Source organism: Maribacter flavus, assembly GCF_008386635.1.
GTDB lineage: Bacteria > Bacteroidota > Bacteroidia > Flavobacteriales > Flavobacteriaceae > Maribacter > Maribacter flavus.
Genome location: NZ_VUOE01000002.1, coordinates 461,372 through 576,714, shown reverse-complemented (window position 1 = coordinate 576,714; position 115,343 = coordinate 461,372). Strand labels below are relative to the sequence as shown.

The 115,343-nt window shown below is 42.2% G+C and carries 102 protein-coding genes and 1 riboswitch (1 of these 103 cut by a window edge); of the genes, 63 read left to right on the top strand and 39 right to left on the bottom strand.

All coding sequences use genetic code 11. The features are described from left to right. The 10 genes from F0361_RS12825 to F0361_RS12780 all read left to right on the top strand — a co-directional run. On the top strand, positions 1 to 994 hold the 3' portion of the coding sequence (locus tag F0361_RS12825) for a S1C family serine protease (protein WP_154919011.1). 404 nt of this gene lie to the left of the window's left edge; 994 of the gene's 1,398 nt are visible here — the last part of the coding sequence; its start codon lies off the left edge, out of view; the stop codon is at positions 992 to 994. Positions 995 to 1,109: 115 nt separating this feature from the next. Continuing rightward, on the top strand, positions 1,110 to 2,558 hold the full coding sequence (locus tag F0361_RS12820) for a glyceraldehyde-3-phosphate dehydrogenase (RefSeq protein ID WP_154919009.1): 1,449 nt from the start codon (positions 1,110 to 1,112) through the stop codon (positions 2,556 to 2,558). Positions 2,559 to 2,690: 132 nt separating this feature from the next. Then, entirely contained in the window at positions 2,691 to 3,311 is a 621-nt protein-coding gene (locus F0361_RS12815; protein WP_154919006.1) for a tRNA (guanine-N1)-methyltransferase, read from the top strand. 37 nt (positions 3,312 to 3,348) lie between these two features. Continuing rightward, a complete protein-coding gene (locus tag F0361_RS12810; RefSeq protein WP_154920251.1) occupies positions 3,349 to 3,789 on the top strand; it encodes a GNAT family N-acetyltransferase in 441 nt (146 codons plus the stop codon). Positions 3,790 to 3,802: 13 nt separating this feature from the next. Then, complete coding sequence (trmD, locus tag F0361_RS12805) at positions 3,803 to 4,477, top strand: tRNA (guanosine(37)-N1)-methyltransferase TrmD (protein WP_154919004.1); 675 nt, start codon at positions 3,803 to 3,805, stop codon at positions 4,475 to 4,477. 131 nt (positions 4,478 to 4,608) lie between these two features. Continuing rightward, positions 4,609 to 4,959: a 50S ribosomal protein L19 gene (rplS, locus tag F0361_RS12800; protein WP_154919002.1), complete on the top strand. Its 351-nt coding sequence runs from the start codon at positions 4,609 to 4,611 to the stop codon at positions 4,957 to 4,959. 646 nt (positions 4,960 to 5,605) lie between these two features. Next, positions 5,606 to 7,825, top strand: a complete 2,220-nt coding sequence (locus F0361_RS12795) for an NADP-dependent isocitrate dehydrogenase (protein WP_154919000.1) — start codon at positions 5,606 to 5,608, stop codon at positions 7,823 to 7,825. A gap of 121 nt (positions 7,826 to 7,946) precedes the next feature. Beyond that, on the top strand, positions 7,947 to 10,337 hold the full coding sequence (locus F0361_RS12790; protein WP_154918998.1) for a TonB-dependent receptor: 2,391 nt from the start codon (positions 7,947 to 7,949) through the stop codon (positions 10,335 to 10,337). Positions 10,338 to 10,340: 3 nt separating this feature from the next. Continuing rightward, a complete protein-coding gene (locus F0361_RS12785; protein WP_154918996.1) occupies positions 10,341 to 11,195 on the top strand; it encodes a DUF4249 domain-containing protein in 855 nt (284 codons plus the stop codon). Beyond that, positions 11,192 to 11,431, top strand: a complete 240-nt coding sequence (locus F0361_RS12780) for a DUF6095 family protein (RefSeq protein ID WP_138258916.1) — start codon at positions 11,192 to 11,194, stop codon at positions 11,429 to 11,431. Before F0361_RS12785 ends, F0361_RS12780 begins: the two co-directional genes overlap by 4 nt. On the opposite strand, the gene F0361_RS12775 is transcribed toward F0361_RS12780, so the two are convergent. Then, on the bottom strand, positions 11,428 to 12,126 hold the full coding sequence (locus F0361_RS12775; RefSeq protein ID WP_154918994.1) for a DUF4294 domain-containing protein: 699 nt from the start codon (positions 12,124 to 12,126) through the stop codon (positions 11,428 to 11,430). The two genes, F0361_RS12780 and F0361_RS12775, sit on opposite strands and share 4 nt — an antisense overlap. Before the next feature lie 195 nt (positions 12,127 to 12,321). Between F0361_RS12775 and F0361_RS12770 the strand changes: the two genes are divergently transcribed. After that, positions 12,322 to 13,410, top strand: a complete 1,089-nt coding sequence (locus tag F0361_RS12770) for a M42 family metallopeptidase (RefSeq protein ID WP_154918992.1) — start codon at positions 12,322 to 12,324, stop codon at positions 13,408 to 13,410. Between the two features lie 139 nt (positions 13,411 to 13,549). Next, the gene (locus F0361_RS12765) at positions 13,550 to 14,107 is read left to right on the top strand and encodes an NUDIX hydrolase (protein ID WP_154918990.1); all 558 of its coding nucleotides are present in this window, start codon (positions 13,550 to 13,552) and stop codon (positions 14,105 to 14,107) included. On the opposite strand, the gene hisS is transcribed toward F0361_RS12765, so the two are convergent. The 5 genes from hisS to rpsF form a co-directional block, all read right to left on the bottom strand. Continuing rightward, positions 14,091 to 15,467: a histidine--tRNA ligase gene (hisS, locus tag F0361_RS12760; RefSeq protein WP_154918988.1), complete on the bottom strand. Its 1,377-nt coding sequence runs from the start codon at positions 15,465 to 15,467 to the stop codon at positions 14,091 to 14,093. The genes F0361_RS12765 and hisS overlap by 17 nt on opposite strands. Before the next feature lie 107 nt (positions 15,468 to 15,574). Continuing rightward, positions 15,575 to 16,051, bottom strand: coding sequence for a DUF6495 family protein (locus F0361_RS12755; protein ID WP_154918986.1), 477 nt, complete (start codon positions 16,049 to 16,051; stop codon positions 15,575 to 15,577). Between the two features lie 74 nt (positions 16,052 to 16,125). After that, a complete protein-coding gene (rplI, locus tag F0361_RS12750) occupies positions 16,126 to 16,578 on the bottom strand; it encodes a 50S ribosomal protein L9 (protein WP_138258922.1) in 453 nt (150 codons plus the stop codon). A gap of 12 nt (positions 16,579 to 16,590) precedes the next feature. Continuing rightward, positions 16,591 to 16,887: a 30S ribosomal protein S18 gene (gene rpsR, locus F0361_RS12745; RefSeq protein WP_138258923.1), complete on the bottom strand. Its 297-nt coding sequence runs from the start codon at positions 16,885 to 16,887 to the stop codon at positions 16,591 to 16,593. A 5-nt stretch (positions 16,888 to 16,892) separates the two neighbouring features. Further along, positions 16,893 to 17,234, bottom strand: a complete 342-nt coding sequence (gene rpsF / locus F0361_RS12740) for a 30S ribosomal protein S6 (protein WP_094999303.1) — start codon at positions 17,232 to 17,234, stop codon at positions 16,893 to 16,895. Between the two features lie 235 nt (positions 17,235 to 17,469). Between rpsF and F0361_RS12735 the strand changes: the two genes are divergently transcribed. Beyond that, on the top strand, positions 17,470 to 18,162 hold the full coding sequence (locus F0361_RS12735) for a LytR/AlgR family response regulator transcription factor (RefSeq protein ID WP_099546514.1): 693 nt from the start codon (positions 17,470 to 17,472) through the stop codon (positions 18,160 to 18,162). A gap of 58 nt (positions 18,163 to 18,220) precedes the next feature. Here the strand turns inward: F0361_RS12735 and priA are convergent, their stop codons facing one another. From priA to nadC, 4 genes are read right to left on the bottom strand one after another with little or no spacing between them, the layout of a single operon-like run. Then, on the bottom strand, positions 18,221 to 20,674 hold the full coding sequence (priA, locus tag F0361_RS12730; protein WP_154918984.1) for a replication restart helicase PriA: 2,454 nt from the start codon (positions 20,672 to 20,674) through the stop codon (positions 18,221 to 18,223). A gap of 5 nt (positions 20,675 to 20,679) precedes the next feature. Further along, positions 20,680 to 21,120: a DUF2147 domain-containing protein gene (locus tag F0361_RS12725; protein ID WP_154918982.1), complete on the bottom strand. Its 441-nt coding sequence runs from the start codon at positions 21,118 to 21,120 to the stop codon at positions 20,680 to 20,682. Then, complete coding sequence (locus F0361_RS12720) at positions 21,117 to 22,085, bottom strand: YihY/virulence factor BrkB family protein (RefSeq protein ID WP_138258925.1); 969 nt, start codon at positions 22,083 to 22,085, stop codon at positions 21,117 to 21,119. The genes F0361_RS12725 and F0361_RS12720 overlap by 4 nt, the downstream gene beginning before the upstream one ends. Continuing rightward, entirely contained in the window at positions 22,086 to 22,943 is an 858-nt protein-coding gene (gene nadC, locus F0361_RS12715; RefSeq protein WP_154918980.1) for a carboxylating nicotinate-nucleotide diphosphorylase, read from the bottom strand. A 63-nt stretch (positions 22,944 to 23,006) separates the two neighbouring features. On the opposite strand from nadC, the gene rlmH reads away from it, so the two are divergent. Then, positions 23,007 to 23,480, top strand: coding sequence for a 23S rRNA (pseudouridine(1915)-N(3))-methyltransferase RlmH (gene rlmH / locus F0361_RS12710; RefSeq protein ID WP_154918978.1), 474 nt, complete (start codon positions 23,007 to 23,009; stop codon positions 23,478 to 23,480). Between the two features lie 47 nt (positions 23,481 to 23,527). Here rlmH and serA read toward each other — a convergent pair whose 3' ends face one another. From serA to F0361_RS12685, 5 genes are all read right to left on the bottom strand, one after another. Continuing rightward, a complete protein-coding gene (gene serA, locus F0361_RS12705; protein WP_154918976.1) occupies positions 23,528 to 25,420 on the bottom strand; it encodes a phosphoglycerate dehydrogenase in 1,893 nt (630 codons plus the stop codon). Between the two features lie 154 nt (positions 25,421 to 25,574). Then, the gene (locus F0361_RS12700) at positions 25,575 to 26,360 is read right to left on the bottom strand and encodes an alpha/beta fold hydrolase (RefSeq protein WP_154918974.1); all 786 of its coding nucleotides are present in this window, start codon (positions 26,358 to 26,360) and stop codon (positions 25,575 to 25,577) included. A gap of 6 nt (positions 26,361 to 26,366) precedes the next feature. Continuing rightward, positions 26,367 to 27,068, bottom strand: a complete 702-nt coding sequence (locus F0361_RS12695) for a DUF3307 domain-containing protein (RefSeq protein ID WP_154918972.1) — start codon at positions 27,066 to 27,068, stop codon at positions 26,367 to 26,369. 2 nt (positions 27,069 to 27,070) lie between these two features. Continuing rightward, positions 27,071 to 27,676: a SatD family protein gene (locus F0361_RS12690; protein WP_154918969.1), complete on the bottom strand. Its 606-nt coding sequence runs from the start codon at positions 27,674 to 27,676 to the stop codon at positions 27,071 to 27,073. 91 nt (positions 27,677 to 27,767) lie between these two features. Then, the gene (locus tag F0361_RS12685) at positions 27,768 to 28,220 is read right to left on the bottom strand and encodes a methyltransferase family protein (RefSeq protein WP_154918967.1); all 453 of its coding nucleotides are present in this window, start codon (positions 28,218 to 28,220) and stop codon (positions 27,768 to 27,770) included. 62 nt (positions 28,221 to 28,282) lie between these two features. On the opposite strand from F0361_RS12685, the gene F0361_RS12680 reads away from it, so the two are divergent. The 5 genes from F0361_RS12680 to F0361_RS12660 all read left to right on the top strand — a co-directional run bounded on the left by F0361_RS12680 (position 28,283) and on the right by F0361_RS12660 (position 34,045). Next, a complete protein-coding gene (locus tag F0361_RS12680) occupies positions 28,283 to 28,870 on the top strand; it encodes a non-canonical purine NTP diphosphatase (RefSeq protein WP_154918965.1) in 588 nt (195 codons plus the stop codon). Then, the gene (locus F0361_RS12675) at positions 28,857 to 29,501 is read left to right on the top strand and encodes a DUF4337 domain-containing protein (protein ID WP_154918962.1); all 645 of its coding nucleotides are present in this window, start codon (positions 28,857 to 28,859) and stop codon (positions 29,499 to 29,501) included. The genes F0361_RS12680 and F0361_RS12675 overlap by 14 nt, the downstream gene beginning before the upstream one ends. Positions 29,502 to 29,662: 161 nt before the next feature. Next, a complete protein-coding gene (locus tag F0361_RS12670; protein ID WP_154918960.1) occupies positions 29,663 to 31,456 on the top strand; it encodes a DEAD/DEAH box helicase in 1,794 nt (597 codons plus the stop codon). A 78-nt stretch (positions 31,457 to 31,534) separates the two neighbouring features. Continuing rightward, a complete protein-coding gene (locus tag F0361_RS12665; protein ID WP_138258936.1) occupies positions 31,535 to 32,305 on the top strand; it encodes a carboxypeptidase-like regulatory domain-containing protein in 771 nt (256 codons plus the stop codon). 51 nt (positions 32,306 to 32,356) lie between these two features. Next, positions 32,357 to 34,045, top strand: a complete 1,689-nt coding sequence (locus tag F0361_RS12660) for an alpha-amylase family glycosyl hydrolase (protein WP_154918958.1) — start codon at positions 32,357 to 32,359, stop codon at positions 34,043 to 34,045. Positions 34,046 to 34,191: 146 nt separating this feature from the next. Here the strand turns inward: F0361_RS12660 and F0361_RS12655 are convergent, their stop codons facing one another. Continuing rightward, positions 34,192 to 34,719 carry an SRPBCC family protein gene (locus F0361_RS12655; protein WP_154918955.1) on the bottom strand — a complete coding sequence of 176 codons (528 nt, stop codon included), beginning with the start codon at positions 34,717 to 34,719 and terminating at the stop codon, positions 34,192 to 34,194. A 44-nt stretch (positions 34,720 to 34,763) separates the two neighbouring features. Further along, on the bottom strand, positions 34,764 to 35,420 hold the full coding sequence (locus F0361_RS12650; RefSeq protein ID WP_138258939.1) for a TrmH family RNA methyltransferase: 657 nt from the start codon (positions 35,418 to 35,420) through the stop codon (positions 34,764 to 34,766). A gap of 45 nt (positions 35,421 to 35,465) precedes the next feature. Here F0361_RS12650 and F0361_RS12645 point away from each other — a divergent pair, with 45 nt between their 5' ends. Continuing rightward, positions 35,466 to 36,158, top strand: a complete 693-nt coding sequence (locus tag F0361_RS12645) for an SIR2 family NAD-dependent protein deacylase (protein WP_154918953.1) — start codon at positions 35,466 to 35,468, stop codon at positions 36,156 to 36,158. Here the strand turns inward: F0361_RS12645 and F0361_RS12640 are convergent. Further along, positions 36,121 to 36,594, bottom strand: a complete 474-nt coding sequence (locus F0361_RS12640) for a heme-binding domain-containing protein (RefSeq protein ID WP_154918950.1) — start codon at positions 36,592 to 36,594, stop codon at positions 36,121 to 36,123. The two genes, F0361_RS12645 and F0361_RS12640, sit on opposite strands and share 38 nt — an antisense overlap. A 127-nt stretch (positions 36,595 to 36,721) precedes the next feature. On the opposite strand from F0361_RS12640, the gene F0361_RS12635 reads away from it, so the two are divergent. After that, positions 36,722 to 37,282, top strand: coding sequence for an adenylosuccinate lyase (locus F0361_RS12635; protein WP_154918948.1), 561 nt, complete (start codon positions 36,722 to 36,724; stop codon positions 37,280 to 37,282). A gap of 118 nt (positions 37,283 to 37,400) precedes the next feature. Beyond that, positions 37,401 to 38,744 carry an adenylosuccinate lyase gene (gene purB, locus F0361_RS12630; protein WP_154918946.1) on the top strand — a complete coding sequence of 448 codons (1,344 nt, stop codon included), beginning with the start codon at positions 37,401 to 37,403 and terminating at the stop codon, positions 38,742 to 38,744. 31 nt (positions 38,745 to 38,775) lie between these two features. Here the strand turns inward: purB and F0361_RS12625 are convergent, their stop codons facing one another. The 6 genes from F0361_RS12625 to F0361_RS12600 form a co-directional block, all read right to left on the bottom strand. Further along, entirely contained in the window at positions 38,776 to 39,579 is an 804-nt protein-coding gene (locus F0361_RS12625) for a mechanosensitive ion channel family protein (protein ID WP_154918944.1), read from the bottom strand. A 156-nt stretch (positions 39,580 to 39,735) separates the two neighbouring features. Next, positions 39,736 to 40,275 carry a DUF4252 domain-containing protein gene (locus F0361_RS12620; protein WP_240042753.1) on the bottom strand — a complete coding sequence of 180 codons (540 nt, stop codon included), beginning with the start codon at positions 40,273 to 40,275 and terminating at the stop codon, positions 39,736 to 39,738. A 93-nt stretch (positions 40,276 to 40,368) separates the two neighbouring features. Then, positions 40,369 to 40,914: a DUF4252 domain-containing protein gene (locus F0361_RS12615; RefSeq protein WP_138258945.1), complete on the bottom strand. Its 546-nt coding sequence runs from the start codon at positions 40,912 to 40,914 to the stop codon at positions 40,369 to 40,371. A 69-nt stretch (positions 40,915 to 40,983) separates the two neighbouring features. Continuing rightward, positions 40,984 to 41,538: a DUF4252 domain-containing protein gene (locus tag F0361_RS12610; RefSeq protein ID WP_138258946.1), complete on the bottom strand. Its 555-nt coding sequence runs from the start codon at positions 41,536 to 41,538 to the stop codon at positions 40,984 to 40,986. 159 nt (positions 41,539 to 41,697) lie between these two features. Next, positions 41,698 to 42,147, bottom strand: coding sequence for a hypothetical protein (locus tag F0361_RS12605; RefSeq protein WP_138258947.1), 450 nt, complete (start codon positions 42,145 to 42,147; stop codon positions 41,698 to 41,700). Continuing rightward, positions 42,134 to 42,646 carry an RNA polymerase sigma factor gene (locus F0361_RS12600; protein ID WP_138258948.1) on the bottom strand — a complete coding sequence of 171 codons (513 nt, stop codon included), beginning with the start codon at positions 42,644 to 42,646 and terminating at the stop codon, positions 42,134 to 42,136. The genes F0361_RS12605 and F0361_RS12600 overlap by 14 nt, the downstream gene beginning before the upstream one ends. 209 nt (positions 42,647 to 42,855) lie before the next feature. Here F0361_RS12600 and F0361_RS12595 point away from each other — a divergent pair, with 209 nt between their 5' ends. Together F0361_RS12595 and F0361_RS12590 are read left to right on the top strand one after the other, a co-directional pair. After that, positions 42,856 to 44,382, top strand: a complete 1,527-nt coding sequence (locus F0361_RS12595) for a S41 family peptidase (RefSeq protein WP_154918942.1) — start codon at positions 42,856 to 42,858, stop codon at positions 44,380 to 44,382. A gap of 22 nt (positions 44,383 to 44,404) precedes the next feature. Then, positions 44,405 to 45,877 (top strand): S41 family peptidase, encoded by a 1,473-nt coding sequence (locus F0361_RS12590; protein WP_154918941.1) that lies wholly within the window; start codon positions 44,405 to 44,407, stop codon positions 45,875 to 45,877. A gap of 50 nt (positions 45,878 to 45,927) precedes the next feature. On the opposite strand, the gene F0361_RS12585 is transcribed toward F0361_RS12590, so the two are convergent. Further along, positions 45,928 to 47,826: a TonB-dependent receptor plug domain-containing protein gene (locus F0361_RS12585; RefSeq protein ID WP_154918939.1), complete on the bottom strand. Its 1,899-nt coding sequence runs from the start codon at positions 47,824 to 47,826 to the stop codon at positions 45,928 to 45,930. A gap of 70 nt (positions 47,827 to 47,896) precedes the next feature. Further along, a riboswitch (cobalamin riboswitch) is annotated at positions 47,897 to 48,114 on the bottom strand. Between the two features lie 223 nt (positions 48,115 to 48,337). Between F0361_RS12585 and F0361_RS12580 the strand changes: the two genes are divergently transcribed. The 6 genes from F0361_RS12580 (at position 48,338) to F0361_RS12555 (ending at position 53,618) form a co-directional block, all read left to right on the top strand. Then, on the top strand, positions 48,338 to 49,486 hold the full coding sequence (locus F0361_RS12580) for an ABC transporter substrate-binding protein (RefSeq protein ID WP_154918937.1): 1,149 nt from the start codon (positions 48,338 to 48,340) through the stop codon (positions 49,484 to 49,486). 1 nt (position 49,487) lies between these two features. Then, entirely contained in the window at positions 49,488 to 50,519 is a 1,032-nt protein-coding gene (locus tag F0361_RS12575) for a FecCD family ABC transporter permease (protein ID WP_154918936.1), read from the top strand. Positions 50,520 to 50,600: 81 nt separating this feature from the next. Then, the gene (locus F0361_RS12570; RefSeq protein WP_246160885.1) at positions 50,601 to 51,317 is read left to right on the top strand and encodes an ABC transporter ATP-binding protein; all 717 of its coding nucleotides are present in this window, start codon (positions 50,601 to 50,603) and stop codon (positions 51,315 to 51,317) included. Positions 51,318 to 51,347: 30 nt separating this feature from the next. Then, positions 51,348 to 52,700 (top strand): DNA recombination protein RmuC, encoded by a 1,353-nt coding sequence (gene rmuC, locus F0361_RS12565; protein ID WP_154918934.1) that lies wholly within the window; start codon positions 51,348 to 51,350, stop codon positions 52,698 to 52,700. 4 nt (positions 52,701 to 52,704) lie between these two features. Continuing rightward, a complete protein-coding gene (locus F0361_RS12560; protein WP_138258956.1) occupies positions 52,705 to 53,070 on the top strand; it encodes a 6-phosphogluconate dehydrogenase in 366 nt (121 codons plus the stop codon). Next, positions 53,070 to 53,618, top strand: coding sequence for an acyl-CoA thioesterase (locus tag F0361_RS12555; protein ID WP_154918933.1), 549 nt, complete (start codon positions 53,070 to 53,072; stop codon positions 53,616 to 53,618). The genes F0361_RS12560 and F0361_RS12555 overlap by 1 nt, the downstream gene beginning before the upstream one ends. On the opposite strand, the gene pgl is transcribed toward F0361_RS12555, so the two are convergent. Beyond that, entirely contained in the window at positions 53,615 to 54,328 is a 714-nt protein-coding gene (pgl, locus tag F0361_RS12550) for a 6-phosphogluconolactonase (protein WP_154918931.1), read from the bottom strand. The genes F0361_RS12555 and pgl overlap by 4 nt on opposite strands. Before the next feature lie 11 nt (positions 54,329 to 54,339). Further along, a complete protein-coding gene (gene zwf, locus F0361_RS12545; RefSeq protein ID WP_246160884.1) occupies positions 54,340 to 55,875 on the bottom strand; it encodes a glucose-6-phosphate dehydrogenase in 1,536 nt (511 codons plus the stop codon). Between the two features lie 132 nt (positions 55,876 to 56,007). On the opposite strand from zwf, the gene gndA reads away from it, so the two are divergent. The 4 genes from gndA to F0361_RS12525 all read left to right on the top strand — a co-directional run bounded on the left by gndA (position 56,008) and on the right by F0361_RS12525 (position 61,186). After that, positions 56,008 to 57,420: an NADP-dependent phosphogluconate dehydrogenase gene (gene gndA, locus F0361_RS12540; protein WP_154918930.1), complete on the top strand. Its 1,413-nt coding sequence runs from the start codon at positions 56,008 to 56,010 to the stop codon at positions 57,418 to 57,420. A 15-nt stretch (positions 57,421 to 57,435) separates the two neighbouring features. Next, on the top strand, positions 57,436 to 57,777 hold the full coding sequence (locus F0361_RS12535) for a ribose-5-phosphate isomerase (protein WP_154918929.1): 342 nt from the start codon (positions 57,436 to 57,438) through the stop codon (positions 57,775 to 57,777). Between the two features lie 174 nt (positions 57,778 to 57,951). Continuing rightward, positions 57,952 to 59,481, top strand: coding sequence for a M20/M25/M40 family metallo-hydrolase (locus F0361_RS12530; RefSeq protein WP_154918928.1), 1,530 nt, complete (start codon positions 57,952 to 57,954; stop codon positions 59,479 to 59,481). A 190-nt stretch (positions 59,482 to 59,671) separates the two neighbouring features. Further along, positions 59,672 to 61,186, top strand: a complete 1,515-nt coding sequence (locus tag F0361_RS12525; RefSeq protein ID WP_154918927.1) for an NADP-dependent isocitrate dehydrogenase — start codon at positions 59,672 to 59,674, stop codon at positions 61,184 to 61,186. A gap of 69 nt (positions 61,187 to 61,255) precedes the next feature. On the opposite strand, the gene carB is transcribed toward F0361_RS12525, so the two are convergent. Next, complete coding sequence (carB, locus tag F0361_RS12520) at positions 61,256 to 64,108, bottom strand: carbamoyl-phosphate synthase large subunit (protein ID WP_154918926.1); 2,853 nt, start codon at positions 64,106 to 64,108, stop codon at positions 61,256 to 61,258. A gap of 103 nt (positions 64,109 to 64,211) precedes the next feature. Further along, positions 64,212 to 64,373 (bottom strand): 50S ribosomal protein L34, encoded by a 162-nt coding sequence (rpmH, locus tag F0361_RS12515; RefSeq protein ID WP_084696363.1) that lies wholly within the window; start codon positions 64,371 to 64,373, stop codon positions 64,212 to 64,214. Between the two features lie 245 nt (positions 64,374 to 64,618). On the opposite strand from rpmH, the gene F0361_RS12510 reads away from it, so the two are divergent. Further along, entirely contained in the window at positions 64,619 to 65,134 is a 516-nt protein-coding gene (locus tag F0361_RS12510) for a DUF2892 domain-containing protein (protein ID WP_154918925.1), read from the top strand. Between the two features lie 13 nt (positions 65,135 to 65,147). Here F0361_RS12510 and F0361_RS12505 read toward each other — a convergent pair whose 3' ends face one another. Both F0361_RS12505 and F0361_RS12500 read right to left on the bottom strand, forming a co-directional pair. Continuing rightward, the gene (locus F0361_RS12505; protein ID WP_154918924.1) at positions 65,148 to 66,107 is read right to left on the bottom strand and encodes a lytic transglycosylase domain-containing protein; all 960 of its coding nucleotides are present in this window, start codon (positions 66,105 to 66,107) and stop codon (positions 65,148 to 65,150) included. Positions 66,108 to 66,153: 46 nt separating this feature from the next. Next, complete coding sequence (locus F0361_RS12500) at positions 66,154 to 66,831, bottom strand: alpha/beta hydrolase (protein ID WP_246160883.1); 678 nt, start codon at positions 66,829 to 66,831, stop codon at positions 66,154 to 66,156. Positions 66,832 to 66,980: 149 nt separating this feature from the next. Here F0361_RS12500 and F0361_RS12495 point away from each other — a divergent pair, with 149 nt between their 5' ends. Next, complete coding sequence (locus tag F0361_RS12495; protein ID WP_138258968.1) at positions 66,981 to 67,274, top strand: GNAT family N-acetyltransferase; 294 nt, start codon at positions 66,981 to 66,983, stop codon at positions 67,272 to 67,274. Between the two features lie 28 nt (positions 67,275 to 67,302). Here F0361_RS12495 and mtaB read toward each other — a convergent pair whose 3' ends face one another. From mtaB to F0361_RS12480, 3 genes are all read right to left on the bottom strand, one after another. Continuing rightward, the gene (gene mtaB / locus F0361_RS12490; RefSeq protein WP_154918923.1) at positions 67,303 to 68,631 is read right to left on the bottom strand and encodes a tRNA (N(6)-L-threonylcarbamoyladenosine(37)-C(2))-methylthiotransferase MtaB; all 1,329 of its coding nucleotides are present in this window, start codon (positions 68,629 to 68,631) and stop codon (positions 67,303 to 67,305) included. Positions 68,632 to 68,647: 16 nt separating this feature from the next. Further along, positions 68,648 to 69,823 (bottom strand): GlmU family protein, encoded by a 1,176-nt coding sequence (locus F0361_RS12485; protein ID WP_154918922.1) that lies wholly within the window; start codon positions 69,821 to 69,823, stop codon positions 68,648 to 68,650. Between the two features lie 139 nt (positions 69,824 to 69,962). Beyond that, a complete protein-coding gene (locus F0361_RS12480) occupies positions 69,963 to 70,235 on the bottom strand; it encodes a type B 50S ribosomal protein L31 (protein ID WP_154918921.1) in 273 nt (90 codons plus the stop codon). Positions 70,236 to 70,415: 180 nt separating this feature from the next. On the opposite strand from F0361_RS12480, the gene F0361_RS12475 reads away from it, so the two are divergent. From F0361_RS12475 to F0361_RS12445, 7 genes are all read left to right on the top strand, one after another. After that, on the top strand, positions 70,416 to 70,934 hold the full coding sequence (locus tag F0361_RS12475) for a DUF4199 domain-containing protein (RefSeq protein ID WP_138258972.1): 519 nt from the start codon (positions 70,416 to 70,418) through the stop codon (positions 70,932 to 70,934). A gap of 40 nt (positions 70,935 to 70,974) precedes the next feature. After that, positions 70,975 to 71,949 carry a glycosyltransferase family 2 protein gene (locus tag F0361_RS12470; RefSeq protein ID WP_154918920.1) on the top strand — a complete coding sequence of 325 codons (975 nt, stop codon included), beginning with the start codon at positions 70,975 to 70,977 and terminating at the stop codon, positions 71,947 to 71,949. Positions 71,950 to 71,979: 30 nt separating this feature from the next. Continuing rightward, complete coding sequence (locus tag F0361_RS12465; RefSeq protein WP_154918919.1) at positions 71,980 to 73,689, top strand: phospho-sugar mutase; 1,710 nt, start codon at positions 71,980 to 71,982, stop codon at positions 73,687 to 73,689. Then, a complete protein-coding gene (locus tag F0361_RS12460; RefSeq protein WP_154918918.1) occupies positions 73,689 to 75,512 on the top strand; it encodes an ABC transporter ATP-binding protein in 1,824 nt (607 codons plus the stop codon). The genes F0361_RS12465 and F0361_RS12460 overlap by 1 nt, the downstream gene beginning before the upstream one ends. A 301-nt stretch (positions 75,513 to 75,813) precedes the next feature. Continuing rightward, positions 75,814 to 76,356 (top strand): RNA polymerase sigma factor, encoded by a 543-nt coding sequence (locus F0361_RS12455; protein ID WP_154918917.1) that lies wholly within the window; start codon positions 75,814 to 75,816, stop codon positions 76,354 to 76,356. Between the two features lie 33 nt (positions 76,357 to 76,389). After that, positions 76,390 to 76,911: a hypothetical protein gene (locus F0361_RS12450; RefSeq protein ID WP_154918916.1), complete on the top strand. Its 522-nt coding sequence runs from the start codon at positions 76,390 to 76,392 to the stop codon at positions 76,909 to 76,911. Beyond that, positions 76,904 to 77,338: a hypothetical protein gene (locus F0361_RS12445; protein WP_154918915.1), complete on the top strand. Its 435-nt coding sequence runs from the start codon at positions 76,904 to 76,906 to the stop codon at positions 77,336 to 77,338. Before F0361_RS12450 ends, F0361_RS12445 begins: the two co-directional genes overlap by 8 nt. 102 nt (positions 77,339 to 77,440) lie before the next feature. On the opposite strand, the gene F0361_RS12440 is transcribed toward F0361_RS12445, so the two are convergent. Beyond that, complete coding sequence (locus F0361_RS12440; RefSeq protein WP_154918914.1) at positions 77,441 to 78,475, bottom strand: WD40/YVTN/BNR-like repeat-containing protein; 1,035 nt, start codon at positions 78,473 to 78,475, stop codon at positions 77,441 to 77,443. Between the two features lie 71 nt (positions 78,476 to 78,546). Here F0361_RS12440 and F0361_RS12435 point away from each other — a divergent pair, with 71 nt between their 5' ends. Continuing rightward, positions 78,547 to 79,767 (top strand): RsmB/NOP family class I SAM-dependent RNA methyltransferase, encoded by a 1,221-nt coding sequence (locus F0361_RS12435; RefSeq protein WP_154918913.1) that lies wholly within the window; start codon positions 78,547 to 78,549, stop codon positions 79,765 to 79,767. Here F0361_RS12435 and F0361_RS12430 read toward each other — a convergent pair. Together F0361_RS12430 and F0361_RS12425 are read right to left on the bottom strand one after the other, a co-directional pair. Then, positions 79,764 to 80,132 carry a winged helix-turn-helix transcriptional regulator gene (locus F0361_RS12430; protein WP_211361170.1) on the bottom strand — a complete coding sequence of 123 codons (369 nt, stop codon included), beginning with the start codon at positions 80,130 to 80,132 and terminating at the stop codon, positions 79,764 to 79,766. The genes F0361_RS12435 and F0361_RS12430 overlap by 4 nt on opposite strands. A gap of 103 nt (positions 80,133 to 80,235) precedes the next feature. After that, positions 80,236 to 81,822 carry an amidohydrolase gene (locus tag F0361_RS12425; RefSeq protein WP_154918912.1) on the bottom strand — a complete coding sequence of 529 codons (1,587 nt, stop codon included), beginning with the start codon at positions 81,820 to 81,822 and terminating at the stop codon, positions 80,236 to 80,238. 167 nt (positions 81,823 to 81,989) lie between these two features. On the opposite strand from F0361_RS12425, the gene F0361_RS12420 reads away from it, so the two are divergent. The 8 genes from F0361_RS12420 (at position 81,990) to F0361_RS12385 (ending at position 96,010) form a co-directional block, all read left to right on the top strand. After that, on the top strand, positions 81,990 to 82,358 hold the full coding sequence (locus F0361_RS12420; protein ID WP_154918911.1) for a hypothetical protein: 369 nt from the start codon (positions 81,990 to 81,992) through the stop codon (positions 82,356 to 82,358). A gap of 113 nt (positions 82,359 to 82,471) precedes the next feature. Continuing rightward, positions 82,472 to 86,185, top strand: coding sequence for a phosphoribosylformylglycinamidine synthase (gene purL, locus F0361_RS12415; protein ID WP_154918910.1), 3,714 nt, complete (start codon positions 82,472 to 82,474; stop codon positions 86,183 to 86,185). Positions 86,186 to 86,425: 240 nt separating this feature from the next. Further along, on the top strand, positions 86,426 to 88,198 hold the full coding sequence (locus F0361_RS12410) for an AMP-dependent synthetase/ligase (protein WP_154918909.1): 1,773 nt from the start codon (positions 86,426 to 86,428) through the stop codon (positions 88,196 to 88,198). A 144-nt stretch (positions 88,199 to 88,342) separates the two neighbouring features. After that, a complete protein-coding gene (locus F0361_RS12405; protein WP_154918908.1) occupies positions 88,343 to 88,795 on the top strand; it encodes a MarR family winged helix-turn-helix transcriptional regulator in 453 nt (150 codons plus the stop codon). A gap of 15 nt (positions 88,796 to 88,810) precedes the next feature. Then, the gene (locus F0361_RS12400) at positions 88,811 to 91,216 is read left to right on the top strand and encodes a 3-hydroxyacyl-CoA dehydrogenase/enoyl-CoA hydratase family protein (RefSeq protein WP_154918907.1); all 2,406 of its coding nucleotides are present in this window, start codon (positions 88,811 to 88,813) and stop codon (positions 91,214 to 91,216) included. Positions 91,217 to 91,338: 122 nt separating this feature from the next. Then, the gene (locus F0361_RS12395) at positions 91,339 to 92,529 is read left to right on the top strand and encodes an acetyl-CoA C-acyltransferase (RefSeq protein ID WP_154920243.1); all 1,191 of its coding nucleotides are present in this window, start codon (positions 91,339 to 91,341) and stop codon (positions 92,527 to 92,529) included. Positions 92,530 to 92,650: 121 nt separating this feature from the next. Further along, positions 92,651 to 94,456, top strand: coding sequence for an acyl-CoA dehydrogenase family protein (locus F0361_RS12390; RefSeq protein ID WP_154918906.1), 1,806 nt, complete (start codon positions 92,651 to 92,653; stop codon positions 94,454 to 94,456). A 102-nt stretch (positions 94,457 to 94,558) separates the two neighbouring features. Then, positions 94,559 to 96,010: a pyridoxal phosphate-dependent decarboxylase family protein gene (locus F0361_RS12385; protein WP_154918905.1), complete on the top strand. Its 1,452-nt coding sequence runs from the start codon at positions 94,559 to 94,561 to the stop codon at positions 96,008 to 96,010. Here F0361_RS12385 and F0361_RS12380 read toward each other — a convergent pair. Next, a complete protein-coding gene (locus F0361_RS12380) occupies positions 95,997 to 97,802 on the bottom strand; it encodes a glycoside hydrolase family 15 protein (RefSeq protein ID WP_154918904.1) in 1,806 nt (601 codons plus the stop codon). The two genes, F0361_RS12385 and F0361_RS12380, sit on opposite strands and share 14 nt — an antisense overlap. A gap of 102 nt (positions 97,803 to 97,904) precedes the next feature. Here F0361_RS12380 and F0361_RS12375 point away from each other — a divergent pair, with 102 nt between their 5' ends. The 6 genes from F0361_RS12375 to F0361_RS12350 all read left to right on the top strand — a co-directional run bounded on the left by F0361_RS12375 (position 97,905) and on the right by F0361_RS12350 (position 106,554). Beyond that, on the top strand, positions 97,905 to 100,118 hold the full coding sequence (locus F0361_RS12375; protein ID WP_154918903.1) for a bifunctional alpha,alpha-trehalose-phosphate synthase (UDP-forming)/trehalose-phosphatase: 2,214 nt from the start codon (positions 97,905 to 97,907) through the stop codon (positions 100,116 to 100,118). A gap of 22 nt (positions 100,119 to 100,140) precedes the next feature. After that, a complete protein-coding gene (locus F0361_RS12370) occupies positions 100,141 to 101,664 on the top strand; it encodes a nuclear transport factor 2 family protein (protein ID WP_154918902.1) in 1,524 nt (507 codons plus the stop codon). 8 nt (positions 101,665 to 101,672) lie between these two features. After that, positions 101,673 to 102,839: an MFS transporter gene (locus F0361_RS12365; RefSeq protein ID WP_154918901.1), complete on the top strand. Its 1,167-nt coding sequence runs from the start codon at positions 101,673 to 101,675 to the stop codon at positions 102,837 to 102,839. Positions 102,840 to 102,878: 39 nt separating this feature from the next. Further along, a complete protein-coding gene (locus tag F0361_RS12360; protein WP_154918900.1) occupies positions 102,879 to 104,210 on the top strand; it encodes a M28 family peptidase in 1,332 nt (443 codons plus the stop codon). Between the two features lie 151 nt (positions 104,211 to 104,361). Then, a complete protein-coding gene (locus F0361_RS12355) occupies positions 104,362 to 105,966 on the top strand; it encodes a M1 family metallopeptidase (protein ID WP_154918899.1) in 1,605 nt (534 codons plus the stop codon). Between the two features lie 126 nt (positions 105,967 to 106,092). Continuing rightward, positions 106,093 to 106,554 (top strand): GAF domain-containing protein, encoded by a 462-nt coding sequence (locus F0361_RS12350; protein ID WP_154918898.1) that lies wholly within the window; start codon positions 106,093 to 106,095, stop codon positions 106,552 to 106,554. 80 nt (positions 106,555 to 106,634) lie between these two features. Here F0361_RS12350 and F0361_RS12345 read toward each other — a convergent pair whose 3' ends face one another. Then, entirely contained in the window at positions 106,635 to 110,027 is a 3,393-nt protein-coding gene (locus F0361_RS12345; RefSeq protein ID WP_154918897.1) for a ThuA domain-containing protein, read from the bottom strand. Positions 110,028 to 110,150: 123 nt separating this feature from the next. On the opposite strand from F0361_RS12345, the gene F0361_RS12340 reads away from it, so the two are divergent. The 5 genes from F0361_RS12340 to F0361_RS12320 all read left to right on the top strand — a co-directional run bounded on the left by F0361_RS12340 (position 110,151) and on the right by F0361_RS12320 (position 115,339). Next, positions 110,151 to 110,732, top strand: a complete 582-nt coding sequence (locus F0361_RS12340; RefSeq protein WP_154918896.1) for a YdeI/OmpD-associated family protein — start codon at positions 110,151 to 110,153, stop codon at positions 110,730 to 110,732. A 134-nt stretch (positions 110,733 to 110,866) separates the two neighbouring features. After that, the gene (locus tag F0361_RS12335) at positions 110,867 to 111,634 is read left to right on the top strand and encodes a CDP-alcohol phosphatidyltransferase family protein (RefSeq protein ID WP_154918895.1); all 768 of its coding nucleotides are present in this window, start codon (positions 110,867 to 110,869) and stop codon (positions 111,632 to 111,634) included. Between the two features lie 38 nt (positions 111,635 to 111,672). After that, the gene (locus F0361_RS12330) at positions 111,673 to 113,079 is read left to right on the top strand and encodes an amidohydrolase family protein (RefSeq protein WP_154918894.1); all 1,407 of its coding nucleotides are present in this window, start codon (positions 111,673 to 111,675) and stop codon (positions 113,077 to 113,079) included. Positions 113,080 to 113,164: 85 nt separating this feature from the next. Then, complete coding sequence (locus F0361_RS12325; protein ID WP_154918893.1) at positions 113,165 to 114,451, top strand: metal-dependent hydrolase family protein; 1,287 nt, start codon at positions 113,165 to 113,167, stop codon at positions 114,449 to 114,451. Between the two features lie 225 nt (positions 114,452 to 114,676). Further along, on the top strand, positions 114,677 to 115,339 hold the full coding sequence (locus F0361_RS12320; RefSeq protein ID WP_154918892.1) for a class I SAM-dependent methyltransferase: 663 nt from the start codon (positions 114,677 to 114,679) through the stop codon (positions 115,337 to 115,339). Positions 115,340 to 115,343 lie beyond the last annotated feature (4 nt).

Genomic DNA, 115,343 nt, shown 5'->3' with positions numbered 1-115,343 from the left:
CAATAATCAGACCTATGAAGCTGAATTGGTGGGTACAGATCCAAATTCAGACATTGCCCTGATTAAAATAGAGACGGATGACAAGTTGCCCTATTTGGCATTTGGGGATTCTGACAATACTAAAATCGGGGAATGGGTATTGGCTGTTGGAAACCCATTTAATTTGACATCTACCGTAACTGCGGGAATCGTGAGTGCCAAGGCCAGAAGCCTGGATACCCGTTCCAATCAATCCTTCATCCAGACGGATGCCGCGGTAAATCCTGGAAATTCCGGCGGGGCCTTGGTAAATACTAATGGTGACCTTATCGGCATTAATACGGCCATTTCCTCCCAAACTGGATCCTATGTGGGGTATTCCTTTGCCGTACCCAGCAATATCGCAAAAAAAGTAGTAAACGATATTATGGAATATGGGAACGTTCAAAAGGCGTTTATGGGTATAAGTCCCGCTCCCGTTAATACAAGGGATGCCATAGAAAAAGGCATAAACAATATCGACGGGGTATATATAGAAAGAATCGAGGAAGAATCCGGAGCCGATGAGGCAGGTTTGGAATTGGGCGATATCATTAAAAAAGTGGACCAAATAGATATTCATAAGTACCCGGACCTTACGGGGTATTTGGGCACCAAAAGGCCGAACGACACCATCAATGTAACCGTTGAAAGAAATCAGGAACTGCTCACTTTGCCAGTTGTGTTAAAGGAACGACAATTATTGGTGGTACCTGCAATGGGCATGGAAGTAAAAAATTTGACCAAAGACGACCAAAAAAGATTCAGGACAAAATCAGGGGTAAAAATTACCGGGGTACCGGAGCGTTACCGAGGATATGGCCTGGAAGGCAAGGTTATAGTGCAGGTAGATGATAAGGAAATAAAGAACATTTCAGATGCGGATACCGCATTTGGAGCCATTTCCAGGTATGGCAAAACAATAATTACCATGGTCAACGAGAAGGGCGAACGAGAACGCTTAATTTTTCAATAATTCAAATTTTAAGTTTGGAAAGCATCCGCCATAAACGGATGCTTTTTTTGTATTTAGTTGTTACAAAACTTTACAAAAGGCTTAATTTTGACATTATTTATAACAAAAAAACCATATGTCTCGTAAAATATCCTTCGAAAAAGAGCTGGCCTTCCAGGCAGATAGAAGAAAAGCTACCACAGAATTCATAAAGATTATCAGCGACCTGTGGTACGACAGGTCCATAGAAATCGTACTTTTTAAAAATCCTTTGATAGATCACAATGTAAGCGACATCATCCGGTTACACGAGTATGCCGGGGAGTTCGTGCAAAAACCCATTTCCATCTTTGATTCCGTTGAAATCCTTAGGGCCATCAATGATCTAAAACTCCCACCTGCAAAATTGGATATTGGCAAATTGACCTATGAGTATCATTCCGATGATAATAATTTCAACAACGTAAAGGCATTTGTTATTGACAAACTAAAGTCGGCCACGGAATACAAAGACATCAAACCAAAGGATGTCATTTTGTACGGTTTTGGTAGAATTGGTCGATTATTGGCCAGGGAGCTCATGTCCAAAACCGGAAAAGGCAATCAAATGCGGCTTAGGGCCATAGTCGTGCGTGGGGAACTAAATGAGGAACTATTGGAAAAGAGGGCCAGTCTATTGCGTACCGATTCCGTCCATGGTAATTTTACCGGTACCGTCACGGTAAATGCCAAGGATAACGTATTATTGATAAATGGTACCACAGTTCAAATCATAAGTGCCAATAAACCCGAGGAAGTAGATTACACCCAATATGAAATATCCGATGCCTTAGTAATCGATAATACCGGGGCATTTAGAGACCAGGCCCAACTATCGCGGCATTTAAATGCCACGGGGGTATCCAAAGTACTTTTAACCGCACCAGGCAAAGGTGTACCCAATATCGTCCATGGAGTAAACCATTTGGAGTATGACCCGGAGACTACGCATATATTCTCTGCCGCATCCTGTACCACCAATGCCATTACGCCCATATTAAAGGTCATAGACGATTCGGTCGGTATAAAAAAGGGCCATTTGGAAACCATACATGCGTACACCAACGACCAGAACCTTGTAGACAACATGCATACAAAATATCGTCGTGGAAGGGCCGCAGGTCTCAATATGGTGATTACGGAAACAGGTGCCGGAGAGGCCGTGGCCAAGGCCCTACCCAATCTTAAAGGCAAATTGAGCTCCAATGCCATAAGGGTTCCGGTTCCCAATGGGTCATTGGCGATTCTCAACTTGGATATCAAAAACAAAACTTCCTTGGAAGGTATCAATACAATTGTTAAAAAGTACGCCTTGGAAGGTGATTTGGTGGAGCAAATAAAATATAGTTTGAGCAAAGAATTGGTTTCAACGGATATTGTTGGATCGGTGGCACCGGCAGTATACGATAGCGAAGCGACAATTGTTTCGGACAACGGTAAAAATTTGGTTCTTTACATTTGGTACGATAATGAATTTGGATATTCGCAACAGGTAATTAGACTTGCAAAATATATTACCAAAGTAAGACGTTATACCTATTATTAGACTTGGTACAGAACATCCTTTTTGAAAGTTTTTACGTACCTATTAATTAAAGGCTGAGGTTTTTCACCATTTAATTTTAAAAATTTACTTTAGTCTTCTCTAAATCAGTGTTAAACGGAAATTTAAATACGAATGAAAATTTCAAGGATACTAATATTATTTGCAGTCCTATTAACCACCAGTTTAAGTTTTGCGCAGGAATCTGAAGAAGATGAGTCTCTTTCTTTGGACAGCGGCCCTATAAGTAGTCAGTTCGACTATATTTCAAAAAAATCCGGAAACTATCGAGCTGACGGCGTGCGCTATGAAGTGGTAAAGGAAGTGAACCTTTATAAACTACGTGAAAATGTATTGGACTCGGTTAGGGCCTTTAACCAAAGAGCGGCCGGTTTGAATGCGACCATTTCAGAACATGAAACTACCATTAGCTCCTTGAATAAAAAACTGGAAGAAACGACTTCAAACCTCGCAGCAGTTACCGAAGAAAAGGATAGTATGTCCTTCTTGGGGATTTCGGTTTCAAAGGCCACCTATAATATTATTTTATGGACAATTATTATAGGGCTTTTCATTCTTCTTGGTATTTTCGTTTACAGGTTTAGAAATAGCAATATCCTGACCCAGGAAGCAAAACAAAATTTGGCCGAATTGGAAGTAGAATATGAAGATCATAGAAGAAGGGCCTTGGAGCGTGAACAGAAAATTAGCCGGAAACTACAGGACGAACTCAACAAACAAAAGAAAACGAAATAAGTTCCAAAGCTCCTTTAAGGGAGCTTTTTTTTATAGCATGATTGTCATAAAAGCCGATATTGAAAACCTAGAACAAATAGTTCCATTATTTGACCAATATAGGTTTTTCTACAAGCAAGCGTCCGATTTAAAAAGAGCCGAGAATTTTTTAAGGGAACGATTTCAAAATAAGGACTCCCTTATATTCATTGCATTGTCAGAAGAGGTTCCTGTGGGTTTCACCCAACTTTATTTTACATTCTCCTCCGTATCCTTAAAACCCACCCTGATTCTAAACGACCTTTTTGTACATCCGGATTACAGAGGTCAGGGCTTTGGTGCACTTTTATTGAAAAGCGCACAACAATTTTGTGCCGAACACGAATTTAAGGGTTTGGCCTTGGAAACGGCCGTTGACAACCCTGCCCGAAGACTTTACGAGAAAATGGGTTGGGAAAAGGATTCGCACTGTTTTCACTACTTTTGGTCCGCGCAATAAAATAGCTCGTACCATGCGAATCGATATTATAACCGTTTTACCGGAATTATTAAAAAGCCCGTTCGATGCCTCAATTCTAAAAAGAGCCATTGACAAAGGTTTGGTTGAAGTCCATCTTCACAATTTACGGGACTATACGGAAAACAATTACAATCAAGTGGACGACTATCAATTTGGAGGCGGCGCCGGCATGGTGATGATGATAGAACCGATAGATAAATGTATATCCCAACTGAAATCCCAGCGAAGCTATGATGAGATAATCTATATGACCCCAGATGGAAAGACGCTAAATCAGAAAATTGCGAACAGTCTTTCCTTACTGGAAAACATAATTATTCTTTGTGGCCATTACAAAGGGGTTGACCAACGTGTTAGGGACATGTTCATAACCAAGGAAATTTCCATTGGGGATTATGTGCTTTCAGGCGGTGAATTGGGGGCTGCCGTCCTTTGTGATACCATAATAAGATTACTGCCGGGCGTGCTGAACGATGAAACTTCTGCCCTCACGGATAGTTTTCAAGACGGATTGTTGGCTCCACCAGTATATACGAGACCGGCGGAGTACAAAGGAGTGAAGGTGCCGGAGGTTTTACTGAGTGGGAATTTTGGAAAAATAGAACAATGGCGAGAAGAAATGGCGCACGAACGAACGCAGAGACTACGACCAGACCTGCTGGAATAAAGCCCCAGGAAAATAAATAGAATAAAAAATTTGTGGATTTTAAATTTCGAAGTATTTTTGCACCCTGTTAAATCAACCTCTGACGATAATCGTGAACGTTGTTTTAATTTAATTCCGATATAAAAAATAAAATGGAATCATTAGTAAAATTTGTTCAGGACGAATTTGTAACCAAGAAAGACTTTCCAAACTTCTCCGCCGGTGATACTATTACCGTGTACTATGAAATCAAGGAAGGTGAAAAAACACGTACCCAGTTCTTTAAGGGAGTGGTAATCCAAAGAAGAGGAACCGGAGCAACTGAAACTTTTACAATCCGTAAAATGTCTGGAACTGTTGGTGTGGAACGAATCTTCCCGATCAATCTTCCTGCCCTGCAAAAAATCGAGGTTAACAAGAAAGGTAAGGTACGTAGGTCACGTATATTCTACTTTAGAGGTTTGACCGGTAAGAAAGCAAGAATCAAAGAGGTTCGTTCTTAATTTCTTTACCCGAATAATACTAGAAAGACACCGAAAATCCTTCGGTGTTTTTTTATGAACAATTGTTAACATCTAAAGTTCATAAATTGTTAATTATTAATTAGTTGGAAAAACACCCTTTATTTAAGATTTTTTTATTATATTTAAGTGTGATTTTAGGAAGAAAACTGAGGTAGATAGTAGTAACTTCCAATCACTATAAAGTTTGCGTTCTTTATATTGTGGCTTAATCGGAATAGCTTTTTTCTAGGGAATTAGTTATGAAGATGAGCATAGGCTTTAAAGGCTGTCGCTTTTTAAACCCATGTGGGCAATAAGATTTTATAAATCTCACGGTTTTTAATTTTAATGCTAAGGCAACAAAAACGAAATGTAGAGTAAATACTTGGTTACAGAATTAAGATTGAAACACATTTCAAACGTTGATTTAGTGACGCAGAAGCAACCAAGGGTTGCAGTTCTAATTAATTTTAGAACAACATGTCTGTAAGCTATTTCTAAAAAGCCATATCAAGGTATTAGTACATTGATATGGCTTTTGTTATTTAACAAAACTTCCCAAAAGCCTGAAATATTAAGGCGCTAGCTCCAACTTTAGGCTGGATAAAATTGTATATTTGCACCTCTTGAATTAAAAAATATACGAATGTCCAAAATTTTCTATACCAAAACGGATGAGGCACCAGCCCTAGCAACGGCTTCGTTCCTACCTATTGTTAAAGCATTTACAAAGACTTCGGGAATTGAAATCGAGACCAAGGATATTTCCTTGGCAGGTAGAATTGCAGCCGTTTTTCCTGAATATTTGACCAAAGAGCAGCAAGTTCCCAATGATTTGGACGTGTTGGGAGAACTGGCAAAACAACCAGAAGCCAATATTATAAAACTACCGAACATTAGTGCTTCCATTCCGCAATTAAAGGAGGCCATCGCCGAACTACAATCGAAAGGATATAGATTACCGGATTACCCTGACGAACCAAAGACGGACGAAGAAAAGGAAATAAAGGCCAAATACGACAAAATAAAAGGAAGTGCGGTAAACCCTGTTTTAAGGGAAGGAAATTCAGATAGACGAGCTCCAAGGGCGGTAAAGAACTACGCCAAGAAAAACCCGCATTCCATGGGTGCATGGTCAGCGGATTCCAAGACGCACGTGGCTACGATGTCCCATGGTGATTTTAAATCGAACGAAAAATCATTGACCATTCCTGCCGCTACTTCGGCACAAATCGTTCTGAATACCACCGACGGTGACAAAATTGTACTAAAGGATAAAATAGCGCTTCAAACCGGCGAAATTATAGATGCTACGGTGATGAGCAAAAATGCACTTTTGGCATTTTTAAGGGAACAGGTCCAAGACGCAAAGGATAAGGGGGTTTTGTTCTCCGTACACTTAAAGGCCACTATGATGAAGGTTTCGGACCCGATCATCTTTGGGCATGTAGTAGAAACTGTCTTTAAACCGGTCTTTGATAAAAATGCGGCGACTTTCGATAAAATAGGGGTTAATCCTAATGACGGATTAGAAGTACTTTTCAATAAGCTTGAAAAACTATCGGCTGATCAAAAATCGGCCATCGAAAGTGAAATCAATGACGTCCTAGAGGAAGGACCGTCACTTGCCATGGTAAATTCGGATAAAGGAATTACCAATTTGCATGTTCCCAGTGATATTATAATCGACGCATCTATGCCAGCGATGATCCGTAATTCCGGACAAATGTGGAACTCACAAGGTAAAGTCCAAGATACAAAAGCGGTGATACCTGATAGTAGCTATGCAGGAGTATACTCCGCCACGATAGATTTCTGCAAGGAACATGGAGCTTTTGATCCTACCACTATGGGTACCGTTCCTAATGTGGGCCTCATGGCGCAAAAGGCCGAAGAATATGGTTCTCATGACAAAACATTTGAAATTCCAAAAGCAGGAACGGTCCAGGTTATCGACCTAAATACCGAAGAAGCCTTATTAGAGCATTCCGTGGAAAAAGGCGATATATGGCGCATGTGCCAAGTGAAGGATGCACCTATCGAAGATTGGATCAAATTGGCGGTTTCCCGTGCCAGGGCCACCAATGTCCCCGCTATTTTTTGGTTGGATGCGAATAGGGCCCATGATAGCGAACTTATCAAAAAAGTAAAAAAATATCTCCCAGAGCAAGACACAGATGGTCTGGACATCCAAATCATGTCCCCTGAAGAGGCAACGAAATATACGCTAAAAAGAATCAAGGAAGGAATGGACACTATTTCTGTTTCTGGGAACGTGCTTAGGGACTATTTAACGGACTTGTTCCCCATATTGGAAGTAGGCACAAGTGCCAAAATGTTGTCCATTGTACCGTTGATGAACGGTGGTGGACTTTTTGAGACAGGAGCCGGGGGATCAGCACCAAAACATGTGGAGCAGTTCCTGGAAGAAGGACATCTTAGATGGGATTCTTTGGGCGAATTCCTAGCCCTTGGTGTATCCTTGGAATTTTATGGTGAAAAAAATAACAATCCAAAAGCCAAGGTGTTGGCCGATGCACTGGACGCCGCCACGGAAAAGTTCCTATTGAACGATAAATCCCCCTCACGAAAAGTGAAGGAATTGGATACTAGGGGCAGTCATTTTTATTTGGCTATGTACTGGGCAGAGGCTTTGGCGAATCAAAATGAGGATACCGAATTAAAGTCTATTTTTTCTACCATAAATTCGGAAATTAAGGGTAGTGAAGAACAGATTTTGAATGAGTTGATGAATGCACAGGGAAGTCCACAGGATGTTGGCGGTTATTACAAACCAAATCCCAATCTGGAATCCATAGCAATGCGACCCAGTGATACGTTAAATAGAATATTGGGTACCCTATAAATTGCTCAAATATTTACCACTTAAAAGCCTCTTTACTAGAGGCTTTTTAGTTTTTAATTTTAAAATATCGTTAACCTTTTAATTGGTTAGGTATTTCTAGTTATTTTTGAAAGAAACTACTATGACCAAGCCGCTTTGGCTATTTCTATTTCTTTGTTCCTGCTTTTACACACATGTTTTTGCCCAGGAAAAATATACACTAAGCGGTGTAATTACGGAGGAATCCAGCAACGAGACCCTAATTGGTGTTACAATAGCCTTTCCTAGCTTGGGAAGTGGCGTTACAACAAACGAATATGGCTTTTATTCCATTACGCTTCCCAAAGGCGACTATCAGGCGGTAGTAAGCTATTTGGGATTTAGGGATATTATCCAAACTATTTCTTTGGATAGGGATAAGAAAATTGACTTTCAACTAGCGGAAGAAGCGGAACAGCTACAGGAAGTAGTCGTCACGGAAAACGTGGAAAAATTGGATATTAGAAAACCCCAGATGAGTGTCAACACCCTTTCTGTGGGAACTATCAAAAAAATACCTGTAATCCTTGGTGAGGCCGATGTTATAAAGTCAATTTTATTACTTCCTGGGGTCACAAATGCTGGTGAGGGGGCATCGGGGTTTAACGTACGTGGTGGCTCGGTAGACCAAAATCTCATTCTATTGGACGAGGCCATCATCTTCAATTCCTCCCATTTATTCGGATTCTTTTCGGTATTCAATCCAGATGCCATTAAGGATATCAAACTATATAAAGGCGGTATTCCTGCCAGATATGGGGGAAGGGTTTCATCGGTTTTGGACATTTTTCAAAAGGAAGGGAACAGCAAGGAATTTAAGATGAACGGGGGCATTGGAGCCGTTGCGAGTAGGTTACTTTTAGAGGGGCCGATTGCCAAGGACAAGGCTGCTTTTCTAATTGGCGGAAGGGCTTCCTATGCCCATTTGTTCCTTCCGTTGTTCGATATTGACAATACAGCCTATTTTTATGATCTGAATACCAAGATCAATTATAAAATCAATGATAACAACAACATATTTCTATCCGGTTATTTTGGTAGGGATGTATTTGGCATAAGCGATAGCTTTGTAAATACCTATGGAAATGCGGTTGGTAACTTTAGATGGAACCATCTTTTTTCGGATAAACTCTTCTCCAACCTTTCCTTGATTTATTCGGACTATTACTATGGATTAAAATTAGACTTTGTGGGCTTTAATTGGAACTCTGGCATCCGGAATTTCAATGTGAAATACGACCTAAAACATTACTTGAATGACAAATTACAGGTCAATTATGGCCTGAATAATATTTACTACCAATTCAATCCCGGTAAAATAGAACCCAGTAATGAGAATTCTGGGATCTTGGAAGAACAACTTATCCAAAAATATGCCAACGAACTTGCGGCCTATGTGGATGTGGAACATAGGTTGACGGACAATCTTAGTTTGGGCTATGGTCTCCGGTTCAGTTATTTTAATAGGCTTGGGCAGGATGAAATCAATGTCTATGCCAATGACAATCCTGTAAATTTTGACCCCCTCTTATTTATTTATCAGGAAGCGGATCCAATATCCGTTGCTACACCTGGCAGAAATGAAAGTTTGGCCCAATTTACCAATTGGGAACCCAGATTATCCTTATCCTATACTTTAAGCGAGGATAGTTCCATAAAAACGAGCTATACACGTTTGGCCCAATACCTGCACCTATTGTCCAACACGGCCTCCCCTACTCCCTTGGATGTCTGGACACCCAGCGGTCCATTTGTAAAACCGCAATTGTTGGACCAATATGCCTTGGGGTATTTCAAGAGCTTCAGTAATGACGATTATAGTTTGGAGACCGAAGTATTTTACAAGGACGTACAAAATAGAATCGATTATATTGATGGGGCGAACCTAATAGCGAATAATTCCATAGAGCAGGTAATATTAAACGGGGAAGCCAGGGCGTATGGTCTAGAGCTTTTGTTCCGCAAAAATGAAGGCAAATTCCAAGGGTGGTTGGCCTACACTTTATCCAAGTCAGAACAGCGGACACCGGGAAGGACCATAAACGGAACCAATACCTTGGAAACAGGAATAAATAATGGAAATTGGTACAACACTCCATTTGATAAGACCCACGATGTTTCTTTATTTGCGAGCTACGATTTGAATGAAAAATGGAGCTTTAACACCAATTTTGTCTACCAAACGGGACAACCTACAAATTACCCCGTAGGTCAGTTCGAGTTTCAAGGCCTAACAGTGCCTTACTACGGTCTTAGAAACGAGGAGCGTCTACCGGCTTACAACCGATTGGATGTTTCCGCAAGTCTTACCCCCAGAAAAAACAAAAACCGAAAAATGAAGGGAGAATGGGTATTCAGCATTTACAATGTATACAATCGGAGAAATGCTGCAGCCATTAATTTTAGAAGGAACGATGATACAGGAGCGAACGAAGCGGTACGGACTTCTATCTTTGGAATCGTACCGGCGGTAACCTACAATTTTAAATTATAAGTGATGTATAGATTTATTTATTGCTTATTGGGCATAATACTTCTACAATCCTGTGAGGATGTGATAGAAGTCGATTTGCCAACAGAAACGTCACGTTTATCGGTAGATGCGGTTCTTAGAATGGACACATCGGAACCCATTACTACAGCTCAAATAAAATTGAACTTGACCAGCTCATTTTTTGAGGAGAACAATCCGCTGTCCAATGCGGAGGTCCGTATACGCAACCTGGATTTTGTTTCCGATAATTCATTGGAAAGTAACGAAATCAACTTGGCGGAAGTTTCACCAGGAACTTATGAAGCAACAAGAAATACGACCTTTTTTACTTCAGGACAATTGGCATTATTTATCAATTTTAAAAACGAACAATATTATGCCACTACGAGTTTTGTCCCTACATCACCCATAGAATCGGTTGTCCAGGGCGAAGAAACACTGTTTACCGGTGACGAAACTGAAATTATAATAAGTTTTACGGATGATGGTACACGGGACGATTTTTATATTTTCGATTTCGGCTTCAACGAATTTTTAGTCACCGAGGATGAATTTTACCAGGGCCAGCGTTTTGAGTTTTCGTACTTCTACGAGGATATTGAACCCGGTCAGGAAATGACCATCAGCATCCTTGGCGCAGATGAATCCTTCTATAATTATATGAACCAAATTATTGTTCAGGCTGGCGGTGACCAGGGTCCATTTCAAACCCCGGCCGCAACCGTTCGAGGAAATATCTTTAATGTGACGGGTATAGCAAATCCCGAGGAATTGGAATCCATCGGGCAGAACAACGATTTCCCCTTAGGATACTTTGCTGTGGTCCAAGAGTTTAAGAGAACCATTGAAATAGAATGAAAACCGATAAGGAAATGCTTTTTAAAGGTATCAAGAAGTTGGCCTTTACGGTTTTGCTTATGTTTTTAGCGCCAATAGTCATTTGGCAGGCTTTTAAAAACGAAGGTCACCCTCTATACTGGCCCGTACTAGTCATTGGACTGATTTTGGCCATGTATGCCATTTATTCCGGTTTCAAAGGTATCCAAACAATAGTTGATGCGCTTTTTGGAGGTAAGGGAAGGTCGAAAGACTAATTGCTTGGGTTATTCTTCACGACGGGCTTTTTCCACTTATTATAAAGGGAACTGTAATCGTAATCCAAAACCGTTTCCTGCCGTTCCAATTGCCCAGCGGCAAAAGCCCTTTGTAGAATGTCCTCTATGAGATAATCCTCCTCCACTTCATCTGGGTGGAACTCTTCCTTGATACTGATTTTAAAAAGTTTGGCAGTCGTATTGTACCAAAAGGCTCTCCATCCGTTCCTAAGATCTTTGACTAGATCAAAGGCCGTGGTTCCCGTTTGCCTGTATATTAGCTTTACTAAAATTTGCCCCTCCGTTCTGGTGAGTTTTTTCAATTCCTCTGAAAATTCCTCTTCTATATACTTTTGAACTTTGCGGGTGTATTTCTTCCGTTTTCGGGTCTTTGTAATTTTGGTAAGACTGTCGTTCAACTCCAACAGGCGCTCCGCTGCCAATTTCGCATACGGATACACTTTGTGGGTCTTCCGTCGTAATATGTAATACCTGAGTTTATCATCGTAGGAAGAAAACTGAAGCTTGCCAAAGACGTAGGCCTCCTGCAGGGCGATGGAACTTTGAACTATCGAGTCCCCTGCCAGGATAATCATTTTTTCAGAAAGGGAATCCAACTCCTGTTCAGGAACCTGACCCGCCAAATGAAGTACGGAAGTCAGAAAAACAAATAATAGTAGCCTATTTTTCAACATAGCATAGTGCGTGCAAAAGCCCTGCCAAAATTAACGATAATTGCTACAGCATATTATTAAAAACAAGTGAATATTGCTAAGTTTGTAAGCAACATTAACAAGGTAAGGCTTGCCATAATTTGAACCGATTCCGCTATTGGTCGTGTCAAGAACTTACTTTAGTAAATCTCGATTATCCAGTTAAACTAAATATTCATGGCGAACAAAAACATCATCAATAAAAAATCTCTTGATTTTTTTGAAAAATACCTGAACAACGCGTCCCCAACCGGTTATGAATGGGAAGGACAAAAGCTTTGGATGGACTATTTGAAACCTTATGTGGACACCTTTATTACGGATACCTACGGAACCGCTGTGGGAGTTATTAATCCCGATGCGAAATATAAAGTGGTTATAGAAGGGCATTCCGATGAAATTTCATGGTATGTCAACTATATTACCGATAATGGCCTTCTTTATGTAATCAGAAATGGGGGTAGCGACCATCAAATTGCGCCCAGTAAGTGGGTGAACATCCACACCAAAAATGGTATCGTAAAAGGAGTTTTTGGATGGCCGGCCATTCACACCCGGAAAAACGACAAGGAAGAACCGCCAAAATTGGACAATATTTTTATCGATATAGGTGCCAAGGACAAGGCCGAAGTGGAAAAAATGGGAGTACATGTAGGTTGCGTCATCACCTATCCAGATACATTCCAGGTATTGAACGGCGATAAATATGTCTGTAGGGCGATAGACAACAGGGCTGGTGGATTCATGGTTGCCGAGGTTGCACGGCTTTTACATGAAAACAAAAAGAAACTTCCTTTCGGACTCTATATCACCAATTCCGTTCAAGAGGAAATCGGCCTTCGAGGTGCAGAGATGATAACACAGACTATAAAACCGAACGTTGCCATCGTCACAGATGTTTGCCATGATACTACCACCCCTATGATCGAGAAAAAGACACAGGGACATACAGAAATTGGTGCAGGCCCCGTAATTTCCTACGCTCCTGCGGTTCAAAATAAACTTAGGGAACGTATTATTGAAACGGCCGAAGCCAAAAAAATACCTTTCCAACGCTTGGCTGCTTCCAGAATGACAGGAACGGATACAGATGCCTTTGCCTACAGTAATGGCGGAGTAGCATCGGCTCTTATTTCCTTGCCCTTACGCTATATGCATACCACAGTGGAAATGGTGCATAAGGATGACGTGGAAAATGTCATAAGATTGATTTACGAAACACTCTTGAATATTAAGGAAGGGGAAACCTTTAGCTATTTTGATTAAGCACCTACTATTTCCTCCCCGATGGAGAGGATTAAAAACATTCAGCAGTAAATATACCTAGGCGTAAATAGGAATCAAGACCTGTCAGGTTTTAAAAACCTGACAGGTCTATTTTCCATTTTTCGATGACTTCCTTACTATGGATGAGTTAATAGATATTTTGGATGCGGACGGAAATCTTACCGGACAATCGTGCATGAAATCGGAAGCACACCGGGATGGACTTTTTCATCCTACCGTTCATATTTGGATTTATACGTCCGACGGTGAGGTACTACTTCAACAAAGAGGTAAGGATAAAGATACCCACCCCCTACTTTGGGATGTTTCCGTAGCCGGACACGTTGGGGCCAGTGAAGATTTGGAGAAATCGGCGGTTCGGGAGGTAGCCGAGGAAATTGGTCTAATGATAAGGCCTTCTGATTTACAAAAGATTGGAGTGTTCAAATCGGTTCAGAAACATTCAGTACGTCTTATCGACTGTGAATTCCATCATACCTTTATGTGCGAATTGAAGGAACCGATTGAAAACCTAAAAAAGCAGGAAAGCGAAGTGGAAGCTTTGGACAGTATACCCATTTCCCAATTCAAAAGAGAGGTTTTAGAGACGCGGCCCAACAAATACGTTCCGCACAAAAAAGAATATTACGAAACGATTTTAAAGGCACTGGAAAGCAAACTTATAGGGAATCGATAAATTGCTGTGTGTCCGACAAAGAATATGTTTTTTGCTCTCCGTTTTGCATGTTCTTCACCACGAAAGAACTATTGTTCAATTCCTCCTCACCCAAAAGAATTACATAAGGTACATTCCGATTGTTGGCATATTTGAACTGCTTGTTCAGTTTTGCCTCGGAGGGGTATATATCGGCCTTAATTCCATGCTTTCGTAAGACCGTGGTAAGCTTCAAGGCAGCCAAACCTTCCTTGGTCCCAAAATTCAAACATAGCACTTCTAAGGAACGATCTATGGCTTCGGGAAACAGATTCAATTCCTCCAAAACAAGGTAAATTCGGTCCAAGCCAAAAGAAATTCCCACACCGCTAACATCCTTTAATCCAAAGATTCCCGTTAAATCATCATAACGACCGCCGCCGCCAATAGATCCCATGGAAACACCCTTAGGAGCAGCTACTTCAAAAATGGCCCCTGTATAATAATTGAGTCCACGGGCCAAAGTAACGTCAATGACCAATTTGGCTGACTGCATACCCAAACTGACAATGGTTTCCATAATAAACCGAAGTTCATCCACGCCTTTTTTCCCTTCTTTGGAGTTTTCCAATAAGGCATCCAAGGCATCCAATTGATCGGTATTACTGCCTTTTAAGTTGAACAAGGGTGCGGCCTTTTCAATCGCGAATTCCGAAATTCCTTTGGACAACATTTCTTTCTTAACACCGTCCTCCCCTATCTTATCCAATTTATCCAAGGCTACGGTAAAATCTATCAATAAATCCTTGGCACCTATGACTTCGGCAATACCGGCAAGAATTTTACGATTGTTCAATTTAATGGTAACGCCGTCCAACTTCAATTCCGTAAAAACGGTATCGTACAACTGAATAAGTTCCACTTCCTGCAACAAAGAATCCGAGCCAACTACATCCGCATCACATTGATAGAATTCCCTGAACCTCCCTTTTTGTGGCCTATCCGCACGCCATACAGGCTGTATCTGATAGCGTTTAAAAGGAAAATCCAGTTCATTTTGGTGCATGACTACGTATCGGGCAAAAGGTACGGTTAAATCATAGCGTAATGCCTTTTCAGAAATACTTGAAGTTATTTTATTAGAATCCTTTAAACTGTATAATTCGTCATTGACCTTGTTCAAAAAGTCTCCCGAATTCAAAATCTTAAAAATGAGTCGATCGCCCTCATCCCCATATTTACCCATCAAGGTTTCCGAATTTTCAAAGGACGGAGTTTCAATAGGCTGAAAACCAAAGGTTTGAAAATGCCTTTTGACTACATCAAAAATATAGTTTCGCTTTACAACTTCGGAGGGTGTAAAATCGCGGGTACCTTTGGGTATGGAAGGTTTTTGTGCCATGGATATTTTATGAGTTGCAAATATAAGTCTCCCCATAATCCCTTCCAAAGAAGAGGAAGTACTAACCGAGAAACTTATTCTCCCCCATTGGAGGAGTTAGAGGGGGCTTATGGGGCTTCTATAACGTTATCGAACCACTGGTACAATTCCCCTTTGGTGATGACCGCACCTTGTTTGATCAATTCAAACTTATCTTGATTTGGGTCGTCCGTATACGCTTTGGAGGCCGTCATATAATCTACGAAATCCGATTGCCAGTTTTTTCGGAACCAATCAAAACCTACCTTGGTCGTCAAATCGATTTCCGGATTCATAATTTTTACGGCGATTAGTTTCATTTCCTTATCGGTCAGGTGAAAAAGGTGCATTTGCTGGGCTGAAATATTCTCCAAATAAGTTACTTTGGACAAAACCCCTTCCCAAACCAAATCGCTGAAAACATCCAACTCCTCTTCCGCCACTTGTGGCTTGTGTTTCTTGATTTCATCCCACTCGGTCTTATCGATGGACTGTGTAGCCAAAAAATTGATGAACTCTGGATGAAGTTCTTCCAATTGTTCCTTCGTAAGTCTCGCGTATTTCATATGGTTCTTTGAATAGATAAAATAAATAAGCCTTCCAGTTTCCTGAAAGGCTTATCATATTATTTACAAACAAATTAATTCTGCTCTGCTACTACCTCAAAAGGGAAATCTACAACTACCTCCCTGTGAAGTCTAATCTGGGCATTGTAAGGACCGGTTCTTTTCACGGAACCACCTTGAATACTAATAAACTTCTTGTCGATAGTGTGACCTTCCTTTTCGATTGCCTCGGCCAAATCGCCATTGGTAACGGAACCGAACAATTTGTCCCCTGCGCCAGCTTTGGCAGTAATTTTCAATTCCAAGGCCTTTAGGGCTTCAGCTGTCTTTTTAGCGGCATCCACAACTTTCTTTTCTTTGTGGGCCCTTTGTTTTAAAGTTTCGGCCAATACTTTTTTAGCCGAAGGTGTTGCCATGGTCGCCAAGCCTTGTGGAATAAGGTAGTTTCTACCGTATCCATTCTTTACGCTCACCAAGTCATCTTTAAAACCTAAATTCTCTACGTCTTCCTTTAATATAAGCTCCATGATTCTTTTCTTTTATTTTAATAAATCACCAACATATGGCATTAACGCCAAATGACGAGCTCTTTTTACCGCTTGGGCCACTTTTCTTTGATACTTCAAGGAAGTACCTGTAAGCCTTCTAGGTAACAACTTACCTTGCTCGTTTACCAATTTCATCAAAAAGTCCGCATCCTTATAATCCACATATTTAATGCCGGATTTTTTAAACCTACAGTACTTCTTTTTGGTATTGGTCTCAATATTTAATGGGGTAAGGTATCTGATTTCCCCATCTTTTTTACCTTTTGCCTGTTGTTGTAATGTTGCCATAGTCCTTACGCTTTAGCGGTTTTGTTTCTTGCTCTTCTTTTTTCTGCCCACGCGATGGCATGTTTGTCCAATTTAACGGTCAAAAAGCGCATAACGCGTTCATCTCTCCTAAACTCCTGCTCGTAAGGCATTACTACCTCGCCTGTGCTGGTAAATTCGAACAAGTGGTAAAAACCACTTTTTTTGTTTTGAATCGGGTACGCCAATTTCTTTAGGCCCCAATTCTCCTTGGCCACCATTTTGGCGCCATTGTTAATTAAGAAATCCTCGAATTTCTTAACTGTTTCCTCTATCTGAACATCAGATAGAACGGGATTCAAAATGAAAACAGTTTCGTAATGGTTCATATTATATTTATTTAAAAGGAGTGCAAAAATAGACACTTTTTTTCAATAATTATAAGAAATGAAGAAATTCTTCGTTATAGCTAGGAGGAAAAATTTAAAATGTATAAACCAAATCTTAATAATCAATGATCATTGCCATCTATACAATAAGAAAAGCATTGTTTACATCTTTTGTTGCAGTTGACCGTGTTTTTTCGGTAATTTGTCGATGATTTAACCCCACAAATCAGCCCTTATGAAGTTAAGAAGTATTATCGTTGACGATTCGTCCATGCAGCGTATGGCGGTCGCCAAGTTGGTAAACAACCACCCAAACCTAGCTATGGTGGCAGAGTACAGCAACGCCATCGAAGCAAAGAACGGCATCAAGAACAATGAAATCGATTTAATCTTTTTGGATGTTGAAATGCCCATCATTACAGGATTCGACCTACTTGAATCCTTGGACAATAGTCCCCAAGTAATCTTGATCACCGGCAAACCGGATTATGCCCTAAAGGCTTTCGATTATGACGTAACGGATTACCTTCACAAACCCATTACCATGGCACGTTTTGATGCTTCCGTAAAAAGAGCGGTAGCCAAATATGAGCAAATGCACAGGGTGAACGAAGACGAAGAACATATTTTCGTAAAAAGTAACTTAAAGAAAAGAAAGGTTATCCTGAACGATATCAAATGGATAGAGGCTTTGGGAGACTACATCAAATTGGTCACCGATGAAGCCAACATCGTAATTTTATCAACAATGAAATCTTTCGAAAAGCAATTGCCGGAAGATAAATTCCTTAGAATTCACAAATCCTATATTGTGAACTTGGAAAAAGTTGAGAAGTTCAACAGCAAAAATGTAGAGGTGAGCGGCCGCTCCATTCCTTTGAGTAGGAACAAGAAAACGGAATTGGCCGAAGCCCTGAGCAATGTATAATAATTGCTTATGAAAAAAGAATACACTGAAAACCGCCTTTTGGGCGGTTTTTTATTTTTTAAATGTGGTCCACATTATAGATGACCCTTACACTTCTAAACTTACTCACAGAATTAAAGGACTTTTCAATTCTCTTGATATTCTTCTTGGTTCTTCCCAGGGATTCGTTTTTCCCGATTTTCACCAAAACATGCTTTAAATATAGATTCCGAATTCTAGAAATGGGCGGAAACTCGGGTCCTAGAACCGTACCTCCAAAATTTGTTCGCAAAGCCCCACTGAACCATTCAGATGCTTCGTTGAGCGTATTGTAGTTCTTATGTTTAAAGGTAATTTTTATAATCCGGTTTACTGGCGGATATTTATACTGTTCCCTTTCGTATACTTGTTCTTCAAACATGGTTTCATAGTCCCCCGTGGTTACCTGTTTTAAAATCTGATGGTACGGGTTGTAGCTCTGGATGATGACCTTTCCCCTTTTCTGGGTACGCCCTGCCCTACCCGCCACCTGGGTCAGCATTTGAAAGGTACGCTCATGGGCACGGTAATCCGGAAAATTTAGGAGAGAATCGGCATTCATGACACCTACCAAACTTACATTTCTAAAATCCAGTCCTTTTGTAAGCATCTGCGTACCTACCAAAATATCCAATTCCTGTTGTTCAAAGGAAGTGATGATCTTTTCATAGGCATGTTTGCCTCGGGTGGTGTCCAAATCCATGCGACCTACCTTGGCGCCGGGAAATAGTTTTTTGACCTCCTCCTCTACCTGTTCCGTACCGAATCCCTTGGTATCCAATTCCGGACTACCACAGGCGGCGCAGCTCTCTGGTAATGCAGTGTGAAAACCACAATAGTGACATCGCAACTGATTTTTATATTGATGGTAGGTCAAGGTAACATCACAATTGGAACATTGTGGCGTATGACCACAGGTAAGGCACTCCAAAACCGGGGCAAACCCACGCCGATTCTGAAAAAGTATGATTTGCTCACCATTGCCAAGACTTTCCTCGATCTCCTGTAACAACCTTTCGGAAAAGTGTCCTTTTACCCGTTTTTTACGTAGGGCTTCCTTATAATCCACCAATTCCATATCTGGCATGAGTACATTGCCAAAACGCCTATTTATTTCTGCATAGCCATATTTTCCATGCTTGGCATTGAAATAGCTTTCTATACTGGGCGTGGCGGAACCCAAAAGAATATTGGCCCCATGGAGGTTTGCAAGGACTATGGCCGCGTCCCTGGCATGATACCGCGGTGCTGGGTCGAACTGCTTAAAGGAGCCTTCGTGTTCCTCATCTACGATAATCAGTCCCAAATTAGCGAATGGTAAAAACAAGGAAGACCTGGCTCCAATGACAATCTGGGCCTTTTCAGCACCTTTCAAAACATTGTTCCAAACTTCTACCCGCTCCTGAATGTTGTATTTGGAATGAAACACGGAAATGCGTTCGCCAAAATAATCCTGCAACCGGGATATCAACTGGGTGGTCAGGGCAATTTCAGGAAGTAAATAGAGAATCTGCTTTCCCCTTTCCAAGAAATCACTGATCAACTGAACGTACACTTCTGTCTTTCCCGATGACGTAACTCCTTTTAATAGGGTCACCTTATCCTCCGAGAATGCATTTTTTATGTCGGCAAGGGCATTTAATTGATGTTCGTTCAAGGTTTTTATTTCGGAGTTTTCAGCGCCATCATAGGTTATACGGTCTTTCCGAATAAAATACTCCTCCAAGATTCCTTTCTCGACCAACGAACTTATGACCGCTTTTGAGGCCTCGCTGTATTTTTCCAAATCCGATACCGATATCGGTTTCTTGCTACCACTCTGCAATTGAAATAAAGCCAGAACCACCTGACTTTGCTTGGGTGCCCGGGAGAGCGTTTCCAACAGTGATTCCAAGGCTTCATCTGAAAGATATTCCTTTCCCAACTTGACATACTTTACCAATTTGGGTTTGTATTGCTCGTAGACCTCTTCCTTCAGGTAAATAATATTCTTTTCAAGGAGTCGGTTTAAAACGGGCAGTACATTTTTTCGGTCCACAATTATGGAAACCTCATGGACCTTCAAAGTGGATTGATGCTGTAGGGCCTCAAAGACCAAAAACTCGTCGTCCTGTAATTGGGATTCATCCACATTGGCTTCATCATTTCGTAAAATCAGGGTTTCACTTTCCAATAAAAAAGCCGATGGCAGGGCACTGCGCATCACCTCCCCCATGGTACACATATAGTAATTGGCTATCCATTCCCAGTGCTTTAGCTGAACGGGGTTCACCAAAGGGACGTCATCCAAAATCTGGTCTATTTCCTTGGCCTCATACACCACAGGTGGCGTATTATGTACCTCAAGAACCAGGGCCGTATATATTTTTGATTTCCCAAAGGGGACGGATACGCGCATACCTGGTAGCAAAAATGACGCTTCCGCCGGAGTGATGCTGTACGTGAAATGACGCTTCAGGGGTATGGGCAAAACTACGTTGACAAAGTACTCCATAAGATCTATGCTCCCACCCTAATCCATGTTTGGGTTCTGAAAAGAAAGGCCAAATAACCACGGACTTTCAATTCATCCTTATTATCGGGGTTTAACCAGATCTTAAATCGGAAGGTCATGGCCTGTTCAGGGTCAAAAAGGTGTTTACCCTTCCATTCGCCGTCGTCTGTTTTTTCTCCGCCCTTTATAATCTCCATACCCACTATGGGTTCACCTTTCAATTCCCCTTCACATTTGATACAGACTGCATCTTCCTTACCTTCTTCCAGGATTTTTTCAACGTAGCCATATAGTTGACCGTCCTTCTGGACAATATTGATAATACCTTTGGGTTTTCCCGTTCTATCGTCAATGGTCTTCCATCTGCCAAAAACCGACTGGGCCGCCAGACAGTTTATTCCGATTAAAAAAAATAAGGATACAAAGACTACTTTATTGTTTATCATTCTTGTCTACTGATTTTACGTAAGGAATTTAAGGAAGCGTTCAATTCGAAACCAAGGAGCAATATATTGGAATTCAACCAAATGTAGACCATCAATATCAATAATCCCCCCAAAGCACCATACAGTTCGTTGTATCGGGCAAATTTCTCCACATAAATACCGAACAAATAAGATGTCAATAAAAACAAAATCGTGGTAACCAATGCCCCGATTGAAAAAAAACGGGCCTGTTTCCCTTCCTTGGTCCCAAAATAATAAAGAATCGCCGTAGTAAAATAGGACAGTACTATAAAAAAGAGGATTTTAGCTATCTGGACACCAATAATCTCATCTTCGTCCAAAACGTATCCTCCCTGCCTAGCGGCGAATTCGGTCAAATAGCCCAGTACATAAAACTCAAAATATATATAGGCCACAAAACCGACTATAATCAGTATTGCCAAAATAAGTCCTACCATTAGGGCATAAAGGTACTGCCTGAAAAAGTTGCGTTTCAGCTCTATATGGTAACTTGTTTCAAACCCTCCAAAGATGGAATTCACGCCGTTCGCAACCAAGAAAATGGAAAGCAAAAAAGCCGATGAAAGCAAGCCTCCCCGCTTCTGATCTTTTATTTGCCCGAAAATATCCCCAAAGTAATCCCCCGTGGCATTCGGTAAAAAGGATTCCAAAAAAAGTTGGAACTGTAATTCAAAATTTTCGTTCTGAATGCTGATATAATCCAGAAAGAAAGGTACCAGGGTAACCATAAAAATCAAAAGTGGAAACAATGCCATAAAAAGACTAAAGGAGATGGCGCTCGCACGTGAGGACAAGGCCCCCTGCACGATTCCATTGATATACATTTCCATTAAATCATAAAGGGATAGACCCTCAAGTCCGGGTAATTTGATCGTCTTGAGCAACCGTACTACCTTATTGAGTATTGGAATTTTATCCAGTTTTTCTTCGACCTCTGCGGACATCTACACGGCTTTTAAACTTAAGTCCATGTTATGGACGGAGTGCGTCAAAGCCCCAGAGGATATGTAATCCACACCGCATTCCGCATAATGCCGAATGGTTTCCTCGTTGATTCCACCCGATGATTCGGTAAGGCAGGTGTCCCCAATAAGCCGAACGGCTTCACGTGTATCCTCGTAATTAAAATTGTCGATCAGGATGCGGTACACGCCATCGGACTTTAAAATTTCCTTAATCTCATCCAAATCCCTTGCTTCGACGATTATTTTCAGATCCCTGCCCGTTTCCTTCAAATAGGACTTGGTCTTTTCTATTGCCTTGGTTATTCCGCCCGCAAAATCGATATGGTTGTCTTTGAGCATGACCATGTCATACAAAGCAAAGCGATGATTTTCTCCCCCGCCTATCTTAACCGCCCACTTCTCCAAGGCCCTGATTCCTGGCGTTGTTTTTCTGGTATCCAGGATTTTTGTGCCGGTCCCATCCAATAAATCCACGAAAGTTTTGGTTTTGGTTGCGATGGCACTCATGCGTTGCATGGCGTTAAGCACCAGTCTTTCGGCCAAAAGAATACTTCTGGAACTTCCAGAGACATAAAAAGCGATATCTCCATACTTCACCTTGGAACCATCTTCCAACACGGTTTCAAAAACCATGTCCTTGTCCACGTATTCAAAGACCATTTTTGCGAACTCGATCCCAGCGATGATTCCCTCGTCCTTTACCAATAATTTTGCCTTTCCCTTTGCATCCGGCGGGATACATGCCAAGGAGCTATGGTCGCCGTCACCTACATCTTCCCTGATCGCATTGGCAATTATTCCTTCCAATTCCTTTTCGAACTGCTCTTGTGAAATCATAAACTATTATTGCTTCCCGCTAAAATACGAATCCATTTTGGGAATTTGATTTACTTTTGAAATATGACGATAAAACTGTTGGCCATTGGTAAAACGGATAGCAAGGAACTGCAAAAGCTCATCTCCATGTATGAGCAACGGTTGGGCCATTACGTCAATTTTGAATTGGAGATTATCCCCGACTTAAAAAAAACCAAAAACCTATCCGCCGAACAACAAAAAATCAAGGAGGGCGAGCTCATTTTTAAATCGCTCGCAAATACCGATATCCTGGTGCTTTTGGATGAAAATGGCAAACAATACTCCTCCTTGGAATTTTCCAGTTACCTACAGAAAAAAATGAATTCCGGGTTGAAGCAGCTCGTCTTTTTGATCGGGGGGCCTTATGGGTTCAGCGAGGAAATATATAGAAAAGCATCGGGAAAAATCAGTCTTTCCAAAATGACCTTTTCCCATCAAATGGTGCGCCTGTTTTTTGTGGAGCAACTATACAGGGCCTTCACGATTTTACGGAACGAGCCCTATCATCATCAGTAGACTTTAGCCTTTGACGAAAAAATCTTTGAATAGGATGGTCAAAAAAATTAATAAAGCACCCTGAACTTTATCGTGTTTTCGACCTTTTTCAAGGCCTTGATAACATCTTTGTTGTATTCCTTGTCCAAATCGGTAATTACATAGCCCACCTCACTATCGGTCGATAAATATTGGCTGGAAATATTAAGCTCATACTTGGCCAATACCTTATTGATTTTCGCCATAATTCCTGGAACGTTCTTATGGATATGTAGGAACCTGTGCGCGTTATTTTGCTTCGGCAAGCGGATATTGGGGAAATTCACGGCATCTACCGTGTTTCCAGAATTGATATAGTCCATAATTTTATTTGGAACAAACTCGGCGATATCCCTTTGGGCCTCTTCCGTACTTCCCCCTACATGCGGAGTCAAAATCACGTTTGGAAAACCTTGAAGTCTTGTTTTGAAATCCCCATTACTACTGGGTTCCTCAGGATATACATCCACAGCGGCACCGCCAATCTTCCCGCTTTCCAATCCATCTGCGAGGGCATCGATATCCACCACGAAACCTCTGGATAGGTTTATCAACATGGCTCCTCGCTTCATTTGGTTGATTTCGCGTTCCCCAATGAAATTTTTATTTGCCTTGTTGTCATCAACGTGCAGGGTAACCACGTCGGAGACATTCAACAAATCCTCCAAAGTGCTACATTTTACGGCGTTTCCAAGGGCCAATTGGTCGTTTACGTCATAGTAGTAGACCTTCATTCCCATCGCTTCGGCCAAAACGGAAAGCTGTTTTCCGATATTTCCATAACCCACAATACCCAAATTTTTGCCACGTACCTCCCTAGATCCTGCAGCCGTTTTTTGCCACTGCCCGTTGTGAATTTCAGAACTTCTTGCAAAGACGCTACGCATCAGCATAATAATTTCGCCGATGGCCAACTCCACAACAGACCGTGTATTGCTGTAAGGGGCATTGAAAACCACCACTCCTTTACGCTTGGCATACTCCAAATCTATTTGGGTAGTACCGATGCAAAATGCGCCAACTACCAATAATTTTTCAGCGGCATCCAATACCTTTTCCGTCACCTGTGTCTTTGAACGGATACCCAATACATGGACATCCTTGATTTTTTCTACCAGTTCCTCTTCCGACAGGCTGTGCTTTAAAAGCTCCACAGAAAAGCCTTCGCTCGAAAGGCTTTCAAAAGCATCGGAATGGACATTCTCCAGTAATAGGATCTTAATTCTGTTCTTTGGGTAAGAGATATTTCTTGGCAAATCGTTCACAAATAAAAATTCATCTAAGTTAGGTGCAACATGGTCGGCATTCTTAGCGGCTTTCTCCCGGTGGACATTTTCTGTGTAGGCGAAAAATTTATGCGCTATCCCGGCCTCCCTCATTACGTAATCACTATATCCATCACCAATGACCTGGACCTCACCGTCCAAGTTCATTTGCTTCAGGCATTCTATTTTTCCGTTGTGCTGTGAGAGTACATTTTTTTCATCGAACCCAACGATATTTCCCTGCTCATCAAACTTAAAGGTATTGGCATATACCCGGTTCGATGGTATGTTGTATTCCTTGACAATGGGATCTATAAATTCCTTGAATCCGCAGGAAATCACATAGATATCATCTGAATATTTTTCAAAAAACTCCTTGTTGGCCGCTATGGACTTGGAAATCTTTTGCCGTAGCTCTGCCACCAATTTTTCAAGATCCTCCTTATTTGCGTCCAAAAGCTTTAAACGGCGCTCCAGTGATTCCGTAAAGGAAATATCGCCGTCAATGCCCAAATTGGTAATGCGTTGAATTTCGCTAACAATTTCCTCCCGATTGGATTTTCCCTCCAAGGTCATTTCCGCCAGCACGTCCAGTGCCTCGACCCGAGTCAAGGTACTGTCAAAATCAAAAACATATTTTCTACCCGTTGCAACCATATTTTAAGCCCTTTCTAAGCTAAAAAGGAGTTCTTTGAATGTAGTGGCAAAATTAAAAATTAAATTGGTTGTTTGGTAGGGGCATCCAAAATTAAACAAAAAGGAAGCGGATTGAATTAATTGTAAAACTACAGCCGTCTTTGGCGATGGGTCTTTATCTCAAAAACCCAAGTATTTCATTGGAGAATTTTTGGGTTTTCAAGGTCCCGTTATGATCTCCGGGCACAATAGACAACTTGGAACTCTTGAACACCTTGCTCAGCGCTTCCGGATTTCCATTTTCAAAATCGGTATCCCCTGCTATCACCAAAATTTCGGTCGTTATTTTTCCAAGTTCTTCCTTGCTTGTGGAAGGTTGGTACTTTTGTTGCAAATGGAGCGACCTAAAATCGGCATTTATGGATTTTGCATAGTCTACCGCTCCTTGGGTCATTTCAGAAACTTCTCCATTAAAGGCGTTCGCGAAGGCCACTCTCCGATCCCAATTAGGGTTTGTAAAATCGATTCCCATTCCCCCTAAAACGGCCTTACTGATTCGTTCGTCTTCCGTTAGGAGCTCCGCCAAAACAACACTGCCCCTGGAATAGCCAATTGCAGCATAGTGCTGTATTTTTAAATGGTCCATCAGGAGGTTTAAATCCTGTACCTCAGCATTGTGCTGATAAAACTGCTCCTCCTGGGGTTTATCGGATTGCCCGCAGCCCCTTAAATCGGGAATAATGACTCTATAACCCTTTTCCAATAAATCCATTTTCAGTTTTGTGTTTTTCCAAGATTTGCCTGAGTTCAAAAATCCATGAATTAAAAGAACTGTCTCGCCAAATCCTTCATCGGTATAACTAATATTGGTTCCATCAAAGGATTGGAAAAAATTAGTTTGCGCGGAAAATTTTGAGATGCAAAGGACAAAAGCAAAAGATAGAAATAGGAAGTTTTTCATTTCAAATTAAGTATAACTTATATATAAGAGTCCCGTCAAAATCGCCAGTCCAAAACTGACCAAAGTACCTATCAGAATATATTCCGTAAGCTTTCTGCTGTTGCTTTCCTTTAAATCGTTGAACCTAAACACAGATTTTGCGGTAATCAAAAGTCCGATGGCTTCCCACCTACCTATGATGATAAAGGTAAGCACGAACAATCTTTCGATGATGCCTATATAGGTACCGGCATTGGGCAATGATTTATGGTCCGTATTTATTTGGTTGGACATACCCTCCAACAGCTTGCCCATAATAATAGCCGAAGGTGTTGTAACGAACACAATGGCCAATACCAAAGGCCAATCCAATCCCTGGATTAGTGCCATGGTCTGTTCGTGCAAATTTGTAAAATACACAAAAACATAAATGGTCAAAATATGGAGAATTTGATCCAGGAAAAACGGGTTGCTTTTATTTTTAAAAAGTGGGTTTACGTATAACTTCGCCAAATCTATGACAAGATGGCCCATGGATAAAACAAGTGCCATCCACCACTTTTGAAAATCCCAAAGAAATAGCATGTAGAGCATAAAGTGGACAAGGACATGCAGATAAAGGAACTTGGAGGCCGCTTTATTGGCCTCTTTATGTATGACCCATTTGGTAGGTTGCAGCATAAAATCCCCAATGAGATGGGCCAATAACAATTTCACGAATAGCTGCATGGTCATACTTCTTTTATTGCCTGTTCATAATAGTTCAATAAATCCATGACCAGATCAAGTCGGGCGCGTTTTAACCGTTGACTTACTGCGGATTGTTTTATGCCTAATTTTTTAGCGATTTCCTTTTGGGAAGCCTTTGGATTCTCCAAGACCAAGGCGATTATCTCTGCTGATACCACACTCCAGCTGTCCATAAAATCTAGCGCCAATTGCAGCATTAAATTGAGGGTCTTGTCATAAAATTCGTTTCCCGTGGCGATACTTAAATTCACCTTTCCATCCTTAATGGATTCCAATTTGCGGCCCGAACGTTGATAGGCCGGACCGTTGGATTCGCTGACCCCAGAACCTATATACGTTTCCAGCCCGATACCAATTCCCATTCGGACATCCAGGTCCTTCACGGATTTTATTAGGGCTTTAATGTGTATGGCGGTCAACAAGGCATTATCCTTGGTGACCTTTAATTGAAACTCGTCTCCTCTATAAATTTCCCAGTTCATGGGCGATGGCCCAAAACGTGTAAAATATGTTTTGAGAATGTCTATCCATTCAGAGGATTGATGCCCTTCGGAGTTAATGATATCACCCGTGATAATCGCTATCATACTATATTATTTAAAAAGCTAATATATTAAATTATAAGCTAAATAGATAATATTTATGCATATTAATTATTACGATAATCAAAAGGGGATATTAAAACCACCTTCGCGTGGCGATTTGGTAGGATTTGAATTTGTTTCCAAACTTGGCTAAGAGTATCCTTTCCTCCGGTATAATCTGAAACCGATTCATATACGCCACAAAACCGGCAGCGACCAGGGTATTAAAGGCATTTCCCAGATAGAGCCCAAAACCGAGTAGAACCATCAAAAGCGCCAGATACATAGGATTTCTGGAATATTTATATAGACCGGAAGTAACCAATTGGTTCACTTTTTCTGGATGCATCGGGTCTACCGAAGTTTTTCTTTTAAAAAATTGGTAGACCGAAACCAAACCCATGAATCCGGCCAAAACAACAAGGATTTTTGCGAGCAGGAAACGTCCAAAAAAATCGAAATAACCTACGGGTAAGAAAAGGCCAACCAAATACATGATCAATCCGAAACTTAAAAAAACCAATACGGGGGGCACTTTTAATTCCATTGGATAAAATTACTATTTTTGACGCTCTTTGCCCCATAAATCAGGGGATTAAATACGGAGAAATGAAACTTGTTTTTGCCACGCACAACCAGAACAAAGTAAAGGAAGTACAGCAATTACTTCCTAAGGGGATAACCCTGGTTTCATTGAAAGATTTGGGTATTACGGAGGATATTCCTGAAACCGAAAACACCTTGGAAGGCAACGCAAAACTGAAGTCGGATTACGTTTACCAAAACTACAATTTATCCTGTTTCGCGGATGATACAGGCCTATTAGTGGACGCTCTTAACGGCGAGCCTGGTGTCTATTCCGCCAGATACGCAGGAATACGAAACGATGCGCATGCCAATATGGACAAACTATTGAAAAACCTAGCGGACAAAGACAATCGTTCCGCACATTTCAAGACCGTTATATCCTTAAACCTAGAAGGAAGGACACAGTTTTTCGAGGGTGTTGTTGAAGGGGAAATCACCACTTCCAAAAAAGGCGATAAGGGATTTGGCTACGACCCCATATTTAGACCCAATGGATATGACCAAACCTTTGCGGAACTTCCGTTGGATATAAAAAACGAGATAAGCCACCGGGGAAAGGCCTTTTCAAAACTCATAACCTATTTAAACGACCACCATGTTACAGACTAAAAAAAATACGGATACGGTTGAGGTTTCGGTAGCATCAGAAAGAGCGGAAGCGGTTGGCGGTGTGCTGATCGCCTTTTTTGCCGCCTTGATGGCCATATCCCAAATGATCAACGGGGAACTGGAAGAGGAAATGATGATCGCCCACAATAAAGTGGTGAACTACTCCAGCTGGTACCAATCCAAGAGCATCAAGGAAAGCTTAAAGGAAAGTGAGCTGGACAATCTACAGGCCCTGTTGGAAACAGGCATCGTACAAGAGGAAAATATTGGAAGCATACAGGTAAAAATCGCTAACGTAGAAAAGCAAATAAAAAAGTACGCATCGGAAAAAACGGAAATTTTAGTGGGCTCGGCAAACATTCCACAAGAAGAATGGGCCCAAGACCTGGATGGAGAAATGGGCAAGATTGTGGGAATCAACGAATGGGAAGCCCTGGCGGAGGAATACGACTTTGCGACGAAAAAATTCGATCTGGGTATGCTCTTTTTCCAAATAAGCATTGTACTTGGAGCGGTCTGTATTATAATTTACGACAATCCATTGCTGCAAAAAACCTTTATCATCTGTATGATAATTTCCGGTTTTATTGGTATTCTGCTGTCTGTTTATGGCTATACTTTGGCCCCCTGAGCGTACCTAAAGATTTATTATTGCATCTCATTAATTCGCAGTACCTTTGCCGCTTTAAATAACGCCGCTAGTATAGCATGTGTTGCGCCGAGTCTAAATAGGTTATATAGGATAATCCCTCTAAGCAGCATTCTTATTTGCGATTAAGTATATAACGTATTATGACAAAGTTTGAAGCATTGGGACTTGAAAAGTCCCTATTGGATGCTGTCTCGGATTTGGGTTTTGAGTCCCCTTCCGAAGTACAGGAAAAAGCAATCCCTATTTTATTGGAAAGCGAAACGGACCTCGTGGCTTTAGCCCAAACAGGTACCGGCAAAACGGCCGCTTTCGGGTTTCCACTAATTCAGAAAATAGACAGTAATAGCAGGACAACCCAAGGCTTGATCTTATCGCCTACCCGGGAATTGTGCCTACAGATTACCAATGAATTACAACTCTATTCCAAATATGAAAGGAATATAAGCGTAGTCGCCATTTATGGTGGTGCAAGCATTACGGAACAAGCGAAACAGATTAAAAGAGGCGCCCAAATTGTGGTAGCAACGCCTGGCCGAATGAAGGATATGATCAGCAGAGGTCTGGTGGACATCACAAAAATCGATTATTGTGTTTTGGACGAGGCCGATGAAATGCTCAATATGGGCTTCTTTGAGGATATCCAGGACATTCTTTCCAACACGCCAGATGACAAATCCACTTGGTTGTTTTCTGCCACCATGCCAAAAGAAGTTGCGATTATCGCCAAAAAGTTCATGCACGCGCCCCAGGAGATTACAGTGGGTACCAAAAATTCGGGCGCGGCAACCGTTCAGCACGAATATTATCTGGTAAGTGGCAGGGACCGCTATCCGGCCTTGAAAAGATTGGCGGATACCAATCCCGATATATTTTCGGTAGTTTTCTGCCGCACCAAAAGAGATACCCAAAAAGTGGCGGAAAAATTGATCGAGGACGGCTATAATGCCGGTGCATTGCACGGCGACCTGAGCCAAAACCAACGTGATTTGGTGATGAACGCCTTCCGGAAAAAACAGATCCAGATGTTGGTCGCTACCGATGTGGCCGCCAGGGGTATCGATGTGGACGACATCACCCACGTAATAAACTACCAACTACCCGATGAGATAGAGACTTACACACATAGAAGTGGTAGGACAGGAAGGGCCGGAAAATCGGGTATTTCCATGGTCATCGTTACCCGTAGCGAACTCAGGAAGATAAAATCCATCGAAAATATCATCAAACAGGAATTTATCCAGAAGGATATTCCCACCGGCATGGAAATCTGTGAGATCCAATTGTACCACTTGGCAAACAAAATCAAGGAAACAAAGATCAATAATGAAGTGGACCCCTTCTTGCCGGCCATCAATGACGTGCTCAAAGGAATAGATCGCGATGAACTTATCAAAAAAATCGTTTCCGTAGAGTTTACCAGGTTCTATAATTACTACAACAAGACCAAGGATTTGAACGCTTCACAAACCGGTTCCCAAGAATCGGGAAGGGCGCAGTCTTCTTTCAGCGGTAATGGTTCGGTCCGATATTTTATCAACGTAGGGGAAAGGGACGGTTACGATTGGATGTCGTTAAAGGATTTTCTTCGGGATACCGTCGGACTTGGCAAAGATGATATCTATAAGGTCGATGTAAAGGACAGTTTCTCTTTTTTTAATACCGATGCCGAAGTCACCGAACAAATATTGGCTACCTTCAATGAATTTAAGGTGGACGGACGCTTCGTGAATGTTGAAATCTCCAACAACCCCGGTGGTGCCGGTGGCAGTGGCGGAGGAAAGCGTCGCGGAAAAGGGAGCAAAGACAAGAAAAAACATAGAAAAGGCTCCAAAAATGAGGACAAGGGCCGTTCCAAAGGCAGGGACCGAAGCCAGGGTAAAAGTCCCAACTCCGGTAACCGACGCACCAGAAAGAAAAAGGGCGATTTCTTTTAGTTAATTGTATATTAAAAAATACGCTTAGGCGTATTTTTTTATTTTGTTTGTACCTTTAAAGTTTGAGGAAACAGGTTTATGCGCATTTTTTTTCTAGGAGTATGTTGTTTTTTTAGCCTATTTGGACTTGCCCAAGAGGACGCTGAAACAAATACCGTAAAGGCCATTGTAAAAAATGCCCAGACCGATGAACCCATGGAAAGCGTGCATGTTGTCAACCTGAACCAAGTCGTGGGTACCATTACCAACGAACAGGGGGAGTTTTCCATTACCGCAGCCGTCAATGATACCTTGTATTTCACCTATTTGGGATTTAAGTCCCAAAAAATCAGGGTCACCAATGACATGTTCAGGTTTGGGAATACGGAAATTGCCCTAACGGAACTGGCCTATGCCTTGGAAGAGGTCATTGTACGGCCGTACCAACTTACCGGGTATTTGGAAATAGATGTAAAGAACCTGCCGATAAACAACGCATATCAGTATAGTATATCTGGACTTTCCGTGGGCTACGAAGGTGGAAACAAAAACCCGAGTGCGGTCACCAAGGTTTTGGGGGCCATTTTAAATCCCGCCGATCTATTGCGAAATCTTTTTGGTAAAAGACCCAACCAGATGCGGAAGCTCAGGCAAATGAAAGAGGATGACAAAATACGGGATTTATTGGCCTCTAAGTTCGACCGGGAAACATTGACGGAGCTTTTACAACTGGACAAAATGGATATTCAGGACATCCTTAATAACTGTAACTACTCCCAATCCTTTATCACTACGGCCAATGATCTTCAAATCCTAGACGCCATTAGTAGCTGCTATGAAGAATACAAGGTCCTAAATAGGAAAAAATAAATTTTAGCCTTCCATCTGCATTTTATAGCTTTAACCAAACTCAAAATGCACATGAAATATTCCAGTATTATACTGTTTTTTTCGCTGGTATTAAGTCTCTCCTGTAAGCCTAAAAAAACAGAAACTGCCCAAGAAACAACTATATCAAAAGATAGTATATCCAAAAAAAATATTCCATTTGCCTGGGAGGGAGCAAACGTCTACTTCCTATTGACAGATAGATTCAACAATGCAAATCCGGATAATGACGTGAATTTTGAGCGGGATAATGCCACCGGAAAGCTAAGAGGTTTTATGGGAGGTGATATTCAAGGGATTTCTGAAAAAATAGAGGAAGGATACTTTGACGAACTAGGTGTAAACGCCATTTGGTTTACACCGGTCGTTGAGCAGATTCATGGCGATACGGATGAGGGTACTGGAAACACCTATGGATACCATGGATATTGGGCCAAGGATTGGACGGCCTTGGACCCGAATTTTGGAACGAAACAGGAATTGGCCCATTTGGTAAAAACGGCACACGACCACGGAATTCGTATTTTGATGGATGTTGTGCTAAACCACACGGGTCCCGTTACGGAAGAAGATCCGGCTTGGCCAGAGGAGTGGGTCATCACTGAACCTACCTGTGAGTTCACCAATTATGAAAACACTACGAATTGCACCTTGGTGAAAAATTTACCCGATGTAAAAACCCTTTCCGATGCTTCCGTTGAATTGCCGGATTACCTCTTGGCCAAGTGGAAGAACGAAGGGAGATTAAGTACGGAGCTGGACGAACTTCAATTGTTTTTTGAGAGAACGGGATATCCAAGGGCCCCTCGCTTCTATATCATAAAGTGGTTAACGGATTATATCCATGAACTGGGTATTGATGGTTTTAGGGTAGATACGGTCAAACATGTGAACGAAAATGCTTGGGCAGAGTTATATAAAGAGGCATCCTATGCCTTTGAAACGTGGAAGCGAAAACACCCGGAAGACGTTTTGGACGATACGCCTTTCTATATGGTAGGGGAAGTCTATGGATACGGTATTTCCGGTGGCAGGGAATATGACTTCGGCGATAAAAAAGTGGATTATTTTGATAATGGTTTTACAAGCCTTATCAATTTTGAACTGAAAAACGATGCCTCTATGGAGTATGACTCCATATTTTCCAAATATAGCCGACTAATGCGGACCAAGTTAAAAGGAAAAAGTGTGATGAACTATCTAACCTCGCACGACGATGGAAGTCCTTTCGACAAAGAACGAAAAGAACCAAAAAGAGCGGCCAATGTCTTACTACTCACTCCGGGCGCGTCCCAAATTTATTATGGGGACGAAACCGCGAGAAATTTGGTCATTGATAGTACGCAAGGAGATGCCACACTACGTTCTTTTATGAATTGGGAAGAATTGGATTCCCTTCCAAACACAAAGGATATTCTTGAACATTGGAGAAAATTGGGGTCGTTCAGAAGAAACCATTTAGCGATTGGTGCCGGGAGACACCGTAGATTGTCCAAATCGCCCTATACCTTTGGAAGGACCTACATGAACGGTGAAATTAAGGACAAGGTAGTGATTGCTTTAGATTTACCGGATGGTAAAAAGTCGATCTGGGTAAAAGGCTTCTTTGGCGACGGTACTCAACTGTTCGATACCTATTCCCAAACCGAGGTTACCGTAGAAAATGGCAAAGTTGTTTTGGATAACGACTATGATATAGCACTACTTGAATTGGTCAAATAAGCTACCTCGGTGCAAGCCCACTAGGCATTCTATATAAACGAACTTTTAATTTTGAGGCCTGCCCGACAAGCATTCAGGCTGGCAAGCCTCGGGGTATTATAGCCTTTGTTGGTTCCAATAAATAGGGCAATATACCCCATTTTATTTTATTGTTCCAATTTTGACTTTAAGGTCCTAAGTCCCTCTTCAAAGTCCTTTCCTACCATTTTGTCCATACTCATGAACAGCATTAGAATACTAAATGGAAAGGCACTTTTTCCCTTAAATCCCCAGGTAACTTTACTTTTACCGGGTGATTGTTCTTCAAGAATAAGATAACAGTCGGACTGTGATTTCATGGGTTTGAGAAAACGAAGCTCCCCTTCTGCCCTTTCCCCTTCTATAATTTGGGTGATTTCCTGTTCCCCTTCCCCAACATCCTTGTTACCGTTCCAATAACTTATGGCGCCTACTTCCCCATCAGTACCGGTAAGTTTGGTATCCATATTAGGATCCTTCCGTGCCCAAGGGGACCATTCACGCTGTTTTTCCAAAAATTTTAAATAAGGCCAAATTTTTTCTTTGGTGCCATTTATTTCAACACTCCTAGAAACATCATAGGTTTTTGGTGCAATTGCGGCGAGAAAAATAATTAAAACGATTATGGCCGCCAGGATATATACTACTATAGTCATTTGTTTATCAATTAGTTGGTTATCCTTCCAAGTTAAACAAAAAACTACTTGGTTCGGTAAAATCTGTTCAGAATGTCCTCGATACTTCTAATGGATTTTTTGGTCCAGTCCAGTCTTTTTTCCAGTATTTCGGCATCGGTCAATTGCCAAGGCAAATCGCTCTGTCTAAGTTTTGCGGTTAAATCCTGCAAAATAATTGCGGCAGAAACCGAAATATTGAGGCTTTCGGTAAAACCAACCATGGGGACTTTCAAGAACATATCGGCCTTTTCCATCACCTCTTGGCTTAGTCCTTCCTTTTCAGTACCAAAGAATAATGCGATGGGTGCCTCCAGTTTGAAGTCGGTCAACAAGGAACTATCCGCATGCGGACTCGTTGCAACGATTTTATATCCCTGTTCCCTTAAAACGGAAATAGCCTCTGTAACGGAAGTATATCGATGGATATCCACCCATTGTTGCGCCCCCATGGCAATTTTCTTGTCAAGCCTTTTACCAAACCTACCTTCTATCAAATGTGCTTTTTGCACCCCGAAGGACTCACAGCTCCTAATTACGGCACTCGTATTGTGCATCTGATAAACATCCTCAATGGCCACCGAAATAAAACTGGTTCGGTTTTTAAGAATCGATAAAAAACGCTGCTTTCTTTCTTCGGAAATAAAACCCTCTAAATAGTGTAAAAGTTCTTTGTCTCCCATAAAACCAAGATAATAAAATCTATATTTTTGAATTAAACTGAAGGTATGAAGAACATTGTTGTCTTAACGGGTGCCGGAATAAGTGCCGAAAGCGGATTAAAGACTTTTAGGGATGCGGACGGATTATGGGAAGGACATGATGTGATGGAAGTGGCGACTCCGCAAGCATTTGAGAGAAACCCGGAACTGGTCTTGGAATTTTATAATCAGCGGAGAAGACAGTTATTGACCGTTGAACCCAATGAAGCCCATAAATCCTTGGTCAAATTGGAAGCACATTTTAATGTGAAAATAGTCACACAAAATGTGGACGACCTTCATGAAAGGGCAGGAAGTTCCAAGGTACTGCATTTACATGGAGAGTTGTTAAAGGCAAGAAGTGTTGGAAATGATTGGAATATAATTGAACGGGCGGAGGATATCCTGTTGGGAGATCTATGTGAAGCGGGACATCAATTAAGACCCCATATTGTTTGGTTTGGGGAGGCGGTTCCCATGTTGGATACCGCTATTGACATTACTCAAAAAGCGGATATCCTTATAATTATAGGCACATCCATGCAAGTATATCCGGCCGCCAGCCTTATAAATTTCATCAACGAGGGCACGCCCATTTATTTTATAGACCCAAAGCCTTCCATTCAAGAAAATGGGCAGAAACATCTTGAGGTAATTCCCAAAACAGCCGTGGAAGGCGTCCCTACTTTGGTCGATTCCCTAATTGATAGAGCGACCTAGTATCTTTTGCCCACTTAACAACGGCCTCTATTTGGGCTTCCGTAAGTTTGGCCTCTTTATGGGTCCAAGTATATTCCTTTAAGGGCATGGACCTACGCTCCGTTTCCTCGTAAAGTTCTTCTAATTTATGATCCTTTTTTTTGTCCGAATATGTTTCCCATTCGGAGAAATTCAATTCGGATTTTCCTTCCTCAATATGATCTGCCAACCAAAAAGAAACAGGAGCGATATTATTGTACCACGGATACACTGTATTATTGCTATGACAATCAAAACAGGAATTTTGAAGGATGTCCCTAACCTCTTCGGGAGGGTTTGTTTCTCGTAGGAACATGGCGGTATCGTTTTCCTTAGAAAGGTTTTTTTCCGGTCTATAGAATTGAATGGCTATAAAAACCACCAATAATCCGATCAATATTTTTCTTATTAATTTCATGTGTTTAAATTTAGTTCATCCGTTTTTAAATTTTAAACTTTTTTTTGTTGGGAAGTATTTAGTTAGCCACCATAACTTCATTAGAGGAATTTGATTGTATGTATACTTTTATTCTGTTTTTAAAACCATGAACCAACAGGAGCTTTACCAGTCCCTACACTATGTGGACCATTCCAGGGATAAACGAACCGAAATGGCACAACGTGTTTTGGCGGACACGGCACTAATAGCACCCTTATTGGATATCATAAAACTAACAAAAGACCCTTTATCTTCCAAGGCTGCTTGGATCATGGAAGTAGTAGCACATAAAAAACTGAACGCTATCGTTCCTTATCTCGATACATTTACGGAAGTTATCGGAACAGTGGAACGGGATTCCGCCGTACGTCCAATTGCCAAGGTCTGTGAGCTATTGATGGAACGTTATTTTTCAGGGAAGGATATTTACATCCTTCAAAAAATATCCGAAGTACACCTTGAAAAAATCAGCACCGCCTGTTTCGATTGGCTCATTGGGGAACATAAAGTGGCGGCCAAGGCCTATTCCATGACAAGCCTTTATTTATTGGGCTCCAAATACGAGTGGATACATCCTGAATTGAAATCGATTTTAGAGCAAAATTATGCCAATGGAAGCGCCGCCTATCAGGCAAGGGCACGGATGGTACTGAAGAAACTTACATAAATTACCAGATAGACATACTTATGAGGGAACTAAAAAGGCCCAATTTTAGATTAAAGAACAGTTTTAAACTCCTGTACTATTCGGTATCTTTGCCATTTTCATTTAAGAATCACATACTATGGCTCTGAACGTGCTGAATGCCATCTCCCCTATTGATGGCAGATACCGAAAAAAAGTTGAAAATCTGGCCCCTTATTTTTCCGAAGAGGCACTGATCAAATATAGGGTGAGGGTGGAAATAGAGTATTTTATCGCGCTTTGCGAGCTGCCGTTGCCCCAGTTATCGGATTTTGACACCGCAAAGTATTCGGCATTACGGGATATTTATAAAAATTTTGATGCTAAGGATGCGATGGAGATCAAGGAGATTGAAAAAACTACCAATCATGACGTTAAGGCCGTTGAATACTTTATAAAGAATGTCTTCGATAAACTGGGACTGTCAGCCCATAAGGAGTTCATTCACTTCGGACTCACCTCGCAGGATATCAACAATACCGCCATTCCCCTTTCCATAAAAGAGGCCATTAACGATGTGTATGTACCGGAATATCTCAATGTCCTGAATAAGTTGGAAGAATTATCACAGGAATGGGCAGATGTCCCCATGTTGGCTAGAACGCACGGTCAACCAGCCTCCCCTACACGCTTGGGAAAGGAAATAAAAGTCTTCTCCGTACGATTGAAGGAACAGTTCAACCTCTTGAATGATATACCCAGTGCCGCCAAATTTGGGGGTGCAACCGGAAATTACAACGCACATAAGGTCGCCTATCCAAAAATAGATTGGAAGGCTTTTGGGCAACAGTTCGTCCAGGAAAAATTAGGGCTACATCATTCGTTCCCAACTACGCAAATCGAACATTACGACCATATGGCAGCCTTGTTCGATACCCTAAAACGTATCAATACCATTATTTTGGATTTGGACCGCGATTTTTGGACCTATGTCTCCATGGATTATTTCAAACAAAAAATAAAGGCCGGGGAAGTAGGTTCTTCCGCAATGCCCCATAAAGTAAACCCGATCGATTTTGAGAATTCTGAAGGAAATCTGGGCATTGCCAATGCACTTTTTGAACATTTATCGGCAAAGTTACCTGTATCCCGTTTGCAACGCGATTTAACCGATAGTACAGTTTTAAGGAATGTAGGTGTGCCCTTTGCCCATACCATCATTGCATTTCTTTCCACCTTAAAAGGCCTGAACAAATTATTGCTGAACAAGGAAAAATTCGAGCAGGACCTTGAAAATAATTGGCCGGTGGTAGCGGAAGCAATACAGACCATCTTAAGAAGGGAAGGCTACCCCAATCCGTACGAGGCACTTAAGGGACTTACCAGAACCAATGAAAAAATCAATCAGGCTTCAATTGCATCATTCATTGATACTTTGGATGTTTCGGAAGAAATAAGGAACGAACTAAAACGGATTACCCCAAGTAATTATACGGGGATTTAAAAATGGGCCGATCGTATCGGCCCATTTTTTGTTATTTATTGATCTGCACTTCGTGCGGATACGGTATTTCGATACCAGCCTTATCTAGGGCTTCCTTGGTCCCTTCAATGGTCGCAAAATAAACATCCCAGTAATCTTCTGGTTTACAATAGGGCCTAACGGCCAGATTTACGGAACTATCCGCCAATTCCTCAACGTTTACACTAGGCGCGGGATCCTCTAAAACCTTTGGGTTTGCTTTGAGCATCTCTAACAAGACTTCTTTTGTCTTTTTAATGTTTGATCCATAATCGACCCCAACAACGGTATCTACACGCATCTTACCCTCGGCGGTATAGTTGATGATATTTCCATTGGCCAAGGCCCCATTAGGCACGATTGCCAGTTTATTTTGTGGGGTTATGAGTTTGGTGGTAAAAATTTCAATTTCCTTTACGGAACCCAAAACTCCCTGCGCTTCTATTAAATCCCCGATTTTATAGGGTTTAAAAATCATGATAAGTACACCGCCAGCAAAATTGGACAACGACCCCTGTAAGGCAAGACCCACCGCCAAACCTGCAGCAGCAATTACCGCGGCCAAGCTGGTAGTTTCCACCCCCAAAGTAGATATCACGGTAATTATCAAGAAAATCTTGAGTGCCCACGAAATTAGGTTCACGAGGAATTTTTGCAGGGACTCATCATACGTACCCTTTGCGAACATTTTTCGCACGGCCTTTATTATTTTTTTGATTACCCAAGCACCGACAATGTAGATTAAAATGGCTTTAAGAAGGGGAACTCCATAGGTCTCTACATAACCCATGATAGCTTCCATAGATAAATTTTCCATACTAGTTTTTGGTTTAGTGGTTAATATTCCTTTTTCATTATGACCCCAATATAAGCAGAAGGTCACAATTAATGTTTTGAAGAGCAACTAGTTAAAAACAGAAAGACCCGTTAAAGCCTTGGCTAGACGGGTCTTTATCCTTTAAAAATGTTTGATTTATCCTTTAAGGAAATCGCCCAGAGCACCAAGGCCTTCACCTTTGTAATCCGACTTCTGTACTGCTTGTAAAAGCTGTACAAAATGCGCCGGATTCATATCATTTCCCAAAACCCTGATTAGGGCAAAACCTTTTTCATCATTGTCTCCATAAATGATTACCTCATCAATGGCATCGTCCTCGCCCAGATACCTTACGGTAGCCCTTCCAAAGTCCGTATTCATCTTCATCAACTCCGTGTAAATGTTGTTTGAGAGTATGGCTTTTACCTGCTTTTTTTCAGCTTCATATTCTGGCGTATTCGTATCTGTTTTCTTGAAGGCCAGAATATTTAATTTTTTAAGTGAGTTCAATGCCGTCTTTTGGGATTCCGTTAGATTGGCCTCATCCAGCTTAAGTATGCTGGTGGGCACATCCAAATGAAGAAAATTTGGATTTTCTGTATTGTCGATGTAATATTCCTGCAAGCTTTGGGTCGAAGAGCACGCGCCCATGATGATTGCCAGAACTATCACCATAATGTTTCTTGTTCGTTTCAAACCTATCGATTTTAATTATTAAATTCAATTTTATGAAACTGGGAAAAGGTGAACTAAAAAGTCCACCTTCTACTAGTTTTTAAAATACCGGATTTATCTTCTGCCACCCGCCTTGTTCAAATCCTTGGGAAGGTCCATTTTATTGGTAAGTGAACCAATTTTATTCAGGTCGATATCTCCCGTAAGACTTACCAAAACCGTTTCCAGCTTTCGTCCATTATGTCCAATCTCCACATTTTCCATTCCAGAAACGAACATAAGCAATTCCGTTACGTGGTTTTCGTTCTTACCATTTTTTACATAGAACTTAACGTTAACGTCCTTATCCTTTACGCGCATCAATTCCTCTAGTTTGGAGCTTTTTAGATATTGCTTCACGGTTTTGGACATATCCAATGAAACGCCTTCGTCCTCGGTCATAAAGACCTTTACTCCCTGAAGCCCTTTAGCGACCTCAACAAACTCCTTTGCTTCTTCGTCGTCATCCAATGCCCCAATTTTGGAAACCAAATCGATCATGCCTTTGTTTACGATGACCGAACCTACATGGTCCATATCCTCGTATTTGTCAAAAATGGACTGTGAAAAACCCAATGACGGTAAAATGGCTACTAATACTACTACTGCTAATTTTCTCATGACTGTTGTTTTTTGTCCCGATGGCAATCGGGAGATTAATGATTAATGATTGATGATATTTACTAGATATTAATTACTTTTTTTGCTGGCCTTGCCCAATTGGTCTCCACCTGGCAGATCCATTTTATCGGTAAGTTTTGAAACCGACCTGAGATTGATATCCCCTGTCAAGGAAAGCAAAACCGTTTCCAATTTTTTCCCGTTGATGTCTATATCCATATCCTTTATACCGGTCACGAACATCAACAATTCCTTTACATGGTCATCGTCCTTTCCTTCCTTTACATAGAACTTTACATTGCTGTCACCGTCCCGTACACGCATAAGCTCTTCAAAAGTTGAACTCTTCAATCTATTTGCTACCCAGCTATCCACATCCTTGGAAATAGCAGCATCGTCCGTGGTGATTACCTTAAAACTGGTAATGGAGTTAACAAGTTCAAAAAATTCCTTGGCTTCTGGATCATCTGAGTTTACACTCATTTTCCCAAGCATCTGGAACATTTTTGGCTGCATGGCCACAAAGGTGACCTTGTCATTGTCCTCGTACTTGTCAAAAATATCCTGGGCAGTGGTAAAAAAAGGCGCCAAGACCAAGATTCCTATAAATAATAGCTTTTTCATCTGTTTATTTTTATTGTTTTTAATAGGTCATATGCAATTCGCCAATAACTATCTCAGTGGGTATAAAGAATTGTTATGGCTCATTTCATATTTTTTTGTTTAATCATTTTTTTTGTTAAAACTTAAGCTAATTGGTTTAAAAATTTATCCGTATCGTTACTACTCTTTCGTTAAGAATTTATTCGTATTCTTTTGAAATTCCTCCAAGTGGTACAGTTGCTCCGTTCCCTTGTTAAAATTTATCGCCAATAAGGCCAGGGCTTCCTGTGCAGAGGCTATTTCCTCTGGTGTAAACTCTTCTGCCAAGGTTACAGGCTTGGGCGTTGAATTATAAAAATATACCCCTATGGTAAAAACAGCCACCGCAGCCACGGATACCCATTTATACAAAGTTCGGAAACTTCCTTTGGGCGTTTTGGTCAATGCCAATTTTTTTGTGTAACGCTCTTCCTTGGCAACCGCAAAATATTGGAACATTGGTGCATATTGCTCTAAATGTGCAGGTATGTCTTCCCTTGAAAAATAGTCCCTTAGGCTTTCCTCCTCGGCAACGGTAGTGGTAGCATCAAAATACTTTTCCACCAATTTTTCCACTTTATCCAATTCCATAACTATGTTTTTGTATTAATCTTTCCCTAACTGTTTTTCTGGCCCTTGAAAGTGCGACACGAACTGCGGTCGGTTTCATTCCCAAAAGCTCCTCTATTTCCTCATATTCGTATTGTTCCACATCCCTCAATTGAAGTACCATCTTTTGTTGTTCCGGCAATTCATCCATTATCTTTTCAACCCAACTTAGACTATCCCTCGCCTCTACCTGTTTTTGAAGGGAAGTGCTTCCCTCATCCCCGTAATTGCTATGTACCAGTTTCAAATTGCTAGCCTGTTTTGATTTCAATCGGTCCAAACAAAAATTCTTGGTCATGGTCATGGCGAATGCCTCTACGTTATTATAGGATTCAATCGACTTCTTCTTGGTCCATAATTTCAGCAAAATCTCCTGTGTGGCATCTTCGGCTTCCTCACTGGATACCAATAGTCGCTTTGCCAAACGGTATAACTTATCCTTAAAGGGCATAACCACATTTAAAAACTCAGCTTGTTTCATTTTAGGTTTTGTTGCTCAAAATACCTTGTTAAGGCATTCTATAGGGAAGACGACAATCAACGATTTTTGTTACAATTAATTTTTTATTCGGGCTTGTGTAAGTAAATTTAACATCTATATCTATTGATTTTACGTAACTATAAAAAAATGCTAAAGGAACATTAACCCTGCAATTGGTATGGAAATTGCTGCGTTAGAATAAAATTGCTATGAAAAAATACATTTTGTTTTTATTGTTTGTTGGGATACTTACAGAATCCTGTAAAAAAAATGACGATGCTCCTGTCATTGAAGAAGAACAGGAAGAAATAGTTGAAGAGGAAGTAGTTGAAGAGGAAATCGATATACAGGTACAGAATTTCATGTGGCAGACATTGAATGCCTATTATTTTTGGCAAGCCGATGTTCCCGTATTAGCGGATAACCGATTTTCCACCCAAGTTGAATACGAATCTTATTTAAGGTCACATCCCAATCCCGAAAACTTCTTATTGAATGAGCTTCTTTTTTCCGAGGATCGCTTCACCTTTTACAGTGATGATTATAAGGAACTAACGGATTTTCTTTCTGGAATTTCCAAAAGTAACGGTCTTGAATTCGGACTTTCCAGAATTGGTAGTTCCGATGATGTCTTTGGATTTGTGGAATATGTCATCAAAGATTCCGATGCTTCTACAAAGGACATCAAAAGGGGCGATTTCTTTATTGGCGTTAATGGAACCGAACTTACTGTAAACAACTATATCGATTTATTGTTTGGAGAAAACGATACCTATACGCTTAATATGGCAACTATCGAAAACAATACCATCAGTCCAAACGGTAAGGAGGTAACATTAACCAAACAAGAGGGTTTGGTGGAAGACCCAATTTTAGTAAACTCAGTTCTCAATATTGGGGATAAGAGAATTGGCTATTTAATGTATAATTCCTTCACGCCAGGCTCCGGAGAAGCTTTGAACAATGTTTTTGCCGATTTTAAAGGTCAAAATGTAACGGATCTTGTTTTGGATTTGAGGTATAATTCCGGCGGTAGGGGAACAACGGCACAAATCCTGGCAAGTCTTATCTATGGCACCAATACAAGCGACTTGATTTTTAGGACAAGGTACAATGATAAAGTCCAAGCCTTATTTGAGCCTGGAGAACTGGATAATAATTTTGTCGCTACTACGGGAACTGCCAATGGAAATTCGAATGCTGCCTTGAATACGTTGAACTTGAACACCGTATACATATTGGCGACGGATGCATCCGCTTCGGCAAGTGAATTGGTCATGGTAGGTTTGGAACCTTACATGAACGTAATACACATAGGTACTACCACTGTTGGTAAAAACCAAGGCTCCATAACTTTTGTGGATGATCCAGAAAATGGAAACTTTTATGATTCTGAACGTGAGGACCAAATCAACCCGGAAAATCAATGGGGATTACAGCCTATAGTTAGCAGAGTAGAAAATAGTGCCGGTTTTTCGGATTATGCGGATGGATTGGTCCCGGATATTGAATTGGAAGAGGATGTCACCAACTTAGGTACTTTAGGGGACGTCAACGAACCTTTGTTGGCAAGGGCCATTCAAGAAATTACGGGCATTAGTGCCAAAAGAAGTTTTGAAGTAAACATGCCTGTAAATCTAGTTTCCAGTTCCAAACTGTATGATGAACGCAATATGGCCTTAATCCTCAATGGTTTGAACGTTGGTTCTAAAAACATCTTGAAGGAAATAAAATAAGCTATACCGAGTTCTACCTAGTATGAGTATCAAAAGTCTTTTGCCCCTAGTTTTTGTCCTAGCCGTTTTTTCCTGTTCCAAGGACGATGAATTATCCGTTCCAAAAACAGTAGATCCGCTGCCATCTTCCAATGTTCCCGTCCAGAACTTTATGTGGAAAGCCATGAATTTCTGGTACTTCTGGCAAGCCGATGTCCCAGATTTGGCGGATAACCGTTTTCAAGATTCTGAAAGTTATACGGAGTTTTTACAATCCGTGGAGGAGCCCGGGGCCTTTTTCGATAGTAAATTGCTTTATATAGAGGACAGGTTCAGCTTTTATAATTCTGATTATAGGGAACTGACCAATTCCTTGGCCGGGATTTCCAGAAGCAATGGGCTTGAATTTGGACTGGTAAGAAAAGCCAATAGTGAAGAGGTTTTTGGTTATGTTCGATATATAATACCAAATTCCGATGCGGCTACCAAGGATATTGAACGTGGCGATCTGTTTACCGGTGTCAATGGTACCACCTTGACCATCAATAATTTCCAAAATTTACTTTTTGGTGCCAATAACACGTATGTACTGAACATGGCCGATTTTTCGAACGGGGATGTCATACAGAATGAAAGGGAAGTTTCCCTTACCAAGGAGGAAGCTTTGGCGGAAAATCCGGTTTTCATTTCAAAATCCTTTGAAGTAAACGGCATTACCATAGGGTATCTCATGTACAACCAATTTACAAACGAGTACGATGATGACCTCTATGATGCAGTTTTGGGACTCAAGAATCTAGGTATTACGGAATTGATTGTTGACCTACGCTACAATCCAGGCGGGTCCGTTAATACCACTAGAATACTGGCCAGTATGATCTATGATACCAATACGGACAATCTATTCCTGCGAAAGCGCTACAATAATAAAATCCAGGACCAATTATCTGAAAGTCAGCTAGAGGTCTATTTTACGGATAGGTTGGGTAGCAAAACCATAGAACCATTGGGACTTAACAAATTGTACGTGCTAACTTCGGCGAGTTCTGCTTCTGCCAGTGAATTGCTCATCAATAGTCTGGAACCTTACATTGATGTCGTAATCATTGGAGATGTCACCCGTGGGAAAAATGAATTCTCCACAACGCTTGTGGACGACCGTGAAAATTCCTACCTCTATACACCCTCCAGGGTAAATAAAATAAATCCTGATAATCAATGGGCCATACAACCACTTTTAGGGAGAAATGAAAATGCGGATGGATTCTTTGATTATACGGATGGATTAGTACCAGATATCCAACTAAAAGAGGATTACGGCAATTTAGGCATTTTGGGGGACCTCAACGAACCACTGCTGGCTCGGGCTATCCAAGAAATTACAGGAGCTACGGGTAAAAGGGACTTTACGGTAGAAAACCCCATTGAGATATTTTCCAGTTCCAAAATGTACAGTCCGTTCAAGGACAAAATGATCGATGATACCCTATATGAATTGGATTTGTCCTTAAATTAATACCATTCCGAAAAATAGTGGGCGACCTTAACGGTCGCCTTTTTTGTAAACTATAGTGTCAATCGCATCCCTATCCTAAAATTTCTCCCTCTAGTCGTATAGTTTAATACTTCCACATAATCCTCATTAAGTACATTATCCAAGGAGGCAGACAATTGCACATGTTCACTGATTCGATGTTGGGCGGTTACATTCAAAAGCCCATAAGATGGCAAATCTACATCCATAAACGTGTTGAAATCGGTGTCCAGTCGTTCGGATAGGTGTTGATAGTTAACCGAAACATAGGTTCCCTGGTTAAAAGTATATCCAAGTTGGGCGTTCCATTTATGCTTGGGTATACGTAAGGTAATATCGGTACTCAAATTGGTAAACGTATAATTGGCGTTTAATTGCAAATCGTTTAACAACACCGCGGAAACTTCCACTTCTACCCCATCAACCCTATTCGTTCCTTTACTGTTCTGATACCGACTTTCAAAGGTATCCGGGTCAATCACTACATACTCGATTCTTTCCTTTTCCAACCGATTAAAATAAACGGTATTGAACCTAAAATTCTTTGAAAGTCTTATTTCCATACCACCCTCCAACGTCGAGTTTTCTTCCGGGCGCAAATCGGTATTGGCACCAAATGGACCGTATAATTGGGACAAATTGGGGGCGATGTATGAAGTGGCAAAAGAACCCAAAAACTTCAAATACCCCTGATCCCATTTAATACGATACGACGGATTTAGATTGTAGATCCAATGTGCGCCATACTCGTTGTGGTTGTTCCATCGGGCACCGGCGTTTACATTCAAACCAAAATCGCTCACATACACCAAATTGAGATACGGATCTAGGTTCCTGGAAGAAACCTTCTCGGTAAATACCGTCTTACCCTCCACCAAGTTCAGACCAAAAATCGTATAAAAGCGCTCGTTGAACGTATACTTGTTGAATACATCCAATACAAAAGTTTCCGAATCGAAGGAATTGGGAAAATCCGATACAAATTCCCTTGTGATTTGATTGAAGGCGGTATTCAAATGCAAACTCCCTTTGGCATAGGTGTATGTATTTGCCAAACCGAATCGGGATTGTTCGCTATTAAAATGAAAGTCGGCATCTTCAATAGGGAATCCATTATCATAGTCAGATTTCAACTTATTATAGAAGGTCGATGCCTCCGAGGTAAGTTTTTCGGAAAAACGGTAACCGACTTTAAAATTTCCATCAATCCTCGAAAAAACATCGGCCTCCTCTCCAAGGGCGGAGGAAAGTCCGTCCGTGAATTGATGTCCGCCTGAAGCCAAGAACGTTAGTTCCTTATTTTTCCCGGAAATGGTCACATTGTTGGAAATATCTGAAAGCGAATTGTTTCGATCAGTTTGGGACTGGTTCGTTCCCCAATTGGACACGACCTCCAGGTTCATTCCATCTTCATCAGATTGCTTTGTGGTAATATTGATGACAGCCGTGGCCGCTGAATTCCCATACAGGTTACTGGCAGCACCCTTAACGATTTCAATATTTTCTATCTGTGAAAGATTCAGTAAGCGCAGGTCATACTCCGCATTTACATTGGAAGGGTCCGATACCTGGATGCCATCTATGATCACCAACACCTGTCGATTGTTGCCGCCCCTGGCGAATACGGAAATATTTTGACCGGCAAAACTTCGGGTTCCATTAATCTCCAGTCCACTTTTGGTGTTGATGACTTCGGCAACGGTACGGCCTTGGTTCCTTTCTAGTTCGGCCGCCGAAATTTTAATGACCGTTTTACCCGAGTTTTCCCGTTTTAGTGCAAAGCGGGAATCGCTTACGACTACTTCGTCCAAAACATGTAATTGAACGGAGTCCTTGTTCCCTTGATCAATGCCAAGGGCCTGCCCATCTTGGGCAATCGCCTTGGTGCACAGCAACGCCATGGCACCAAAACCTACCAAATTTTTGTACATTCTTTAATCTCTTGTTCGAGCGAATAGTATGTCTGTCCTCATACGTAAACCTTTATCCCGAAAGTTTAACATTAGTTGTTTGAATTTGGCAGGTCTCCTGACTTGCATCGTATCGAGTACCTTCCCGTTCCAGAATTCTTGGGAACAGTGGTTTTGTAGATTTCGATACGTACCGAATGCATCGGCGTAGCTTACAGTTGCGGGAACAGTTCCGGATTTACACCGGATTCCCTTTTAATCAATAGTCGGCATAAAGCAAACCATTGAACCAAAATTCGGGACGAAAGTAAAACTAATTTATTTATTCGCGCCTTTTCTTTCCCATTTTAATCGTCAACCAAATAAAACCGATAATGAAGTGCAGCAGGATAATACCCGCAATGATGTAGATAAGGGTGTTTGAAGATTCTCGCATGACCGGAATTTTCACCAAAGCTAGTAGAAGCGGTAGTAATAGAAAGTGACTTTTGTTACCTTGCAGCGATATTGCAACTGAAAAATCAATGCCACATTGAAGTACACTAGAGTAATTTACATTTTGGTTCTGCTAGGGGTTTGGAGTTGTAAGGAAACGCCCAAAACAGCAGATAAAACAACGGATTACACAGTAGTTCCCATTGAATATGCCAGGGGGTTTTCCATTGAAAAATCAGATACTGGCATTACCATACTTAAAATTACCTCACCTTGGCCTAATGCCGAAACGGCTTTTACCTATGCCCTTGTCCCCAAGGAAAAATTGCCCACTATAACCTTGGATTCTGATGCGTTTGATGCTATCATCGGCACTCCGGTTGAAAGCATCGTCGTCACCTCTACAACGCATATTCCCGCACTGGAATCTTTGGGCGTTTTGGAGAAACTCATCGGCTTTCCCGGTACGGATTACATATCCTCAATACATGCCAGAAAGCGAATCGATACTGGTAAGATACAGGAATTGGGTAGCAACGAATCCTTAAACACAGAAATGGTGTTGGTACTTCAACCGGATTTGGTCATTGGCTTCAGTATAAATGCTGAAAATAAAACCTACAATACCCTTCAAAAAGCCAATATTCCTGTAGTTTACAACGGCGATTGGACCGAGGAAAGTCCGTTGGGAAAAGCGGAATGGATCAAGTTCTTCGCGCCTTTTTTTGAGAAGGAAATGGAGGCCGACCGGATTTTTAAAAAAATTGCGAAAGACTATAACGATGCCGTTGCAATTGCCAAAAAAACGGGTACCGTACCCACCGTTTTAAGCGGTGCCATGTACAAGGATGTCTGGTATTTACCGGGTGGGGAAAGTTGGGCCGCCCAGTTTTTAAGGGATGCCAATGCAAACTATCTTTGGGCCGATACTCCAGAAACTGGCAGTCTTTCCCTGAGTTGGGAACATGCCCTGGAAAAAGGACAACATGCCGATCTCTGGATTGCACCAGCCCAATTCACCAGTTATATGCAAATGAAGGATGCCAGTACACATTATACTCAGTTCGACGCTTTTCAAAAAAGAAAAATATTTACTTTTTCCAAAACCAAAGGTGCCACTGGCGGAATCCTTTATTATGAGCTCGCACCTCAAAGACCAGATCTTGTACTAAAAGACCTTATCCATATTTTACATCCTGAGGTTTTACCGGAATACGAACCGTTTTTCTTTACCCCACTGGAATAAGTTGAGTCCGTCAAAAACATATAGGTTTCACTTCTTATTACTGGTTTGCATACTTTTCGTGTGCATTGTGGTCAATATCAGTTTAGGCTCCGTAGCTATTTCCTTTTCAGACACTTTAAAAACCCTTTTTGGTTTAAAAATTGACAATCCGTCTTGGGAATATATCATTTGGAACTATAGGGTACCTAAGGCTTTTACGGCTGTTTTAGCCGGAGCCGGACTCGGCTTGAGCGGATTGCTCATGCAAACCTTGTTTAGAAATCCGTTAGCGGGCCCTTTTGTCTTGGGCATAAGCTCGGGGGCCAGTTTGGGGGCAGCCATCCTTATCATGGGAATAACGTTGTTCGCGGGGGTGCTGTCAGCCACCTTCATAAATGATGTTTCCTTGGCCATTGCCTCCAGTTTGGGCAGTTTTTTGGTGCTTTTCTTGGTCATTGGAGTAGCGACCCGTGTAAAGGATACCATGGCTTTATTGATTATTGGATTGATGTTTGGCAGTATTACTACGGCGGTTGTAAGCGTGCTTTCTTACTTTGCGGATTCGGAAAAATTACAACAGTATGTTTTTTGGACTTTTGGGAGTATGGGTGGCCTTTCATGGCCGCAATTGGGTATTTTCAGTGCGATGATCCTTGTGGGAATCCTATTGAGCATAAGTACCATTAAATCCTTGAACGGATATTTATTGGGGGAAAATTATGCCCAAAGTCTAGGCGTAAACCTTAAAACATCCCGCTATTTGATTATCATAGCAACCGGAATATTGGCAGGAAGTATTACGGCATTCGCAGGTCCCATTGCCTTCATCGGTCTGGCCGTGCCCCATTTGACCCGGCAAATTTTTGACACTACGGACCATAAAATATTGGTTCCAGCGGTACTGATCTACGGTAGTTGCATTTTATTAATTTGTGACATGATCGCGCAGTTACCCGGTCAGGCAGCCGTATTGCCCATAAATGCCATAACCAGCATCATGGGTGCGCCGGTAGTCATTTGGCTATTAGTACGAAAAAGAAAGATGATTTTTTAATTAAGAAAGCATATCAAAAAGACAAAGGAAATAAACAGCGTTTTAGAAGTCAGGGATGTATCGGTGGGGTATCCCAATAAATTGGTATGCAAAAATATTAGCTTTTCGGTCGGTATTGGTAAATGCACGGCCATTGTTGGGGTGAATGGTATTGGGAAGTCGACCTTATTGAGAACCCTAGGAAAATTGCAACCACTCTTGGGAGGGAGCATTTGTATCGATGGCACTTCCATTGGGGAGATGAAGCCCCATCAATTCGCAAAAAGAACCAGTGTCGTCCTAACGGAACCGGTGGCCTCCAAAAACCTGACCGTACAGGAATTGGTCGCCTTGGGTAGGCAACCCTACACAAATTGGCTCGGTAATTTGACCCCTTACGATAGAAAAAAAGTGGGTGAGGCCTTGGATGTTTTGGAACTGAACGATCTGGGAGATAAAAAATGCTTTGAATTGAGCGACGGACAATTACAGCGTGTCCTTATAGCCAGGGCCTTGGCCCAGGACACCGATATTATCTTGCTGGACGAACCCACCACGCATTTGGACCTATTTCATAAGGTCAAAATTCTAAAACTGCTGAAATCTATTGCACATCATACCAATAAAACGCTTGTGTTTACGACACATGAAATTGAGATGGCCATTCAGCTTTGTGATACGATGTTGATTTTGGACGGAAACGAAAATCGGTTTGACCAACCTTGCAAACTAATTGAAAATAAGGCGTTTGAACGATTGTTTCCTACAGAAACCGTTCAATTTGATGCAGCTACGGGCACTTTTCGAATTCAGAAGTAACCTGTATCTTTACTCGAGTATTCAATAACGATGAACGAGACATTACTTTATATCATCATAGCAATCCTTTCCTTGGGAATTGGCTTTTTTTTGGGGCACTATATCCAAAATTTAAAGACCAAGTCCAGCCATAGTAAACTGGAAGAAGAAAACAGGCAATTGGAGCTTGCAAGGACCCAAATCGAAAATAAGAACCTGACCCTAGAGAACGAGCGTGAGGAACTCCGGTCAGAAAAAGAGCGGTTGGGCAATCAGATTGTGCGCTACCAGGCAGATTTGGAAAACCTCCAATTGAAGAATCAGGAGCAGAAAGAGGAAGTCGAAAAACTTCAGGAGAAATTCACCAAGGAGTTCGAGAATTTGGCCAATAAAATATTAGAGGAGAAAAGCCTAAAGTTCACGGAGCGCAACGAAAAGAATATCCGGAACATCCTACTTCCTCTCAACGAAAAAATACAACTGTTCGAAAAAAAGGTAGAGGAAAGTCAGAAGGAAAATATCAGTATCCATTCGGCTTTAAAAGAGCAATTACTGAACCTGCAGACCCAAAACCTGAAAATCACCCAAGAAGCGGAAAACCTTACCAAAGCTCTTAAAGGTGACAGCAAAATGCAGGGTAATTGGGGCGAGTTGGTACTGGAGCGTGTACTGGAAAAATCCGGTTTGGAAAAGGACCGGGAATACAGTGTACAGCAGAGTTTTACACGCGAAGACGGATCCAGGGTAATGCCAGATGTCATCATCAACCTCCCGGATGGCAAAAAAATGATCGTGGATTCCAAGGTGTCCCTCACCGACTATGAACGTTATATCAATGCGGAGGAGGAATTTCAGGAAAAATTTCTGAAGGATCATATCAATTCGCTCCGTAGGCATGTGGACCAATTGTCCGCCAAGAAATATGAAGATCTCTATGAAATGGAGAGTCCGGATTTTGTCCTTATGTTCGTGCCCATTGAACCGGCCTTTGCCATTGCCATTAACAACGACAACACCTTGTACAATAAGGCTTTTGAACAGAATATCGTTATTGTTACCCCATCTACCCTATTGGCTACCTTACGCACTATAGATAGCATGTGGAACAACGAAAAGCAACAAAGAAATGCGATAGAGATTGCCAAACAGGCAGGCGCCTTATATGATAAATTCGAGGGATTTGTGTCCGACCTTACGAAAGTGGGCAAAAAAATGGACGAGGCAAAATCCGAATACAAAGGCGCCATGAACAAATTGTTTGAGGGTCGCGGTAATATCATTACGAGTATTGAGAAATTGAAAAAAATGGGCGCCAAGGCCAAAAAATCACTTCCTGAACCCATTCTCAAAAGGGCCAAAGAAGATGATTTTGAGGAAGAACAGGAACCTAGGTTAAATCTATAATTATATGAAGCGAATATTATTCCTCTTTCTTGGCGGTTGTGCGGTGCTGCTTGCCTTGATCTATGCCTTTATCTACTTTGTTCCCTACAGTGAGGGCGTGCGCTCTGGAGAACTTATAAAAATCAGTAATAAGGGTGTTTTGGTAAAAACTTGGGAGGGTGAAATAAGCCAAGGGATTTCCGGGGCGCAGATTTTTGCTTTTTCCGTATTGGATAAGGATAAGGAGGTCATTGAAAAACTAAAGGAATACCAAGGTCAGTACGTGAAAGTCAATTACACGGAGCGCTATGCTACCTTCTTTTGGTTGGGCGATACCAAATACTTTATAACCCAGGTCGAACAGGAGCAATCCCCACATTTTAGAAACTAATGCAAGAATTTAAAACTGTAAAGGACTCCCAAGTTTCGATTACTGAGCTCATGCTGCCCTCCCACTCCAATTTTGGTGGAAAAGTACATGGCGGACATATCCTTAACTTAATGGATCAAATTGCCTTTGCCTGCGCGTCCAAACATTCACAACGTTATTGTGTAACTGCTTCGGTGAATCGGGTGGATTTTTTGAATCCTATAGACGTTGGGGAATTGGTTACTCTTAGGGCATCCATCAATTATACGGGAAAAACCTCCATGGTGGTTGGTGTTCGGGTGGATTCCGAAAATATCACCACGGGAAAGAAACGACATTGCAATTCCTCCTATTTTACCATGGTCGCCAAGGATGAAAATGGGAATAGCGTTCCCGTACCTGGTTTGATCGTGACGGACAAGCAAGGTGTTCGACGATTCGCCCGAAGCAAATACCGCAAACTGGAGGCAAAGGAACGGGATACCAAGTTTGAATCCTATAATTTTAAAGCCGACCAGTATTTGGCGGAGCTACAAAACGAAAACTGCAGATTGGAACTAGGTTCCTAAGAAATTTCCGAAGCTGCATCTTCGTCTAAAAACCATACCAATTTATTAGAACTTGGGTTTACCAAAGATGCTGGATATGCTTCGTATCCCGATTCTCGTTGGGTAATTATCCTCACTTTTTCAGATTTTCCAGCCCCGGTTACCAATAAAGCCACTGTTTTTGCGTGGTTGATGATTTTTCCGGTAATGGTTACCCTACGCTGCCCGGAATCAGGATGAATCGCGACTTCACAATTCATATCGGAATCCCATAATTGAATTTCGTGGGGAAATATGGAGGCCGTATGTCCGTCATCGCCCATACCCAATATGACCAGATCAAATTGGGGTATGCCGTCAACATGAGGAAGTTTCTCATCGAGCAATTTCGAATAACGTAGCGCTTCTTCGTTGGGGTCATTCTCGCCCTTGATGCGGTGGATATTTGTTTCCGGTAGTTCGATTTTGGACAATAAATGGGCAACCGTCATCCTATAATTACTTTCGGCACCCGTTGGAGGCACACAACGCTCGTCGCCCCAGTAAAAATGAACCTTCGCCCAATCAATTTTATCCTTAAAGGAAGAAGCCAAGACATCGAACACTATTTTGGGTGTACTTCCCCCGGAGAGCGCAATATGTACTTTATCTCGTTCCTTAATAATTTTGGCCAAGAATTTCGAGAATTCAAGCGCGACCGTCTTTTTATCGGTATATACATTTAATTCCATACTGTAGTTGTTTAACAAAGAACACAATAGTTCTCATCGTCCGTAAGGTTCTCTCCTGGATTTCTCCAATACCCCTCCCCTTCAATCAATTCATCAGAATTTCTTGGGCCCCAAGTACCGGAGGGGTAGCCGTACATCCGCACGTCCTTACCATTTTGCCAATAGTCCAAAATAGGATCCACGAATTCCCATGCGGCCTCCACCTCGTCTGCCCGGGCATACAGGGTAGCATCGCCTTGCATAGCGTCTAAAAGTAAACGTTCATAGGCCTCCATTACATGCGCCTCCATCAAACTGGAATAATAGAAGTCAAGGTTGGCACGTTCTACTTTAAATCCTTGTCCCGGTACCTTGACACCAAATTTTATTAAGATACCTTCATCAGGTTGTATCCTGATAATCAATTTATTGTCCTTGTTCTGAATACCTGATTCTTTAAATATCTGATGGTGTGGACTCTTAAAATGTATGACCACTTCGGTAACTTTGGTAGGCATTCTCTTAGCGGTACGTACATAAAAAGGAACGTCCTTCCAGCGCCAATTGTCCACAAAAAATTTAATGGCGGCAAAGGTCTCCGTGGTGGATTCTGCGTCAACGTCCTCCTCTTCCCTGTAGCCCTTTACTATTTTTCCTTGAATATCTGATGCCATATATTGGGCACGGATGGTATTATCATGCAAAGTCTTTTCATCTCGCATAATCCTTAGGGATTTCAATGCCTTTACCTTCTCATCCCTAATTTCCTCCGGCTCGTCCCCTATTGGCGGTTCCATGACGATAAGGGATACTATTTGAAGTAAATGGTTTTGGAACATATCCCTAAGTGCCCCTGATTTATCGTAATAACCGCCGCGCTTTTCAACGCCCACACTTTCTGCATTTGTAATTTCTACATGTTTTATATAGTTCCTGTTCCATAAAGGTTCAAAAATACTATTGGCAAAACGGGTCACTAATAGGTTTTGCACCGTTTCCTTTCCCAAATAATGGTCTATACGATAAATCTGGGATTCCTTAAAATGCTCCTGAAGCCCTTGGTTCAAAGCTTTGGCGGTCTCCAGACTATAACCAAAGGGTTTCTCGACTATCAAACGCTTCCATCCATTGTTTTGAGTGCTAAGGCCAGCCTCCGCCAAGTTTTTGGCAATGGTTTCGTAAAGCCTTGGAGGAGTGGATAAATAATACATAATATTACCCTGTGTTCTCTTTTCATCGTTCAATTGGCCTACCCGTTCTCTCAAAGAGGCATAATCCACATCATAGGATTCACCAAGGTCTTGATAGAAAAACATTTCCGCAAACTTCTTGGTTTTGGCTTCGTCAAAATATTTCAGCTTTTCCTTTAAATAGTCGCTTTCTAGTACAACTTGGTTTCGAAAATCCGCATCTGTCATATCACTTCTGCTCGTTCCCAACACAACAAAATGCTCGGGCAATTGGTCTTCAGCGTAAAGGCTGTACAATGCCGGCACCAATTTCCTTGCGGTCAGATCCCCAGAAGCACCAAAAATGACCAACATTTGATTTTCCGTTTTCCTCTTCATCAATTTTTTATTTGAAGCCTAAAAGTATCGAAAACCATTGCCAATACCAATGAGTTGGTTTGAATATGCAGGGAATTATAGATATTTTTCACTTACTTTTGAAATAAAGGAGTTATCAGGAAATAACATTTTATGGATATGAAATATGATTTTGGCATGGTGGGGCTTGGTGTAATGGGCCGTAATTTTATTTTGAACGTATCGGACAACGGATTTACGGCTTATGGCAATGATTTGGACCCGGAGAAGGTAAATGCCCTTATTAAGGAAGGTGGGGATACAAGCAAAGTAAATGCGTCAACCGATAGCAAAACCTTCTTGGAAGCACTTTCTACCCCTAGAAAAATTATGCTGCTGGTGCCTGCAGGTAAAATCGTAGATATGGTAATTGAATCCCTTCTACCCAATTTGGATGAGGGCGATTTGATCATTGATGGAGGAAACTCCTTTTACACCGATACAGATCGACGGGAAGCTTACCTAGCCAAAAAAGGCATCAATTTCTTTGGTGCCGGCGTTTCTGGTGGCGCCAAGGGAGCCCGTAAAGGTCCAAGCATCATGCCAGGTGGAAACAGGGAAGCCTATCAGCATGTAAAACCGATTTTTGAGGCAGTTGCAGCAAAATATCAAGGGGAACCTTGCGTAGCGTATTTGGGACCCAAATCGGCCGGGAACTATGTGAAAATGGTGCATAATGGTATAGAATATGGCCTGATGCAGTTAACTTCGGAAATCTATGATATACTAAAAAAGGGAGCTGATTACAACAATGATGAACTTCACAAAACCTTTGATGCTTGGAACAAAGGTCGATTGCAGTCCTTTTTAGTGGAGATTACCTCAGAAATCTTTGAGCAGGAGGACGATTTGGCCGAAGGACGTTTGGTCGATCAAATCCTGGACAAGGCGAAGCAAAAAGGAACGGGCAAATGGACCAGCCAGAACGCAATGGATTTGGGTATACCCGTTCCATCCATAGATATTGCTGTAAGTATGCGCGAAATTTCGGCTCTAAAGGACGAGCGAATCGAGGCCGATAGGCTGTACGACCGACCCAAGGTGGAAAAAATGGATAAGGCCACCATGGAAAAATTGGCGGAAGAATCCCTGTACTTTTCCTTTATTATCACCTATTCCCAGGGATTACATCAATTGGCAGATGCGTCCAAAGAGTACGGTTACGATTTGAATATTGCAGAAATTGCCAAAATATGGCGTGCCGGATGTATCATAAGGGCCGGACTTTTGGCGGATGTTTCGGAAGCTTTTGAAGCCAATACCTTGTTGCCAAATCTTTTAATGTCTCCAACTTTCGTCGAAAAGGTACAGGTCACGGTAGATTCTGCTAGGGAACTGGTCGCTTACGGAGCCAAAAATGGGATTCCGTTACCCGGACTTTCCAATTCCCTCACCTATTTTGACGCCTATACATCCAGTAGACTGCCCCTGAACCTGATACAGGCCCAAAGGGATTATTTTGGGTCGCACACTTACGAGCGATTGGACAGGGAGGGAATTTATCATACAGAATGGGAAAAGGAATAATGCGCTCTGTTGAATATGCCCTATAGTATCTACGTAGTAGAACTGCATAAAAAGGTTTTTACGGAACATAGAAAGTTTCGGGAAGCAAACCCTCAGTTCAATGGGGTTTTGGAATGCCTGTATGTAGGAATGACCAGTAAAACTCCCAAGGAGCGCTTTGAACAGCATAAAAACGGTGTTTTAAGTAAAAAGGGCGTAGATATTTCTTCCACTATCGTAAAAAAATATGGACTATATCTACGTGGAAGCCTTTATAACCACATAAAACCTATTGCTACAAAGGAAGAAGCCCTAAAGATGGAACGTATGCTAGCCTTGGAATTACGTCGGAAAAGGTATGCGGTTTGGTTCAATTGAATTTGAAAAGGTTCGTTAACATGTTTCACCGAATTTCCCTTTCATTTGTAAGCCGTTTTCCAGTCATATTCGGAAGAACGTGTTTGATTTGGCAGCTGTATATTGATTTATAAGCTCCAAGTGAATACGCACATAAGAACTACATTTTACGTATTTTTCGTAAAAAATAACCAAATGTTCAAGTTAGTTCGCACCACCACACTTTTTATTCTAGTTTTTTTCCTAATCCCAAAGAAGCAATTCGGTCAAAAACTGCAAAGGGACCAAATTAAGGAACTGGCCCATCAATATACTATAGCTTCCTTTCCAATGTTAAGGGAGCTTTTGAGTATTCCCAACGATGCATTTTTCAAGGAAGACATAGAAAAAAACGTACAATGGTGTGAGAAAGCTTTCGGTAATAGAGGGTTTTCAACACAAAGATTGGAGACCACAACTGTTCCCTTATTACTTGCCGAAAGGAAATATAAAAATGCCAAAAAAACCGTTCTTATCTACTTACAGGTTGACGGACAACCTGTGGATTCCACAAAATGGTTTCAGCAGAGTCCATATATTCCAACACTAAAAAAATTGAACAATTCAGGAGATTGGGTTCCCATTTCTTGGGAATCTGTCAAGGATTATCATGATGATTGGCGCGTGTTCGCGCGTTCTGCGAGTGATGCAAAAGGTCCGGTTTCCATGTTCTTAACGGCACTGGATGCTACCAGTGAAAATGAAATTACCCCCAACTACAATATTAAGGTCATTATGGATTTTGAGGAAGAGCTGGGTTCCCCGCAGCTTCCAGATGCTGTAATCCGGAACAAAGACCTACTTTCTGCGGATATGCTAATTATTTTCGATGGCCCAAGACATATCACCAATAGACCTACCTTGACATTTGGGGCCAGGGGAATTGCCACCCTGCAACTAACCACATACGGTCCGGTTGTCCCCCAGCATAGTGGGCATTTTGGAAATTATGCGCCGAATCCGGCACTACGACTTTCCAGATTACTGGCATCCATGAAAGATGAGGAAGGGCGAGTAACAATCGATGGGTTTTATGAGGGTATCCAAATCGATGAAACAACGGAAAAAATACTAAGAGCCGTACCCGATAACGAAGAACAAATTATGGAAAGGCTACAAATAGCGGAGACGGATAAAGTGGGAACTTATTATCAGGAGGCCATTCAGTACCCATCATTGAATATTAGGGGGATGCAATCTGGATGGGTCTATGAGAAAGTTAGAACAATTGTTCCGGATCGCGCGGTAGCGGAATTGGATGTGAGACTGGTATTGGAGTCGGACCCAGAACGATTGATTAGATTGATCAAAGATCATATTAAATCCCAAGGATATGTGGTCATTGATCGGGAACCGACCAAGGAAGAACGGTTGGAACATCCAAAAATCGCTACCCTAACCCATGAAATTTCATACCAATCCTTTCGAACCGATTTTGATTCCGAAGTAGGCCTATGGCTTACGCGTGCACTTGAAAATGCCTTTGGAGAAACACCCATACGCATCCGTATGAGCGGGGGATCCATTCCTATCTCGCCCTTCGTCAACACTTTGGGCATTCCTGCAGTTACAGTCCCTACCGTAAACAGGGACAACAATCAGCACAGCCCTAATGAAAACCTAAGATTAGGAAATTACCGGGAGGGAATACAAACGATGATAGCCATCCTAAATGAAAGGTTATAAATGGACTTCAGATAGTATCAGGCATACTTCCTTTTAAAAACAAACCTTTGGGTAGTCAGAATTCTCAATACCAAGGAGGCTATAAAGTATCATTATTATTTATAAAATATTTTAATGTTTATTATATTAAATATAAATAAAAATTTATGATTTAGTTTTAAGATCTTTGTTGGAAACAAAATCGACAAAGATGAGAAACAGTCCAGCAGTAGCGCCCGAGAAAAAAATACAACAAAGCCAAACGACCAAAATAGTCATCGCAGAAGGTGATGGAATTGGCCCGGAAATCATGAAGGCCGTTTTGAGAATTTTAAAGGCTGCGAAAGCAAACATAGAAACGGAATCCATCGAAATTGGCGAACAAGTCTATCTGTCCGGCAACAGTGCTGGAATAGACGAAAAGGCATGGGAAGCCATTTCCAAAAATAGTGTCATACTCAAGGCTCCCATTACCACGCCTCAGGGCAAAGGTTATAAAAGTTTGAACGTTACGTTGCGAAAGTCATTAGGGCTTTTTGCCAATGTTAGGCCCGTGAGTGCCCTACATCCCTATGTAAAGACCCATTTTCCAAATATGGACATTGTGGTTATTCGAGAAAACGAAGAGGACCTTTATGCAGGCATAGAACACAAACAAACGGATGATGTTGTGCAGTGCCTAAAACTGATTACTAGGCCAGGCTGTGAGAAAATCGTACGGTATGCCTTTGAATATGCGAAAGCATACAACAGAAAAAAGGTGACCTGTATGGTCAAGGACAATATCATGAAACTCACTGACGGACTGTTTCATACCGTTTTTAAGGAAATTGCCGCGAAATATCCTGAAATTGAAAGCAATTCCCAAATTATCGATATAGGATCTGCAAAATTAGCTACCGTACCAGAGGAATACGATGTCATTGTTACCTCCAACCTTTACGGGGATATCATTTCGGATATTGTGGCCGAAACTGCCGGCTCCGTTGGGATGGCGGGTTCTGCAAATATTGGAGGAAAAGTAGCGATGTTCGAAGCGATTCATGGATCTGCCCCCGATATTGCCGGTCTAAAGATTGCCAATCCATCCGGATTATTGAATGCCGCGATTCTGATGTTGGCCCATATCGGGCAGACCGAAGTGGCCGATACAATCAAAAATGCTTGGTTGACCACCTTAGAGGACGGGATTCATACGGCCGACATATTCCAGGGCAACATCAGCAAAAAGAAGGTGGGTACCGAAGCCTTCGCGGATGCCGTCATCGAACGCCTTGGAAAAACTCCCAAAAACCTGCCTGTTAGCACGTTGGCCAAAGGTACGGGCAAAATAGAGATCCCCAATTACAAAAGAAAAGAAGCAACGAAACAACTTGTGGGTGTTGATGTTTTTATCGATTGGAAAGGAGAAGACCCAGAAATGATTGGAGGGGGACTTATGAGGGTCAAATCACACAATCTAAAGCTAAAAATGATTACCAATAGAGGCGTCAAAGTGTTCCCCGAGGGATTGAAAGAAACGTATTGCACGGATCACTGGAGGTGTCGCTTCGTCTCAAATTCCTCTACTATTGAAACCAAGGAACCTCAATATATGGCCGTGGAATATGAACAGGTTATTGCCCTCTTGTCCAAATTGTATCAAAATGGATATGACGTAATAAAAACGGAAAACCTGTATGAATTTGATGGACAACGCGGTTTCTCCTTGGGACAAGGTGAGTAAATGGTTGTACTAAAGAAAAACCCATACCTTTTCGGGTATGGGTTATTGTATTTTGGCTTTTAACGTATTTTATTTGCTCAAATACATCTTCCTTCTCGCATACAAGTTATAGAACTCGTCATCTTTTAAGCTATCAATGAACAGGATGCTTTCGCCGGTACTCTTCATTTCGGGCCCTAAGTTTTTATTCACATTCGGGAACTTGTTGAATGAGAACACAGGTTGCTTGATGGCATACCCTTCCAGATGCGGTTTAAAATCAAAATCCTTTATTTTCTTTTCGCCCAACATCACCTTGGTCGCATAGTTCACATACGGTTCCTTGTAAGCTTTTGCGATAAACGGCACCGTTCTGGAAGCCCGTGGATTCGCCTCAATGATATACACGATATCGTCCTTGATCGCAAATTGTATGTTAATAAGACCGACCGTATTTAAGGCCAAAGCAATCTTTTTGGTATGGTCCTTAATCTGTTGCATTACAAACTCCCCAAGGTTAAACGGTGGCAAGGTCGCATTGGAATCGCCCGAGTGAATCCCACAAGGTTCGATATGTTCCATAATACCGATGATGTAAACATCCTTGCCATCACAAATGGCATCTGCCTCCGCTTCAATGGCTCCATCCAGATAATGGTCCAGTAACAGTTTGTTGTTCGGGATTTTCCGAAGTAGGTCCACCACATGGGCTTCCAATTCTTCCTTATTAATGACGATTTTCATGCCTTGTCCACCCAACACGTAGGAAGGGCGTACCAACAAGGGAAAATCCAGTTCATCTGCAAGTGTCAACGCTTCCTCGGCCGTTTCCGCTACCCCAAACCTAGGATATGGAATATCGTTCTTTTTTAAAAGATCTGAAAAGCTTCCCCTGTCCTCGGCCAAATCCAAGGATTCAAAACTAGTACCAATAATCTTAATGCCGTATTTGGAAAGTTTCTCGGCCAGTTTCAATGCTGTCTGGCCACCCAACTGAACGATCACCCCTTCCGGATTTTCATGGCGGATGATATCGTAGATATGTTCCCAGAAAACAGGTTCAAAATAGAGTTTATCGGCCGTATCGAAATCAGTGGAAACGGTTTCCGGATTACAGTTGATCATAATGGTCTCGTAACCACATTCCGCCGCCGCCAAAACCCCGTGCACGCAGCAATAATCGAACTCTATCCCCTGCCCTATCCGGTTGGGTCCCGAGCCGAGAACCACGATTTTCTTTCTATCGGTCACTACGCTGTCATTCTCCACGTACCGTGTACCATCCGGCTTTTCGATCTCCTCCTCAAAGGTCGAATAGTAATACGGCGTCATCGCCTTGAACTCTGCCGCACAGGTATCCACCAGTTTGTATACCCTATTAACATTCAGCTCGGTACGCTTGTTGTAGACCTCACTTTCGTAGCAATCCAGCATATGGGCAATCTGCCTATCCGCAAAACCTTTTTGCTTGGCTTCCAATAAAAGTTCTTTGGATAGGGTCGCAATGGTATATTTTGATATCTCTTTTTCCAGTTGATATAACTCCTCGTACTGCTTCAGGAACCACATATCTATTTTGGTTATATCATGGATCCTGCTCAGTGGAATGCCCATCTGAATGGCATCATAGATGACGAATACCCTGTCCCAACTAGGTATGGTAAGCTTGCTGATGATTTGGTCATAATCCTTATATCCTTTCCCATCCGCACCTAAGCCATTTCGCTTAATTTCAAGGGATTGCGTTGCTTTATGTAAAGCTTCTTGGAAAGAACGCCCAATTCCCATAACCTCCCCAACGGATTTCATTTGAAGTCCCAAGGTACGGTCAGACCCCTCAAATTTATCAAAATTCCAACGGGGTATCTTTACGATCACATAATCCAAGGTAGGTTCGAACAAGGCCGATGTGGATTTGGTAATCTGATTCTCCAATTCGTCCAAGCTATAGCCAATGGCCAATTTCGTGGCGACCTTTGCAATGGGATACCCGGTTGCTTTTGAAGCCAAGGCCGATGATCTGGAAACCCTAGGGTTGATTTCAATGGCTATGATATCTTCCTTTTCATCCGGACTCACGGCAAACTGAACATTACAACCGCCCTCGAAATCGCCGATACTGCGCATCATTTTAATCGCCATATCCCGCATTCTTTGGAAGGTCCTATCGGATAAGGTCATAGCGGGTGCTACGGTGATGGAATCACCTGTATGGATTCCCATGGGATCCATATTTTCAATGGTACAGATGATGACCACATTGTCATTCTTGTCCCGCAACAGCTCCAATTCATATTCCTTCCAGCCCATTAAGGCCTTGTCTATCATTACTTCATGTATAGGGGAAATTTCCAACCCGTGACTCAACAAAGCGTCAAAATCCTCGGGCCTGTAAACGATGGAAGCTCCTGCCCCGCCCAAGGTGTAGGAGGCCCTGATAACCAAGGGAAAACCGAATTCCTGAGCGATTTCCTTTCCCTTTAAGAAAGAAGTTGCGGTAGCCTGTGGCGCCATCCCAACACCGATTTTCAACATCAGTTCGCGGAACTTTTCACGATCCTCCGTAATATTTATTGCATCGATATCTACCCCAATAAGCTCTACGCCAAAATCTTCCCAGATACCTTTTTTATCGGCCTCTATACAAAGGTTTAGTGCAGTCTGACCTCCCATGGTGGGCAGTACGGCATCGATTTGTGGATGTGCCTTTAAGATTTCAACAATCGATTTTGTGGTCAAGGGTTTCAAGTAGACATGATCCGCCATGGAAGGATCGGTCATAATAGTGGCCGGGTTACTATTGATCAAAATTGTCTCTATACCGTCCTCCCTTAAGGAACGGAGGGACTGACTTCCCGCATAATCGAACTCACAAGCCTGACCAATAATAATTGGCCCTGAACCAATAATCAAAATTGAATTTAAATCTTTTCTTTTAGGCATTCCAATACTAGTTTCTCGTTATCTAAATTTTCAAAATTAGGTCAAAAAAAAGGTGCTGAACTTAAAGAAGCAGCACCTTTTTTTAAAAGTTATCTACAAGTCATTACTTTTTGTGTCGTGGCTCAGAGGATACGGTTAGTTTTTTTCTACCTTTTGCCCTTCTTCTGGCAAGAACCTTTCTTCCATTGACCGACGCCATACGCTCACGGAATCCGTGCTTATTTTTTCTCTTTCTCTTAGATGGTTGAAATGTTCTCTTACTCATCGCCTATATTTTTAATCGCTGAATGTTATCGTTTGAATTCCTACTAATGGATAGGTAAAACCGGGTGCAAATATACAAAGAGTTTTGTCTTTGGCAAGAGGTATCGAAAAAAATATTTTAATAAATCCATTCTTTCAAAAAGCTAGGTTTTCCCTAATTTTGCCCGAATCAAATTCCATGGGTTTATTGTTCTTGATCAATTCTAAATTATAGGCAAACCCAATTTATTTAAATCATATTTAAAGATGTTCAATAAAAACATAAAACTTGTCATTGCCGGGCTTATCATTGCGTATGCCATATACCAATTTATAGAGGGAAATATAGGTAACGGAATTTTCTTGATTCTTCTCTCGCTCATTTTCATCTTCCTGTATTTTAGGAACGAAATTATCCTATTGGCCTTTTTAAGGATGCGGAAACAAGATCTTGCCGGAACCGAAAAATGGCTTTCCAAAATCAAAAATCCAGAAAGTGCCTTAATAAAAAAACAGCAAGGCTACTATAACTATCTTCATGGGATTATCCACTCCCAAACCAACCTGACCCAGGCCGAGAAATATTTTAGAAGAGCTCTGAAACTAGGTCTCACAATGGATTATGACGTTGCCATGGCAAAACTGAGCCTTGCCGGTATCTCCATGCAAAAACGCAGAAAAAGGGAGGCTACCACCTTGTTGAACGAGGCCAAAAAATTGGACAAGAACAATATGCTCACCGAACAGATCCGAATGATGCAGCAACAAATGAAGAAAATCTAAAAGCGTTCCTTAATTACTTTGTTTCCTTATAATATCCCTTATTTGGGATTTCAATAGCGTACTTTTTACGTGAACTATTATTAAGATGCGGTTCCCGTAGCCAAGGATTATGTCTTTTTAAAATTTTGTAATTGATTTCATATTGCTGGGCAAAATCGGCAAAGCTGGCAACGGGTTCGTCGATTTCCACGGTAAAAGTGGGTACTGCGGTATAATAGTCGTCTTTTTCCAAATGAAATCCATATTTTTCGGGATTGGAAAGTATTTCCTTAATGGCAAGGATTCTAAATACGTACCTTCCTGTTTCATCGCCCAATAATAAATCCCAGTAGTTATCAACTTGCTGGATTCCCATATACTTATTGATAGAACCTGGACCTGCATTGTAGGCCGCCGCTGTCAAGGACCAACTGCCATATTTATCCTTCCATCTGTTTAAATATTTGCAGGCTACTTCGGTGGATTTTTCTAAATGGTACCTTTCGTCCACGTTGGAATTGATTTCCAGCCCATATTCCCTTCCTGTCTCCCGCATGATCTGCCAAAAACCGGTAGCTCCGGCAGGCGAAACGACATTGGTGAGTCCGCTTTCGGCAACGGCCAAATACTTAAAATCGTCAGGGATGCCATTTTTGGCCAGAATGGGTTCGATAACAGGAAAATATTTATGGGCACGCTTCATCAATAATAGCGCGTTCGATTGCCAATAAGTATTCACCAAAAATTCACGATCTATACGCTCCATAATCTCCGGATCTTCCTGGGGAACAATTTCGCCCGCGAAATTTAAATCTTGGGGGATATCAATAGATGAAATGCGGTACTCAGACGCAACGTTCTTTTCAATAGAATCATTGGCAACCACTTTTTTCGGGTCGTTATTTGAAAACTCGGTGGATTTCGTTGCAAAGACCAAGGTGCCAACAATAAAAAGCACACCGCAAAACATGAGAATATTTTTTAAAACTTTCATAGCCATAGAGGGTTTAGAGATACTCAAAGGTATTAATAGAACTATCTTAATCCAAAATAATTGTGGGCAGGTGCTCATTAAACCATTTTGCTCTGTGAATGATCATGGTATGGGTGGCGTTTTTGACTACCGTACAATTGTCAATGTTCGAGATTGGAAAAACGGCATCCTTATCACCGTGTATATGGACAAGGTTCTTTGGGTACTCCATCTGGTTCCAGTTTACGGTCTGATGAATGCACCAGTCTATATAGCGCTTATCCCGTATGGAAAGATATTTTTCATACAGTTCCAATCGCTTTACCACGGTTTCACCAAAGGCGTATTTTGCCAAAAGTTCCACATTGTTCACCAATCCCGTGGGCAGTAATTTATGGACCTGTGTGTAACGCGCAAATACCATCCGTTTGGGCAATTCGCTTTTCAGCTTTACACTTGAAACGATGATGATTTTTTTAACCGATATATGTTTTGCCATTTCCTGAACCAAGATACCCCCCAAAGAAACGCCTAATAGTATAGGGTTTGGGTGTACAATACGCTTGGTCATCTCTTTGGCGTATGCTCCTAGGGACTGACCTTTTTCAGGGACAAACCAGTCCAAAAAATGCATTTGAAAATTTTCTTCAGGAAGCTTTATATATTCGAAAATGGTATGGCTTGCTGCCATTCCTGGCATAAAATAGACATGTTCTTTTTTATCCACCATAGAGGCAAATGTCATAAAAACTAGGAATGTAGGGAAATTTTTGCTAGTTTTGAACATAATTGTGTTGATAACTTTTATAAATCAGCAGGTTTCTTTTAAAAGAATTGAATTGCGATTTGGGAACATTGTATTTTTTGTCTAAACCAAACACTTAAATCAACTATATGAATAATGTAATTATTAAGGACAACGCTTTCTTGCGCCAATTTGAAACGACAATTAACGGCCATCTCGCTAAAATTGAGTACTCCTCCCAAGAAAGAAAAGTCTTTTTAACAAAGCTGGTAGTTCCTGAGGAGGTAGATCAAGAAGGCTTCAAAGAAGATTTTATTAAATCCGTTCTCAATCACATCCAAGAACAAAATTTAAGAGTGGTTCCCACGAGTCCTCAAATAGCGGGATTCCTTAGAAAGAATAGACAATATAAGGAGATGTTGCCGGTGGGCATCAGAATCTAATTTAAAAGCTCCAAAATGGAGCTTTTTTTTATGCGATAACTTCTGCATTTACAAAATCAATAGTTACGATTCCGTCCTCCGCGATTTCCTTCAATCGTATGTTGTGGAGTGTATTTACCAGTTCAGGATTCCAAGGGGTTTTTACCTTTACATAGTTTTCCGTGAATCCATGAATATAGCCTTCCTTGTTCTCCCCTTCGAAAAGCACCTCCAACTCCGCACCCAACTGACTTTCGTAAAAGGCCCTTCTTTTTTTAACCGATAAGGCCCTCAGCATTTTGCTGCGTTTATTCCTGATTTTTTTTGGCACCACGCCCTCCATGGTCGCTGCCTCCGTATTGTCCCTTTCCGAATACGTAAAAACGTGCAGATAGGAAATATCCAGATCCTTTAAAAAATTATAGGTCTCCAGAAAATGTGCATCGGTCTCGCCCGGAAAACCAACGATAACATCCACGCCAATGCAACAATTTGGTATCACCTCCTTGATTTTCTTCACACGATCAACGTATAAATCTGTTAAATACCGACGCTTCATAAGCTTCAAGAGCGCATCACTGCCACTTTGTAAGGGTATATGGAAATGGGGCACAAACCGATCGCTTTGGGCTACAAAATCGATTATTTCATTTTTTAAAAGGTTGGGTTCTATGGACGATATCCGTAACCTATGGATACCATCTACATATTCCAAGGCCCTAACCAAATCCAGAAAAGTATGTTCGTGTCTTTTATTTCCGAATTCACCCTTGCCGTAATCCCCGATATTCACGCCCGTCAACACAATTTCCTTAATACCTTGTTCGGCAATTTCCTGAGCGTTCTTGAGTACATTTTCCAAGGAATCGCTCCTGGAAATTCCCCGCGCCAGCGGAATGGTACAGTACGTACATTTATAGTCGCACCCATCTTGGACCTTTAAGAAAGCCCGGGTTCGATCGCCAATGGCGTAGCTTCCCACATAAAAATCGGCTTCCTGGATTTCGCAGGAATGCACTTCGCCCATATCGTTTTTGGACAGATCGTTGACATAATCCGCAATGTTGAATTTCTCGGTGGCTCCGAGAACCAAATCCACACCGTCGACTGCGATAAGTTCCTCAGGCTTTAACTGGGCATAGCAACCAATGGCCGCAATAAAGGCCTGTGGGTTTGATTTTTGGGCCTGTTTTACAATGGTCTTGAACTTTTTGTCCGCATTTTCAGTCACGGAACAGGTATTTATGACATACATGTCCGCCTTTTCGTCAAAACTCACCCTGTCAAAGCCCTCTTTTACCAAACTTCGGGCAATGGTAGAAGTTTCGGAAAAATTTAGCTTGCAGCCTAAGGTGTAAAATGCGACTTTTTTGTTCATAACATTCGTGTTCGATTTAGTAATTACGCCATTTTTTGGTGATTTCAAAAACATGGTTCAAAATATCGGCATCGGCATCGGTAAATTCCACACCTCTTCTGGCCATCATAACCTTTGCGGCCTCAAAGGCCTTGTTGGGCATGTAGGTGCTAAACCCAGAGGCCCCGCCCCAGCTAAAACTCGGCACAAAATTCCTAGGAAACCCGGGGACGTAAATATTTGAATTTACGCCGATTACCGTTCCCGTATTGAACATGGTGTTGATGGCCGTTTTGCTATGGTCGCCCATCATCAATCCACAAAATTGCAGTCCGGTCTGTTCAAATTTTTCGGTTGCATAATTCCACAATCGCACCTTGGCATAGTTGTTCTTAAGGTTGGAATTATTGGAATCCGCACCAATATTACACCATTCACCAAGTACGGCATTCCCCAAGTAGCCCTCATGACCTTTACTCGAATAGCCAAAAATAACAGCATTGCTCACCTCGCCACAAACCTTGGAATACGGCCCAATGGTTGTAGCCCCGTATAATTTACCGCCCATTTTTACAATGGCGTGGTCGCAGAGCGCCAGTCCGCCACGGATAAGGCTTCCTTCCCAAATTTCGGCATGCTTGCCAATGTAAATAGGTCCATCGGTAGCATTCAAAATACTGTATTCAACCTTGGCCCCTTCTTCCAAAAAAATCCGTTCCGGACAGATGAGACTATTGGTTTTTGATATGGGCCGACTTTCCCTGCCCTTGGTTAAAAAATCAAAATCCTCCTGTAGGGCTCTTTCATTGAGCGAAAAAATGTCCCAGGTATTTTTGACCTGGAACAAATCAAAATCATAAACAATTTCTTTGTACCCGCTCCAATCACCCTCGCTATGGACATTAGCAGACCTATATGCGATTATGATGTCGTCTTTTTTCAACACTTCCCGTTCCTTCAAACCTTTGACATTCTGAAGTAAGTCGGCACTGGGCAGTATACTTCCGTTAAGAAAAATATTATCCGATTGTAAAACCATCGGGAATTTAGCCTGTAGATACGCTTCCGTTTGGTAGCTACATGAGGTACTTAAATACGCCTCCCATTTTTCCTTGATGGTCATGATTCCAATACGAACTTCGGCCACCGGCCTTGTAAAAGTAAAGGGTAAAAGATGTTCCCGCACCGGACCATCAAAAAGAATATAGTTCATGGATATTTTTTTCAAAATTAATCATTAGACCAGGACTACCTATCCCATTCCAGTCTAAATGCCTAAAAATTAGATGCCATCCAATAAAAAACGCCTCCAAAATGTGGAGGCGTTAATTATCTTAAGAATAAAATAAGTCCTATTCCTCTTCTTTCGTTTCGGGTTTAGAGAATTTCTTGTATTTATTTTTGAACTTGTCTATCCTACCTGCGGTATCCAAAAACTTGGCTTTACCAGTATAGAACGGATGTGAAGTTCTTGAAATTTCTAATTTAACCAACGGATATTCAACACCGTCAACTTCTAAAGTCTCTTTTGTATCCGCTGTAGATTTGGTGATAAAAACGTCTTCATTAGACATGTCCTTGAAAGCTACCAATCTATAATTTTCTGGGTGTATTCCTTTTTTCATGTTAAAATCATTAACGCACCCATTCCAACGGGCACTTATTTTAAGGCTGCAAATTTAGTCAAATTATTAGAATTGCCAATTTATTAAAAGGAAAAAACATAAAATAAAATGATGCTATTTTGTAACTTTTTCACTTAGCCCTATACAAATTAGATAATCAACTTTTAAAACTTAAAAACAATGGAAGAAAATAAACCAAAAACAGGTAAGTATGCTTTGAACTATGGCCTTTTACTGGGAGGCGTAGGAATAATTTTCGCGTTCATGTTGTATACGGCCGATATGCATTACCAAGGAGGAATCGCGGTGATGTTGATAAGTCTTGCGCTTACTATAGCGGGTATCGTTTTGGCGATGATACAATTTAGAAAGGCCAACGGTGGCTTCATGTCATTTTCCCAAGCCCTTAAAGTGGGCGTTGGGGTGAGCTTGATTGCTGGAATCATTGGAATTATTTTTAATCAAATTATGGCCAATGTCATTGATCCCGATATGATGGCCAAAGCCATGGAAATGCAGAGAAATCAACTTATGGAGACTACCTCAATGACTCCAGAACAAATCGATGCGCAAATGGAAATGGGTAAAAAATTCTCCACTCCAACGATGCAGGTAGTTTTTGGACTTGTATTTAGCCTATTCATTGGATTCGTTATTTCACTAATCTCTGGACTGATTCTAAAAAAACAGGAAGAATAGAACTAATTTGTATTTTTGAAGGGAATTCCTAAAGTAAACAATGCAGTTATCCATAGTCATTCCCTTACTGAACGAGGAAGAATCGCTCAAAGAACTTCATGATTGGATTGTATCCGTGATGCAATCCAATCATTTTTCTTATGAAATACTGTTCGTGGACGATGGTAGTACTGACGGTTCCTGGAGTATCATTTCTAAGTTATCCGAGCTAAATCCCTATGTAAAAGGAATTCGGTTTCTAAAGAATTTTGGGAAATCCCAGGCATTGCACGCGGGATTCAATTTGGCTAAAGGCGACGTTATTATCACGATGGATGCGGACCTACAGGACAATCCCGAAGAAATTCCAGAATTATATAATCTTATCCAATCCAAGGAATATGATTTAATTTCCGGTTGGAAAAAGAAGCGATACGACTCCCTTATATTCAAAAACCTACCCTCCAAACTTTTTAATTGGGCGGCCAAAAAAACATCAGGTGTAAAATTGCACGATTTCAATTGTGGTCTAAAGGCCTATAACAAGTCGGTCGTAAAAAGCATAGAAGTATCCGGGGAAATGCACCGATACATTCCGGTACTGGCAAAGAATGCCGGTTTCAACAAAATAGGTGAAAAGGTCGTAAAACATCAGGCCAGGAAATATGGGCATACCAAATTTGGAATGGAACGCTTTATCAACGGTTTTTTGGATTTGATAACCATTTGGTTCGTTTCCAGATTTGGAAAAAGACCTATGCATTTATTTGGCGCTTTGGGCGTTTTGATGTTCATTATAGGTTTCAGTTTCGCACTATATTTAGGAATAGATAAACTTTTTTTAAACCCATTTGGTCGTTTGATTACGGATAGACCTGAATTTTATATCTCCTTGATTTCCATGGTAATCGGTACGCAGTTATTTCTAGCCGGATTCATCGGTGAAATAATAACCAGATCGAAGCGAAACGAACCCCGTTATCATATTTCCGAAGAATTAAATTTGCACTCGGAACAAACACAATATTCTTTGTAAATTTAAATAACACTTAAAACCAAAAATTACATGGATACCATTCTGGAAACCGCAAAAAGTTGGCTTACCGATTTTTTTGACCCAAAAGTAAAGGAAGAAATACAGCACCTTATTGATAACGACACAGAAGAACTTAAGGACCGCTTCTATAAAAATATGGAATTTGGTACAGGTGGTATGCGTGGTGTTATGGGGGTTGGAACTAACAGAATCAACAAATACACATTGGGTAAAAGTACCCAAGGACTCAGCAACTACCTCAAAAAAGTTTATGCCGGCGAAGATATAAAAGTGGTCATAGCATTTGACTGCCGCCATAACAGCGACACCTTGGCAAGAACGGTGGCGGAGGTATTTTCGGCCAATGGCATCCATGTGTATTTATTTTCAGAATTACGCACTACGCCAGAATTGTCCTTTGCAGTAAGACACTTGAACTGCCATGCAGGAATCGTGCTTACGGCATCGCATAACCCACCGGAATATAATGGTTACAAGGTCTATTGGACGGATGGAGGACAAATTGTACCTCCCCAGGACGGTGAAATTATATCCGAAATAAACAGTCTCGGTTTTGAGGATATCAATTTTAATGCCAATGAAAGCTTGATTACCGTAATCGATACCGATGTGGACGAGGCGTTTATTGAGGCATCGGTCAAGAACGGTAACTTCAATGCAGCCGGAAAGGACGATTTTAAGATCGTGTTCACTTCCTTGCACGGAACTTCGATTACCGCCATCCCCGAAGTATTAAAAAGAGCAGGGTATGAAAATGTAACCATAATTGAGGAACAAGCAAAGCCGGATGGTTCATTCCCCACGGTAAAATCTCCTAACCCAGAGGAATCCGAAGCCTTGTCCATGGCCGTTAAAAAGGCAGAGGAAATTGGAGCCGATATGGTTGTGGGTACCGACCCCGATAGTGATAGACTGGGAATCGCGGTCCGTAATTTGGAAGGCAAGATGCAAATTGTCAACGGAAACCAGGCCATGGTACTGATGACCAAATTTTTATTGGAAAAAAGAAAAGAAAAAGGATTCAAAGGCAATGAATTTATAGCCACGACCATCGTTTCCACACCCATGATGGAGGTGATGGCCAAGGCGTATGGCGTGGAATTCAAAACCGCATTGACCGGCTTTAAATGGATCGGAAAGATGATAAAAGATTTCCCCCAATCGGATTTTATTGGTGGTGGCGAGGAAAGTTTTGGTTATATGGTGGGCGATTTCGTGCGGGACAAGGATGCGGTTACGGCTACCCTATTGGCCTGTGAAATTGCCGCCCAGGCAAAGGCGAATGGCAGTTCCTTTTATAGGGACCTTATTGATTGTTACGTGGATTACGGTTTTTATAAGGAACACCTGATTTCCCTTACAAAGAAAGGGATGAGCGGTGCAGAGGAAATCAAACAAATGCTAAAAGATTTTAAGGAAAACCCTGTTGAATTCGTAGCGGGTTCCAAAGTAAAATGGATTGAGGACTACAATACGTCTAGGGCCAAAAACGTGCTGACAGGGGAAGAAAAACCCATCGATATCCCAAAATCCAACGTATTGATATATGAAACCGAAGATGGCACCCGAATCGCAGCAAGACCCAGTGGCACGGAGCCCAAGGTGAAATTTTACATCAGCACCAATACAAAATTGGACAAGGCAGAGAACTTTACTAAAGTATCCGCACAGTTGGATGCAAAAATCAAAAGCATCGTTAGCGAGCTCAATCTAGGTTAATGGATTATTTTAAAAAGATTCTGCTTTTTGCGAAACCCTATCGCAAATATGGATATCTGAACATATTTTTCAACATTTTATATGCGCTTTTCAGCGCGTTATCCTTCGCGGCCCTTATACCAATGTTGGATGTCTTGTTCGATAAAACAAAACAGGTATATCGGGCACCCCAATATCAGGATTTGGGACATTTGAAGGATTACCTTCAAGAATACATAAATTACAGAGTCACAGCGTATTCCGGAAACGATGAGATGAAGGGCTTGATTCTAGTAATTGGGCTGGTTCTAGTATTATTCCTTCTTAAGAACTTGTTCAACTACTTGGCCATGTTCTTTATTACCTTTTTACGAAATGGCGTCTTGAAGGACATCCGAAATAGGATGTACGAAAAGGTGGTGGAGCTACCAATTTCCTATTATTCCGAAAAAAGAAAAGGGGATGTAATCGCAAGGATAACCTCGGATGTATTAGAGATTCAACATTCCTTTCTTTCAATTCTGGAACTTATTGTACGTGAACCTCTTACAATTTTGTTTACAATATTGATAATGTTCGGGATAAGCTTTAAACTGACCCTCTTTGTATTCATTTTTATTCCCATTGCAGGTATGATTATATCCAAGATTGGAAAATCCCTTAAAAAGCAATCGGATAACGTACAACGGGAACAAGGCGAATTTTTATCGATTATAGAAGAAACTCTGGGTGGACTGAGAGTCATCAAGGCGTTCAATTCGGAATCCAAATTCTACAAAACTTTTTCAAGTTCTACGGAACGGTTCTTCAATTTTAGCAATATGTTATTGAATCGTCAAAATTTGGCCTCTCCAACAGGTGAGTTTTTGGGCATCCTGGTCATTGGTGTATTACTTTGGTTCGGTGGAAAAATGGTATTGATCGACAAAACTTTAGATGCATCCTCTTTCATTGCCTATATGGGTTTGGCCTACAACATCCTAACCCCTGCCAAAGCCATCAGTAAAGCTTCCTATGGCGTTAAAAAAGGGAATGCCGCGGCCGAACGTGTTCTGGAAATTTTGGAAACCGAAAACCCAATCTCGGAAATTGAGAACCCGGTTGTTAAATCCGACTTCCTCCAACAAATTTTGCTTAAAAATATCTCCTTTAAGTATGAGGATGAATACGTGCTGAAAAACTTCAATTTAACGGTTCCAAAAGGGGCCACAGTTGCTTTGGTAGGTCAATCCGGTAGCGGAAAAAGTACCATTGCCAATTTGGTGACCCGATTCTATGATGTTAATGAAGGTGAGATAAACATTGATGGTGTAAATATTAAAAACCTTTCCAAAAAATCCTTACGAGGTCTATTGGGATTGGTCACCCAAGATTCCATTTTGTTCAATGATTCCGTAAAAAACAACATCCGATTAGGCAAGGAAAATGCTACCGAAGCGGATATTATAGAAGCGGCCAAAATAGCGAATGCCCACGATTTTATAATGGAACTTCCAAACGGGTATGATACCAATATTGGGGACAGCGGCAATAAATTGAGCGGCGGACAAAAGCAACGCCTTTCCATTGCTAGGGCCGTATTGAAGAATCCGCCCATTATGATTTTGGACGAGGCCACCTCCGCCTTGGATACGGAAAGTGAACGCTTGGTACAGGACGCCCTCGAAAATATGATGCGAAATAGGACCTCTATTGTCATCGCACATCGCTTGTCAACCATCCAAAATGCAGATACCATTGTAGTTCTGAACAAAGGTGAAATAGTGGAACAAGGAAGCCATAACGAGCTTTTAAGCCAAAACGGTACCTACAGGAAATTGGTGGAAATGCAGTCTTTGGGATAATGGTTGTTGGTTGTTGGTTGTTGGTTGTTGGTTGTTGGTTGTTGGTTGTTGGTTGTTGGTTAAAATATCAATTTTTCACTTTCCGCTAAACGCTATTCGCATAACGCTGAACGCAATTCGCATTGGAATTTGAAATTTGAGCTAAAAGCTTAAATCCAGAAACTAACAGCTAATCATTTTTCATTTTCAACTTTTCACTTAACTCCTAACTCCTAACTCCTAACTCCTAACTCCTAACTCCTAACTCCTAATAAACTAAACCTTTTCGTACTTTAGTAGTCATAGTACAAAAAGCTTTCGGTTGATTGCAGAGGAAACCTTAGTCCAGGAATTAAAATCAAAGGAGACACAGTCCAAGGCCTTTGAGCAACTAGTTGCGAATTATAAGGAACGTTTATACTGGCATATCCGCAGAATTGTACTAAATCATGATGATGCTGATGATGTGCTTCAGAATACCTTTATTAAAGTGTATCGGAATATTGACGGCTTTAAAGGAGAAAGTAAACTGTTCTCATGGATGTACAGAATCGCGACCAACGAAGCGTTGAGCTTTTTAAAACAACAACGAACTAAACTGGGAGTGACCGATGGTGAATACCAAGACAAAATGGTTCAAAACTTAGAGGCCGATGTTTATTTTGAAGGCGATGAAATTCAATTGAAATTGCAAAAGGCAATCGCTACCCTGCCTGAAAAACAGAAATTGATTTTCAACATGAAGTATTATGAGGATTTAAAATATGAGGAGATTTCCGAGATTTTGGATACCACCGTTGGGGGACTAAAAGCCTCTTATCATTTAGCCGTAAAAAAAATAGAGGGTTTCCTCAAAGACGATTAAACCTTTTAATGAATTGAGAGTCATAGTAATAAGATGAACGAGAAGAAGACAAATAAAAATCCCTTCAGCACACCAAAAGGCTATTTTGATAGCTTTGAGGAAAGTCTTAGGGATAGGTTGACAAAGGAAAACTCACCTATCCCCAAGCAAGAGGGTTTTAGGATCCCTTCATCTTATTTTGACGATTTACAGTCCAGGCTTACCGCCAGACTGGAAGAGGAGAAAACCGTTCCAAAAGTCATACAGTTAACACCATTCAGGAAATTTATGGCCATTGCTGCGTCCATTGCGGCGGTAACCTTCTTGGCCCTTGGTATAAATTGGGGTAATGGCGAAGAGCTTAGTTTTACAGATTTGGCGAATTCCGAAATCGAAGCCTATTTTGACGATAATGAGCTGGATCTTTCCTCCGATGAAATCGCGGAGGTACTTCCTGTCCATACCTATGAAATAAACGACTTCGTACAACCACAATTAAGCGAGGACAATCTGTTGGATTATCTCAATGAAAATGTGGAATATTTTGAAGAATTAAATTTAGAAAACAATGAATAGACTATTTATAGCCATATTGATGTTGTTTACGACCCTGTCCTTTGCCCAAGATAAGTCCAGGGAAAAGATCAAGGCTCTCAAGGTGGCCTACTTGACCGAGCATCTGGAACTTTCTAGCAAAGAGGCTCAGGAATTTTGGCCAGTTTACAACGAATATGAAGAAAAAAGACATGAGTTGAGACACAAGCAATGGGTGGAGATAAAAAGCAAACTTAAAGACGTAGGGAGCTTGAACGAGGAGGAGGCTCAATCCCTCTTGTCCGCTTATCTTAAAATTGAGGAAGAGGAGGAAGAATTGGAAAAAGATTTCCTTAACAAGGTAAGTAAGGTAATTTCGGCGAAGAAAACCTTGGTCCTAATGCGTTCCGAAGAAGATTTTAAACGGCAGTTGATAAAGCAGTACCGCCATAATAAAGGCGGACGCTAGCATGTTCAAAAAAGAAATTTTAGACCTGACAGGTTTTGAAAACCTGTCAGGTTTTTTTTTAGTATCATTTTTCAGGGAAAGTTGCCTGAAGGTAAAGTTTGGTCATCTAAAAATCAGCTTGGAAATCCGATGCTTTCCAGCGGCATAGGCCACGGAATCCGATAAAAATCGGATGGTATAAAAACCTTCCTTGCTAAGCTGTGTCCATGCATCTCCCCCATCCGAAGAATAGGAAATTCCATTAAAACCGACTGCCACGATCGCTTTTCCATCGCGATTCGGCACAAATTGAATACAGCTCCTATAACCGGGATACTGACCATCGGCAATAAGTTGCCATGTTTTACCACCGTCCTCCGTTTTGATTTTATTTTGGGTATTTACTTCCGGTTTGGTGTAATCCCCTCCAATGGCAATACCTACATTTTGGTCGTAAAAATCAATGGAATAAATACCTTGTGTGGCAACTTCATTTTCCATGGGGGTCCCAATACTATTCCAAGTAGTTCCCCTATCCATCGTATGATAGATGCTACCGGTGGTCGTGGCTATCCAAGCCTGATTTCCCATAACTTCAATATTGGTGTTGCTCGCTGCAAAGGCTCCTTCGCCTTCCGTTCCCTCAGGAAGTTCATTACAAGGAATCTTTCTCCAAGTCGCTCCGCCATCCCTAGTTATTATGATACTCAAACATCCGTCCACGGTATCCCCTACGGCCAAACCTTCCAAGTTGTTCCAAAACATCATTGAATCATAAAATACGGTTTCGCCAACTTCGGTATACACCAATTCCATTTGCCCGTTGTCACCTGTTTTATAAAGCAATGCCGGACTCCCAACGGACAGCATGAAAAAATCGGAATTTGTATGTGCAACGGCCCTAAAGAAGGGTACAATACTATCGTATTTTATAGTATTGGACCGAATCTTTCCGGAAGCAACGTCTACAGTACCGTACACGCCGTCACTACCTGCAAAGGCCAAGGTATTTTGATCTAAAAATTCAATGGCCCGTATGCTCACGGAATCCAAAAAAACATCCTCCACTTCCACGGTTGTAAAAATCTTGACAACTTCTTTTTTGGAACAGGAGATAAAAACGAGAAGGAAAAATCCGAAGAAGGCTAAGGGGCGCATGTGTACAAAGTTTCTCAAAAATAAATGGAATCCACTCTAAAACAATACCTTTGCACCCTTAATTTTTTCTCATGAAGTTGCATAGAAACTTGGTATTCGCGGTAATAGATGCTTTGAACCTGATTTTTAACGAGGGCGAGTATGCGGATAAGGTTGTCCAAAAAGTGTTGAAGTTCGATAAGCGCTGGGGAGCACGGGACCGAGGGTTCATTGCGGAAACCACCTATGAAATGGTTCGATACAAAAGGTTGTATGCCGAAATTGCCGAGGTGAAAGCACCTTTCACCAGGCCCGACCTTTTTAGAATGTGGGCGGTATGGGCAGTATTAAGCGGGATTAAGTTGCCCGATTGGAAACAAATTGAACCTACCCCAGAAAGAAGGATTAAAGGTCGGTTTGACGAACTTTCCAAAATTCGAAAATACAGAGAGGCCATCCCTGATTGGATCGATGAATTGTGTGCCAAAGCCTTGGGTGAGGAACTTTGGACAGCCGAAATCGCAAAATTGAACGAGCCTGCCGAAGTCATCCTTAGAACGAATACCCTTAAAACCACGAAGGAAAAACTTCGAAAAAAACTTTTGGACGAAGGCATCGTTACCGAACCCATTAAAGGATATCCCCTCGCACTTATGCTTCCGGAACGGGCCAACGTATTCGTAACCCAAAGTTTTAAGGATGGACTTTTTGAGGTACAGGATGCCTCTAGTCAATTGGTAGCGGAACTTTTGGACGTAAAACCAGGGCAACGCGTTGTGGATACCTGTGCCGGTGCAGGAGGAAAATCCCTGCATTTGGCCGCATTGATGGAAAACAAAGGACAGCTGATCTCCATGGATATTTATGGCAGCAAGCTAAAGGAACTGAAAAGACGTGCCAGAAGAAATGGAGCGCATAATATAGAACCTAGGGAGATAACGTCTACCAAGGTCTTCAAAAAGTTATACGATAGTGCGGACAGGGTTTTGATCGATGCTCCCTGCACAGGTCTAGGGGTACTTCGTAGAAACCCGGATACCAAGTGGAAATTACAGCCGGTATTTCTGGAAGAGATTACCAAGACCCAACAGGAAATCTTAAGAAGTTACAGCAAGATCGTAAAAGCGGGTGGTAAGATGGTATATGCTACGTGTTCCATATTGCCCCAAGAAAACTCGGAGCAGGTAAAGACCTTTCTGACCTCTGAGGAAGGGAGCAAATTTACATTGGTGACTGAAAAGAAAATATTCGCCTCCAAAAGCGGCTTTGACGGCTTTTATATGGCCTTATTACAAAAAGAAACAACCAATTAACCGAACAAGGGCAATTGTTGGTCCCCTTGGGTATCGGTTTTTTTGACCGAAGTTTTCTCCGTAGGTTTTTGTCCCCACTTTTTCATGGCTTGAACAACTGGCATGAAGGTTTTGCCTTTGGCCGTAATAGTGTACTCCACACGTGGTGGGATTTCCGCGTACATTTTGCGTTCCAGGATTTGTGATTTTTCCAATTCCTTTAATTGCTTGCTCAACATTTGCTTGTTGATACCTTCTATGTTCTTTAGAAGCGTTGAGAATCGGTTGATACCCATGGAAACCCTGAAAAGGATAATCGGCTTCCATTTGCTACCTATTTCCTCCATACAGGCGGTTACCGGACAATATTCGGATGGTTTGTTCAAAACTGTGGTATTTAAAATGTAGATAATACTTTGATACACCCCAAATATAAAACATAGGTCTAAATTATAGACCGATGTTCGTTACTATTTTTTACTTAAAAAGTTATTCTTTGACAGTGGGATATTCCACGCCTAATTGTTCCAAATAACTGTCGTATTTGGTTTCGTCATAGTAATATTTTTGAAGCTCCTCCCTAAACTGGCCCTGTTTGTCCGTATTCAAGTAAATCGGTGGCATATCGGTTTCGGCGATCATTGGTTTATAGGTAGTTTCCTTTTGTTGTACGTTTTTAAAATAGTCCCAAGCCCCTTCGAGAAGTTCCGGCTTCGTTAAAAAATCCAGAATGGTCATGGCCTCGGCCTTGGCCCCGGCAACTACACCCTTGTGTGCAATGGGCGTGGCCATGGCGATTGCATTACTCCAATGGTGTCCCTGCAAGCCGGGAATATTGGATGGAAACCGCATGGTCACGGTAGGTACTTTCCATGAAATATCGCCAATATCGTCCGAACCGCCACTTACCGGCTCTTCCACCGGAAGTCCAAGGGGATCCAATTCCGTTGGCAAACCTTCAATTTTTTCGGAACCGACCTCTGTCTGTACGGCCTTGGCCAAGGTTTGGTCGGCCTCTGACCATTGCGGAAGTCCCACCTGCTTGATATTGTCATACATGGTTTCTGCAATGACCTTGTTATAATGTCTTGGCCACGCAGTTCCCAATACTTTGGAGCTCATGGTGGTACCCGTCATCAAGGCGGCTCCCTTGGCCATATCATTGGCAAGGGCATACATTTCCATAATTCCTTCATACTTTATGTCCCTAAAATAAAACCAGATAGCGGCCTTGGATGGCACTACATTGGGCTGGTCCCCTGCATCGGTAAAAATGGAGTGTGATCTTTTTAGGGGATGTAAATGCTCCCTTTTATAATTCCAGGCTATGTTCATCAGTTCGGCGGCGTCCAAAGCACTTCTTCCGCGCCAGGGCGAACCTGCGGAATGTGCCGCTTCTCCTTCAAAGGAATACTCCACGGATATCAATCCGGTACCCCTGGTGGGTCCGTAGGAGACACCTAAATTGTTCCCTACATGGGTAAAAATACACATGTCGATATCATCGAAAAGACCATCGCGCACATACCAAGCTTTGGCAGCCACCAGTTCCTCGGCGATACCCGGCCAAAGTATCAAGGTTCCCCCAATGTTCTCCTTTTCCATAATTTCCTTTACGGCGAGGGCCGACATGATATTCAGGGGAATACCGGCATTGTGGCCTTCACCGTGCCCTGGCGCTCCCTCAACAAGGGGCTTATGATAAGCAACCCCAGGGTACTGCGAAGCTTTGGGAATACAATCCACATCGCTTCCCAAAGCGATTACAGGGCCTTCCCCGTTGCTCCATTTCGCGAACCAGGAGGTTGGAATGCCCGAAAGCGAATTTTCGATTTCAAAACCATACTCCTGTAAAATCCCCGTAAGGTATTTGGAGGACTCCACTTCCTGAAAGCCAAGCTCGGCAAAACTAAAGATCTTGTCCACCATCACCTGGGCCATCTTTTTATCGGATTCGATCAAGGCATTGGCTTCCGTTTTAAATTTCTCGATCTGTTTCTTGGAATACTTTTTTTGGGCGAAGGTCAGCATGGCACAGGAAAGGCACATGATGAACGTGCATAGTCTTTTAGTCATTTTGGTCGATTATTGAATTAGTTTGTAAAAGGTACTAAAATATTGGATTGCAGGTATTCCCAAATTAAATAATTACCATATTTCAATTTAGGGGCTTCCTAATTTTAATTTTAAAGGTTTTGAACTAAAAAAAATCAAATAACTTTAATGCTAATGGAAACGATACAATGAAAAATGTTCCAATAGCCTTACTATTCATTTTGTTGAGTTCTTGCTATTTATTTCGTGGGAACGGCATCGACATAAATATTACCAATACTACCGAACAAAACATTTCCAATATCGTTGTAAAAACTTCGGAGAATACCGATAGTCTGGTTATCGAACTATTGGGCCCAAAGGAATCCAAATCCGGATTTCTAAAAATGGTGAATGCCAAGACCAATGGAAGCTATGTAGTGTTATATAACAAAGCGGATGGAGAAACAATTGAAACTGTGGGAGGATATTATAGTAACGGAATTTCTTTTTTGGATTTGATGCGTATTGAAATACAAAAGGATACAGCCTTGATTTACTTTACAGAAAATCCTTAGAGATGAATTTTATATCAACAATATTGGTTGAAAACTGTCCACCTTACACTATGAAAAATAAGGGTTAAAATCGTAATTTTGCATTTTCCAATTTGCAAAAGAAACGTACCGATATGATTCACTTTTTTGGAAACCCGGCAGCCAAAATTTTTGCCGTCCAAACCACCCAGGAAATCACGCTGGAAAATGAACAGAAATTAACATGGTTGTTCGGCAACCAACCCAAAATACATGTGGCGTCGCTGGACGCCTTTTTTGTTGGTCCAAGGGCCGCCATGATTACCCCATGGAGTACAAATGCCGTTGAAATCACCCAGAATATGGGGATTACGGGCATTCTTAGGATCGAGGAATTCAATGCCGTTTCTAAGGATTTTTACGATTTTGACCCCATGCTTTCCCAAAAGTACAAGGGCATCGGTCAGACTATCTATGATATCAACATACTTCCGGAACCCATTTTGGAAATAGCCGATATTGCCGGTTATAACCAAAATGAAGGTTTGGCCTTGAGCGATGAGGAAGTCGCCTATTTGGAAGGTCTTTCCAAGAAAATGGGAAGGAAATTGACGGATTCAGAGGTATTCGGTTTTAGTCAGGTAAACTCGGAACATTGTCGGCATAAAATTTTCAATGGCACTTTCATAATCGACGGCAAGGAAATGCCATCAAGCCTTTTCAAACTAATAAAAAAGACGAGCCAGGAAAACCCCAACGATATCGTATCGGCCTACAAGGACAACGTGGCTTTTTTAAAAGGACCCAAAGCCATACAATTCGCCCCAAAATCGGCCGACAAACCCGATTTTTACGAAGAGAGGGAGTTTGATTCCGTATTATCCCTAAAAGCCGAAACCCACAATTTCCCTACCACGGTTGAGCCCTTCAACGGGGCCGCAACAGGTTCCGGCGGGGAAATTAGGGACCGCTTGGCAGGTGGCAAGGGATCATTGCCCTTGGCAGGTACGGCGGTGTACATGACTTCATTTTCAAGGCTTGAAAAAGATAGGGAATGGGAACAGGCCATGCCAGAACGAAAATGGCTCTACCAGACCCCCATGGATATTTTAATCAAAGCCTCCAATGGGGCATCGGACTTTGGGAATAAGTTCGGGCAGCCCTTAATTGCAGGTTCCGTCCTTACATTCGAGCACGATGAAAAAGACTCGGCTCTTGGAGCGGAAGCCAGAAGATTGGGCTATGACAAGGTAATCATGCAAGCGGGTGGAATCGGTTATGGAAAAGCGGAACAGGCTTTGAAGGACACTCCGAAAAAAGGGGATAAAATTGTCATTCTTGGTGGCGACAATTACAGGATAGGCATGGGCGGTGCCGCTGTTTCCAGCGCGGATACGGGTGAATTTAGTTCCGCCATCGAATTGAATGCCGTACAACGTTCCAATCCAGAAATGCAAAAACGTGCCGCCAACGCAATCAGAGGTATGGTCGAAAGTGAAAACAATAGTATTGTTTCCATTCACGATCACGGTGCCGGAGGCCATTTGAATTGCCTATCGGAATTGGTGGAAGAAACCGGCGGCAAGATAGATTTGGACAAATTGCCCGTGGGCGACCCTACACTCTCGGCCAAGGAACTTATTGGGAATGAATCCCAGGAACGCATGGGACTCGTCATCGGACAAGAAAATGCGGCACTTTTAAAAAGGATTGCCGATCGTGAACGTTCGCCTATGTACGAGGTGGGCGATGTAACCGGGGACGACCGATTTACCTTTGAATCCAAAACAACCGGTGCAAAACCTATGGACGTGCAATTGGGGGATATTTTTGGAAGTTCCCCAAAAACGACTATGAGGGATGTTTCCGTCAAAAGGTCCTACAAGGAACCTGAATATGGATTGGAACACTTTTACGAATATTTGGACCAAGTCCTGCAATTGGAGGCCGTAGCCTGCAAGGACTGGTTAACAAATAAGGTGGACCGTTGCGTTGGGGGGCGTGTGGCAAAACAACAATGCGCTGGGCCCTTGCAACTGCCTTTGAACAATGTTGCGGTCATGGCCTTGGACTTTAAGGGAACCGAAGGCATAGCTACGAGTATTGGCCACTCCCCTATTTCAGGGTTGATCGACCCAGCCGCGGGTAGTAAAAATAGTATTGCCGAAGCTTTGACCAACATCATCTGGGCCCCGTTGAAAGACGGATTAAAGTCTGTTTCTTTATCCGCCAACTGGATGTGGCCCTGTAAAAACGAAGGCGAGGATGCACGGTTGTATCAGGCTGTCCAAGCGGTCTCGGATTTTTCCATCGCCCTTGGCATCAACGTTCCAACGGGAAAAGATTCCCTTTCCATGAAGCAGAAGTACCCGGATGGGGATGTAATCGCACCGGGCACCGTAGTTATATCGGCAGCCGCAAGTTGTAACGATATCAAAAAGGTAGTGGAGCCTGTATTGCAAAAAAATGGGGGTTCCATTTACTACATCAACCTTTCCAGGGACGCTTTTAAAATAGGTGGTTCTTCGTTTGCCCAAGTACGCAATTCCATTGGTTCTGAAGCTCCTACCATTCAGAACGACGATTATTTTAAATCGGTTTTCGACCTGATACAAACCTTGATTCAAAACGAGCAAATCCTCGCAGGCCATGATGTTGCGTCTGGCGGACTTATAACTACCTTGTTGGAAATGTGTTTTGCCGATACCCATTTGGGAGCTGATTTGGACCTGACCGATTTGGGAGAAACGGACACTATAAAATTACTTTTCTCGGAGAATTCTGGTATCGTCTTTCAACTTCGGGATAACCTGGTCGAAAAATTACTGGTCGATGCCAATATCGACGTAAAGAAAATAGGAACGGTGACCCATACGCCCGAACTTACCATCAAAAACGGTGGTATGGAAATGGGACTGAACATTGCGTCGTTACGTGATACTTGGTTCAAGACCTCCTATTTATTGGATAATAAACAAACGGCCAACGGACTTGCCAAGGACCGGTATGAAAATTATAAGCACCAACCCTTACATTATACATTTCCGAATTCAGGGCCCATCAAACTTCCTAGCCGAAACCTTGCCGAAGGACAGACCAGGCCCAAAGCGGCGATTCTTCGTGAAAAAGGAAGCAACTCCGAGCGGGAAATGGCCAATGCCATGTATCTGGCCGGATTCGATGTGAAGGACGTTCATATGACCGATTTAATTTCAGGCAGGGAAACCTTGGAGGACATCCAATTTTTAGGTGCTGTAGGAGGCTTTTCAAATTCCGACGTTCTGGGGAGTGCCAAAGGCTGGGCAGGAGCGATCAAATACAACGAAAAGGCCAATAAGGTCATCAAGGACTTTTTTGCCAGGCCCGATACCTTATCCATTGGAATCTGCAACGGATGCCAATTGTTCATGGAATTGGATTTGATAAATCCGGAGCACGATATACATGGAAAAATGACCTACAACGACTCCCACAAACATGAAAGCAATTTCACTTCGGTAAAGATCCTGGAGAACAACTCGGTCATGCTATCCTCATTGGCGGGCAGTACTTTGGGAGTTTGGATTTCACATGGTGAGGGCAAGTTCAAATTACCAAAAAACGAATGCGAGTACGGCATTGTAGCAAAATATGGGTACGAAGGCTATCCAGCAAACCCAAACGGCAGCGATTTCAATACGGCCATGCTTTGTGATAGATCGGGCAGGCATTTGGTGACCATGCCACATATTGAGCGATCCACCTTTCCTTGGAATTGGGCCTATTATCCATCGGATAGAAACGATGAAGCTTCTCCTTGGTTGGAGGCTTTTGTGAATGCCAGGGAGTGGTTATATCAAACAAATAAAGGAATTATTTATAACGGTTAATTTGATGCTATTAAGACCTGTCTGGTTTTTAAAACCTGACAGGTCTTGTCCCCAAAAACAGCTACTAAACATTGGTATTGCCATCTAAGGGAACGGCCACGGGAATACGTTAAGAAAAACAACCAATTGCATTTCATTTTCATTTACCATATTCATAATTATTAACAGGTAATTTTAATAGTACCTATTTAGAATCCCAAGTTCTTTCATTATTTTGCAAAAAAGTTTTACAAACCGACTATGCAAAAAGTTACCCGCCTCTTCGATTTTCCTTATTATCAATTGGAAAACTATCCATTGCAGAAAGCACTGGTCACCAAATACGATGGAAAATGGATATCCACATCAACCCAAGAATATATCGATAAAGCAAATGCAATTAGCCGAGGTCTAGTGCGTCTTGGCGTAAAACCCAACGACAAAATCGCCATCATCTCCATGACCAACCGTACGGAATGGAACGTTATGGATATTGGTGTTTTACAGTTGGGTGCACAAACCGTACCCATTTACCCTACCATTTCGGAAGAGGATTATGAATATGTATTAAACCATTCAGAGGCTAGGTTTTGCTTTGTTTCCTGTGCCGAAGTGCTTGCGAAAGTGAATTCCATCAAATCGAACCTAAAACATATTAAGGGAGTTTACAGTTTTGAAACCTTGAACGATTGTGATAATTGGCAGGCCGTACTAGACCTGGGCAAGGACGATTCCAATCAGGCCGAAGTGGATAAACTAAAAGAACAGGTCAAGGCAAATGACCTGGCCACGTTGATTTACACCTCCGGAACCACCGGAAGACCCAAGGGCGTGATGCTTTCCCATGACAACATTGTTTCCAATGTCATAGCGAGCGAACAACGGGTACCTTTTAACGCCGGGGCGAGTGCCCTGAGTTTTTTACCGGTATGCCACATTTTTGAACGAATGATTTTGTATCTATACCAATACTGCAGTATTGAAATCCACTTTGCGGAAGGCTTGGACAAGATCAGTGATAATATCAAGGAGGTAAAACCCAATGTAATGACGGTCGTACCCCGACTTTTGGAGAAGGTTTATGACGCCATCATCGCCAAAGGAAGTGCTCTGACGGGTATCAAGAAAAAGCTCTTTTTCTGGGCGGTATCCGTAGGACTTAAATTTGAACCTTACGGCGCCAATGGATGGTGGTACGAGCAGCAATTGAAACTGGCCCGTAAATTAATTTTTAGCAAATGGCAAGAAGGTCTTGGGGGCAACCTAACAACGATGGTTTCAGGAAGTGCCGCCCTTCAACCAAGGTTGAGCCGAGTGTTTGGAGCGGCAGGAATTCCTGTAATGGAAGGCTACGGACTTACGGAAACCTCGCCGGTAATTTCGGTCAACCAGGAAAAAGGTGGTGGTTGGAGAATTGGATCTGTGGGCAAGATCATTGACAAGGTCGAAGTGAAAATCGCGGACGACGGCGAAATCCTTTGCAAAGGTCCCAATGTAATGTTGGGCTATTATAAGGAACCTGAAAAAACCGCTGAAGTATTGAAAGATGGCTACTTCCATACGGGTGACATTGGTGAAATAGATGCCGACGGATTTCTACGGATTACGGACCGAAAAAAGGAAATGTTCAAAACCTCCGGGGGCAAGTATGTGGCTCCACAATTATTGGAAAACCGATTCAAACAATCCCGCTTCATTGAACAGATCATGGTCGTAGGCGAAGGTGAGAAAATGCCCGCCGCCTTGATACAACCAGATTTCGCCTTCCTGCATGATTGGGCGACCAAAAAAGGGCTGACAATCCCAGAGAATTCTGATATTATCCTAAATCCCGTGGTGTTGGAACAATACCAGACCGAGGTCGATTTGGCAAACGAGCAATTCGCGAAATGGGAAAAAGTGAAGCAGTTTAGGCTCACGCCAGATGTTTGGAGCATTGAAGGCGGTCACCTAACCCCTACCATGAAACTACGGAGGAAAATCGTTAAGGAAAAGTACATAGACCTGTACAACGATATCTATGGGCATGGATAAATCTAAATGAAATCCGTCCCCGTCTAAAATCGTGGCCAGAAAGTAATTCTGCTTCGAAAAGCAAATAGGGAATTTCAAAATTTCATAAATTTATTATGCATGCATAATAAATTTTTATATATTTGGTAACCAACTAAAAACCTTATGAAGGAAGTTACCATTGACTATGCCCTTCGTGCTACATGGCAGGCAGTAGCCCGAATGTACAATGAGGAAGCTAAGAATTTTGAAACTACAATGGCTATCGGTTTTACTTTATTGAGCATTGATCCAAAGACGGGTACGCCTTCCACTTCATTGGGGCCAAAAATGGGAATGGAAGCGACCAGCTTGTCCAGAATCCTAAAAAGTATGGAAGAAAAAGGACTGATCGAAAGAAAACCGAATCCAGCGGATGGACGTGGAGTTTTGATCCATCTTACAGATTTCGGACTGGAAAAACGGAAGGATTCCAAGGATGTTGTACTTCAGTTTAATGAAGTGGTAAAAAATCATGTATCCGAAGAAAAATTAAAAAACTTCTTTGAGGTTACGGAGGTCATCAACAAACTTATAGTGGATAAAAAGATTTACACAAAAAAAGCAACAACTAAATAATACAGCTTTATTAAAATGATCAAGCATATTAAAAAAGTAGCAGTAATTGGTTCGGGTATTATGGGTAGCGGTATTGCTTGCCATTTTGCCAATATCGGGGTAGAAGTATTGCTTCTGGATATTGTACCGAGGGAACTTACGGACAAGGAAAAAGCCCAAGGACTTACTTTGGAAGACAAAGTAGTTAGAAACCGCTTGGTAAACGATTCCTTGGCATCGGCATTAAAATCGAAACCTTCTCCCATCTACCACCAAAAGTTCGCCGATAGGATTACCACCGGAAATTTAGAGGACGATATTTCCAAGGTTAGTAAAGTCGATTGGATCATTGAGGTGGTCGTAGAACGATTGGATATCAAAAAACAAGTTTTTGAAAATCTGGAAAAACACAGAACTCCGGGAACCCTTATCACTTCCAATACGTCGGGGATACCCATAAAATTTATGAGCGAAGGAAGAAGTGAGGATTTCCAAAAGCACTTTTGTGGTACCCACTTTTTCAATCCAGCTCGATATTTAAAACTATTCGAAATTATCCCGGGCCCAAAGACGCTTCCTGAAGTGTTGGAATTTCTAAATGGATATGGGGAAAAGTTCTTGGGTAAAACATCCGTAGTTGCCAAGGACACACCTGCTTTTATTGGAAATAGGGTCGGCATTTTCAGTATTCAAAGTTTGTTCCATACGGTCAAGGAATTGAACATGACCGTGGAGGAAATAGATAAATTGACCGGGCCTGTTATTGGCCGACCAAAATCCGCCACTTTTAGGACCGTGGACGTAGTAGGCTTGGACACGTTGGTACATGTTGCAAACGGAATTTCTGAAAATTGCAAGGACGACGAGCGACACGAACTTTTTGCCCTGCCGGATTTCATCAAGACCATGATGGAAAACAAATGGTTAGGCAGCAAAACCGGACAAGGTTTTTATAAAAAAGTACAGGACGATAAAGGCAAGAGCGAAATTTTGACCTTGGATTTGGACACGATGGAGTATCGGTCCAAGAAAAGTGCCAAATTCGGAACCTTGGAATTGACAAAGACCATTGACAAAGTGGTGGACAGATTCCCCGTTTTGGTCGATGGAAAAGATAAGGCAGGAGAATTTTACCGAAAGAGTTTCGGTCAGCTGTTCGCCTATGTTTCGCATCGGATTCCAGAGATATCGGACGAATTATATAAGATTGACGATGCAATGAAAGCCGGATTTGGTTGGGAACACGGACCTTTCCAGATTTGGGATGCCGTAGGTTTGGAAAAAGGCTTGGAATTTATTAAAGCGGAAGACCAAACAGCCTCATCTTGGGTTGCCGACATGAAAGAGGCGGGTATTACTTCCTTCTATAGTGTGAAGGACGGCAACACCTATTTTTATGATATCCCTAAAAAGGAAATGGTTAAGGTACCGGGTCAAGATGCCTTTATCATTTTGGATAATATTCGTAAAACCAAGGAGGTCTTTAAAAATAGCGGTGTCGTAATTGAAGATTTAGGTGATGGAATCCTTAACTGTGAATTCCAGTCCAAAATGAACACGATTGGCGGCGATGTTTTGGCCGGACTAAATAAGGCCATCGACCTAGCCGAAAAGGATTTCCAAGGATTGGTCGTAGGTAACCAAGCCGCGAACTTCTCCGTGGGTGCGAATATCGGAATGATTTTTATGATGGCGGTCGAGCAGGAATATGACGAGCTCAACATGGCCATTAAAATGTTCCAGGACACGATGATGCGTATGCGCTATTCGGCCATACCCACCATTTCGGCACCACATGGGATGACCTTAGGCGGTGGTTGTGAATTATCGCTACACGCGGATAAGGTCGTAGCAGCTGCGGAGACCTATATCGGTCTTGTGGAGTTCGGTGTCGGTGTTATTCCAGGTGGTGGCGGTTCCAAGGAATTTGCCATGAGGGCATCGGATTCCTTTAAAAAGGGAGATGTGGAATTGAACGTCCTCCAGGAATATTTCCTGACCATTGGAATGGCCAAGGTATCGACCTCTGCCTATGAAGCCTACGATTTGGGCATCCTACAGCATGGAAAGGATATCGTGGTGGTGAACAAAGACCGACAAATTGCGACGGCCAAGGAATATGCCAAGTTAATGGCAGAATCCGGATACACCCAACCGCCAAAGAGAAAAGACGTAAAAGTATTGGGCAAACAAGCTTTGGGCATGTTCCTAGTGGGAACGGATTCTATGGAGGCCAGCCACTATATCAGCGAACACGATAAGAAAATCGCCAACAAGCTGGCCTATGTCATGGCGGGTGGCGATTTATCGGAACCAACCATGGTATCGGAACAATACTTATTGGATTTGGAACGTGAAGCCTTCCTTTCCCTTTGTACAGAAAGAAAAACCTTAGAACGTATTCAACACATGTTAAAAACGGGTAAACCGTTAAGAAATTAAAATCCCCTCTAAATCTTCCCAAAGGGAAGACTTATGAAAGCGGACTAACTATGAAAATTAATAACTACTAAATAATGACCCATTTTACTCCTTCTCCTTTGGAGAGGGCTGGGGAGAGGCTTATGAAAACAGCATATATAGTAAAAGGATATAGGACTGCCGTAGGAAAGGCGCCCAAAGGTGTATTCCGATTCAAAAGAACGGACGAACTGGCAGCGGAAACCATCGAACATATGATGAAGGAATTGCCGGGACTTGACAAAAAAAGAATCGATGATGTCATTGTTGGCAATGCCATGCCCGAAGGTTCCCAAGGTCTTAATATGGCTAGGTTGATTTCCTTGATGGGCCTGAACATTGTGGATGTACCAGGGGTTACGGTAAACCGTTTTTGTTCCTCGGGTATTGAAACGATAGGGATTGCTACGGCCAAAATCCAATCGGGAATGGCAGATTGTATCATTGCCGGAGGAGCAGAAAGTATGAGCGCGGTTCCCATGACGGGTTATAAAACCGAACTCAACTACGATTTGGTAAAATCCGGACATGAGGATTACTACTGGGGGATGGGAAATACCGCCGAAGCTGTTGCCAAGGAATTCAATGTTTCCAGGGAAGACCAGGACGAGTTTGCCTATAATTCCCACATGAAGGCATTAAAGGCACAAGCGGAAGACCGATTCCAAGACCAAATCGTTCCCATTGAAGTCGAGCAAACCTATGTAGATGAAAATGGAAAAAAAGCAACTAAAAAATATACGGTAACCAAGGATGAAGGTCCCCGTAAAGGAACATCCCTGGAGGCATTGGCAAAATTGCGTCCCGTGTTTGCAGCCGATGGCAGTGTTACGGCAGGAAACTCCTCACAAATGAGTGACGGTGCGGCATTCGTAATGGTCATGAGTGAGGAAATGGTCAAGGAGCTCAACCTTGAACCGATAGCCCGTTTGGTCAATTATGCGGCCGCTGGCGTGCCTCCCAGGATTATGGGAATTGGACCTGTAGCCGCCGTACCCAAAGCCTTGAAACAGGCCGGTTTAAAACAGGAGGATGTAGAATTAATTGAATTGAACGAGGCCTTTGCCTCCCAATCCTTGGCTGTCATCCGTGAATTAAAATTGAACCCGGATATAGTTAACGTCAATGGTGGTGCAATAGCCTTGGGTCATCCCTTGGGATGCACTGGGGCAAAACTATCGGTTCAGCTTTTTGATGAAATGCGCAAAAGGAACATGCAAGGGAAATATGGAATGGTCACCATGTGCGTAGGTACCGGGCAAGGTGCCGCAGGCATTTATGAGTTTTTAAATTAAAAGTCCCCTCTAAATCTCACCCAAAGGGTGAGACTTATTTGGGCATCGGAATAGATAAAAATTGTTTAACTAATAAAATTAACTGACAATTCCCCTCCGCTGGAGGGGTCAGGGGAGGCTTATGGAAACAACAGATAAAGAAATCCTTCGAGGAGGTCAATTTTTAGTGAAAGAGACTAATTGTGAAGACATTTTTACCTTAGAGGACCTCAACGAAGAGCAAAAAATGATGCGGGAGAGCACCAAGGAATTCGTGGACCGAAAACTTTGGGCCCATTGGGAACGATTTGAAAAGAAAGATTACGCCTATACCGAAGAGTGTATGCGCGAGGCGGGTGAATTGGGTCTTTTAAGCATCGCAGTTCCAGAAAAATATGATGGCATGGGAATGGGCTTCGTATCCACCATGTTGGTCTGTGATTATATTTCGGGGGCTACGGGTTCCTTCAGCACGGCGTTTGGTGCCCACACAGGAATCGGTACCATGCCGATTACCTTGTATGGAACGGAGGAACAAAAACAAAAATATGTGCCCAAATTGGCTACCGGTGAGTGGTTTGGGGCATATTGCTTGACCGAACCGGGTGCCGGATCGGATGCCAACTCGGGTAAAACCAAGGCCGTACTTTCAGAAGATGGCAAGTATTACAGTATTACGGGTCAGAAGATGTGGATTTCCAATGCCGGGTTCTGCAACCTGTTCATTGTCTTTGCAAGAATCGAGGACGATAAAAACATCACAGGTTTTATAGTCGAGAACGACCCGAGCAACGGGATTACCTTAGGGGACGAAGAGAAGAAATTGGGCATCCACTCCTCCTCTACCCGGCAGGTATTTTTCAATGAGACAAAGGTGCCCGTTGAAAACATGCTATCGGAGCGCGGAAACGGCTTTAAAATCGCCATGAACGCCCTGAACGTGGGTAGGATAAAATTGGCCGCAGCCTGTTTGGAAGCGCAAAGAAGGGTGATAAACGAGGCCACAAAATACGCCAATGAACGCATTCAGTTCAAGGTTCCGATCATGAGTTTCGGTGCCATCAAGGCGAAAATTGCGGATATGGCCACCAACGCATACGTGGATGAAGCGGCCTGCTATCGTGCCGCCAAGAATATCGAGGACCGAATCGCGATACGGGAGGCCGACGGTAACTCCCATCAGGAGGCCGAGTTGAAGGGTGTGGAAGAGTATGCCATTGAGTGCTCCATATTGAAAGTGGCGGTTTCAGAACATGTACAGCAAACCACGGATGAAGGAATACAGATTTTTGGTGGTATGGGCTTTAGTGCCGATACCCCGATGGAATCGGCCTGGCGGGACGCACGGATAGCCCGAATTTACGAGGGAACCAACGAAATCAACCGGATGCTATCCGTAGGCATGCTGATAAAAAAGGCCATGAAAGGCCATGTAGATCTACTAGGACCTGCAACCGCTGTTGGAGAGGAACTGATGGGCATACCATCTTTTGATACCCCCGATTTCTCGGAATTGTTCGCCGAGGAAAAGGACTTATTGAAACGGTTGAAAAAAGTGTTCTTGATGGTTGCAGGTAGTGCCGTACAGAAATTTGGACCTCAATTGGAAGAACATCAGCAATTGTTAATGGCTGCATCGGATATACTGATTCAGGTATATCTTGCGGAATCGGCATTATTACGTACCGAGAAAAATGCCAAGCGTTTTGGTGAAGATGCACAGGCCATACAAATTGCCATGTCCAAGCTCTATTTATATCGAGCGACTGAAATCATCATTCAGAAAGGAAAGGAGGCCATCGTTTCCTTCGCCGAAGGCGATGAGCAACGCATGATGCTTATGGGACTCAAACGCTTTACAAAATATACCAATAACCCAAATGTGGTGGCTTTACGTACCCAAATTGCGGATAAAGTCGCGGCAGACCAGGGTTATACCTTTGACTAATTCAGATTGCCCTTTTGTTTTGTTAGACAGAAGCAAAAACCGCCCCTATTTGGAGCGGTTTTTTTATTTGTACAAATTGTGCGAAGCATCTAATTTTGACTTATGCAGAACACTCTATTACACAAGGTCTATTCCACCGAGCTCTTTGAGGAAAACGGCCATAGGGCCATAGAAATGTTGACACAACATTTGGCCGATAAACTTCAGGAGAAAACGGGCAAGGCCATCCATTGGAACGACCCGGAAACCGAATTGGAATTTTGGAAGGATTTTTTGGAACATGGCAAACCTGAGGAGTTGTTCAAATCGATTACGGAACGTACCACCTACGTACACCATCCCCATTACATTGGGCATCAGGTGAGTCCGGCGGCACCTATAACGGCACTTACCGGCATGATCAGTTCCTTATTGAACAATGGGATGGCGGTCTACGAAATGGGTATGTCGCCCAGCGCCATTGAGCGCGTAGTAACCAATGTCCTATGCGAGAAAATTGGATGGAATGCGGATGCCCGGGGATTTCTGACCTCCGGCGGGACCTTAGCGAATCTCACGGCGCTTTTAACGGCGCGAAAAGCTATATTAAAAGAAGATGTTTGGAATGCAGGAACGAGCAGTGCCCTAGGTATTATGGTGAGCGAGGAAGCCCATTACTGTGTAGACCGGGCAGCCAGAATTATGGGACTTGGAGAGAAAGGAATCATTAAAATACCTTGTACGGAATCCTACCAGATGGACACATCTGTCTTGGAAGAAAAATATCAAGAAGCGAAAGTAAAGGGAATTACCATCTTTGCCATTGTGGGAAGTGCTCCTTCCACGGCAACGGGTATGTTCGATAATCTGGAAGCCATAGGTAGTTTTGCGGAACAAAAGGGACTATGGTTCCATGTGGACGGTGCCCATGGCGGTGCGGGTGTATTTTCCAAAAAATACAAATACACGTTAAAAGGTATAGAAAAAGCCGATTCCGTTGTCATAGACGGACATAAAATGATGATGCTGCCAACGATTACCACGGCCCTGCTACTTAAAAACGGTATGTATGCCAATGCAACGTTCAGCCAAAAAGCAGATTATTTACTGACCGATTCAGACCATGAGGATTGGTACAATTCCGGAAAAAGAACCTTCGAGTGCACCAAGACCATGATGAGCATCCATTGGTATACGATGCTCAAATTCTATGGTGAGGAAGTCTTTGAAGCCTATGTGACCCAATTATATGACATGGGTGCAGCCTTAGGGCAAATAATCGAAAAACATCCCAGTTTTGCATTGGCAGTTACGCCAATGTCCAATATTGTTTGCTTTCGATATACCCATGCAAACCTATCCCAGAATCAGTTAAACGAATTAAATGCCAAGGTACGTCAGCAACTTTTGGAAGACGGCGAGTTCTATATCGTTCAAACGAAGTTACGGGGCTGGCACTATTTGCGGGTCACCGTTATGAATCCCTTTACAACCAAGGTTCATTTTCAAAACCTTTTGGACAAAATCGTTCTATTGGCCCAAAATTTAGTTTCCTCTGAAACTACAATTTGTTAATGGACGCCAATACCTGCTCCTCGCTTTCCTGTCTGGAAAAGTTGATGGCACACTCTATCAATGCCAAATGCGAATAGGCCTGCGGAAAGTTTCCGAGCAATCTTTTGGTCTTAAAATCAATATCTTCGCTAAAGAGACCTAAATGATTGCTATAGGATAACAGCGTATCGAAATGTTTCATGGCCTTTTCCTTTTCCCCAATCTTGAACAGGCTGTTAATGAACCAAAAAGTACAAATGGTAAAGGAAGAGGAGGGCAAGCCAAAATCATCCTCGTTTTTATATCGGTATAAAAGACCATCGTTGCTCAATTCCCGTTCTATGGCATGAACGGTACTTACGAATTTAGGGTCTTTGGCATGGATAAACCCATAGGATTCCATAAGCAAGACCGATGCATCCATATCGGGAGAGCCATAGGATTGGGTAAAGGCATTCACCTCTGGATTCCATGCGTTGGCATGAATATCGTTTTTGATTTCCTGCTCCAATTGGGTCCACTTTTCTAATTTGTGGGTTTTTCGGAACAATCGGGCCACTTTAATGGCTCTATCAATGGCAACCCAGCACAAAACTTTTGAGAAGGTAAAGTGTCTATCTTCAGTCCTAAATTCCCATATACCCTTATCCGCCTCCTTCCAGTGGTGCGATACAATCCAAACGATGCCCTTTGTTATTCCCCATAAATCCTCTCCATTTTCAGTGTCATTACTGTATTTGGACAATTGTTCGTAAATAACATCCATTAGAATTCCATAGATATCATTTTGTCGTTGCTTGTAGGCCGCATTCCCAATTCGTACAGGTTTTGAGCCTTTGTAGCCGCTCAAATGGTCCAAGGTACGTTCCGTCAATTTTTTCTCCTTATTGATACCGTACATGATTTGGAGTTTCTCGTCCTTATCCGGAATAAGGTCCACTATAAACTGTAAATACCGTTTGGCAACGTTTCTATGGCCCAATTCGCCTATGACCTTGATGGCCATGGAAGCGTCCCGTATCCAGCAGAAGCGATAATCCCAATTTCGGACTTCCCCAATGGTTTCGGGCAAAGAAGTAGTCGCGGCGGCCAATACGGCGCCGGACTTGTCATAGGTCAACAATTTAAGTGTAATGGCACTCCTGCTTATTTGTGAATTATACTTTTTATAGTTTGGAGTCTTACTGCTCCAATTGAGCCAATATACTTTTGTTCTTTCAAGTTCAGTATACATTTTCCGTACGGAGGGCTGGAACAACTTCTCATTATAACCCAAAAGAAAATATCCATCTTCCGTAATCTCCAACTCTCTTCCTTCCACTACTGCATTTTTATTAAATGAGGTGTACAAGAAGCAAGTATCGAATTTCTCACCGTGGGTCAAGCTTACAATAAAGTTCTTCTTTACATATGTTTCAGTTTTTCCAAAGGCATATTCCAACCTTGGGTCGTATTTGACACTGAATTTTGGTTTTCCACTAATATGTTTTATGTACCTTATAACTTCCGGTGGTGAATTATAACCACCTTCGGCTTTTCTATAACGTGGCATGAAATCACGAATTTCAAATACGTCCTCCCCAGAAGTAAATTTGGTAATCAATACAGCCGTATGTTTTTTGTAACGTTGTTTAATCACATAGGAGTCATTGACCAAAACCTCAAAGCTACCCCCCTTTTCTTCGTCCAACAACTTTGCGAACAGCGATGAGGAATCAAATTCTGGAAGACAGCACCAATCTACGGAGCCTCTATTTGATACCAAGGCCGCACTTCTACAATTCCCTATTATTCCGTAATCCAAATTATTCATTCAATAAAAATCTTGATTCATTTGGGCATACAATTGCTATTGCCCTTCTTTTTCCCGAAATTGAGGGAAAATAAATTTATTTCAAAGCAAAAATTGCGATTTATGGCCAAAACTATCATAATCTCAAATAGACTCCCCGTACAATTACAAATCAGCAATGGAACTATTTCGGCAATACCCAGTGTTGGCGGACTGGCTACAGGAATGAAATCTGTCCATTCCGGTGGCGACAGCCTCTGGATTGGCTGGAGCGGTCTCACGGACGAAGAAACACCAGAGGAGCTAGAGTCGCAAATAGACAATGCCTTGGCGGAGCACGGTTCTTCCAAAGTGAAACTTACCCAAAAAGAGGTAGACGGATTTTATTATGGTTTTAGTAACCGAACCGTTTGGCCCCTGTTCCATTACTTTTTGGAGTATTCCGAGTTTGAATGGGAAAGTTGGGAAATTTACAAGAGCGTAAACCAAAAATTTGCAGATGCCATCTTGGACAAAGCCGATAATGATGACGTTATTTGGGTCCATGACTATCAATTAATGCTTGTGCCCCAAATGGTGCGTGAGAAACGGCCCAATGTCTCCATTGGTTTCTTTCTCCATATTCCCTTTCCATCTTTTGAAATATTCAGGACCTTGCCGTGGCGAAAAGAGATACTGTCCGGGCTTTTGGGCTCCGATCTCATAGGTTTTCACACTTATGATTATGAAAGGCACTTTTTAAGTTCGGTACGTAGGCTTTTGGGGCTTGAAGTGAGCTTCAATGATATTTATTTGGACGACAGGGTCATCAAGGTAGACTCCTTCCCCATGGGTATCGATTATAAGAAGTTTAATGAAGCGGCGATGGAGCATGCACAGCGCGATGAATCTCAAAAGTCTGAATTACAAAAAAGATTGGATACCCATAAGGAATCTACTCCCGATGCGAAGTTCTTCCTATCCATAGACCGTTTGGACTATACCAAGGGAATCGCGAAGCGGTTGAACGCCTTTGAATACTTCTTGAACAAATATCCGCAATACAAGGAGAAAGTTCGATTGATAATTTTGGCGGTACCCTCACGCTCCAATGTACCGCAATACCAACTATTGAAAAAAGAAATCGACGAATTGGTAGGTCGAATCAATGGGGAACTTTCCACCGTAAGCTGGACACCCATTTGGTATTTTTACAGATCGATGCCCTTTGATAACCTCATCGATTTGTACACAACGTGCGATATCGCCTGGCTTACCCCCATTAGAGATGGTATGAACCTTGTTGCCAAAGAATACATTGCCACAAGAACGGACAAGACCGGCGTGCTGATTTTGAGCGAAATGGCAGGTTCTGCAAATGAAATGAACGAATCCCTGTTGATAAACCCCAATAATTTTGAGCAAATTGCCGATACCTTGGATAGGGCCATCAACATGCCCCAGGAAGAGCAACAACAACGTAATTCCGTACTCCAAAAACGCTTGGAACGATATAATGTGGAGAAATGGGCGAACGATTTCATGAACTCATTGCTTAACCAAAAGGAAAAGGACCGTACGTATATTTCAAGAAGACTTTCGGTAGATCTAATGAATACGGTCATGAAGAAATATGTCTCGTCAAAAAAACGGCTCGTATTCCTCGACTATGACGGTACTTTGGCAGGCTTCCACAAAGATCCCCAAATGGCAAAGCCAGATGAGCAACTTTATAAATTGTTGGATGAAATTGCCGCCCAGGAAAATACGGACATGTATTTGATCAGCGGAAGGGACAAAGAGACCTTTACCAAGTGGTTCATGCACAAGGGATATAATATGATTGTGGAACACGGGGTGTGGATTTCCCAGAATGGGGAGGATTTTAGGATGCTTGAGAAAGTTAAAAAGGATTGGATGGAAAAAATACATCCAGTCTTGGATTCCTTTGTGGACAGAACACCCGGAAGTTTTATCGAGGAGAAAAACTACTCCCTGGCATGGCACTACAGAAAGACGGATCCCGATTTCGGACAGAAACGTGCCGTGGAACTGAATACGGTATTGACCAGTTTGATCGCCAATGATGACCTCAGCGTTTTGAATGGAAATAAGGTAATGGAAATCAAAAGCAGCAACGTGAATAAGGGAAGGGCCTCCATGCGGGTATTTTCTGAACATGATTACGATTTTGTGTTTGCTATTGGGGACGATTGGACCGATGAATTTATGTTCCAGGAATTGCCTGAAGATGCCATTACGGTTAAAGTTGGAAGGCAAAAGACCCATGCCAAATACTTTGTGGACAACACAAAAAATGTTAGGGATATTTTAGGCCGATTTGCCGACATGCATTAAATTGGAACTTTATGAAATACGAATGAGTCGGTTACCAATCATTTCGCTACTCGCTTTATTTTTTTGTTTACAATGCTATTCCCAGTCGAGCACGGAAGTATTTCTGGCCGATTTGGAATGGAATGAGGGAACGCTCAAAATTGGGGAACCTAAGAATATTTCCAACAATGAAGGCTACGACAATCAACCTTCCTTTTACGATGATGACAGAATTCTTTTTGCTTCCACACGAAACGGACAGACAGATATAGCCCTTTACAATATTGATTCGGATTCAAAATCGTGGATCAACGATACCCCAAATGGAGGTGAATATTCCCCTTTGAGGATACAGGGCACGGAGGATATTTCTGCAATACGATTGGACGATGACGGCTTACAAAGATTGTATAAGTATGACTTTGAGACTGGAAATCACAAAGAACTTATTGCCGATTTAAAAGTAGGGTATCACGTATGGTACAGCGACCATATCCTAGTATGTACGGTCTTGATTGAAAACCGTATGGATTTAGTCGTCGTAAACCTTCAGGATAATACCCGCTACACCCTACAAAAAAATGTGGGCAGGTCGCTGCACAGGATTCCCCAAACGGAGATGATCAGTTATATTTCAAAAGAAAACGACACGGCCATGGTAAAATCCATGCATCCCATTTCTGGGGCAACAAGGAATATTGTTGGCCTTTTTGGTTCTGTAGAAGACGTAGTTTGGACCGATAGCGGTATGGTATTGGCAGGCTTTAGGAATAGTCTGTTGGGATTTGATTATGCGAACGGACAAACTTGGAAACTTTTACATTCCTTTGAAGAAAAAGAAATTCCGTCCCTATCCCGACTCGCGATAAGTCCCAATGGAAAAAGGATGGCATTCGTAACCGAAGACCCAAAATACAAAATCGTTCAAAAACAGGTGGAATCTTATAATTCGGGAGATTTGGATACTTTTGTCAATTGTTATAGTGAAAACGTGTTAGTTCAAAATTTTCCGGCGGACACCCTTTATATCGGGCATCAAAAAATGCGGGAGAACTATCGGAACCTGTCCCCGGATAACAAAAAATATGATGTAGAAGTCGTAAACCGGATCACCTTGGGCAATTTTGTAATCGACCATGAAAAAGTTACGGGAGACGGAAGTATTTCTAAGCAAGTGGCCATATATGAAGTGTCCTACCGAATTTCGAGCATGACATTTATTTTTGAGAAAGGGTCGGAATCCAATCCCGAGAGTATCGTCCAGGACCAGTTGGATGCTTATAATAAAAGGGATATCGATGCATTTATGGCAACCTATACAGACACTGTTAAACTCTATAACTTCCCTAAAAACCTATCCACAGATGGACCTGAGGATATGCGAAAAAGCTACACCGAATTTTTTACATCCACCCCAGACCTGAAATGTGAAATCAAGAATAGAATTGTTATTGGCAACAAAGTGATAGACGAAGAGCAGGTAACGGCCAATGGCAATATGTTTTCCGCGGTAGCTATCTATGAAGTTGAAAATGGAAAAATAGCTAAAGTCACTTTCCTAAGGTAAATAAGGGGTTGAAACAAAAACCACACATTCTTCCAACGATTATAATTGCTCAGTTCGCATGTACATCACCATGGTTTGCAGGCAATACCATAGTGGATGAATTAATCCTAAAAACGGGCTTGGGCCACGAAATTATGGGTTGGGTGTTATCATCGGTCCAGTTGGGTTTTATTGTAGGGACGTTACTTTTCGCCCTGCTTATGATTGCCGATAGGTTCTCGCCTTCACGGGTGTTTATGGTCTGTGCCTTTTTGGCCGCGCTTTGTAATCTCTACTTAATAACGGACCAAATGACCAAGTGGAGCTTGCTCTTGGCCCGTTTCGGCACAGGATTTTTCTTGGCGGGCATTTACCCGGTTGGAATGAAGATTGCAGCGGACTACTATGAAAAAGGATTGGGAATGGCATTGGGTTTTTTGGTGGGTGCCCTTGTTCTGGGTACCGGATTTCCCTACCTAATAAACAGTACGGCATGGGGAAGTGATCCTTATAGAATTATAGTGGCGACCTCTACCTTCACTTGTTTGGGAGGGGCATTGATGTACTTTTTGGTTCCGGATGGACCTTTTCTGAAAAAAAGCTTAAAAGTCAATCTATATTCAGGTCCAAGGCTATTCAAAATCAATGCATTCCGTAAGGCGGCATTCGGATATTTTGGGCATATGTGGGAACTCTATGCCTTTTGGGCCTTCACTCCATTGGCTATTTCATTTTACAATACGCTTCACGGAAGGGAAATTTTAGTGCCTTTATGGACAGGTATCATCATCGGCATCGGTAGTATTTCATGTGGTTTAGGAGGTATAATATCCAAAAAAACAGGAAGTAGAAAAGTGGCTATAACAGCACTAATCATATCCGGAATATGCTGTTTAATATCACCTATCCTGTTCGTGCTACCTCTTGTTCTATTTTTAATGGTTTGGTCCTTATGGGGTTTTGCAGTGACTGCAGATTCACCCCAATTATCCAAATTAGTAGCAGCATCTGCCTCGGCCGATATAAAAGGTACGGCTCTTACCGTGGCCACTTGCATAGGTTTTGGCATTACCATCGTTAGCATTCAACTGCTTAGCTATTTACAGGACAGTATCGGCATCAACTATTTGTTTCTGGTATTGGCCATAGGTCCGGCGCTAGGAGTTTGGCATCTTTTAAAACTTAAAAATGTTTAATTTTTAATACTTTTAAGGACACTTCAAATGAAACCAAAAATGAAAAAATTGCTAATTCTAGGTCTTTTGACAATTTCGCTAACTTTATCGGCCCAGACGGACCAACGAATTTATGATATCATCGATGCAGTCTCTGCAGAACGTATAGAAAACGATGTTACCAAACTGGCCAATTTTGGCACTCGGCATACCCTGAGCGATACCGTTTCCCAAACCCGTGGTATTGGGGCCGCGAGGCGGTGGATCAAATCGGAATTTGAAAAAACTTCCCAGGCCTGTAATGGCTGTTTGAATGTCTTTTACCAGAAGGATTTAGTCAAAAAAGGGGCCAATCAACGTATTGTCCATGATGTGGAGGTAGTTAATGTCCTGGCCATTCAAAAAGGCACCAAATATCCCAACAGATATATCATTATGAGCGGGGATATCGATTCGCGCGTAAGCGACCCAACCAATTTTACGGACGATTCCCCCGGGGCCAACGACAATGCCAGTGGTATGGCCGGAACCTTGGAAGCTGCGCGGGTACTTTCTAAGTACACCTTTGAAAATAGCATCATCTACATGGGGCTTTCCGGGGAGGAACAGGGGTTGTTCGGTGGTGGCGGTGTGGCCCAATATGCCAAGGACCAAGGCTGGGAGATTATCGGGATTTTTAATAATGATATGATCGGTAACATCAAAGGGGTAGATGGCATTGTCAGCAATACCGATTTCCGAATCTTTTCCGAACCTGTTCCTCCCAATGAAACCGAGGAACAAAGACGCGCCAGAAGATTCTACGGAGGGGAAGTAGATGGTATCTCGAGACAATTGGCACGCTACGTACACAAAACCGTAAAAACCTACATGCCAGAAATGAATCCAATGATGATCTATCGTTTGGACCGTTTCGGGCGGGGTGGGCATCATAGGCCCTTTAATGACGCCGGTTTTGCAGGAATCCGGATTATGGAGGCGCATGAAAACTACACCCAACAACATCAGGATATTCGGGTAGAGGACGGCATCGCCTATGGGGATGTATTGGAACACGTGAATTTCGAGTACGCGGCCAAACTCACCGCGGTAAACGCAATCAATTTGGCTTCCCTGGCATGGGCACCACCGGCCCCTAAAGAAGTTAAGATTGGGGGGATCGTAGAACCATCGGCGAAATTTCAATGGAGCAAGGTGGATGGGGCCAAAGGGTATAAAATTTATTGGAGGGATACCACTTCCCCTACTTGGGATAATAGCCGATACGTAGGGGATGTCACGGAGTTCACCCTAGAAGGCATCGTCATAGATAATTACTTTTTTGGCGTTTCAGCTGTGGGTGCAAACGGATTTGAAAGTCCGGTCGTGTTTCCCAATGGAATTTTTAGGTAATTTTCAAACCTGTCTGGTTTTAAAAACCTGACAGGTCTACTCAAAAAGCATATTTACTAGATATGAAATGAGCTATAACAAGTCTTGATACCTATTGAGCTGGTTACTGGCGAATCGCATCTGACCTATTAAAAGCAATAAAAATAAACAGATGAAAAACATAGTGATTTATGTTGCCTTCTTGACTTACAGTCTTGGCATCTCCCAAACCTTTACGGAACAGGATACCCTTAGAGGCAGCATTACCCCGGAAAGGGCCTGGTGGGACCTTACTTACTATCATTTGGATATTTCCGTAGATCCCGATAAAAAATTTATTTCCGGTACGAATACCATCCGCTATAAGGTGCTCGATAAAAATCAAGTGCTACAAGTAGATCTCCAGCCACCTTTGGTTATCGAAAAAATTACACAAGATGGAAAAAACCTGTCTTTCGAAAGCAATGGAAATGCCCATTTTGTTACACTCGGGAAAACTCAAAATGTGGAAGAATTTAACGAAATTGTAGTGCATTATTCCGGGCATCCCAAAGAAGCGGTGCGCGCCCCTTGGGACGGTGGCTTTTCATGGAAAAAAGATGATAATGGGAAGGATTTTGTGGCCACCTCCTGTCAGGGTCTGGGCGCCAGTGTCTGGTGGCCCAATAAGGACCATATGTACGACGAGGTAGACAGTATGTTGATCAGCGTACAGGCCCCTAAAGGGCTCATGAACGTTTCCAATGGTCGGTTACGAAAAGTGGACGAAGAAACCAATACCTATCATTGGTTCGTATCCAGCCCCATTAACAATTATGGGGTCAATGTGAACATTGGGGATTACGTGCATTTTGGGGAAACCTATGATGGTGAAAAGGGCATGCTGGACATGGATTACTACGTTTTACGGGACAATCTGGAAAAAGCCAAGGAGCAGTTCAAACAGGCCCCCAAAATGATGGAAGCCTTTGAGCATTGGTTCGGCCCCTATCCTTTTTACGAGGACTCCTTTAAACTCGTGGAAGTCCCTTATTTGGGTATGGAACACCAAAGTTCCGTTACCTATGGCAATCAGTATGGGAATGGCTATTTAGGTCGAGATCTTTCAGGCACCGGATGGGGATTAAAGTTCGATTATATCATCATCCATGAGGCCGGACATGAATGGTTCGCCAATAATATTACCTACAAGGATATTGCCGATATGTGGGTACACGAAGGATTTACGATGTATTCCGAAAGCCTTTTCATTGAATATTATTATGGTAAAGAAGCGGCAGCGGAATATTTACTGGGCATACGAAAGAATATCCGAAACGACCGACCTTTAATTGGGCCCTACAACGTTAATAAAGCCGGGTCTGGCGATATGTACAACAAGGGAGCCAACATCCTACATACGTTCAGGCAAATCATGGACGATGATGAAAAGTGGCGGGCCACCCTACGCGGACTTAATGAGGAATTCTATCATCAAACGGTAACAACCAAACAGATTGAAAAGTATCTGGATGATCAAGTCGAAGGTGATTTTGAACCATTCTTTGAACAGTATCTCAGAACGGCCAATATCCCTGTTTTTGAATATGAAATCCAGAACGGCAAGCTAAAATACCGATTTACCAATGTCATCGATGGGTTTAAAATGCCCTTAAAGGTTGAGATGGCCGGAAAGACCGTTTGGATTACCCCTACCACAGCGTGGCAGTCAAAATCACTTAAAGGGAAAGATATACAAGTGGACCCAAACTTCTACGTGAACGTTAAAAAAGTATAAATAAAAGGCCTAAGATTATTTCAGGGGTAGCTGACAAATATCATATTCCCCAAACTGACAATATCCTTAAATTGCCCGTCGTTAGAGGAAATAGCAAATCATTGTTTTAAATACCTATTGATCAAAATGAATAGCATCCCTGAAAAAATATCGATACTTCTTGAAAAAAATCCCATCGATTGGCAAAACGTTTTGGAAGAGACGATCAGCCATTTTGATTGTTCCACCGGAACGTTGCACTTTTTAAGGCAGAACACTTCTATTTTGGAATTACAGGCTCAAAAAGGCATTCCCGATTTTTTGATGCCGAAGGTGTCCGAAATTCCCATAGGCAAAGGTATGGCGGGTATCGCTGCGGAACGTATGAAGCCCGTAGAGATGTGCAATCTACAGACCGATGCATCCGGCGTTGCGAGACCGGCAGCCAAGGAAACCAAAGTAGAGGGTTCCCTTGCGGCCCCATTGATACATAATGGAAAATTGTATGGTACCATCGGCATTGCCAAACCTGTTTCCTATGATTTTACCGAGGAAGAGATTTCATCCTTAATGGACATTGGTAATCTCATTTGTCAAAAAATAAACTAAAGCTTCCAGAATCCTTTTAGCGACCATAAAATAAAAAAGCCCGCTTGTTAGCGGGCTTTTTAATATCCTACAAGATTCTTTTACCTGAACATGGCTCCCGTCAAGGCGACCATGGATAGTTCCTTGCCTTCTTCGGCCTTGTAGGTCACGTAATAAGGTCCATTGCCGGAAACGGTTCCGGTAATTGGAACGCTCACCTGTGTACCCTGACCTCCAGTCTGTGCCGGCATGGTTCCCTCTCCAATAACGGGTCCGTTTGGTGTGTTCTCGTGGATTTGGAAACTAAAACTCAAATTTGGAGGGCTTTGCCAGGCAGCATTAAGCACCAAGGCATTGACTCCTTTGAGCGAAGTATCTTTTAACTCCAACCATCCGGACGCACTGTTCAACAACATCAAATCCATACCACCAAATTTCATGGCCTGCATATTGCTTGTTTTCAAATCTTCCGTCAGTAATATGGTGCTACTGGGAATGGCCACCGCCTTGGAGCCGGTTAATGGAATGGTTCCTTCGGCGCCACCATCGGTATAACTGGCCGTCAAGACCAACATATTTCCGGGCGCTGAGGCTTCTGCCGTAATGGTACCATTTGTAGGCAATGATTTTTCTTCCTCTTTGTCCCCTGCCAAAGAAAGGATGTATAGTCCGATCTGTCTTGTTTCGTCTGAGGTAATATTTGGATGTGCGGGCATGGTTACTTCGCCCCATACACCGCTACCTCCGGTTTTGATCCTAGACTGTAAATATTCCAAGGCATCCCTTCTATCCTTATATTTTTGGGCAACATCCATATAATTGGGTCCTATGGATGCTTCGGCTTCTTTATGGCACGTCTTGCAATCCATGGATTGTGCCAGAGCCTTCCCGGTTACCGCTGCAGATACCTGCTGATGACCAAGATTCATGGCTACCCTGTCCATTCCCTCCAAATAATCGACGCTCACGAAAATATTGCCCTGATCAATGGGGCTACCGTCCGGATCGCTAACGTTTACTTCATAATCGATTTTCTGACCAGGAAGATAAAAGGCAGGGGTCCCACCTTTTAAATTGATGGTAATTTCAGGTCTTGAATTTCCGGCAACTATATTGGTGCTTGAACTTATGGTAGCTTCACCCTTTTCGTCGGTCACCGTAACGTTCAAATTATACGATCCTGCATCTGCATAGGAATAACTTACCGTAGGTTCCGTAGTTTTCTTGGTTTCTCCGTTACCGAAATCCCAAGTGTAGGAAACACCATCATTCTCTCGGTCATGGGCCTCCACTGTTGCGGTGATAGCCAAAGGTGTCTGACCCGATGTGGTCTCCACAATCATATTATCGATTACAGGAGGCCTGTTTCCACCATTGTATTCAATATAGGCCAATCCAGAATTGGCATTTTGGGAGAACCAACCACTACCATATTCCAAGAGATATACCCTTCCATTGGGTCCCATCTCCATATCGATAAGATTGTTCAGTTTTACCTCAGGGGCAAAAGGTTCCATTCGGTTAAAACTTCCATCCTCCTTCAAATGAACGGCAAACATCCAACCACGCATCCAGTCATAGATCAATACCTTACCGTCATAATAGCTAGGTAATTTGTCGTCCCCGGGATACAAATCTGAATAATAGGTAGGTCCCGCCATGGCATTTCTACCTCCAGTTCCCGTCTGTGGGAAATCACTGGATTCAACGTAGGGATAGTACACGTAGGCCGGCGTTGCGGGTGGCAACTCAGTCAAACCCGTATTGTTCCTAGAGGTATTCATTGGTTTTTCAGGGTCAAATGCTTCTCCTGACTCCCCAGTTTCATAATTGTATTCATGGTAGGCATAATTGTCACCAATGAACATTGGCCATCCAAAGTTTCCTGGTTTGCGTGCCTGGTTCATTTCATCATAGCCCCTAGGACCTCTGGTTTCCAAACTATCGGCGCGGGCATCTGGGCCAACGTCGCCCCAATAAACATACCCTCTTTTTACATCGACTGAAATTCTATAAGGGTTTCTGTGTCCCATGGTATAAATTTCTGGTCGGGTTTTTTCAGTACCTACAGGGAACAAATTTCCTTCTGGAATATCATAGCTTCCATCCTCGTTCACCTTGATTCTCAAAATTTTACCCCTAAGATCGTTTGTGTTTCCTGAACTCCTTCTAGCATCGAACTGCTCATGGCCGGGCGTGTCGTTCAAGGGTGCAAAACCATTGTTTACATATTTTTCCCCTCTTTCATTAAACGGCGTAGAGTTGTCTCCAGTTGATAGATATAAGAGATTATCCGGTCCAAAGGCAATGGAACCACCAGTGTGACAGCAAATTTCCCGTTGGGAATCCACTTCCAAAATAATCTGCTCCGAAGCTAGGTCGAAATTTCCATCCATATATTTGAATCGGGATAAACGATTCACCCATTTGTCGCCCGTTGGAGCGTAGTACAAATAAATCCAATGGTTGTTGGCATAATCAGGATCTTTTTGCAATCCCATTAACCCTTCTTCGGCATTCACGCCAGGCGTTTCCAATGTTTTAAAATATACATCCAACTTGGCAACTTCCTTGAGTTCCTGAGTCTCATTATTGAACAATACTACCTCTCCCCTACGTTGTGCGATTAAAACGTCATTGTTAGGTAAGACAGCCATTTCGGTGGGTTCAAAAAACTGTCCTTCGGAAAGAACCACTTTGGAGAAACGGTCATTGTCCGGAGGTATTTGGGTGGTAACCTTGGAATAGTCCAATAGTTCGTTGTCCCCAATAGCGTATTTGATTCCTCCCAATACATGCTTCAAGAATAGATCTTCAGAATAGCTTTCGTCCGTATGTCCGCCTCCGGTATAAAAGGCACGGCCACCGTCAAAATCATGGTACCAGGCAATGGGATGAAAATCACCGTTGGCACCACCTTCATACGTGGATTCATCCAAGGTCATCAAGACGTTCACATCCGGATTTATCTTTTTATAATTGTACAATTCGTCGTCCCTGTTCCAAACACTGTCCGTAAAAAATTCCGTAGCAATGAAATTCTTGTCCTTTATTATGAAGTCCGCGTTTGGCGTACCCCTGGGATGACTTAAAAACTGGGCTCCGGCCAAATCGTTGTACCAGCCCCAATCATATTCCGTATCGGCAGCGGCATGTATTCCCACGTACCCTCCACCTGCTTGAATGTAGCGTTCAAAGGCAGCTTCCTGAAATTGGTCCAAGACATTTCCTGTGGTACTCAAGAAAACAACGGCCGAATAATTCTGCAGATTTTCATCCGTGAACATTTCGGCATTTTTGGTGGTATCCACTACAAAGCCGTTCTCCTGACCAAGTTTTTGTAAGGCGGCGATGCCCGCAGGAATAGATGCGTGTTTAAACGCTGCTGTTTTAGAGAAAACCAAGACCTTGGGTTCCCCGTCACGTTTATTGCCACCACATGAGACAATAATAAGCGCAAAGCCCAAGAGCAGCGCATTGAAAACTTTTTTCATACGTAAATTTTGATGTTTGTCGGTTTAATATAGCTTCAAAAATAGAATTAGATAGCATAGAAACCAATTGTTTGTCAGCTAAAATTGTATTTTACGTAGAATTTAACACGGAAAAAAGCCGATATGCCAAAAATACCGGAACTCTATTTTAAAAATGATACGGAATTTAGGGAATGGCTACATAGTAACCATACCCATTATGAGGGTATCCATTTGATCTTTTACAAAGTAGAACACGAGAACGACAGTATGCGCTGGGAAGAGGCCGTTAAAGTAGCCTTGTGCTATGGATGGATAGATAGTACGGTAAAAAGTCTGGGCAACGGCAAACGCAAACAATATTTTTGCCCAAGGAAACCGAAAAGCGTTTGGAGCAAAGTGAACAAGGACTATATCAACGATTTAAAGTCTAATGGGCTTATGCACGAAGCCGGCCTGGAGGCAGTAAAAATAGCCAAGGAGAACGGCTCTTGGTCTTCTTTGGACGACGTGGAGGCCGGAATCCTACCCGATGATTTACAGGCAGCATTCGAAGCTAACGAAAAGGCTTTCGAAAATTTTCAAAACTTCACCAGGGGACAACGCAAGAGTTATCTTTATTGGCTAAACCAGGCCAAAAGGGAAGAAACAAGACAAAAGCGCATCAGCGAAATAATACAGCATTGCCACGAAAATATTAAATATAGAAACGGAGATGGAAGGTAAAACCATCTCCTTTTGTCATATAAGCACTTGTATTACCAATGGAACTGAATAAAGCCCTATTTTTGCCTAGTAGTTGTTTGGTATGACAAGCTAGCGTGTTCCCGTTATTGTAATTTCAAGCAATTATCAGTAAAATGTCCAAATTACCCGAAGAATACCGTTTTTTCGATCTATCGGATTACGGAAGATCAGTCGCCTTTCAACTGGTCCAAGCGATAAAGACAACCTCCCTCACCCCTATCCATATCACGGTTGCATTCTTTGTAAGTGGTTTAACCGCAATAGTACTCCTGCTCAATGAATATTATGGATTGGCGTTGCTATTTTTGATTTTAAAATCAATTTTAGATGCCGCCGATGGAGAATTGGCGAGGGCCAAAAATACACCATCACATACGGGAAGATATTTAGATTCAATATCCGATATTAGCTTAAACCTAATGCTGTTCTTGGCTATCTGGTACATTACCGACGGTTCATTACTACTTACGGTAATATCTTTTATGTGTCTACAGTTACAGGGCACCCTCTACAATTATTACTATGTCATTTTACGGAACAGGCATAATGGGGATACCACGAGTCGGGTTTTTGAAAACAAAAGTCCCAATGCGCTTAAAGGGGAGAGACAGAAAACGGTAAACTCTATGTTCAAGATATATTCTTTGTGCTATGGTACTTTTGATTCCATCATTTACAGATTGGATAAAAATGCCGCCAAAGGCAAAGTCTTTCCAAATTGGTTTATGACGGCAGTTTCCTCTTTTGGGTTGGGCTTTCAATTATTGCTTATTGGTCTTATGTTTACGTTGGGCTGGCAGCAGTATATCATTCCCTTTTTCATAGGCTATTCCATCATGATATTTATATTTATCATGATCAGGCAAGTACTGAATCGCTAATTCTTTTTACCTTCCGTTTTCATTTTATTTTATATCTGATGAGATACAGTTTATTATTACTAGGTATCGGAATGGTGTTTTTGCTGTTGATAAACTGTGAAGCAGAAAAAAGGGTTTCCTATGATACCCTTTTAAAGGGTGGGAATATCCTTAACCTGGAAGATGGCTCAGTCGTTGTTGGTGATATTTATATTTCAGATGGGCGCATTGCCAAAGTAGCGTATGATGAAATCTATGAAAACTCTACTGCGAAAAATGTGGTAGACGCCACAGGAAAATTCATTCTACCGGGTTTTTGGGACAACCACGTACATTTTCGTGGGGGCGACTCCCTAATTGAGGCCAACAAACGTTTTTTAGGACTCTTCATCGCCAATGGAATCACCACGGTGCGAGATGCTGGCGGCGATCTGACCACGGCCGTCATGCAATGGAAAATGGCTATTGAAAATGATGGTATGATTGGACCGACCATTTTTACCTCGGGACCAAAAATAGACGGTCCCGGGGCCACTTGGGCAGGTTCCCTCGAAGTTGAAAATCAAGAGGATATCAACAAGGCCTTGGATTCGCTGCAAGCCATCCCAACGGATTTTGTCAAAATCTATGACAGTAAGATTTCTGGAGAAAACTACCTCAATACGATTCGGGCTGCGGAAAAAAGAGGATTGATTACCTCGGGGCACATGCCCTTTACCGCTACGTTGGAATCCACCATAGATGCAGGAATCGACGCCGTGGAACATCTCTACTACATCATGAAAGGTTGCTCCACGGAGGAGGCCGCCATTACCCAACAACTTCAAGACGAAAAGATAGGTTTTTGGGATGCCATGCCCATACTGCAATCTACTTACAATGACTCAGTGGCCAAGCAAACATTTGAGCACCTAAAACAAAAAAATGTGTTTGTGGTGCCAACACTTCATATTGGACATACCCTGAGTTACTTGGACGAGGTGGACCATAGTGAGGACGCATATTTGAAATATATGTCCCCCGGAATTCAAAAAACTTATGAAGGGCGTATCCAAAGGGCGCAAAATGCATCGGAAAAGGCGATACAGGACAGAAAGGAACTGGACACCTTTTTCAAAAAATTGGCATTGACCCTAAACCAAAACGACGTTTCCTTACTGGCGGGTTCAGACAGTGGGGCCTTTAATAGCTATACCTATCCCGGAATATCCCTCCACAAGGAAATGGAAGCCATGGTAGACGCGGGAATATCTCCATTGGATGCCCTAAAGGCTTCGGCCTATAATGGGGCCAAATTTCTAAAGAAGGAATCCGACTACGGCAGTTTGAAAACCGGAAAACAGGCGGATATTGTCATCCTCAATCAAAATCCCTTGGAAAACATCCAAAATACCCAGGATATTTTTATGGTGCTAAAGAATGGAAACAGCTATAGCCAAGAAGATTTAAACAAATTACTACAATGAAACATCCATGTCAGAATTTCGGACATATATCGAAATGATTATATGGATGTTACATGTAACCGTTGAAAAACAATAAAATAAACACATGAAATTTAGTATCGATTTAAACTTAGGGAGACTTACACTGGTGGCCCTGTTGGTATATCTAGGCATATCGGTCCAAATACAGGCTCAGACCCTATTGAAACCGGACCGTGTATTTGATGGAACCGAAATTCATGAAAATTGGGTGGTATTGGTGGAAGGTAATAAAATAACGTACGTCGGTAATCTTGAAGGACGTACATTCCCGAAAGCAACAACGGAAATGGACCTACCCGGCACCACCTTGATGCCAGGTATCATCGAGGGACATTCCCACTTGTTGTTACATCCATACAACGAAACCGACTGGAACGACCAGGTATTAAAGGAATCGCCCGTGGAGAGGGCCATCCGCGGCACCGTACATGCCAAAAACTCCCTGATGGCAGGAATAACTACCATGCGCGATCTGGGCGCCGAGGGTGCCGGGTATACGGATGTCTATTTGAAAAAGACCATTGAGCAAGGCATCATCCCCGGACCCCGATTATTGGTCGCAGGTCCTGCAATTGTCGCCACGGGTGCCTATGGTCCAAAAGGTTTTCACGATGGGGTCACCGTTCCCTTGGGAGCGGAAACCGTAAGCGGAAAAGAAGAAGCCATACGGACCGTACGCACACAGATGGGGAATGGGGCCGACCTGATTAAAATCTATGCCGATTACCGCTGGACGCCCGGAGCGGATTCCCAACCTACCTTTTTACAGAAAGAAATCGATGCCATGGTAGAAACCGCCAAAAGTGCGGGAAAATATGTGGTAGCCCATGCTAGCACGCCCGAAGGTATGAAAAGGGCCATTTTGGGAGGCGTGGAAACCATTGAGCATGGAGACGGCGGCACACTTGAAATTTTCAACATGATGAAGGAAAAAGGTATCGGCTTGTGCCCTACTCTTGCTGCGGGGGATGCCATTACCCAATATCAAGGGTGGAAAAAGGGAACTGATCCAGAACCACAACGCATTACCAACAAGAAAAAATCATTTAAGCTAGCCCTTGAATCGGGCGTACAGATCGTTTTTGGTGGGGATGTGGGTGTGTTTACCCATGGGGAAAATTACAGGGAAATGGAGTTGATGGTAGCGTATGGCATGAAACCCTTGGACGTATTGATTTCGGCTACAAGCGGAAACGCCAAAATGTTCCATCTAGACCAATTGGGAAACCTAACGGAAGGCTTTTTAGCCGATATCATCGCGGTCAAAGGAAATCCTTTAAAAGACATTAAAGCGATGCGCGAACCTGTATTTGTGATGAAGGACGGGTACGTTTTTTTGAATGCAGAGTGAAGAGTGAAGAGTGCAGAATTAAGAGTGAAGAGTGAAAATTGAAAAACTAAAAGTGAATAGCTGTTAGTTTCTGGCTTTTAGCGTTTAGCGTTTAGCGGAAAATGAAAAATGAAAAGTTAGATCTAAGACGTTAGATTTGAGAAGTTAGACTTAAAAACAACTAATTCACTGTCTCACTAATTCACTAACTCACTAACTCCCTAGAAATCTAACAACCAACCTCCCATGCCCATCAAAAAAACTAAAAAACCATGGCCCACAAAAGCCGTGATGGAGCAGATTTACGAGCAAAACCTTTGGGGCGGGAATCCTGGCGAATTTTACAGTGGTGATGGGTCGCACGAACCAGCAATGGTGGAACCGTATCTGAAAGCGGTTACCCATTTTTTAGGTTCCTTCCATCCCCCATTAACGGTTTGCGATTTGGGATGTGGGGATTTTACTATTGGTAAACGACTTGTACCGTACTCCCGGGAATATATTGCCGTAGATATTGTGGAGGACCTCATCGGATGGCATAAAAAGAACAATGCATTGGAGCATGTGAGCTTTCACTGTTTGGACATTGCCAAGGATAACCTTCCCAAAGCCGACTGCATCATCCTTCGGCAGGTTTTGCAACACCTTTCCAATGAGGAAATAAAGGCGATAGTCAAAAAACTATCAAACTACACGTACGTACTAGTAACGGAACACCTACCCGAAGGTGACTTTGAACCCAACATTGATATAATCTCCGGACAGAGCATCCGACTCAAAAAGCAGAGCGGTGTGGATTTGTTGGCACCACCCTTTCTATTAAAGGTTAAGGAAGTGAATGAATTGGTGTCGATACCCGAAATAAGCGGAAAAGGGGTTATTAAAACATACTTGTATGAACTCGCTTGAGTGT

Excerpts from the sequence above, each read along its gene's own strand:
- F0361_RS12820 (WP_154919009.1), top strand. The coding sequence starts at position 1,110 with ATGTCTCGTAAAATATCCTTCGAAAAAGAGCTGGCCTTCCAGGCAGAT.
- F0361_RS12815 (WP_154919006.1), top strand. The coding sequence starts at position 2,691 with ATGAAAATTTCAAGGATACTAATATTATTTGCAGTCCTATTAACCACC.
- F0361_RS12810 (WP_154920251.1), top strand. The coding sequence starts at position 3,349 with ATGATTGTCATAAAAGCCGATATTGAAAACCTAGAACAAATAGTTCCA.
- trmD (WP_154919004.1), top strand. The coding sequence starts at position 3,803 with ATGCGAATCGATATTATAACCGTTTTACCGGAATTATTAAAAAGCCCG.
- rplS (WP_154919002.1), top strand. The coding sequence starts at position 4,609 with ATGGAATCATTAGTAAAATTTGTTCAGGACGAATTTGTAACCAAGAAA.
- F0361_RS12795 (WP_154919000.1), top strand. The coding sequence starts at position 5,606 with ATGTCCAAAATTTTCTATACCAAAACGGATGAGGCACCAGCCCTAGCA.
- F0361_RS12790 (WP_154918998.1), top strand. The coding sequence starts at position 7,947 with ATGACCAAGCCGCTTTGGCTATTTCTATTTCTTTGTTCCTGCTTTTAC.
- F0361_RS12785 (WP_154918996.1), top strand. The coding sequence starts at position 10,341 with ATGTATAGATTTATTTATTGCTTATTGGGCATAATACTTCTACAATCC.
- F0361_RS12780 (WP_138258916.1), top strand. The coding sequence starts at position 11,192 with ATGAAAACCGATAAGGAAATGCTTTTTAAAGGTATCAAGAAGTTGGCC.
- F0361_RS12775 (WP_154918994.1), bottom strand. The coding sequence starts at position 12,126 with ATGTTGAAAAATAGGCTACTATTATTTGTTTTTCTGACTTCCGTACTT.
- F0361_RS12770 (WP_154918992.1), top strand. The coding sequence starts at position 12,322 with ATGGCGAACAAAAACATCATCAATAAAAAATCTCTTGATTTTTTTGAA.
- F0361_RS12765 (WP_154918990.1), top strand. The coding sequence starts at position 13,550 with ATGGATGAGTTAATAGATATTTTGGATGCGGACGGAAATCTTACCGGA.
- hisS (WP_154918988.1), bottom strand. The coding sequence starts at position 15,467 with ATGGCACAAAAACCTTCCATACCCAAAGGTACCCGCGATTTTACACCC.
- F0361_RS12755 (WP_154918986.1), bottom strand. The coding sequence starts at position 16,051 with ATGAAATACGCGAGACTTACGAAGGAACAATTGGAAGAACTTCATCCA.
- rplI (WP_138258922.1), bottom strand. The coding sequence starts at position 16,578 with ATGGAGCTTATATTAAAGGAAGACGTAGAGAATTTAGGTTTTAAAGAT.
- rpsR (WP_138258923.1), bottom strand. The coding sequence starts at position 16,887 with ATGGCAACATTACAACAACAGGCAAAAGGTAAAAAAGATGGGGAAATC.
- rpsF (WP_094999303.1), bottom strand. The coding sequence starts at position 17,234 with ATGAACCATTACGAAACTGTTTTCATTTTGAATCCCGTTCTATCTGAT.
- F0361_RS12735 (WP_099546514.1), top strand. The coding sequence starts at position 17,470 with ATGAAGTTAAGAAGTATTATCGTTGACGATTCGTCCATGCAGCGTATG.
- priA (WP_154918984.1), bottom strand. The coding sequence starts at position 20,674 with ATGGAGTACTTTGTCAACGTAGTTTTGCCCATACCCCTGAAGCGTCAT.
- F0361_RS12725 (WP_154918982.1), bottom strand. The coding sequence starts at position 21,120 with ATGATAAACAATAAAGTAGTCTTTGTATCCTTATTTTTTTTAATCGGA.
- F0361_RS12720 (WP_138258925.1), bottom strand. The coding sequence starts at position 22,085 with ATGTCCGCAGAGGTCGAAGAAAAACTGGATAAAATTCCAATACTCAAT.
- nadC (WP_154918980.1), bottom strand. The coding sequence starts at position 22,943 with ATGATTTCACAAGAGCAGTTCGAAAAGGAATTGGAAGGAATAATTGCC.
- rlmH (WP_154918978.1), top strand. The coding sequence starts at position 23,007 with ATGACGATAAAACTGTTGGCCATTGGTAAAACGGATAGCAAGGAACTG.
- serA (WP_154918976.1), bottom strand. The coding sequence starts at position 25,420 with ATGGTTGCAACGGGTAGAAAATATGTTTTTGATTTTGACAGTACCTTG.
- F0361_RS12700 (WP_154918974.1), bottom strand. The coding sequence starts at position 26,360 with ATGAAAAACTTCCTATTTCTATCTTTTGCTTTTGTCCTTTGCATCTCA.
- F0361_RS12695 (WP_154918972.1), bottom strand. The coding sequence starts at position 27,068 with ATGCAGCTATTCGTGAAATTGTTATTGGCCCATCTCATTGGGGATTTT.
- F0361_RS12690 (WP_154918969.1), bottom strand. The coding sequence starts at position 27,676 with ATGATAGCGATTATCACGGGTGATATCATTAACTCCGAAGGGCATCAA.
- F0361_RS12685 (WP_154918967.1), bottom strand. The coding sequence starts at position 28,220 with ATGGAATTAAAAGTGCCCCCCGTATTGGTTTTTTTAAGTTTCGGATTG.
- F0361_RS12680 (WP_154918965.1), top strand. The coding sequence starts at position 28,283 with ATGAAACTTGTTTTTGCCACGCACAACCAGAACAAAGTAAAGGAAGTA.
- F0361_RS12675 (WP_154918962.1), top strand. The coding sequence starts at position 28,857 with ATGTTACAGACTAAAAAAAATACGGATACGGTTGAGGTTTCGGTAGCA.
- F0361_RS12670 (WP_154918960.1), top strand. The coding sequence starts at position 29,663 with ATGACAAAGTTTGAAGCATTGGGACTTGAAAAGTCCCTATTGGATGCT.
- F0361_RS12665 (WP_138258936.1), top strand. The coding sequence starts at position 31,535 with ATGCGCATTTTTTTTCTAGGAGTATGTTGTTTTTTTAGCCTATTTGGA.
- F0361_RS12660 (WP_154918958.1), top strand. The coding sequence starts at position 32,357 with ATGAAATATTCCAGTATTATACTGTTTTTTTCGCTGGTATTAAGTCTC.
- F0361_RS12655 (WP_154918955.1), bottom strand. The coding sequence starts at position 34,719 with ATGACTATAGTAGTATATATCCTGGCGGCCATAATCGTTTTAATTATT.
- F0361_RS12650 (WP_138258939.1), bottom strand. The coding sequence starts at position 35,420 with ATGGGAGACAAAGAACTTTTACACTATTTAGAGGGTTTTATTTCCGAA.
- F0361_RS12645 (WP_154918953.1), top strand. The coding sequence starts at position 35,466 with ATGAAGAACATTGTTGTCTTAACGGGTGCCGGAATAAGTGCCGAAAGC.
- F0361_RS12640 (WP_154918950.1), bottom strand. The coding sequence starts at position 36,594 with ATGAAATTAATAAGAAAAATATTGATCGGATTATTGGTGGTTTTTATA.
- F0361_RS12635 (WP_154918948.1), top strand. The coding sequence starts at position 36,722 with ATGAACCAACAGGAGCTTTACCAGTCCCTACACTATGTGGACCATTCC.
- purB (WP_154918946.1), top strand. The coding sequence starts at position 37,401 with ATGGCTCTGAACGTGCTGAATGCCATCTCCCCTATTGATGGCAGATAC.
- F0361_RS12625 (WP_154918944.1), bottom strand. The coding sequence starts at position 39,579 with ATGGAAAATTTATCTATGGAAGCTATCATGGGTTATGTAGAGACCTAT.
- F0361_RS12615 (WP_138258945.1), bottom strand. The coding sequence starts at position 40,914 with ATGAGAAAATTAGCAGTAGTAGTATTAGTAGCCATTTTACCGTCATTG.
- F0361_RS12610 (WP_138258946.1), bottom strand. The coding sequence starts at position 41,538 with ATGAAAAAGCTATTATTTATAGGAATCTTGGTCTTGGCGCCTTTTTTT.
- F0361_RS12605 (WP_138258947.1), bottom strand. The coding sequence starts at position 42,147 with ATGGAATTGGATAAAGTGGAAAAATTGGTGGAAAAGTATTTTGATGCT.
- F0361_RS12600 (WP_138258948.1), bottom strand. The coding sequence starts at position 42,646 with ATGAAACAAGCTGAGTTTTTAAATGTGGTTATGCCCTTTAAGGATAAG.
- F0361_RS12595 (WP_154918942.1), top strand. The coding sequence starts at position 42,856 with ATGAAAAAATACATTTTGTTTTTATTGTTTGTTGGGATACTTACAGAA.
- F0361_RS12590 (WP_154918941.1), top strand. The coding sequence starts at position 44,405 with ATGAGTATCAAAAGTCTTTTGCCCCTAGTTTTTGTCCTAGCCGTTTTT.
- F0361_RS12585 (WP_154918939.1), bottom strand. The coding sequence starts at position 47,826 with ATGTACAAAAATTTGGTAGGTTTTGGTGCCATGGCGTTGCTGTGCACC.
- rmuC (WP_154918934.1), top strand. The coding sequence starts at position 51,348 with ATGAACGAGACATTACTTTATATCATCATAGCAATCCTTTCCTTGGGA.
- F0361_RS12560 (WP_138258956.1), top strand. The coding sequence starts at position 52,705 with ATGAAGCGAATATTATTCCTCTTTCTTGGCGGTTGTGCGGTGCTGCTT.
- F0361_RS12555 (WP_154918933.1), top strand. The coding sequence starts at position 53,070 with ATGCAAGAATTTAAAACTGTAAAGGACTCCCAAGTTTCGATTACTGAG.
- pgl (WP_154918931.1), bottom strand. The coding sequence starts at position 54,328 with ATGGAATTAAATGTATATACCGATAAAAAGACGGTCGCGCTTGAATTC.
- zwf (WP_246160884.1), bottom strand. The coding sequence starts at position 55,875 with ATGAAGAGGAAAACGGAAAATCAAATGTTGGTCATTTTTGGTGCTTCT.
- gndA (WP_154918930.1), top strand. The coding sequence starts at position 56,008 with ATGGATATGAAATATGATTTTGGCATGGTGGGGCTTGGTGTAATGGGC.
- F0361_RS12535 (WP_154918929.1), top strand. The coding sequence starts at position 57,436 with ATGCCCTATAGTATCTACGTAGTAGAACTGCATAAAAAGGTTTTTACG.
- F0361_RS12530 (WP_154918928.1), top strand. The coding sequence starts at position 57,952 with ATGTTCAAGTTAGTTCGCACCACCACACTTTTTATTCTAGTTTTTTTC.
- F0361_RS12525 (WP_154918927.1), top strand. The coding sequence starts at position 59,672 with ATGAGAAACAGTCCAGCAGTAGCGCCCGAGAAAAAAATACAACAAAGC.
- carB (WP_154918926.1), bottom strand. The coding sequence starts at position 64,108 with ATGCCTAAAAGAAAAGATTTAAATTCAATTTTGATTATTGGTTCAGGG.
- rpmH (WP_084696363.1), bottom strand. The coding sequence starts at position 64,373 with ATGAGTAAGAGAACATTTCAACCATCTAAGAGAAAGAGAAAAAATAAG.
- F0361_RS12510 (WP_154918925.1), top strand. The coding sequence starts at position 64,619 with ATGTTCAATAAAAACATAAAACTTGTCATTGCCGGGCTTATCATTGCG.
- F0361_RS12505 (WP_154918924.1), bottom strand. The coding sequence starts at position 66,107 with ATGAAAGTTTTAAAAAATATTCTCATGTTTTGCGGTGTGCTTTTTATT.
- F0361_RS12500 (WP_246160883.1), bottom strand. The coding sequence starts at position 66,831 with ATGACATTTGCCTCTATGGTGGATAAAAAAGAACATGTCTATTTTATG.
- F0361_RS12495 (WP_138258968.1), top strand. The coding sequence starts at position 66,981 with ATGAATAATGTAATTATTAAGGACAACGCTTTCTTGCGCCAATTTGAA.
- mtaB (WP_154918923.1), bottom strand. The coding sequence starts at position 68,631 with ATGAACAAAAAAGTCGCATTTTACACCTTAGGCTGCAAGCTAAATTTT.
- F0361_RS12485 (WP_154918922.1), bottom strand. The coding sequence starts at position 69,823 with ATGAACTATATTCTTTTTGATGGTCCGGTGCGGGAACATCTTTTACCC.
- F0361_RS12480 (WP_154918921.1), bottom strand. The coding sequence starts at position 70,235 with ATGAAAAAAGGAATACACCCAGAAAATTATAGATTGGTAGCTTTCAAG.
- F0361_RS12475 (WP_138258972.1), top strand. The coding sequence starts at position 70,416 with ATGGAAGAAAATAAACCAAAAACAGGTAAGTATGCTTTGAACTATGGC.
- F0361_RS12470 (WP_154918920.1), top strand. The coding sequence starts at position 70,975 with ATGCAGTTATCCATAGTCATTCCCTTACTGAACGAGGAAGAATCGCTC.
- F0361_RS12465 (WP_154918919.1), top strand. The coding sequence starts at position 71,980 with ATGGATACCATTCTGGAAACCGCAAAAAGTTGGCTTACCGATTTTTTT.
- F0361_RS12460 (WP_154918918.1), top strand. The coding sequence starts at position 73,689 with ATGGATTATTTTAAAAAGATTCTGCTTTTTGCGAAACCCTATCGCAAA.
- F0361_RS12450 (WP_154918916.1), top strand. The coding sequence starts at position 76,390 with ATGAACGAGAAGAAGACAAATAAAAATCCCTTCAGCACACCAAAAGGC.
- F0361_RS12445 (WP_154918915.1), top strand. The coding sequence starts at position 76,904 with ATGAATAGACTATTTATAGCCATATTGATGTTGTTTACGACCCTGTCC.
- F0361_RS12440 (WP_154918914.1), bottom strand. The coding sequence starts at position 78,475 with ATGCGCCCCTTAGCCTTCTTCGGATTTTTCCTTCTCGTTTTTATCTCC.
- F0361_RS12435 (WP_154918913.1), top strand. The coding sequence starts at position 78,547 with ATGAAGTTGCATAGAAACTTGGTATTCGCGGTAATAGATGCTTTGAAC.
- F0361_RS12425 (WP_154918912.1), bottom strand. The coding sequence starts at position 81,822 with ATGACTAAAAGACTATGCACGTTCATCATGTGCCTTTCCTGTGCCATG.
- F0361_RS12420 (WP_154918911.1), top strand. The coding sequence starts at position 81,990 with ATGAAAAATGTTCCAATAGCCTTACTATTCATTTTGTTGAGTTCTTGC.
- purL (WP_154918910.1), top strand. The coding sequence starts at position 82,472 with ATGATTCACTTTTTTGGAAACCCGGCAGCCAAAATTTTTGCCGTCCAA.
- F0361_RS12410 (WP_154918909.1), top strand. The coding sequence starts at position 86,426 with ATGCAAAAAGTTACCCGCCTCTTCGATTTTCCTTATTATCAATTGGAA.
- F0361_RS12405 (WP_154918908.1), top strand. The coding sequence starts at position 88,343 with ATGAAGGAAGTTACCATTGACTATGCCCTTCGTGCTACATGGCAGGCA.
- F0361_RS12400 (WP_154918907.1), top strand. The coding sequence starts at position 88,811 with ATGATCAAGCATATTAAAAAAGTAGCAGTAATTGGTTCGGGTATTATG.
- F0361_RS12395 (WP_154920243.1), top strand. The coding sequence starts at position 91,339 with ATGAAAACAGCATATATAGTAAAAGGATATAGGACTGCCGTAGGAAAG.
- F0361_RS12390 (WP_154918906.1), top strand. The coding sequence starts at position 92,651 with ATGGAAACAACAGATAAAGAAATCCTTCGAGGAGGTCAATTTTTAGTG.
- F0361_RS12385 (WP_154918905.1), top strand. The coding sequence starts at position 94,559 with ATGCAGAACACTCTATTACACAAGGTCTATTCCACCGAGCTCTTTGAG.
- F0361_RS12380 (WP_154918904.1), bottom strand. The coding sequence starts at position 97,802 with ATGAATAATTTGGATTACGGAATAATAGGGAATTGTAGAAGTGCGGCC.
- F0361_RS12375 (WP_154918903.1), top strand. The coding sequence starts at position 97,905 with ATGGCCAAAACTATCATAATCTCAAATAGACTCCCCGTACAATTACAA.
- F0361_RS12370 (WP_154918902.1), top strand. The coding sequence starts at position 100,141 with ATGAGTCGGTTACCAATCATTTCGCTACTCGCTTTATTTTTTTGTTTA.
- F0361_RS12360 (WP_154918900.1), top strand. The coding sequence starts at position 102,879 with ATGAAAAAATTGCTAATTCTAGGTCTTTTGACAATTTCGCTAACTTTA.
- F0361_RS12355 (WP_154918899.1), top strand. The coding sequence starts at position 104,362 with ATGAAAAACATAGTGATTTATGTTGCCTTCTTGACTTACAGTCTTGGC.
- F0361_RS12350 (WP_154918898.1), top strand. The coding sequence starts at position 106,093 with ATGAATAGCATCCCTGAAAAAATATCGATACTTCTTGAAAAAAATCCC.
- F0361_RS12345 (WP_154918897.1), bottom strand. The coding sequence starts at position 110,027 with ATGAAAAAAGTTTTCAATGCGCTGCTCTTGGGCTTTGCGCTTATTATT.
- F0361_RS12340 (WP_154918896.1), top strand. The coding sequence starts at position 110,151 with ATGCCAAAAATACCGGAACTCTATTTTAAAAATGATACGGAATTTAGG.
- F0361_RS12335 (WP_154918895.1), top strand. The coding sequence starts at position 110,867 with ATGTCCAAATTACCCGAAGAATACCGTTTTTTCGATCTATCGGATTAC.
- F0361_RS12330 (WP_154918894.1), top strand. The coding sequence starts at position 111,673 with ATGAGATACAGTTTATTATTACTAGGTATCGGAATGGTGTTTTTGCTG.
- F0361_RS12325 (WP_154918893.1), top strand. The coding sequence starts at position 113,165 with ATGAAATTTAGTATCGATTTAAACTTAGGGAGACTTACACTGGTGGCC.
- F0361_RS12320 (WP_154918892.1), top strand. The coding sequence starts at position 114,677 with ATGCCCATCAAAAAAACTAAAAAACCATGGCCCACAAAAGCCGTGATG.